General features: G+C 41.9%; 115 protein-coding genes (1 of these 115 only partly in view). 36 read left to right on the top strand and 79 right to left on the bottom strand.

All coding sequences use genetic code 11. The features are described from left to right. Nucleotides 1-207, bottom strand: the beginning of a protein-coding gene (locus tag CN378_RS18150) for an NADPH:quinone reductase (protein WP_098353900.1). Its footprint begins 780 nt before the window's first position; the window shows 207 of its 987 coding nt (coding positions 1-207); the start codon lies at nt 205-207; its stop codon lies off the left edge, out of view. Between the two features lie 311 nt (nt 208-518). On the opposite strand from CN378_RS18150, the gene CN378_RS18145 reads away from it, so the two are divergent. Beyond that, nucleotides 519-1,337, top strand: coding sequence for an STAS domain-containing protein (locus CN378_RS18145; protein WP_098353899.1), 819 nt, complete (start codon nt 519-521; stop codon nt 1,335-1,337). Nucleotides 1,338-1,480: 143 nt separating this feature from the next. On the opposite strand, the gene CN378_RS18140 is transcribed toward CN378_RS18145, so the two are convergent. From CN378_RS18140 to CN378_RS18125, 4 genes are all read right to left on the bottom strand, one after another. Continuing rightward, nucleotides 1,481-1,930 (bottom strand): GNAT family N-acetyltransferase, encoded by a 450-nt coding sequence (locus CN378_RS18140; protein WP_098353898.1) that lies wholly within the window; start codon nt 1,928-1,930, stop codon nt 1,481-1,483. 206 nt (nt 1,931-2,136) lie between these two features. Further along, a complete protein-coding gene (locus CN378_RS18135) occupies nt 2,137-2,709 on the bottom strand; it encodes a D-glycero-alpha-D-manno-heptose-1,7-bisphosphate 7-phosphatase (protein WP_098353897.1) in 573 nt (190 codons plus the stop codon). After that, nucleotides 2,706-3,521 (bottom strand): class I SAM-dependent methyltransferase, encoded by an 816-nt coding sequence (locus tag CN378_RS18130; RefSeq protein ID WP_098354276.1) that lies wholly within the window; start codon nt 3,519-3,521, stop codon nt 2,706-2,708. The genes CN378_RS18135 and CN378_RS18130 overlap by 4 nt, the downstream gene beginning before the upstream one ends. Before the next feature lie 93 nt (nt 3,522-3,614). Continuing rightward, entirely contained in the window at nt 3,615-4,685 is a 1,071-nt protein-coding gene (locus tag CN378_RS18125; RefSeq protein ID WP_098353896.1) for an NAD(P)H-dependent flavin oxidoreductase, read from the bottom strand. Between the two features lie 469 nt (nt 4,686-5,154). On the opposite strand from CN378_RS18125, the gene CN378_RS18120 reads away from it, so the two are divergent. Continuing rightward, on the top strand, nt 5,155-5,499 hold the full coding sequence (locus CN378_RS18120) for a hypothetical protein (RefSeq protein ID WP_098353895.1): 345 nt from the start codon (nt 5,155-5,157) through the stop codon (nt 5,497-5,499). Between the two features lie 200 nt (nt 5,500-5,699). Here the strand turns inward: CN378_RS18120 and CN378_RS18115 are convergent, their stop codons facing one another. The 16 genes from CN378_RS18115 to CN378_RS18045 form a co-directional block, all read right to left on the bottom strand. Next, a complete protein-coding gene (locus CN378_RS18115; protein WP_098353894.1) occupies nt 5,700-6,806 on the bottom strand; it encodes a glycosyltransferase family 2 protein in 1,107 nt (368 codons plus the stop codon). Between the two features lie 32 nt (nt 6,807-6,838). Further along, nucleotides 6,839-8,392: a phytoene desaturase family protein gene (locus CN378_RS18110; RefSeq protein WP_098353893.1), complete on the bottom strand. Its 1,554-nt coding sequence runs from the start codon at nt 8,390-8,392 to the stop codon at nt 6,839-6,841. Nucleotides 8,393-8,409: 17 nt separating this feature from the next. Then, nucleotides 8,410-8,910, bottom strand: coding sequence for a glycosyl-4,4'-diaponeurosporenoate acyltransferase CrtO family protein (locus tag CN378_RS18105; protein ID WP_098353892.1), 501 nt, complete (start codon nt 8,908-8,910; stop codon nt 8,410-8,412). A gap of 150 nt (nt 8,911-9,060) precedes the next feature. Continuing rightward, nucleotides 9,061-10,557, bottom strand: coding sequence for a phytoene desaturase family protein (locus CN378_RS18100; RefSeq protein WP_098353891.1), 1,497 nt, complete (start codon nt 10,555-10,557; stop codon nt 9,061-9,063). A 3-nt stretch (nt 10,558-10,560) separates the two neighbouring features. Further along, complete coding sequence (locus CN378_RS22730; RefSeq protein WP_179884970.1) at nt 10,561-10,731, bottom strand: hypothetical protein; 171 nt, start codon at nt 10,729-10,731, stop codon at nt 10,561-10,563. Nucleotides 10,732-10,794: 63 nt separating this feature from the next. Next, entirely contained in the window at nt 10,795-11,682 is an 888-nt protein-coding gene (locus CN378_RS18095; protein WP_098353890.1) for an alpha/beta hydrolase, read from the bottom strand. Nucleotides 11,683-12,421: 739 nt separating this feature from the next. After that, nucleotides 12,422-13,297, bottom strand: coding sequence for an alpha/beta fold hydrolase (locus tag CN378_RS18090; protein WP_098353889.1), 876 nt, complete (start codon nt 13,295-13,297; stop codon nt 12,422-12,424). A gap of 197 nt (nt 13,298-13,494) precedes the next feature. Beyond that, nucleotides 13,495-13,863 carry a phosphotransferase family protein gene (locus CN378_RS18085; protein WP_098353888.1) on the bottom strand — a complete coding sequence of 123 codons (369 nt, stop codon included), beginning with the start codon at nt 13,861-13,863 and terminating at the stop codon, nt 13,495-13,497. Continuing rightward, the gene (locus CN378_RS18080; RefSeq protein WP_098353887.1) at nt 13,863-14,375 is read right to left on the bottom strand and encodes a phosphotransferase; all 513 of its coding nucleotides are present in this window, start codon (nt 14,373-14,375) and stop codon (nt 13,863-13,865) included. Before CN378_RS18080 ends, CN378_RS18085 begins: the two co-directional genes overlap by 1 nt. Beyond that, the gene (locus tag CN378_RS18075; protein ID WP_098353886.1) at nt 14,372-15,070 is read right to left on the bottom strand and encodes a class I SAM-dependent methyltransferase; all 699 of its coding nucleotides are present in this window, start codon (nt 15,068-15,070) and stop codon (nt 14,372-14,374) included. The genes CN378_RS18080 and CN378_RS18075 overlap by 4 nt, the downstream gene beginning before the upstream one ends. A gap of 530 nt (nt 15,071-15,600) precedes the next feature. Beyond that, nucleotides 15,601-16,626, bottom strand: coding sequence for an ABC transporter permease (locus CN378_RS18070; protein WP_098353885.1), 1,026 nt, complete (start codon nt 16,624-16,626; stop codon nt 15,601-15,603). After that, nucleotides 16,623-17,489 (bottom strand): ABC transporter permease subunit, encoded by an 867-nt coding sequence (locus CN378_RS18065; protein ID WP_098353884.1) that lies wholly within the window; start codon nt 17,487-17,489, stop codon nt 16,623-16,625. The genes CN378_RS18070 and CN378_RS18065 overlap by 4 nt, the downstream gene beginning before the upstream one ends. 46 nt (nt 17,490-17,535) lie before the next feature. After that, nucleotides 17,536-19,239 (bottom strand): ABC transporter ATP-binding protein, encoded by a 1,704-nt coding sequence (locus tag CN378_RS18060; RefSeq protein WP_098353883.1) that lies wholly within the window; start codon nt 19,237-19,239, stop codon nt 17,536-17,538. 295 nt (nt 19,240-19,534) lie between these two features. Beyond that, nucleotides 19,535-21,331, bottom strand: a complete 1,797-nt coding sequence (locus CN378_RS18055; protein ID WP_098353882.1) for an asparagine synthase-related protein — start codon at nt 21,329-21,331, stop codon at nt 19,535-19,537. A gap of 17 nt (nt 21,332-21,348) precedes the next feature. Next, a complete protein-coding gene (locus tag CN378_RS18050; RefSeq protein WP_098353881.1) occupies nt 21,349-21,741 on the bottom strand; it encodes a lasso peptide biosynthesis B2 protein in 393 nt (130 codons plus the stop codon). Continuing rightward, nucleotides 21,734-22,003: a PqqD family protein gene (locus CN378_RS18045; protein ID WP_098353880.1), complete on the bottom strand. Its 270-nt coding sequence runs from the start codon at nt 22,001-22,003 to the stop codon at nt 21,734-21,736. Before CN378_RS18045 ends, CN378_RS18050 begins: the two co-directional genes overlap by 8 nt. 464 nt (nt 22,004-22,467) lie before the next feature. Between CN378_RS18045 and CN378_RS18040 the strand changes: the two genes are divergently transcribed. Then, nucleotides 22,468-23,745 (top strand): tetratricopeptide repeat protein, encoded by a 1,278-nt coding sequence (locus CN378_RS18040; RefSeq protein WP_098353879.1) that lies wholly within the window; start codon nt 22,468-22,470, stop codon nt 23,743-23,745. 243 nt (nt 23,746-23,988) lie between these two features. Here CN378_RS18040 and CN378_RS18035 read toward each other — a convergent pair whose 3' ends face one another. The 7 genes from CN378_RS18035 to CN378_RS18005 form a co-directional block, all read right to left on the bottom strand. Then, the gene (locus tag CN378_RS18035) at nt 23,989-25,023 is read right to left on the bottom strand and encodes an ABC transporter permease (protein WP_098353878.1); all 1,035 of its coding nucleotides are present in this window, start codon (nt 25,021-25,023) and stop codon (nt 23,989-23,991) included. Further along, nucleotides 25,024-25,893: an ABC transporter permease subunit gene (locus CN378_RS18030; RefSeq protein WP_098353877.1), complete on the bottom strand. Its 870-nt coding sequence runs from the start codon at nt 25,891-25,893 to the stop codon at nt 25,024-25,026. A 258-nt stretch (nt 25,894-26,151) separates the two neighbouring features. Continuing rightward, nucleotides 26,152-27,423 carry a helix-turn-helix domain-containing protein gene (locus CN378_RS18025; protein WP_098353876.1) on the bottom strand — a complete coding sequence of 424 codons (1,272 nt, stop codon included), beginning with the start codon at nt 27,421-27,423 and terminating at the stop codon, nt 26,152-26,154. A 336-nt stretch (nt 27,424-27,759) separates the two neighbouring features. Next, nucleotides 27,760-28,044 (bottom strand): hypothetical protein, encoded by a 285-nt coding sequence (locus tag CN378_RS18020; RefSeq protein WP_098353875.1) that lies wholly within the window; start codon nt 28,042-28,044, stop codon nt 27,760-27,762. A 62-nt stretch (nt 28,045-28,106) separates the two neighbouring features. Then, nucleotides 28,107-29,462, bottom strand: a complete 1,356-nt coding sequence (locus CN378_RS18015) for a replicative DNA helicase (RefSeq protein WP_257141218.1) — start codon at nt 29,460-29,462, stop codon at nt 28,107-28,109. Beyond that, nucleotides 29,413-29,694: a hypothetical protein gene (locus CN378_RS18010; protein ID WP_179884969.1), complete on the bottom strand. Its 282-nt coding sequence runs from the start codon at nt 29,692-29,694 to the stop codon at nt 29,413-29,415. The genes CN378_RS18015 and CN378_RS18010 overlap by 50 nt, the downstream gene beginning before the upstream one ends. A gap of 29 nt (nt 29,695-29,723) precedes the next feature. Continuing rightward, a complete protein-coding gene (locus CN378_RS18005) occupies nt 29,724-30,569 on the bottom strand; it encodes a hypothetical protein (RefSeq protein WP_098353872.1) in 846 nt (281 codons plus the stop codon). 231 nt (nt 30,570-30,800) lie between these two features. On the opposite strand from CN378_RS18005, the gene CN378_RS18000 reads away from it, so the two are divergent. Continuing rightward, on the top strand, nt 30,801-31,412 hold the full coding sequence (locus tag CN378_RS18000; protein ID WP_098353871.1) for a hypothetical protein: 612 nt from the start codon (nt 30,801-30,803) through the stop codon (nt 31,410-31,412). 103 nt (nt 31,413-31,515) lie between these two features. Here the strand turns inward: CN378_RS18000 and CN378_RS17995 are convergent, their stop codons facing one another. Further along, complete coding sequence (locus CN378_RS17995) at nt 31,516-31,791, bottom strand: barstar family protein (RefSeq protein ID WP_098353870.1); 276 nt, start codon at nt 31,789-31,791, stop codon at nt 31,516-31,518. 86 nt (nt 31,792-31,877) lie between these two features. Then, nucleotides 31,878-32,711 carry a bacteriochlorophyll 4-vinyl reductase gene (locus CN378_RS17990; protein ID WP_098353869.1) on the bottom strand — a complete coding sequence of 278 codons (834 nt, stop codon included), beginning with the start codon at nt 32,709-32,711 and terminating at the stop codon, nt 31,878-31,880. Nucleotides 32,712-32,918: 207 nt separating this feature from the next. Between CN378_RS17990 and CN378_RS17985 the strand changes: the two genes are divergently transcribed. Continuing rightward, nucleotides 32,919-36,074 carry a DEAD/DEAH box helicase gene (locus tag CN378_RS17985; protein ID WP_098353868.1) on the top strand — a complete coding sequence of 1,052 codons (3,156 nt, stop codon included), beginning with the start codon at nt 32,919-32,921 and terminating at the stop codon, nt 36,072-36,074. 63 nt (nt 36,075-36,137) lie between these two features. On the opposite strand, the gene CN378_RS17980 is transcribed toward CN378_RS17985, so the two are convergent. From CN378_RS17980 to CN378_RS17970, 3 genes are read right to left on the bottom strand one after another with little or no spacing between them, the layout of a single operon-like run. Further along, nucleotides 36,138-36,782 carry an HNH endonuclease gene (locus CN378_RS17980; RefSeq protein ID WP_098353867.1) on the bottom strand — a complete coding sequence of 215 codons (645 nt, stop codon included), beginning with the start codon at nt 36,780-36,782 and terminating at the stop codon, nt 36,138-36,140. Further along, nucleotides 36,779-37,033 (bottom strand): phosphorothioated DNA-binding restriction endonuclease family protein, encoded by a 255-nt coding sequence (locus tag CN378_RS17975; protein ID WP_098353866.1) that lies wholly within the window; start codon nt 37,031-37,033, stop codon nt 36,779-36,781. Before CN378_RS17975 ends, CN378_RS17980 begins: the two co-directional genes overlap by 4 nt. Nucleotides 37,034-37,061: 28 nt before the next feature. After that, complete coding sequence (locus CN378_RS17970; RefSeq protein ID WP_098353865.1) at nt 37,062-37,349, bottom strand: hypothetical protein; 288 nt, start codon at nt 37,347-37,349, stop codon at nt 37,062-37,064. Nucleotides 37,350-37,547: 198 nt separating this feature from the next. On the opposite strand from CN378_RS17970, the gene CN378_RS17965 reads away from it, so the two are divergent. From CN378_RS17965 to CN378_RS17955, 3 genes are read left to right on the top strand one after another with little or no spacing between them, the layout of a single operon-like run. After that, nucleotides 37,548-37,736 (top strand): DNA modification system-associated small protein, encoded by a 189-nt coding sequence (locus tag CN378_RS17965; protein ID WP_060674971.1) that lies wholly within the window; start codon nt 37,548-37,550, stop codon nt 37,734-37,736. A gap of 27 nt (nt 37,737-37,763) precedes the next feature. After that, on the top strand, nt 37,764-39,779 hold the full coding sequence (gene dndD, locus CN378_RS17960; protein WP_098353864.1) for a DNA sulfur modification protein DndD: 2,016 nt from the start codon (nt 37,764-37,766) through the stop codon (nt 39,777-39,779). A gap of 7 nt (nt 39,780-39,786) precedes the next feature. Further along, nucleotides 39,787-40,152 (top strand): hypothetical protein, encoded by a 366-nt coding sequence (locus CN378_RS17955; protein ID WP_098353863.1) that lies wholly within the window; start codon nt 39,787-39,789, stop codon nt 40,150-40,152. Nucleotides 40,153-40,280: 128 nt separating this feature from the next. Here the strand turns inward: CN378_RS17955 and CN378_RS17950 are convergent, their stop codons facing one another. The 5 genes from CN378_RS17950 to dptF form a co-directional block, all read right to left on the bottom strand. Beyond that, complete coding sequence (locus CN378_RS17950) at nt 40,281-41,345, bottom strand: DGQHR domain-containing protein (RefSeq protein ID WP_098353862.1); 1,065 nt, start codon at nt 41,343-41,345, stop codon at nt 40,281-40,283. Next, complete coding sequence (locus CN378_RS17945) at nt 41,338-42,933, bottom strand: nucleotidyltransferase family protein (RefSeq protein WP_179884967.1); 1,596 nt, start codon at nt 42,931-42,933, stop codon at nt 41,338-41,340. Before CN378_RS17945 ends, CN378_RS17950 begins: the two co-directional genes overlap by 8 nt. 278 nt (nt 42,934-43,211) lie before the next feature. After that, nucleotides 43,212-48,551: a DNA phosphorothioation-dependent restriction protein DptH gene (gene dptH, locus CN378_RS17940; RefSeq protein ID WP_179884966.1), complete on the bottom strand. Its 5,340-nt coding sequence runs from the start codon at nt 48,549-48,551 to the stop codon at nt 43,212-43,214. Beyond that, the gene (gene dptG / locus CN378_RS17935) at nt 48,532-49,935 is read right to left on the bottom strand and encodes a DNA phosphorothioation-dependent restriction protein DptG (protein ID WP_098353859.1); all 1,404 of its coding nucleotides are present in this window, start codon (nt 49,933-49,935) and stop codon (nt 48,532-48,534) included. The genes dptH and dptG overlap by 20 nt, the downstream gene beginning before the upstream one ends. A gap of 3 nt (nt 49,936-49,938) precedes the next feature. After that, nucleotides 49,939-52,227 carry a DNA phosphorothioation-dependent restriction protein DptF gene (gene dptF, locus CN378_RS17930; protein ID WP_098353858.1) on the bottom strand — a complete coding sequence of 763 codons (2,289 nt, stop codon included), beginning with the start codon at nt 52,225-52,227 and terminating at the stop codon, nt 49,939-49,941. Between the two features lie 193 nt (nt 52,228-52,420). Here dptF and dndB point away from each other — a divergent pair, with 193 nt between their 5' ends. The 5 genes from dndB to CN378_RS17905 are packed head-to-tail and all read left to right on the top strand — an operon-like array spanning nt 52,421 to nt 58,615. Further along, on the top strand, nt 52,421-53,518 hold the full coding sequence (gene dndB, locus CN378_RS17925; RefSeq protein WP_098353857.1) for a DNA sulfur modification protein DndB: 1,098 nt from the start codon (nt 52,421-52,423) through the stop codon (nt 53,516-53,518). 1 nt (nt 53,519) lies between these two features. After that, complete coding sequence (gene dndC / locus CN378_RS17920; RefSeq protein ID WP_098353856.1) at nt 53,520-55,109, top strand: DNA phosphorothioation system sulfurtransferase DndC; 1,590 nt, start codon at nt 53,520-53,522, stop codon at nt 55,107-55,109. Nucleotides 55,110-55,128: 19 nt separating this feature from the next. Further along, nucleotides 55,129-57,114, top strand: a complete 1,986-nt coding sequence (gene dndD / locus CN378_RS17915) for a DNA sulfur modification protein DndD (protein WP_098353855.1) — start codon at nt 55,129-55,131, stop codon at nt 57,112-57,114. Beyond that, a complete protein-coding gene (dndE, locus tag CN378_RS17910; RefSeq protein WP_098353854.1) occupies nt 57,111-57,482 on the top strand; it encodes a DNA sulfur modification protein DndE in 372 nt (123 codons plus the stop codon). Before dndD (CN378_RS17915) ends, dndE begins: the two co-directional genes overlap by 4 nt. Before the next feature lie 14 nt (nt 57,483-57,496). Continuing rightward, nucleotides 57,497-58,615, top strand: coding sequence for a cysteine desulfurase family protein (locus CN378_RS17905; protein ID WP_098353853.1), 1,119 nt, complete (start codon nt 57,497-57,499; stop codon nt 58,613-58,615). 62 nt (nt 58,616-58,677) lie between these two features. On the opposite strand, the gene CN378_RS17900 is transcribed toward CN378_RS17905, so the two are convergent. Further along, entirely contained in the window at nt 58,678-59,028 is a 351-nt protein-coding gene (locus CN378_RS17900; RefSeq protein WP_098353852.1) for a helix-turn-helix domain-containing protein, read from the bottom strand. Between the two features lie 147 nt (nt 59,029-59,175). Then, nucleotides 59,176-59,499: a nucleoside triphosphate pyrophosphohydrolase gene (locus CN378_RS17895; protein ID WP_098353851.1), complete on the bottom strand. Its 324-nt coding sequence runs from the start codon at nt 59,497-59,499 to the stop codon at nt 59,176-59,178. A 256-nt stretch (nt 59,500-59,755) separates the two neighbouring features. Between CN378_RS17895 and CN378_RS17890 the strand changes: the two genes are divergently transcribed. Continuing rightward, on the top strand, nt 59,756-60,016 hold the full coding sequence (locus CN378_RS17890; RefSeq protein ID WP_098353850.1) for a helix-turn-helix domain-containing protein: 261 nt from the start codon (nt 59,756-59,758) through the stop codon (nt 60,014-60,016). A gap of 247 nt (nt 60,017-60,263) precedes the next feature. Here CN378_RS17890 and CN378_RS17885 read toward each other — a convergent pair whose 3' ends face one another. Beyond that, a complete protein-coding gene (locus CN378_RS17885) occupies nt 60,264-61,289 on the bottom strand; it encodes an HNH endonuclease (protein ID WP_098353849.1) in 1,026 nt (341 codons plus the stop codon). Between the two features lie 94 nt (nt 61,290-61,383). Here CN378_RS17885 and CN378_RS17880 point away from each other — a divergent pair, with 94 nt between their 5' ends. From CN378_RS17880 to CN378_RS17870, 3 genes are all read left to right on the top strand, one after another. Next, a complete protein-coding gene (locus tag CN378_RS17880; protein WP_098353848.1) occupies nt 61,384-62,295 on the top strand; it encodes a nuclease-related domain-containing protein in 912 nt (303 codons plus the stop codon). A 41-nt stretch (nt 62,296-62,336) separates the two neighbouring features. Continuing rightward, the gene (locus CN378_RS17875; protein WP_098353847.1) at nt 62,337-63,023 is read left to right on the top strand and encodes an alpha/beta fold hydrolase; all 687 of its coding nucleotides are present in this window, start codon (nt 62,337-62,339) and stop codon (nt 63,021-63,023) included. Between the two features lie 181 nt (nt 63,024-63,204). Further along, nucleotides 63,205-64,434 (top strand): MFS transporter, encoded by a 1,230-nt coding sequence (locus CN378_RS17870; protein WP_098353846.1) that lies wholly within the window; start codon nt 63,205-63,207, stop codon nt 64,432-64,434. Nucleotides 64,435-64,497: 63 nt separating this feature from the next. Here CN378_RS17870 and CN378_RS17865 read toward each other — a convergent pair whose 3' ends face one another. Then, nucleotides 64,498-66,180: a hypothetical protein gene (locus tag CN378_RS17865; RefSeq protein WP_098353845.1), complete on the bottom strand. Its 1,683-nt coding sequence runs from the start codon at nt 66,178-66,180 to the stop codon at nt 64,498-64,500. 524 nt (nt 66,181-66,704) lie between these two features. Here CN378_RS17865 and CN378_RS22725 point away from each other — a divergent pair. Further along, nucleotides 66,705-66,848 carry a hypothetical protein gene (locus tag CN378_RS22725; protein WP_179884965.1) on the top strand — a complete coding sequence of 48 codons (144 nt, stop codon included), beginning with the start codon at nt 66,705-66,707 and terminating at the stop codon, nt 66,846-66,848. A gap of 6 nt (nt 66,849-66,854) precedes the next feature. Further along, nucleotides 66,855-67,232: a hypothetical protein gene (locus CN378_RS17855; RefSeq protein ID WP_142323629.1), complete on the top strand. Its 378-nt coding sequence runs from the start codon at nt 66,855-66,857 to the stop codon at nt 67,230-67,232. Between the two features lie 34 nt (nt 67,233-67,266). Here CN378_RS17855 and CN378_RS17850 read toward each other — a convergent pair whose 3' ends face one another. The 4 genes from CN378_RS17850 to CN378_RS23020 all read right to left on the bottom strand — a co-directional run bounded on the left by CN378_RS17850 (nt 67,267) and on the right by CN378_RS23020 (nt 70,203). Further along, entirely contained in the window at nt 67,267-67,758 is a 492-nt protein-coding gene (locus CN378_RS17850) for an LURP-one-related/scramblase family protein (protein WP_098353842.1), read from the bottom strand. 126 nt (nt 67,759-67,884) lie between these two features. Beyond that, the gene (locus CN378_RS17845) at nt 67,885-68,958 is read right to left on the bottom strand and encodes a thermonuclease family protein (RefSeq protein ID WP_098353841.1); all 1,074 of its coding nucleotides are present in this window, start codon (nt 68,956-68,958) and stop codon (nt 67,885-67,887) included. A gap of 215 nt (nt 68,959-69,173) precedes the next feature. Further along, a complete protein-coding gene (locus CN378_RS17840) occupies nt 69,174-69,956 on the bottom strand; it encodes a TerC family protein (protein WP_098353840.1) in 783 nt (260 codons plus the stop codon). A gap of 112 nt (nt 69,957-70,068) precedes the next feature. Then, nucleotides 70,069-70,203 (bottom strand): hypothetical protein, encoded by a 135-nt coding sequence (locus CN378_RS23020; protein ID WP_257141199.1) that lies wholly within the window; start codon nt 70,201-70,203, stop codon nt 70,069-70,071. Between the two features lie 376 nt (nt 70,204-70,579). Between CN378_RS23020 and CN378_RS17835 the strand changes: the two genes are divergently transcribed. From CN378_RS17835 to CN378_RS17825, 3 genes are all read left to right on the top strand, one after another. Further along, nucleotides 70,580-72,334 (top strand): alkaline phosphatase D family protein, encoded by a 1,755-nt coding sequence (locus CN378_RS17835; RefSeq protein ID WP_098353839.1) that lies wholly within the window; start codon nt 70,580-70,582, stop codon nt 72,332-72,334. A gap of 19 nt (nt 72,335-72,353) precedes the next feature. Continuing rightward, entirely contained in the window at nt 72,354-73,103 is a 750-nt protein-coding gene (gene tatC, locus CN378_RS17830; RefSeq protein ID WP_098353838.1) for a twin-arginine translocase subunit TatC, read from the top strand. A 94-nt stretch (nt 73,104-73,197) separates the two neighbouring features. Next, nucleotides 73,198-73,431 (top strand): twin-arginine translocase TatA/TatE family subunit, encoded by a 234-nt coding sequence (locus tag CN378_RS17825; RefSeq protein ID WP_098353837.1) that lies wholly within the window; start codon nt 73,198-73,200, stop codon nt 73,429-73,431. Nucleotides 73,432-73,499: 68 nt separating this feature from the next. Here the strand turns inward: CN378_RS17825 and CN378_RS17820 are convergent, their stop codons facing one another. The 6 genes from CN378_RS17820 to CN378_RS17795 form a co-directional block, all read right to left on the bottom strand. Next, entirely contained in the window at nt 73,500-73,736 is a 237-nt protein-coding gene (locus CN378_RS17820; protein WP_098353836.1) for a hypothetical protein, read from the bottom strand. A 76-nt stretch (nt 73,737-73,812) separates the two neighbouring features. After that, nucleotides 73,813-74,580: a nucleotidyltransferase domain-containing protein gene (locus CN378_RS17815; RefSeq protein ID WP_098353835.1), complete on the bottom strand. Its 768-nt coding sequence runs from the start codon at nt 74,578-74,580 to the stop codon at nt 73,813-73,815. Between the two features lie 186 nt (nt 74,581-74,766). Next, nucleotides 74,767-75,036, bottom strand: coding sequence for a DUF3949 domain-containing protein (locus tag CN378_RS17810; RefSeq protein ID WP_098353834.1), 270 nt, complete (start codon nt 75,034-75,036; stop codon nt 74,767-74,769). 147 nt (nt 75,037-75,183) lie between these two features. Next, nucleotides 75,184-76,209: an aldo/keto reductase gene (locus CN378_RS17805; RefSeq protein WP_098353833.1), complete on the bottom strand. Its 1,026-nt coding sequence runs from the start codon at nt 76,207-76,209 to the stop codon at nt 75,184-75,186. A gap of 177 nt (nt 76,210-76,386) precedes the next feature. Beyond that, the gene (locus tag CN378_RS17800; RefSeq protein WP_179884964.1) at nt 76,387-76,815 is read right to left on the bottom strand and encodes a GNAT family N-acetyltransferase; all 429 of its coding nucleotides are present in this window, start codon (nt 76,813-76,815) and stop codon (nt 76,387-76,389) included. Between the two features lie 226 nt (nt 76,816-77,041). Further along, on the bottom strand, nt 77,042-77,500 hold the full coding sequence (locus CN378_RS17795; RefSeq protein WP_098353831.1) for a VOC family protein: 459 nt from the start codon (nt 77,498-77,500) through the stop codon (nt 77,042-77,044). 175 nt (nt 77,501-77,675) lie between these two features. On the opposite strand from CN378_RS17795, the gene CN378_RS17790 reads away from it, so the two are divergent. After that, nucleotides 77,676-78,176, top strand: coding sequence for a fasciclin domain-containing protein (locus CN378_RS17790; protein WP_098353830.1), 501 nt, complete (start codon nt 77,676-77,678; stop codon nt 78,174-78,176). 137 nt (nt 78,177-78,313) lie between these two features. Here CN378_RS17790 and CN378_RS17785 read toward each other — a convergent pair whose 3' ends face one another. Beyond that, nucleotides 78,314-79,354 carry an NAD(P)-dependent alcohol dehydrogenase gene (locus CN378_RS17785; RefSeq protein WP_098353829.1) on the bottom strand — a complete coding sequence of 347 codons (1,041 nt, stop codon included), beginning with the start codon at nt 79,352-79,354 and terminating at the stop codon, nt 78,314-78,316. Nucleotides 79,355-79,551: 197 nt separating this feature from the next. Here CN378_RS17785 and CN378_RS17780 point away from each other — a divergent pair, with 197 nt between their 5' ends. Beyond that, nucleotides 79,552-79,965: a MerR family transcriptional regulator gene (locus CN378_RS17780; RefSeq protein ID WP_098353828.1), complete on the top strand. Its 414-nt coding sequence runs from the start codon at nt 79,552-79,554 to the stop codon at nt 79,963-79,965. A 361-nt stretch (nt 79,966-80,326) separates the two neighbouring features. On the opposite strand, the gene CN378_RS17775 is transcribed toward CN378_RS17780, so the two are convergent. Continuing rightward, nucleotides 80,327-80,737: a hypothetical protein gene (locus CN378_RS17775; protein WP_098353827.1), complete on the bottom strand. Its 411-nt coding sequence runs from the start codon at nt 80,735-80,737 to the stop codon at nt 80,327-80,329. A gap of 191 nt (nt 80,738-80,928) precedes the next feature. Here CN378_RS17775 and CN378_RS17770 point away from each other — a divergent pair, with 191 nt between their 5' ends. Beyond that, a complete protein-coding gene (locus CN378_RS17770; RefSeq protein ID WP_098353826.1) occupies nt 80,929-81,525 on the top strand; it encodes a hypothetical protein in 597 nt (198 codons plus the stop codon). 74 nt (nt 81,526-81,599) lie between these two features. Here CN378_RS17770 and CN378_RS17765 read toward each other — a convergent pair whose 3' ends face one another. After that, nucleotides 81,600-82,169, bottom strand: a complete 570-nt coding sequence (locus CN378_RS17765; protein WP_098353825.1) for a GNAT family N-acetyltransferase — start codon at nt 82,167-82,169, stop codon at nt 81,600-81,602. 132 nt (nt 82,170-82,301) lie between these two features. Then, a complete protein-coding gene (locus CN378_RS17760) occupies nt 82,302-82,826 on the bottom strand; it encodes a DinB family protein (RefSeq protein WP_098353824.1) in 525 nt (174 codons plus the stop codon). 175 nt (nt 82,827-83,001) lie between these two features. On the opposite strand from CN378_RS17760, the gene CN378_RS17755 reads away from it, so the two are divergent. Further along, complete coding sequence (locus tag CN378_RS17755; protein ID WP_098353823.1) at nt 83,002-83,499, top strand: DinB family protein; 498 nt, start codon at nt 83,002-83,004, stop codon at nt 83,497-83,499. Nucleotides 83,500-83,643: 144 nt separating this feature from the next. Here the strand turns inward: CN378_RS17755 and CN378_RS23100 are convergent, their stop codons facing one another. The 7 genes from CN378_RS23100 to CN378_RS17720 all read right to left on the bottom strand — a co-directional run bounded on the left by CN378_RS23100 (nt 83,644) and on the right by CN378_RS17720 (nt 89,226). After that, on the bottom strand, nt 83,644-84,336 hold the full coding sequence (locus CN378_RS23100; RefSeq protein WP_218924832.1) for a hypothetical protein: 693 nt from the start codon (nt 84,334-84,336) through the stop codon (nt 83,644-83,646). Nucleotides 84,337-84,551: 215 nt separating this feature from the next. Beyond that, the gene (locus CN378_RS17745; protein WP_142323628.1) at nt 84,552-85,367 is read right to left on the bottom strand and encodes a hypothetical protein; all 816 of its coding nucleotides are present in this window, start codon (nt 85,365-85,367) and stop codon (nt 84,552-84,554) included. Nucleotides 85,368-85,539: 172 nt separating this feature from the next. After that, a complete protein-coding gene (locus tag CN378_RS17740; RefSeq protein ID WP_098353821.1) occupies nt 85,540-85,950 on the bottom strand; it encodes a RidA family protein in 411 nt (136 codons plus the stop codon). 191 nt (nt 85,951-86,141) lie between these two features. Further along, on the bottom strand, nt 86,142-86,750 hold the full coding sequence (locus tag CN378_RS17735; protein ID WP_098353820.1) for an FMN-binding negative transcriptional regulator: 609 nt from the start codon (nt 86,748-86,750) through the stop codon (nt 86,142-86,144). 13 nt (nt 86,751-86,763) lie between these two features. Then, complete coding sequence (paiA, locus tag CN378_RS17730) at nt 86,764-87,282, bottom strand: spermidine/spermine N(1)-acetyltransferase (RefSeq protein WP_098353819.1); 519 nt, start codon at nt 87,280-87,282, stop codon at nt 86,764-86,766. Between the two features lie 16 nt (nt 87,283-87,298). Then, entirely contained in the window at nt 87,299-87,751 is a 453-nt protein-coding gene (locus CN378_RS17725; RefSeq protein WP_098353818.1) for a MarR family winged helix-turn-helix transcriptional regulator, read from the bottom strand. A 203-nt stretch (nt 87,752-87,954) separates the two neighbouring features. Beyond that, nucleotides 87,955-89,226 (bottom strand): methyl-accepting chemotaxis protein, encoded by a 1,272-nt coding sequence (locus CN378_RS17720; protein ID WP_483295102.1) that lies wholly within the window; start codon nt 89,224-89,226, stop codon nt 87,955-87,957. 398 nt (nt 89,227-89,624) lie between these two features. On the opposite strand from CN378_RS17720, the gene CN378_RS17715 reads away from it, so the two are divergent. Then, nucleotides 89,625-90,458, top strand: a complete 834-nt coding sequence (locus CN378_RS17715; RefSeq protein WP_098353816.1) for a YitT family protein — start codon at nt 89,625-89,627, stop codon at nt 90,456-90,458. A 127-nt stretch (nt 90,459-90,585) separates the two neighbouring features. Here the strand turns inward: CN378_RS17715 and CN378_RS17710 are convergent, their stop codons facing one another. The 6 genes from CN378_RS17710 to CN378_RS17685 form a co-directional block, all read right to left on the bottom strand. After that, nucleotides 90,586-91,608, bottom strand: a complete 1,023-nt coding sequence (locus tag CN378_RS17710) for an aminoglycoside phosphotransferase family protein (protein WP_098353815.1) — start codon at nt 91,606-91,608, stop codon at nt 90,586-90,588. After that, the gene (locus tag CN378_RS17705; RefSeq protein WP_098353814.1) at nt 91,602-91,979 is read right to left on the bottom strand and encodes a YciI family protein; all 378 of its coding nucleotides are present in this window, start codon (nt 91,977-91,979) and stop codon (nt 91,602-91,604) included. The genes CN378_RS17710 and CN378_RS17705 overlap by 7 nt, the downstream gene beginning before the upstream one ends. Nucleotides 91,980-92,077: 98 nt before the next feature. Then, the gene (locus tag CN378_RS17700) at nt 92,078-92,785 is read right to left on the bottom strand and encodes a DNA alkylation repair protein (protein WP_098354275.1); all 708 of its coding nucleotides are present in this window, start codon (nt 92,783-92,785) and stop codon (nt 92,078-92,080) included. Nucleotides 92,786-92,980: 195 nt separating this feature from the next. Then, a complete protein-coding gene (locus tag CN378_RS17695) occupies nt 92,981-94,081 on the bottom strand; it encodes a GerAB/ArcD/ProY family transporter (RefSeq protein WP_098353813.1) in 1,101 nt (366 codons plus the stop codon). A 21-nt stretch (nt 94,082-94,102) separates the two neighbouring features. Next, nucleotides 94,103-95,326, bottom strand: a complete 1,224-nt coding sequence (locus tag CN378_RS17690) for a Ger(x)C family spore germination protein (RefSeq protein ID WP_098353812.1) — start codon at nt 95,324-95,326, stop codon at nt 94,103-94,105. Then, nucleotides 95,316-96,938 (bottom strand): spore germination protein, encoded by a 1,623-nt coding sequence (locus tag CN378_RS17685; protein WP_098353811.1) that lies wholly within the window; start codon nt 96,936-96,938, stop codon nt 95,316-95,318. Before CN378_RS17685 ends, CN378_RS17690 begins: the two co-directional genes overlap by 11 nt. A gap of 132 nt (nt 96,939-97,070) precedes the next feature. On the opposite strand from CN378_RS17685, the gene CN378_RS17680 reads away from it, so the two are divergent. The 4 genes from CN378_RS17680 to CN378_RS17665 all read left to right on the top strand — a co-directional run bounded on the left by CN378_RS17680 (nt 97,071) and on the right by CN378_RS17665 (nt 101,203). Further along, nucleotides 97,071-97,295: a YczF family membrane protein gene (locus CN378_RS17680; RefSeq protein ID WP_098353810.1), complete on the top strand. Its 225-nt coding sequence runs from the start codon at nt 97,071-97,073 to the stop codon at nt 97,293-97,295. A 242-nt stretch (nt 97,296-97,537) separates the two neighbouring features. Then, entirely contained in the window at nt 97,538-99,754 is a 2,217-nt protein-coding gene (gene katG, locus CN378_RS17675) for a catalase/peroxidase HPI (RefSeq protein ID WP_098353809.1), read from the top strand. A gap of 133 nt (nt 99,755-99,887) precedes the next feature. Then, nucleotides 99,888-100,430, top strand: coding sequence for a helix-turn-helix domain-containing protein (locus tag CN378_RS17670; RefSeq protein WP_098353808.1), 543 nt, complete (start codon nt 99,888-99,890; stop codon nt 100,428-100,430). Next, the gene (locus tag CN378_RS17665; RefSeq protein WP_098353807.1) at nt 100,427-101,203 is read left to right on the top strand and encodes a phosphatidylserine decarboxylase; all 777 of its coding nucleotides are present in this window, start codon (nt 100,427-100,429) and stop codon (nt 101,201-101,203) included. Before CN378_RS17670 ends, CN378_RS17665 begins: the two co-directional genes overlap by 4 nt. A 323-nt stretch (nt 101,204-101,526) precedes the next feature. Here the strand turns inward: CN378_RS17665 and CN378_RS17660 are convergent, their stop codons facing one another. Genes CN378_RS17660 through CN378_RS17650 form a run of 3 tightly spaced genes read right to left on the bottom strand, consistent with a single transcriptional unit; the run spans nt 101,527 to nt 103,153 of the window. Further along, nucleotides 101,527-102,003: a DMT family transporter gene (locus CN378_RS17660; RefSeq protein WP_098353806.1), complete on the bottom strand. Its 477-nt coding sequence runs from the start codon at nt 102,001-102,003 to the stop codon at nt 101,527-101,529. Nucleotides 102,004-102,015: 12 nt separating this feature from the next. Beyond that, a complete protein-coding gene (locus CN378_RS17655) occupies nt 102,016-102,711 on the bottom strand; it encodes a Crp/Fnr family transcriptional regulator (RefSeq protein WP_098353805.1) in 696 nt (231 codons plus the stop codon). Between the two features lie 16 nt (nt 102,712-102,727). Then, nucleotides 102,728-103,153 carry a DMT family transporter gene (locus CN378_RS17650; RefSeq protein WP_098353804.1) on the bottom strand — a complete coding sequence of 142 codons (426 nt, stop codon included), beginning with the start codon at nt 103,151-103,153 and terminating at the stop codon, nt 102,728-102,730. 325 nt (nt 103,154-103,478) lie between these two features. Here CN378_RS17650 and CN378_RS17645 point away from each other — a divergent pair, with 325 nt between their 5' ends. Beyond that, nucleotides 103,479-104,048: a type 1 glutamine amidotransferase family protein gene (locus CN378_RS17645; protein WP_098353803.1), complete on the top strand. Its 570-nt coding sequence runs from the start codon at nt 103,479-103,481 to the stop codon at nt 104,046-104,048. A gap of 51 nt (nt 104,049-104,099) precedes the next feature. Here the strand turns inward: CN378_RS17645 and CN378_RS17640 are convergent, their stop codons facing one another. From CN378_RS17640 to CN378_RS17630, 3 genes are read right to left on the bottom strand one after another with little or no spacing between them, the layout of a single operon-like run. Further along, nucleotides 104,100-105,056 (bottom strand): ABC transporter permease, encoded by a 957-nt coding sequence (locus CN378_RS17640; protein ID WP_098353802.1) that lies wholly within the window; start codon nt 105,054-105,056, stop codon nt 104,100-104,102. Continuing rightward, complete coding sequence (locus CN378_RS17635; protein ID WP_098353801.1) at nt 105,053-105,757, bottom strand: hypothetical protein; 705 nt, start codon at nt 105,755-105,757, stop codon at nt 105,053-105,055. The genes CN378_RS17640 and CN378_RS17635 overlap by 4 nt, the downstream gene beginning before the upstream one ends. Next, nucleotides 105,757-106,605 carry an ABC transporter ATP-binding protein gene (locus tag CN378_RS17630; RefSeq protein WP_179884963.1) on the bottom strand — a complete coding sequence of 283 codons (849 nt, stop codon included), beginning with the start codon at nt 106,603-106,605 and terminating at the stop codon, nt 105,757-105,759. Before CN378_RS17630 ends, CN378_RS17635 begins: the two co-directional genes overlap by 1 nt. Nucleotides 106,606-106,724: 119 nt before the next feature. On the opposite strand from CN378_RS17630, the gene CN378_RS17625 reads away from it, so the two are divergent. Next, nucleotides 106,725-107,318 (top strand): TetR/AcrR family transcriptional regulator, encoded by a 594-nt coding sequence (locus CN378_RS17625; protein WP_098353799.1) that lies wholly within the window; start codon nt 106,725-106,727, stop codon nt 107,316-107,318. 111 nt (nt 107,319-107,429) lie between these two features. Here CN378_RS17625 and CN378_RS17620 read toward each other — a convergent pair whose 3' ends face one another. Next, a complete protein-coding gene (locus CN378_RS17620) occupies nt 107,430-108,443 on the bottom strand; it encodes a cyanophycinase (protein ID WP_098353798.1) in 1,014 nt (337 codons plus the stop codon). Nucleotides 108,444-108,668: 225 nt separating this feature from the next. Next, nucleotides 108,669-109,220 (bottom strand): DUF3231 family protein, encoded by a 552-nt coding sequence (locus CN378_RS17615; protein WP_098353797.1) that lies wholly within the window; start codon nt 109,218-109,220, stop codon nt 108,669-108,671. Between the two features lie 211 nt (nt 109,221-109,431). Here CN378_RS17615 and CN378_RS17610 point away from each other — a divergent pair, with 211 nt between their 5' ends. Genes CN378_RS17610 through CN378_RS17600 form a run of 3 tightly spaced genes read left to right on the top strand, consistent with a single transcriptional unit; the run spans nt 109,432 to nt 113,221 of the window. Next, nucleotides 109,432-110,919 (top strand): spore germination protein, encoded by a 1,488-nt coding sequence (locus CN378_RS17610; RefSeq protein WP_098353796.1) that lies wholly within the window; start codon nt 109,432-109,434, stop codon nt 110,917-110,919. Beyond that, nucleotides 110,916-112,085: a Ger(x)C family spore germination protein gene (locus CN378_RS17605; protein WP_098353795.1), complete on the top strand. Its 1,170-nt coding sequence runs from the start codon at nt 110,916-110,918 to the stop codon at nt 112,083-112,085. The genes CN378_RS17610 and CN378_RS17605 overlap by 4 nt, the downstream gene beginning before the upstream one ends. 20 nt (nt 112,086-112,105) lie before the next feature. Continuing rightward, nucleotides 112,106-113,221: a GerAB/ArcD/ProY family transporter gene (locus CN378_RS17600; protein ID WP_098353794.1), complete on the top strand. Its 1,116-nt coding sequence runs from the start codon at nt 112,106-112,108 to the stop codon at nt 113,219-113,221. A 66-nt stretch (nt 113,222-113,287) separates the two neighbouring features. Here CN378_RS17600 and CN378_RS17595 read toward each other — a convergent pair whose 3' ends face one another. Together CN378_RS17595 and CN378_RS17590 are read right to left on the bottom strand one after the other, a co-directional pair. Then, nucleotides 113,288-113,908, bottom strand: coding sequence for a TetR/AcrR family transcriptional regulator (locus tag CN378_RS17595; protein ID WP_098353793.1), 621 nt, complete (start codon nt 113,906-113,908; stop codon nt 113,288-113,290). Continuing rightward, nucleotides 113,862-115,127 carry an MFS transporter gene (locus CN378_RS17590; RefSeq protein ID WP_098353792.1) on the bottom strand — a complete coding sequence of 422 codons (1,266 nt, stop codon included), beginning with the start codon at nt 115,125-115,127 and terminating at the stop codon, nt 113,862-113,864. Before CN378_RS17590 ends, CN378_RS17595 begins: the two co-directional genes overlap by 47 nt. Between the last annotated feature and the right edge of the window lie 216 nt (nt 115,128-115,343).

The following is a 115,343-nucleotide window of genomic DNA, read 5'->3' as shown; positions in this document are numbered from 1 at the left end:
TCCTGCCCCGTCACTATTCGGGATGACGGGACCGTTATCCAGTAAATCCTGGAAAGACCCAAGACGTTTCTTCGTGTCAGATGGATTGACACCCGACGTATGCATCCGGATCAGAACTTCCCCATGAGAAGGGACAGGCGTATCAAACTCCCCTACCTCAAGAACCTCTGATGCTTGACCAAATTGACTAAACCACGCTGCTTTCATACATAGAATCCTCCTTCTATTATCCTGCTTACCATTCTTCTATCTTCACCACTACATGCGTCTATATATACGTCCTCCAAAAGAGGGACGGACCTCGTTCTACCTCTTTAGCCGACGAGGAAAAGTGGCAAAATCGCCACTTTACTTCCCCATTCCCTTCCCCTCTCCCCCACAAACACCGCAATCTCTCGCATTTCACCGTTTACCCCCGAGCCAAGGGACCTGTCCCCCTGGATTCCCTCAATCGTCCCTGCTTTCTTGTTTATGTTAAAATATAGTTGGAAATGACGGTAAAAGGAGCGACTCTGAGCATGATTGATCAAGATAAACGAACATATATGAAAGCAATCTGTGATAAAGTATTGAGTCAAAAGCAAGAGCTGATCGAGCAAAAAGACAATTTAAGATCAAATTCATATAGCAACATAGAATCGAAGCTTCATAGTTGGCGAGAGGATATCATCGACATTTATGCCAAATCGATTGAAAGTGACCTGGATACGGCCTTCCAGAAGTTACAGGAGTGGGGGTCGGAAGCCTTGGATACACTCGTCAATTACAATCTTCCATTGGAAGTTGCGCTCGACGAAGTGAGAGATTACCGGAATTTAATCGGAACCATCATTAAAGACGAAGCGGCCGCTTACAACCTGACATTTGATCAATTCTATGACTTGATCTCTAACTTTGATGCAGTGGTCGATAGGGCCGTCCATTGGCTGAGCATGTCGTATACAAGAAGATTTACGACACGGATCAATGCGGCAGAAGCCACAGCCTTGGAATTATCCATCCCGGTGATCAAAATAACCAACCAGGTCGGTGTTCTCCCTCTAATAGGTGACATTGACACCGAACGAGCCCAAGAACTGATGGATAAAGCACTCTCAAAAGGGAATGAATTATCCCTGGAACACTTGGTGATCGATCTATCCGGTGTCCCCATCATTGATACGATGGTGGCAGACCGCATCTTCAAGGTAGTGGATGCCTTATCCCTGATTGGAATCGAAACCATTTTATCTGGAATAAGACCCGAAATAGCCCAGACGATGACGCATCTTGGAATCGATTCTTCCCATATCAGCGTGACATCGAATCTTCATGTGGCGTTGAAGGAATTTATGTAAGCCAGGGTCCCCTGGCTCTTTCCCGTTTCCCTGCTGAAAAGAGGCCCGATACAGATCCGGGTCATATAAAATAACTACAAAAAACACAGCGATTCTTTACTGAATGCTGTGTTTCTTTTTTTGAAGGAATCCCCTCTTCTAATTCACTTGTCTTTAGCCAAAATCATATCAATATGAGGAATCCCATCATCCAGATAGGTCTCCGTTATCGCCCTGAATCCGAATGACCCGTAGAACTCCCTCAAGTATTCCTGGGCCTGTATCTTCACAGGTTGATCCCCCCACTCATCATGGATGAAATCAAGCCCTCTTTTCATTAACTCACTTGCGAACCCTTTCCCTCGATAGGCTTCCTTCACGAGGACTCTCCCCATGGACGGTTCGTTATAGGATACACCGGCAGGTAAGAGCCTGGCATAGGCCACCACCTCACCGTTTTCTTCTTTATAAAGATGATAAGAATGCAGATCCTTCCCATCCACTTCCAGGTAGGGACATTCCTGTTCCACTACGAAGACCTGGGTCCTTACTTGTAGTATTTCGTATAGCTCGCGGGTTGATAGTTCATTAAAGCTCTTTATTTTCCAGCTCATGATATAGGACACCTCTTTTACTATTTAAAGAGCCACAGGGACTGGTACCACGACCGTTTTTCAAAATCGGGCCAAGGTACCCTTCACTGCGGCTTACTGACATAGATGATACACTTCAATGGGATTATTATAGCAGGTTTTTTGAAGATTATGGGGGAAGCGTACCATGGTTCTTTTTATGGGGGAGATTGGGATCCGTCCCCAATCTACTTCTCCTCTCCACTTACCTCCAGCAGGTCCTTACCTATCCAATCCGCCGCATCCCTCAAATCCTGTGCAATGAAATCCGGTTCTATTCCTGCCCAGCTCTCCCTGTATGTAGTAAGTGAGCTCTCGCCCCACCCTGTTTTCACAAGCACTTTTTTGGTCCCGGCAAGGTGTGCTGCTGCCATATCCGAACTCCCTGTATCGCCTACAACATAGCATTCTTCAAGTCTAAGATTATACTTTTCTTTAGCCCTGAGTAATAATCCGATTTTAGGCTTCTGACATTCACAGCCATCAGCAGGGTGATGAGGACAATAAAAGACATCATCGATGAAAGCCGACTGCTCCTTCAATTCGTCTTTCATCGACTGGAATCCCTTTACTAATTCCTCCTCTGTAAAATAACCTCTGCCCACCCTCGTTTGATTGGTGAACAGAAAGACCTTTATCCCCAATTCGTTGAGTGACCTAATAGCACCCGGAGCAAAATCATACATCGAAAACTCGAATGGATGCATCCCGCCCCCGGTCCCTCCTATGGTTCCATCACGGTCTAGAAATACAGCTTTCATTTTGGCACCCCCAGAGTTTTTTTCGCTGAAACTGTAAACAACCCGGGAATCCGGTTCTCGATCCCTTCAGGAGAATCCTTAGGAAATGCCCACCTGATCCCCGCTTCTTCTTCCAGACTCTCCAGGTGTAACCCTGATCGAATAACGGCTGAGACAACCTCACCTAATGTCCATCTGCGAATCATATTCTTCTTCAGCTTCACACGTTCCTCCTCAGGAAGCAGGAAGCTGTACGCCACTTCCACTTCTTTCAAGCCGTCATCAAAATAGTTCCCGCTGGCAGCCATTTGCTCGCCTTTCACACTGAACAGTTTGGATACCATAGGATGATAGTCTCTTAAAATAAACCTGCCTCCAGGCTTCAATAGTGCATGCACCAATTCGAATAGGGGGTTCAGGTCTGTGAAATAATGCAATACACCCACTTCCAAAAGGACTATATCATAATCCGTCAGCTGTTCCTCAGCCGGGATCTTTAATACATCCGAAACCAAATAATGAATATGTACACCTGCTGCTTCAGCCAGTTCGGTGGCGTATTGTTTATTTCCGTCAGAGAGATCGACTACCGTGACATCCGCCCCCAACAACGCAAGTGACACAGCTTTATTCCCCTTCGAACCCAGCAGGTTGATTATCTTCTTCCCCTTTACATCCCTCATATAATGTAGATAATGAGAGACTGGCTTTTCCGGGGCAGCCTTTAAAACCTGAGCGTATTCCCCAGGGGTCCCATGCCGGTTGACCCAGGCTTGATAGGCAGCCTGATTCCAGCCTATCTGATTTATGTTGCTGATGCTTTCTTGGTTCATTGTCTTCCCGCTTTCTGCTGACAATATAACTCTCACATCCTCTATATCACTTGATTAAATGTTCATAACCTCGTCTAGGTTAACCGTCTCCGTCTACTTTACCCCATTCAACCGTTTCCCCATATCCTCTACAATTCCCCCCATAAGTTCCCTAACACGGATAACCTGATTGAGACGGGTTCCCTGACCTGCCCACAACGACATAAATTGAGCTTCCCCTCTTTTAGCGGCTTCTTTTCGGATCAATTTGGTTAACCGATTCTGAATCGGATACGGTGCGATGTGATGTTGCTTGTCTTTCATCCTGTGGGTGAACGTGTTGCGGATTCCCCTGGCATGTTTTCCAGAGAATGCGTTGGTGATGACCGTGTCCACTTCCGTCGCTTCGAGTATCGCTTTTTTGTGGGGATCCGGAGCACCGCTTTCATGAGTGGTCAGAAAGACGGTACCCAATTGAGAGGCTTCGGCCCCGAGCATATAAGCTGCGGCACAACCGCGTCCGTCCATGATCCCTCCTGATGCGATGACAGGGATGGTCACATGATCCACCACTTGTGGAACGAGAGCCATCGTTCCCACCATCCCCTCTCCCTCTGATGATAAAAAGGTGCCTCGGTGTCCGCCAGCTTCACTTCCTTGAACCACTACCGCATCCATTCCTGCTTCTTCTACAGCGATGGCTTCCCTGACAGAAGTGGCGGTCCCGATGACCACGATTCCCCTCTCTTTCAAATAAGATATGAGCGGCTTCGGAGGGATTCCAAACGTAAAGGAACAAACCGGTACCTCTTCCTCGGCGATGATGTGTATGTACTCTTCCAATGGCGAAGAATCCTCCATGGGTGGAAGATCATCAGACATGTCCAGCTTGTCACGGAAATACCGAAGCTCCTCGAAGCTCTCCTCTATAGCCTGTTCCGTTACCACGGGAGGTTCCACCACAAATAAGTTAACCCCGAAAGGAGAACGGGTACGCTCCTTGATCAGGCGGATTTGACTCTTCAACTGTTCCACACTCAGATAACCCGCACCAACCATACCAAGACCTCCACAATTAGAAACCGCCGATACCAATTCCGGCGTCGTAGGTCCTCCAGCCATCGGAGCTTGGATAATGGGATACTTGATCGTAAGCAGTGTCGTTAAACGATTTTGATTCCACATCTATTTTCCCTCCATCTTAAAAGATACCTTTATCATAAGCTTACTCATGGTCTCACCCATTTGTAAAATGTTTACTATATAATCAGGTTTCATTCTAGTAATCTCCATTTGTTACATAGATTGCTTATGGGGAATAGGAATGACATTCCAATCTACCAATATATGAAAAAACAATCCCATCTCACTATGTATCATGAAGCATAGGGAGGGTTCTCCTGCTTCTTTTTGAGCGAGATGAAGCAGGAGAATCCCCTCCTCAAGCATACTTCAAATTAATAACTACAAAAAAGCCCACTCCCAAACTTGGAGTGAAGCTCAATTCTACCTTATTAGCTAATCATTCAAATTGGGCGAAAACATAATCAAAGGTATCTGGACTCAGGCACCTGTCCCCCACCATCCCCGTTCACACTACAGAGTGGTATCAACGATCCATTCCCACTATAATAGTAGGAAGGAGGTGAGAAAAATGGAGAAACAAATCGTGAACTTGTTATCCGATATTCAACAGAACATTAAGGAATTAGACAGTAATATGAAGGCGTTCGACGGTAAACTGAAGGGGTTCGAAGGTAAACTGAAGGAATTAGACAGTAATATGAAAGAGTTCGATGGTAAACTAAAGGAATTCGGAAATGATTTGAAAGAGGTAAAAGAAACGGTCAATAGAATAGAAACATCACAAACAAAAGATGTCATTGCTTTGTTAAAAGCAGGCAGCCAACGTTCTGAAACAGACTTTCATTACCTGAACACGAGAATCACTGATATTGATAAACGGGTGTTCACTCTTGAGAATCGAGCTGAAAGGTAATCGGCATTATTCTATACAAAGTGATGACGATTATCTTATACCCACTCCTCGTTTCCTCTCACCATGATCCACACTTCATTCTTCGATTTTTCTTTTCGTAGACCATTCCATCATAAACCCAAAAAAGGTGTCTGACCTACTGAGGTCAGGCACCTTTTTTCCACGACTCTTTACCTTTAAAACTCTCAAAAAGTACCCCTTCACACCTTTATCTTCCGCCCCTTCCATTTCACAGAATGAAAAACATTCACTCGGATGAACGAATATAGGAAAATCCCTGCGAAGAATAAAAAGAAAAGCGGGTAAAAAGGGAAATACACCCATCTGAAATTCCCGACCCTGCGGGCAAACCATGCTGTTTGAATGGAATAGAGGATATACAATACCCCATTGAGGATCATGGCGGTAGTTCTTTCATCCATAATCGAGAAGATCAATTGAAACGCAGTGGTTAAACTGCCCGTAATCCAGAGGATGACCATCAACATGACCACGGGATGAGTGGACTTGGAACCAACGGCAAAGCTTTTGCACCAGCCTTCGATCAGGCTTCCGAACCCTTCCGGATACATGCGGAACGAAATGATCCCTCTGCCGCCAAGACAGCGAACGGGAAGGTTCTGATCAAGAAAGGCCTCTCCCAGTGCCAGGTCATCCATGATGGCCCCCTCGATTTTCTCATGCCCTCCGGATAAGAAGTAATCGTCTCGATTACATAGAATACATGGACCGAACGAACCGGCGGCTTTGAAGCGTGATCCCCAGAGGGTGAATAGATTCATGCCCACCACGACGATGATGTTAAAGACAATGGAGAGATGCTCATACACACGCTCGACTGTATGATAGGGCTGCAAGGCGAGGATTCCCCTTGCTCCTTTTCCCTGATAGTAATGGAGAAGATTACGTAATCCATCCACACTGGTGAATCGGGTATCGGCATCGAGGAACAGCAGCCAGGCTCCTTTGGCCTCATTGGCACCGCGCCAGCAGGCAGATGATTTTCCCGCCCCGTTATTCTGAAGGACCTTCGCACCGTAGCTTTCTGCAATGGCCGCGGTCCGATCCGATGAATCGTCATCCACCAACAGAACCTCAAACCCCTTGTATCGCTGCTCCTGCAGCGACTGCAATAACGGGGTGATCCTGGCTTCTTCATTTCTCGCAGGGATAATGATGGACAGGAACGGCAAGCCCTCCGTATTCTTGGATTTGAAACGAGGGACCGGCAAGGACCAAAACAGGAGGATGGCAATAATAATCCCCACGAAACCGAGGACGAGATTGATCACTTCTGAAGCTGTCATTTAACTGCCTCCTTCCTCTGCGGGTGACGTCACTATTGTGACAATCCCCTTCCAGCCTTGATGTTAGTTGAATAATCGTACAGATGGCCTGTATCATCCTGGATCAGTTCCTGTGCGGTGATCCTGGCTGATAACAGCACGATCGGGACACCTGCACCGGGATGTGTACTGCTTCCGGTGAAATACAGATTCTCACAATGGCTGGCCTTGCTTTGCGGACGTTTGTGGTTGCTTTGATCCAATGTTGGCTGCAAGCCGAATGTGGCCCCGCGATAGGCATTGAATTTCGACTCGAAATCCATTGGTGTCGTATACGTTTCCGTGACAATCTCCTCTTCAATGTTTTCAAAGCCTGGGATATTCTTTAATTCATTTAAAATATAGTTTCGGTAATAGGAAATGGTTTCCTCGTCCCATTTATAATCGGCTGTTGCGATATTTGAGACAGGCATCAGAATGTACAGACCGTCCTTCCCCTCAGGTGCAAGGGATGGATCCTTCTTTGAAGCGATGTACACATAAAAGGAAGCATTCGTCAGTTTCTTCCCGTCAAAAATATCCTCCAGGTTCTGATTGAGCTTTTCGTTAAAAATGAACGTATGTACATGATCGACTTCTTCATACTTCCTGTTCATCCCCAGATACATCAGAAAACACGAACAGGAGTAGTTCATGCTGTCGATCTTTTTATCCGTAAATCTCCCTTTAGAAGCCTTGTCCTTCACCAGGTGCTTCATGGCATAAGGGAAATCTGCGTTACAAACCACGTAGTCCGCAGATATTTTCTTTCCGTCCACGATAATCCCGTCCGCCTTGCGGTTTTGAATAGATATTTCCTCTACAGCCTTTCCATAGTGAACGGTTCCTCCAAGTTCCTTGAAGAGCCTCTCCATCCCTAAAGCCATCGTATACATACCGCCTTTGATGAACCATACGCCATATAAAAATTGAATCATCGGGATCATCGTATAGAAAGATGGACTTTTCAGAGGGGAAATGCCTATGTACAACGTTTGAAAGCTGATTAACTGCTTCAGCCGCTCATTCTTGATGAATCTCCCCATAAATGTGTCTGCCGTGTCATACGGTTTCATTTGCAGCACTTTCTTTAACAGGGGGAAATTATAGAAATCAGTTCGTTTGCGGAAAGGTCTTTGAAGAATGTGATGCTTCGCGATGACATACCGTTTATAAATTTCATGCAGGTATTGAAAAAATCCTTCCGTATCCTCTTCGCTGAGGGATTCGATGGTCTTGGTCATTTGGATCAGGTCTGTCGAGATATCAAACGGCTGGTCGGGAATATCTGTGAAGTAAGCCCGGTAAATCGGATCCAGTTTTTCCATCGGAATATAATCATCCGGATCACGGCCGCATAATTCGAACACTTCCCGATACAGTTCCGGCATCATGACGATGCTGGGACCCAGATCAAATGTGTAGCCATCCAGTTCAATTCGATTCATTTTGCCCCCGGGGGTGGTTTCTTTTTCAAACAACTCCACCTGGTACCCCGCGTGCTGAAGTCTTATGGCACTGGCAAGTCCTGCAACACCTGCCCCAATGACAATAACCTTCTTACTCATTACATTCCCTCATTTCCTTACAATTGTCTGCTTGATTTCCTGCCAAGTCCTGACGTGATGGCCGATATGCGCCCCCGATTGTACCGTTGAACCACGATAATCGGAAGGTTGAAGACAAGGGCATACAGGATCATCACCCATCCTGCCCAAGCTGGATTCCATATGAAGAACAGCGGAGCAGGGAGAATGGAGAGCAAGTGGGTGAACTCCGCGCGTTTCGTTTCTGCCGCAAAGACCATCAAGTCCCTCTCCTTCGTGCCATGCAACCCTTTTTTGCTGTATCCCTTTTTCAAAAAAATCGTGCCATCCAGAATGAGCCCCTTCCACGCTTTCACCCGGAATAGACGCTGCCATAATTCTCCGGATCGTTCAAAAGGGAAAGTCCGAAACCAGAAATGGTCTTTCAGAAACCAGCTCAAAGGCAGTTTCAAGCAAACGGCCGAAATGGCGAGATGAAAGAACGTCCAGGCAAGCACATCAATGATAATGATCCAATGGACAGGCAGTGATACGATCATGACATAACTCCTTATTTTAAAAGGTACAATGGTTTAAAATAGCCACTTTCTTAACGTTTTCAATGCTTTTGAACATGAACGTAGTAATACGTTCTTTAATCGAAGAAAACCAGCCTTTCCGGTCATGTCTCCAGAAAGGCTCGATCATCTTCAGGCAGGGGATGAATCCCTCTCCACAATTTGTTCGCCTACAAGCTGGCCGCTCAAGGTCACCATCGGCATTCCGCCGCCGGGGTTCACTGTTCCCCCGACAAAATAAAGGTTGTCGTACCGTTCACTCTGCTTCGGATGCTTGAACCCTTTATTCTTCTTTTTGTCTGAGACGGTCCCATAAATCGCACCGCGGTCGGAGCCATACGTGCGCCTGATATCTTCCGGCGTCCACATATCACGGGTGACAATGTTGTCACGCAAGCCATCAAGACCCATCTTCTCCAATTTGATCAGGACCCGCTCAGCGAATTGTTCATAGTCGGCTTGAGTATACGGATTTTCATCCCGGATGAAGGGGATATGAGGCAGGACTTTGATGTTTTCGTGTCCTTCAGGGGCCTGTGTCGGATCGGTCTTATTGACGTTAACGAGATAAATGACCGGATCCTCAGGCAATTCACGACGGTGGAAAATCGATTCCATTTGCTGCTTCATATTTTCGGCGAAAAAGAAATTATGATGGCGCAGCTGCGGATAGCTCTTCTTCACGCCCAGATGCATGACGAGACCGGAACTCGCCGGTTCGAATTTCTTTTTTAATTTTTTAATATAATGGCTGTCTTCCTCCAGTAAGCGCTCGTAAACCGGTATGACTTCCATATTGGAAACAAAATAATCTGCCGTAAGTCTAGTCCCGTCTGCCAAAACGGCTCCTGTGATTTCGCCATCCTTCTTTTCAAGCTTGACGATCGGCTTTCCAAGGTGGAAGGTAACCCCCACTTCTTCCGCCAGTTTCACGAGACCGTCCGCAAGCTTGTGTAAACCGCCGGGAACATACCATACGCCCTGGTCATGCTGCATGTAGATCATCATATTCATCACGGCCGGCGCATCGTAAGGGGACGAACCGACGTACTTGATAAAATAGGAGAGCATATCGCGAAACTGCTCATTGCTGATCCGCTTATCGAGGGATCTATGTACGGTCGATAACAGGTCAAAGTTCTTCAAGGCCGAGAACAGGCCCGTATGCTTCATCATCCCTCTCGTCGAATCCACACCATGCTTAAATAACGTTTTATCCGTCATATCATAGAGGGTTTTCGAATAATCGAGCAGCTTCTGATATTCACGAATGTCCTTTTCAGTGAGAGACCTGTTCTTCTCCCGCATGTCGTTCACATCTTCATATAAGTCTATGATATTTCCATCGGGGAAAAAGGAACGCCATTGATGATCCAGCTTCTCAATCGGGACATAATCCTTCATGGACTTTCCGCTGGCCGCAAACAATTTCTCAAAAATCTGCGGCATCGTCAAAATGGACGGACCAAGATCAAAGCCAAAGCCGTCTTGATCCAGCCGGTTCAACTTTCCTCCAATGTGATCGTTTTTTTCATATAAGGATACATCGTACCCCGCCTGTGCAAGTGAAATGGCAGCCGACACCCCGCCGAGTCCGCCTCCAATGATAAGTACCGTTTTATTTTTCAATGGTCACCGTTCCTCCTGTTCGGAAATCTTGTTTAGAGCATATATGTTTTCTACACAATACATGAAATTCGCCTGTCCTTGTGCCAGTTCCATATCCATCTCCTCCAGACCCATCTCTGGATCATCGACTATATTCTGTTTGTTCAGACTTTTCTCAGCATCAAGTCTGCACATTCTGCCCTTATCTTATACCCTCTCTACCTTTAAAGGAAAACGTTGGATGTGTTTTGCCATGATTCAATAGAGAGGGGCTTCAGCCACAGTCTTGATTTTCCCTGCGATCATTTGCCAGGCCTCTTCTGCTCTTTCCTGTGGTCCCAGATGGGTAAACGCATGGGAACAGCCCTTGAATAACGCCTCTTGAACGTTCACCCCGGCTGCTTTTAATTTCTCCACGTAACATTCCGCTTCCGGCCTGAATGCATCGGACTCAGCTATGAGGATCAGGGCTGAGGCTAAGCGGCTGTTAACCTCGGCACGGACAGGGGAAGCGAGAAGATGCCCCGCCTGCCCCTGCACTGGGAGATAGCAGAGATGGATGAAATGGGCTACTCCGGGAAAGAGCGAACGCCACTTGCCCGGTTCCGGCTTCTCCGCGTGAGGGGTGACGAAATCCAGCATTGGGCACGATAGCACTTGGAGCAAGGGCTGCTCGTCCCCTTTCTCTTCAAGGTAGAGACAAAGGGCTGCGGCAATATTGGCACCTGAGCTCTGTCCGCCTACCATGACCTTTTCTGCATCAATGCCCAGTTCCTCCCCTCTTCCCTTCATCCATTGAATGATCTCATAGCCCTGCTCAATGGCCTTCGGAAAAGGATACTCGGGTGCTTTGCCGTATTCGACATTCAGAACAACGCATTCGGCCTGATTCGCAAGATAGCGGCAATAGGGATCATCTAGCTCCTTATCATTCATGATGAACGCCCCGCCATGGAAATTGATATAGACAGGGAGCTTTTTCTGATTTGCTGCTAAAGGATAGTAGAAGGAAATGGAAGTGGGCCCGACAGATGTTTCAACGAACACATCTTTTTTCATTTTTACTTTCTGCTGAGGGATCATAGGTGTGTGTTTGGATTGATTAGAATAGAGGCGCAGTAATTTTGCGATAATCATAGGGAACATACACGGAACCTCCTTTTATGAATAGAGTATCTAGCATTCTACGAAAATGGAGCAAGTCCATCTTTCTCCTGTCTCTCACACTCTTTTCACTATTCCCCGTTTGTTTCACGGATAAAACTAGGAAGGTTCGATATGACAGTCCGTTTGTAAAGATACGGATTTGAATAGATAAGGATCGTTAGGCTTTCTATTATCTAGTATTCCACAAAAAGTGGCATAACCCTTTTTTGTGAACGAGTTGGGGACAGTTCTTATCTTATTTACAGATTATTTAGAGAAAACCTCTGGAGTTAGTATGAAGAAAAATGAAAAAGACCATCATAACTGTTTCTAAGAGGTTTCGTTAAGGAAGGGAAAAACCTTATCTCCCCCAATTAGCAGTAGAAATGTCGTTGTGAATAGCACTACATTTAACAGTAAAAACCCCAGAGTCAGAATTGCCTCTGGGGTTTCATGAAATAACTATCTAACACTAGGCTTTTTTCCAATTCATTAAACCTGTTTAATCATATTAACTCCTGCTACTTCAAAACCAATTCTTTCATTGTAATTCCCAAAGAATTTTCTTTATTGTAATCGTACCGTATCCCATATTTCTATATTCTATTAGCACTCTTCTTTTCAATGTCTTTTTAAGTTAGTGAATAGTGTTGATTTTTAAAACATTAAAGAAAACTTCATATTGATTTGAAGTTCCCATGTTGCATTAAATCTCCATGGTTAAAAAAAGATACAGGGGTTAGTAATAATCCTTTAAAAACTCTACAATATCATTGTTAATTTTTATCAGATGTTCTTCAGATGGGAAATGTCCCATATCGTAAGTCTTAAATGCAATTAAATTTGGAATGATTTCTCTAGCTGCTTTATTTAATCTACTTTCAGGAAAAAAGACATCTTTTTTCCCTGCTATGATGAAAGTGGGCGAGCTATAATTTGATAATTCTTCCTTCGTAGTTAATTTGGGCATTTCTTGTTCAAGTCTAATATATTTAAATACATCTCCAATAATTTTTTTATCAATTTCTCTCATACTGTTATCTGACATAATATCAGTTATTTTATTGAGATATTTTTGTGATGATGTCCCCTGAAATAAGACTAATGGAAGTAAAATATCTTTAATCATTCTAATCTTAGGACCTAATCTTATTCCTGCTGGTGATACCAATACAGAACAGTCAATTTTGTCTGGCATAAATGTGGCCAATCTCAAAATAATCCCTGCACCGTAGGACGGACCAACAAATGCACTACTATTTATATTAAAGTAATCCATTAGTTCCTTTATCCACTGGGCAAAACTATTGTCCTTTGCCGAAATTCTACTTTCACCACTGTATCCTGGATGACCAATTGTATCTGGTGCATAAACTCTGTATTTATCTACCAGTGGTAAAAACCAAGAGAAAGTCATTGGATTTATACAATTACCACCCTGAAATATAAAAATAGGTTTTCCTTCTGGTGGTCCTGCTACAAGAATATGTGTTTTACCATAACTTGTATCTACATATATCTGCTCAACATCAAAATCAAACGACTTTAGATAGTTATCGTAATGTTGAGAAATAAGTCTTTTCCCTTCACTTTTATAAATGGTTTCTTTCCCCAAAAAACATCCCTCCCCTATGCTTATAGAAACCGACTCAAATAATGGTCAAGGTATTTTGTCACCAATCCATTGAAACGATTCATCCAGCTCTTCAAGCGACTGTGATAACCATTCACATTTCAACTAACCTGCATAAGGCCAACAGTCCGTGATCAATTAGCTGATCTTTAATTAGCTGGTTTAATGAAAGAAGCAAATTATAAAGCCTTCATTATTTTTCCATGGAGATGAGCGAAGCGCTTCAATGCACGACTTCCTTGAGATTTTTCACCTAACTCTTCAAATAAAAGAGTGAGCATAAGACTGGTGTCCAGTTGATACAGCCACCTCACCAAATCTGGTACTCGGTTAATTTCTTTCTCAAAACCATCATAATGATCAATAAATTCGTCACTCAAGCAACCGTACTCATTGATTCTCATCAATTCCAATACAGGGTCACCCACCAAGGCGTTTGTCCAATCAAAGAGACCGACTATTTGCCGATTCTTGAAAAGAATATTTTCAGGTCTTATATCCATATGTAATAATTTATTTTCAGCAGGATACGATTGGAATACTTTCATCAATTCGTGCTTGCTTGGTAAAGAATGGAATGATTGAAAATAGTATGGAAATTCTTTATGTTTTTGGAGATTCGCTCTGGTAAAACATCGTGTGCATTACGTAAAAAGGTTGAAGGAACGTTGATTTGATGAATTGCTTTCACAAGCTTCCCCACCTCATCTAAAGGGGGATCAATAGCCGTGTCACTAGGTACATACTCTTGAATGATGAAATTCAATTCTTCCCCTTTATGGAAAAGGTGAATTTTAGGGACAGGTAGCCGATGTTGGTAACAAAACATCGTTAATTGATATTCCTTCTCCAGTCCTTCTCTAGAAGAGATTCTTTTTGTCTGATCCTTGCTCATGGTGTGCCAAGGTACTCTAATTACGACTTTCCCCCATTCAAGAGTCTGTCCAAGAAACACACAATTTTCCACACCAGAAGCAAACGGGAGAATACTGACTAACCTACATAAATGTTTACATTCTCTCTCAACTTCTCTGATGAAATTATCTACTATTGTACTCATTTTATAAACAAACCTGCTAAAAGATCGGATGAACCAAACGTCTTCCCATCCCAACTCTCGACCATTCTTCGCATTTCTAACGGCTCAAATTCGCTGAAAATATCTGTTAACGATTCTAGTGTGTACCCTAAACCTCCCATCAAAGTTCCTTTTTGATACACTTCTATATCAGATAATTCAGCACCTCCTAAACTTCCCCCAACAGCAAAACAAGTAATTCCAAAATGACCGTTTTCTTTTAGTCCTCTTTTCAATAACTCAATATAGGTAATTCTCCTGTGGGGGGCTAGATGGTGAAAACAGCCGGAGTCATAAATGAAATCATATTCTCCCTTTTGTACATTCAATTCAAATATATTTTCATGAAAATACGTAATAGCGAGACCTCTTTCGTCCGATCGCTCTTTGGCCCAATCTAATGAAACCTTCGATATGTCTACAGCATCTACTTCAAACCCATTTTCAGCTAAATAGATGGCGTTTCTTCCTGCTCCGCATCCGAGATCTAGTACTTTTCCTGCTTTGACTATTCCTTTTTGTATATAGGAAACTAGATTCTCATCAGGTGTATTCTTAAAAATTGGAATCTTCTTATCTCGATCGGAATAGAATTCATCCCAAAAAATTGATGAATCTCTTACTAGAGAATCTAACATTGCTAATAAATCAGCGTAAATTTTAATGGTTTCAGGCAAAATAAACACTCCTAACAATTAGTGGTAATTTAATTATACTAAAGGAAATGAAATCCATTGTTTCTACCATTTTACATTAGTGTTATTTCAATGATGGAACGATGTCTTCATTTCACCTCAGAAATCTTTTATAACCACCGTAAGAGCCCTATGATTCATCACAAATTCATTTTTAATGCTGTTATACTCTCGTTTAATAGAATGCCTATGGTAGTGAGTGTTGCACCTTTTAGAAGAAATTAAAAATGATGATTTCCTACTAAATATTACATTTGTTACATTTATGTAACAAATGGGGATTATTTCTAATTATTTTCTAATATCTTGCCTCGACTTGCCGGAATAATAACAAATTAGAACACACTTTATACATAAATCACTGGCAATTAATATAGGGGGCAATCGGGGATTTATATTATGATCAGATGCTGGGATAAGTGAAGGATTAAATTTCTTCTCAATAAAAAATGAGGAAATGCCAAAATGGCATTCCCTCACTTGCTCTTGTCTTGAATTAAAATAGAATATAATTAAGCATGAAAATGGTTCGTAACCCTAGAAAAATCAGCATCAGTTTTTTGATCCATCTTCTTGTTTAGTGCTGTGCCCCCATCTTCTTCAGTAGAGGACAAGGCCACTTCTTCACCTTCTTCCAAGAGACGCTCAAGCCCCTGGGCAATGCCTGTTAACGATAAAATCGTCAAGGCAAAAAAGGCCATAGGGACCATAAAGATCCACCACCCATTATACAATTCAATAAAGTTCATCGACATCATCCCTGACCATTCCTGCACGATTGGCAAAGGAGGATCACAAAATGGTCCGTAACAAACCTCAGTGCCTCCAAAGTACAGTTGAAAGAATCCTAAGTGAGCGATGATTAAAAGGACTTGTATCGTAATTTTAGGAAAAATGATAAAGAGTCGCAGTTTTAAATGGGGAAGAATATGTTTCCGAAAGAGAAAAAACTGACTTCCTCCCAATACTCTCGCGCTTGTCACAAACTCTTTTTGAAGAATCTCTTTTGTTTCATTCGAAATTAAGATTGCCGTGGTAGGGGCTGTCAATACGGCTAAAGTAATCACTTGTAATATGACTCTCTCTTGAAAACTTGTTTCAAATCCTTTAGGGGGCTCCCATAACAATGGATATAAAACATTATATGCGATAATGGATTGGGGGATAAAATAGAACGATGTGAACATTGTTTGAGTCCATTTCTTCGCTCTTGATTGAAGAAACCCACCGACGACACCAACATAAAATGAAAGTACAAAACTGAGAATAGAAATGACAATGGCTGCGCCAAGTGTATACTGCGCCCCTTCCAATACTTTATAGAAAAGGTGATCTCCTTTCCGGTCCGTTCCAAATGGAAAATCAGCTGATGGAGGAAACGGCGCATCTCCAATGATTTTTCCAGCATCGTCATAAAGAATAAATGTATTAGGGATCTTCCCATCCGTAACATTAAAGAAAATGCTCCATCCAACTAACACAACGATGAACATCAAACAAAAGGTAATGATAACATGATGTCGGTTAAATGTTCTCAAAGACTCATCTCCTTCCCTATTTTCTTTGAAATCATAAGCTGGAGCAATTTCAATAGAAGATATAATGGAATGAAAAGCATAATCGCGGTGATAGCAAAAATAGATGGAGTGTTATAGGAAAATAGAAAAGATGTGACCCCAAAGACATTAAATAAATATTCTAAGATTAATAAATTGGAGAGCATCATCCAAATAATCTGCTTTCCATGATAGGTTAAACTGACCAATACATTCCTCATCATATGAATGAACATAATCCGGTATTTACTGAGACCTTTCCCTTTAGCAAGTTCAACATAAGGAAGCCCCTCTTCTTCTTTCAGAAAAGACACCATAGAACCCAAGAAGAAAAAAGTCGGCAGGATACTGAGGGTAATAGCGGGGAACAGAACCACCTGGTTCTCACCCACTGAAGCCACATCAATTAATAGAATACCTGATTTCTTAAAATACCAAACAACAAAGATTTGAAGGATTCCTATGACAAAAATATCAGGTAACGCACCAAGGTAAAAAGAAACACCTTGCATGATCTTCCTAATCCTTTTGCCGACCGAATAATAAATCACTAAAAGAATAATAGAACTTGTGAGGGCCATACCCAGGGAAAGAAAGAATATTTTCGCGCTGCTCAGAAAGGCAATGAATATGATAGGAAATAATGGGCGTTCCACGTCTGCAACAGGATTAGTGTACACTAACTTATGAGGCGCCAGTAATTCCTTACATAAACTGACTAATTCCTCAGCGTATGTAATAAGGGAGAATGTTTGGTCTTTGTATATCCCGGATGCAGCGCTGACGAGAATAATCCCGATTATGATCAATAACGCTTCTCCCCATGATTGTTTGAATTTAATCATGCTACTCCCCCTTATAATAAAAATTAAATAGAAAATAAAAAAATATTTAATATTTGAATCCCACTACTTCCTCCTCTTTATTTAGTTCTTGATGAAATAAATCCATTGAATTTTTTCTTATAAGTTGGCCATTTACCAATTCATAAGTGACATCTGTTCTTCTAGCTAACTCTAGATTGTGAGTTATCATAATGATGATTTTATTTTTTGATTTTAACTCAATTAAATACTCTATAAGTTCATTTGCCGAGCGTTGATCAAGACTAGAGGTACCTTCATCTAATATCAACACATCATAATTCTTTGCTAAGGCTCTTATAAGGGCTATTCTTTGCCTCTGACCACCAGATAAATTCATTCCATTTGTACCTAAACTATATAAGTATTTAGAATTCAACGTATTAATAAAATTGTGAGCACCAATTTGCTTACTTATTTCAATCATAGAATCGTCAGTTAAACTATTATTGGCAAACAGAATATTTTCCTTAATGCTTTTATTAAAGAGATAATAGTCTTGACTAAGATAAGAAATTTTCTTGTAAAGATTTTCAACTTCCCAATCTTTTATTGGGATATTATTTATTACAATCTCCCCATCTGTGTGTGAAATCGATTTCAATAAGAGTTTTATTAAGGTCGATTTACCTACTCCGCTAGAACCGACAATTGATACCAATTCCCCTTTATTAAAACAAATATTAACATTTTCTAAAATAGGTTTGCTGTTTTCATATTTAAACGATACGTTTGCAAACTTTATTTTATCAATAGAATGATAATGATTTTCTACACCAATTTTATTATTAGATGAATTGATTATTTCAGAGAGTCTTTTTTTCGCACCGAAAGTTGATTGATAAGAATTATATATTTCAATCAGAAAATTAATCGGGCCAAATAAACTCATGAAATAAGAAAGCATTGCAATTAAAGATCCCAACGTTATTTCACCTATTGACGTTAAATATCCACCGATTAATAAGACAATGATAAAAGAAAACCAATAGATAAAAAAGTTGCTACCATTTGACTTACCCAAAACTCGTGATAAGTTCTTCGTTGGTTGTAACATTTGGTTAAATGATATATTCATTTCATTTATACTTTCTTTTGTTTTTGTATGATAAATAATTTCTTTAGCTCCCATAAGGTTATCATGGAGATTAGCATTTATTATCCCTACAGTATCTTGGTACGCCAGCGAATTATGACGAATTTCACCCTTGAATCTGTTAGATATGAATATAGAAATTGGCAAAAAAAATAAAACTAATAAAAGAACAATCTTGCTGACAAAAAATAATACCGTGATTGAAAAAATAACCTGAACGGTTATTTGAAGAAGCGTGGGAATAAAATCCCTGTAAATCCTGATTATTTGAGGAATATCAGATTGAAACAACGACATTATTTCTCCCGTCTGTTGCTTCTCAAAGAACAATAATTTTTTTTGTATCAACTTTCTATAAGTTTTGCTCGATAGATCAATCTTTATCTTTTCACTCACAATTTGTATTTTTTTATGGCGATAATAATTGGCAAATGAGGTAATAACCAACAATATAAAAAAAATGAGAGAAATGATCCAGAATAGATTAAAACGATTATCTATAAAAACCTCATCAATTAATAGTTTATTGATTAAGGGTATAAAAGATGGAAATAATGAAGTTAAGAGGATACATAATGCTATTCCAATCCACTCTTTTTTATATAGACGAATATAATGACTCGATATTGTATTCATAATCCTCACTCCTATTATTTACACAGTAGTGGGCACCTAGGATTACTATGAAATCATATTGTTATACAGCGCTTATTGTTTATTTAAAAAATTAACCTCTTGCGTAGAATTCGCAGTAGCTTTCCGGGCATTCTGCATATTGTGATACGAAACCACCTTTAGTTAGTTGAACTGCACTTCCTAATAATACAAATGTTGGAGCTGTGTAAGTTTTTTTCATCGTTAATCATCCCTTCGAAATTTTATGTAGGTGCCCACTACTTTATAAATAAATAATTATTTATTTTTATACAATTTAACCTAATCTTTCCCTTAACCATACTTCTGCAGAGAGGGTTCTTGTAATTGGAACAATATCAGAGTAATTATTAATCTTGCCCATATAGAACTCTTTAATCGTCTTTTGGAATTGTTCACTATCTACAAAATTTAAACTTTCTAACGCCTCTAAATTCAAGTGATTCTGAAATCCACCCCACTCTTTTTTAATGCCCTTGGTTATCAAATTGCTATGACCAGCTTTTTGTCTTCTATTTCGTATTTTATCTGGAAGGATTCCTTTAGATGCTTCTTTTAGAATGTATTTATCATATTTGGGATTTTGCTTTAAATGGACGGGAATATTTAATAAGAATTCCATTAAATCAATATCCATAAAAGGATACCTTGTTTCAACACCAAACTGTTTTGAAATGTACTGAGTCACCCATTCGTGACCAGATTGATAAACGATACCATCAAAATATTTTTTTCTTGATTGGTCATCCCAGCATACTTCCTCTTGATTTACATCATTAAATGAACTATTTTTTTTCAGCCACAATGGGGCTTTAACATTAATACTTTTCGGTCTCCTAGAATACTTTAATAGTAATGATCTTAAAGTATATTGTTCTCTCCAAATTCCAAGGTGCTTAATATATGAATTTAATTGGAAGGTAGAAAGTAAGTTATATAAGTAGTTTAAATTACCCATTAGCACGTGATCTCCACAATGGCCACTAACTAAAACCTTTATATTACTTTTTCTAACCGCTCTTGGAATAATTGATGAAAGGCTATATCCGTACAAAGGATAAGGCTCATCTTGTTCTCCAAAAGTATTCAACCCACCTTTAAAGCACCATTCATCACTACAATCGAAGAAGTGTTGTTTAGTGGATGGATAGTATCGCAAAACTTCCTTTATATATTCAGTTTCATCTGCATCAGCATTATTCTTGAAAGTATAAGAAAAAGTAGCTGCATTAGATGGAGATACAAACTTATGATAATTAGCATATGAGTAGATGCTTGAGGAGTCCAAGCCACCACTTAAAGAAAAACCTATCTGTTGAGGTTTACTTGGTATACTTCTTTTTACAGCAATTTTGAATAGTTCTCTAAATCTTTCTATATAGTCCACTTCATCTTTATACATTAAAGGATTATTAGGAAATGAATAATATTTATTTTTAGTGATCTTTTTGGAGTTTTTTATTAATATTATTTCTCCAGCTTCTACTCTAAAGAGGTTATTATATGCAGTATCTGCATATGCCCCTGGCTGAGAACCAAGGTATTTTTCAATATAAGACAAATTAACTTCAAGTGGCATAGAGTTCTTTAGTTGCTTTATTTCTGTAAACCAGAAAACTTTGGTGTCACTTACATAATAAAACAACTGTTTCAACCCTATAGGGTCTTTCACTAAGCAGACTTGATCATTCTTTTCATCATATAAAGAAATAGCGAATTGGCCTTTTAAATAACCTGGAAAATCATTTTTGAATTTGTAATAGAGGAGACAAATTAACAAATGGTCTGTTATATCATAAGAATTTTCCACATTAAGTAATTTACATAATTCATCTTTATTATCCACTTTACCATCCATGCAAATATACAATGTCCAATCATTTAGGTTATATCTAATTGCTTTTTTTTCATCTTGATACTCAATAAAGTCGTTAACAAATCCTAAACCGACCTTTTCAGTTGTTTCCCAAGATACTTCACCTTCTTCATAGGTCGTGCTAAACATATTCAACATAAGTTTTGTAATAGCTTCTTTATGAAGTTTTTCTGATTTTACACCTGCAATTGTCCCCAAAGTTAAAACTCCCTTTGTTATATGCCCATAATTATTTTGTATTTTTGTTTTACGTAATCATGATTATCATTTAATACTCTTCCCTTAAATTCAATCCAAGAATGAGCCTCAAACTCCCCTTTGGCTATCCCTACTAAAAGATCCACCTTTATACCTCTCTCCACAAGCATTGAGTAGGCTACAACTGATTTATGTAGACACAATGCTTTATCTTTCAAAGGATGCTTTATTCTCACACTCTCTAATTTGTTACAAAAACTAACAACCTCTTCAACCGTTATATCTACTTTATGCCGTTTGCATTTCATTTTTTTCATCTTGAGTTTTTCCATAACTGGCTTAATGCCATGTTTATCGAGTGCATTATAGTAATAATATAAAAGAATGAATATTCTAATATTTCTAATCATACTCAACCTGCAATAAAGCCTCTTTTTTTAACTGATTTACAAGTCTTTGTGCATCTGCAATCAATCTAACCTCATCTACATCATATTCAGTAACAAGTTGTTCTACTGCCTTCTCTATATTTGGTTGTTCCAATATTTTTTCAAGAATATTTCCCGCAACATCATCTAAGCTATAATACAAACTATTATTGTAGTCAAATAGAGTTGTAAATCCTTCATTCTTTTGAAGATACACTCCTTCTGCCAACGCTATAGATTTCATTAAAATAATCACCTCAACTGATCTTAATATTTTCTATTATTACCGTTCTTTAAGTACTCCTACAATAACTAAACAATAGTATTTATGTACATTAAGTACTATTTAATAAATTTGTTTAGAATTATAAACTATTAATATTAAAAACCTTTGAACAAACATGATCCAAAAAAGTTAAATAAAATAGCTAATTAGCTTTCTTGGCCAATTGGAGGGCTCGTTCTTGGCCATTCTTCATCAGCCTTGGTGTTAAACTCGTTATATTTCCATGTTCCTAAAAAAATTAGTAGAAAGGAAAGTAATGCGATAAGTAGTATTTTATTTCGTTCCATATTTACCTCCATAATTGTTATTATTATTAACATTTCTAAAATTGAATAAATATGTTATAATTTACTAACAATTTAAATATAACCATATTAGAATTTTCTGTCAATACTTTTTTGTAAAAGGTGGCTCGTTTTATCATGAATTCTGTCGGAATAAAGATTAAAGAAATACGTACCAAAAAGAAGCTTACCCAAAGTGACTTGGCGGATGGCATCGTCAATCGCAGCTATATTAGTCAAATTGAGAAAGGGCAGGTACAGCCCTCCATTAAGTTGTTAAAAAAATTTAGTGAGCGGTTAAAGTGTGATATTAATGAATTTTTAGAAGATCAGGAGACTCCCGCTTTAGTGCTGGATGTAAAAAAAGCTCTCTCTTCGTTAGAATACGCTGTGATCAACGGGGACTTCTCCACGGTAAATGAACAGGTGATTGAAGTTGAAAAATTCCAAGAAAACTTGCTTAACAATGAAAAAGCACTACTCTTCTTCTGTAAGGGAAAAATCCAGGAAATGCTGTTTAAGAATACGAAGAATGCCATCCAACTATATGAAAAGAGTTGTGACCTTTACTCAGGAGCAAATAAAGAAGAACGACTCCGAAGCACAAATCATTTAGTGAATCTTTATATTGAACATAATGAAATACACAAAGCATTTGAATACCTTGATGAGTCCTATAACGAATCCATTTATCATAAACTCAGTGGCACTGAAAAAATCGCACTACTCATTAACGTAGGAAGTGCTCATGCAAGATTAGGAGAATATTACTCTGCCATCCGCTTCCTGAAACAAGCGATAGAAAGCAGTAAGAGGACGTCAATCTTCTACCAAACCGGAAGAGCATACATGGTACTGGGGCTATGTCAAAGGCGGATACTAAACTATGAGGAGGCTCGGAAATCATATGAACATGCGGTATTTTTCTTCAAAGAATCTGAAGATCTTTTAAACCTGGCAGGTACGTATACAAACCTTGGCATTCTAAATAGATATGATACACAAATTGAACGCTCTATTGAATATCTGCAAAAAGCTCACAAACTCTATCAACACTTAAATGATGACATTGGCTATTTAAACACACTTTATGAAATGTCGGTTTGCTATTCAGGTGATGAACAATATGGAAAAGTAAAAGAGTACTTTACTCTATTTATGAAGAAAAGCAAAGAACGTAATCATTCTCCACAAATGTTTAAAATGCATGTACTGATGGCGGATGTGTATATTTCAGATGGGAACACTGAGGAAGCAATCAGCCTCCTGGAACATACACTTGAAATGACTGAAAAGGTTGAACTTAAACAAGAACTTTATGAACGAATGGGCAAGATCTATCTACAGCGAGACGAAAAAACTAAAGCCCTTGCCTGTTGGGAAAAATATTTAACAGTTGATGATGAGAGGAATTAAATAAGTGGAAAGTGCCTTTAATTGTTCCAGTAGGCAAGGGGGATAGGTAGAGTGGCTCTCTGGAGAAAAAGAGTAGTAAGAGAATTAGCCAGGAAGAAAGCACTCTTTATGTCTGAAAAAAGCGCCAACATAAGTCCACTCCCTTTAGATAAAAATAAAGGATGAACGAGAAAACCTCTCATTCATCCCTTTTCTAATTTGTTATGGATTTTTTAATAACTTTATATCCATGCTCCGCCACTTTTACAGTTGATGGTATCTCTTCACTTTATCTACTAAAATAAAATCATCCTCACGAGTATTCGGGTTTTTTTCTACTTTAGATACCTGGCTAACTATTCGGTTTCCCTCTACGACCTTTCTATACGAACTCTCATATACGCTCTCCAAACCGTTCAAGATTAAATTGATAGAGATAATCGTTAAGGCGAAAAACGTAATAGGAACAAGGACGATAAAGGGATGAATATAGAGGGTTTCAAAATAATCACCAATCAAACCGGACCACTCAAATGACAATGTTTTAGGGGGATCCTGTACCGGTGAGAAATCTATAACCGTTCCTCCGAAAAACATCTTCAACAATCCCAAATGCGCCAGAATGATTAATATTTGATTGAGCTGCTGGATGAACAGGATGATGAGTTTCTGCACGAGATGCTTCCATACATGAAAGACAATAATCCGTAAAGTACCTGCGCCTAGAGTCCTGGAAGCTAGTACAAATTCTTTATTCAGGATCTTTTGAGTTTCTTTGCTTATGTACAATATAACGCTGGGTAAAGGCAGCAATACCAATATCATTGCTTCAAAAGAAGCCCTTAAGTAAAAAGGTTCACCAAACCCATCAATGGGCATCGTCAGGACGTTTATCAAGATGAAATAGGCCATCAGGGTGATCGGTATGACTGAAAACGTACTGAGAAAATGCTCTGTGACTTTAAAGGTTTTGTTGAGATATCCACTGAAGAGTGTTCCGATTACAGCTCCCAGGATGATTTGAACTAGAGCAATGCAAATGGAAATACCCATTGTATACTTAGCTCCCTCTATAATGACATGGAGCAAATCATTCCCACTGCCGTCGGTTCCCAAAGGAAACGCTAAAGATGGTTTAAACGGTGCGGTTTCAACGAGTTGACCATTTTCGTATTTCGCCGTCATTTGTCTGATATCCCCATCATTAAGAACTGTGTTCAAGAGACTTGCCACTAGCATCACACTAATAAAAAGAAATCCAACCAGAAATCGTTTATCTTTGAATACAAATCGAATCAATCAGGCTCCCCCCTTTTTTATCACATTTGGCACAAATAGTTCATAGCACTGGAAGAGAAGAAAGATAGGATAATAGATGAAAGAGATACCAATGAAAAAGACCTCTGGATAAGGGTATTGCAGAATGAATGACATAATGCCCGGGATATTGAACAAATATTCCACTATTAATAAATTCGTCAAGAAAAACAGGATGATGGTTTTTGAATAATGAAAGAGCGAATAAACCGTATTCCGGAACACATGAACCAATATCATTCTTTGGAACGATAGACCTTTTGCCAAAGCGAGATTGGTATAACTTTTTGTGAGTTCTTCAAGGATTTGGGTAATCAATAATTTTGTGATGATCATCGTTGGGGTGATACTCAATGAAAGGATCGGGAGAAAGATCGCCTGCTCCTCTCCATAAGAGGCAAAATTCAGAAACTGTATATTGGTTTTCTGGTAAGCCCATACAATAAGAATCTGCAGTAAAATAATATTAAAAATATCAGGGACGGCTTGGATATAAGTAAAAATCTCTTGAAAAACATTAATCACTTTTCGTTTAAGGTTCACAATGGTGAACGCAATAATGAGCGCTATGAAAATGGACACAATCAATGATCCCCCAACAAGAATCAATGATTGTACTAATGGTGGGAAGATGGTTGGAAAAATGGGTCTGAATACACTTCTGCCTGTACTGAATTCCAAATCTTGCAGTGAGGACAGACTCGTCAGCAGATCCAGCATTTTTTGTCCATAGGCTGAAAAATCAGGTTTAAAGTCATCGAATAAATATGGGACACAGCTTATACAAATGATTGCGCTTAATGAGGATACAATCTTCCAGATAAAGGACAAAACAGAATGAACGATTGGCAAATCTCCACCTCTTTTGATTGTTTATGAATATACCTACTCTTTCACCCTTCATTTTACGTTTTTCTTCCCTGTAATCAATATCGATTGAAGCGGATTCAAATAATTGAACAAGAAATGTCTTCTCTTAGACGAATTTCTTTGTGCCGAGAGGTTTCACCTCATAAACTTGAAGTGTAGCAGTCCTTTCATATAGAAAACCGACGGCAACGAGTGAGCCTCCGGTTTAAATAGTCTAAGCTGCTTTTCCTTTTTTCGGACCTAAATCTTAACCCCAGTATTCTTCTGTATCGACTTCACCAGTAATTCTTTCCCTAACTGAAAGTAATAGGATGACTTCTTATATCTTGATTGCTCCACATGGTATTCCCCTAAATAATCACAAAATCCCGATAAGGTGAGATACTTATTCTGCTTCATGAGTTCAGGTATGATGGTCTTCTCCATTTCCCTATCCAATTTTTCAAATTGGTCCCCAAGCATCAAATCGAAAAATATGTATTCAGAACCTAGTGATTTCAAAGATGGATCCTGTTGAATCGCAAGATAAATTTTGCTCAGACATTGTGCCGCCTCACTCTTCCTGCCCTCCTTACAATATTCTTTCACCAGAGAGAGTACGATGCGGGCACTAGTATAAGAATGAAAATTGGATAATTCACTATAAAGCTCCTGCAATAACCCAAGAGCCTCGTCATGCTGCCCCAATATACTGTATAAGCTACTAAGGTTATGTATAATGGGGTGCAGCATTTCTTGATAATCAATTTCTTTCGCCAGGGTGTGGGCTGCCTCATAATGTTCAAAGGCCAAATCATAATGAAAATTTCTTTTATGGCAAATGCCTAATAGGATGTGGCAATCTACACATTTGGTTAACATATAGATGGTTTGATAACTGGATAATGCCATTTCTGCGTATTTGACAGCCGTTTTCGTATCATTGTTCTTACTATTCACAAAGGAAAAGGCATAGTAGAAATCCGCAAGTTCTAGTGTAGAAAGCTCCAAAAAGGAAATGAATTTTTGAGCTTCAATGATATTGGTTACGGCTTCTCCCATTTTCCCTACATGGTAATAATAATAGGCGCTATGTTTAAAGAAATAAAATCTTGTCTTTAAAGGCATATCGATTATCTTCTCTGTTAAATTCATTAGCTCTTTCCTTACTTGAGCAAGCATATTTTGTTGAAGGGAATACTGAATACGGAGGACTCTATACTCAAGGTGTATCCCTTCATTAATAAAGTCTTTTTCTTGAAAAAAATGATAAAGATTTTTAGATTCCTTCTCATCTCTTTTCATAAGAGTGATATTCCATTTGGTAAGAAGCTCCTGTATACGGGTTAAAGCATTCGTCTCTTCAATATAACCAAGCCGATTTAACAATAATTGCATGGTTTCATCACTAGGCTGCAGAATCTCATTCTCAATTTTAGATAAATAAGAAACGGAACAGATCCCTTTGGACAACTCCTCCTGCTTCATCTGTTTTTTCTTTCGCAGGTATCTCACTTTATGACCAATCGACATATGTTGAATTCGGGAGCACCCCCTTCATACGACTTTCATACTATTTTACCCTAGCAAAATATTATTTTCTAATGAGAATTACTTATAATATGTCATTTTCCTACAATTTTTACGAACTTTCTACTTCAAAAAATTGAACTAAAAGATTAACAACACCAACTTTAGACCAATATTTTATACGTTACTTTTTTATTTATTGAATAATATATGGTTGAACGAATAGAGAAGCTAGATAGTAGGCTAGGGGGAAATAGGCTGATCAAAAGATATACCTGTATAGGGAAGCATGGGAGTTCTTGTGCTTCCTTTTCATCCATACAAAACCTCAAACCCACCCTAACTCCTCACCCAACTCCCCCCACTCACCCTCTCCCTCCCAATCAATCCCCCAGCCTCCACCACACCCACCATATCCATCATCACCGCAAACCCCTCATCCACTCCATTCACCACACCAGCCGCCTTACACCCCTCCCACAACTCCCGATAACTCACCAACACATACCCATCCCCACGCCTCTCCCGCTCCTCACCCAACAATTCCACCAACACCCCATACACCTTCAAACTCTCAACCCGAAAATTCAACTCATTCCCCTTCGCATACTCCGTCACCAACATCCCAATCCCTCCCTATTTATCATCGCCTATCAGTGAGCCAACGGACCAGTCCCCCGCCCCACTCAAACCGAAGCAACAGAACCGTCCCCCTGCTTCATCCATCCCCCACGGAACCTCCCAAACTCCTTCACAAACTCCAACTTCACCGTCCCCACCGGCCCATTCCGGTTCTTCGCAATCTTCACTTCCACTTCCTGACCGTTCTTCGAATCCGGATAGTAATAGTCATCCCGGTACAGAAACAACACCACATCCGCATCCTGCTCAATATTCCCCGAGTCACGCAGATCCGACAGCCTCGGCCGCTTGTCATCCCTGGACTCCACTCCCCGCGACAACTGAGACAACAGAATGATCGGGATCCCAAACTCCTTCGCCATCCCCTTCAGCTGCTTCGTAATATGCCCAATCGCCAGATCATGCCGATCAAACCGCTCCTTCACCGTGATCAGCTGCAGGTAATCAATCACCACAAGAAACGGCTCCGTCGGATACTCTCGCTTCAGATTCATGATCCGCTGTCTAATCTCCGGCAGGGTAATCATCCCATTCTGCGAGAGTTCAAGCTTCGCCTTGTACACCGCATTCATCGCCCCGTGCATCCTCGGCATCTCATCCTTCGTCAAATACTTATAGGGATTCTGCCATTTCATCATGTTAATATCCGTGATACTTGAGAGAAGTCGCTGCATGATCTGCCTCGAACTCATCTCTAGGGAAAACACCATGCTCACCCCTTTCTCCCTCGTGCATTCCCACGCAAGCTGGATGGCAAAAGCCGTCTTCCCCATGGAGGGTCTCGCCGCCAGGATGATGAGCTCCCCTTCCTTCCACCCTCCCGTCAGCGCATTCAGGCTCTCGAATCCCGTCGAGACACCGGGAAGTCCGTCCCTCTCCATGTAAAGAGATTCATAGAGATCCATGATGATATCGTCCTTCGTTTCTTCGTCGATCGTCGCATTCGTATGCATGTCGATGAGTGCTTTGTAGAGGCCCTGAGCGGATTCCGGGGTGTAGGCGTTCAGGAAATGATTGGCTGAATTCTTGATGAGGCTCAGTTCGTAATACATCAGGACAATCAGTTCATACTGCTCGATGTTCACCGTCGTCGGGCAGTAGTTGGCAAGCGCGAGGAGAAACTGGACCCCACCCACATTCTCAATGTCATCCCCAAGCTCTTCCAACAGCATTACCAGATTAATTTCCAGCCGCTTCTTCTGCAGCCCCCTCATCGCTTTAAAAATAAGGCGGTTCCTCACCAGGCTAAAATGCTTCTCCTCCAAGGTCAGTGTATCCAACACATCCGCATCCAGGAGAACTGCTCCAATGATCATGCTCTCCGCTTCATGCAACTCCCGAAGCAGCTGTTCATCGTGCCCAGGGTGGTGCAGGTCGTGTCCACTCGTTTCGTCGTTCATTCTCAATTCGTCTCGCTCCTTCTTTTTCCCATGCATCCATGGTTTCTAGTATCGTCGTTTCCTCCACCGGCGGTTCATACAGCTCAGAAATCGTCGGCATGTGAGGACTCACCTTGATATGGGCTTCAACCCGCTTCTTCACCTCGTGATAATCACAGTTCTCCAGGTGCTGAAACCACAGCTTCGCCCGATCATGAGTGAGCAGCCGCTGAGGATAAGCTCCCTGGATCACCTTCATAAGCTCCTTAAACTCATGGAACGTCATCCCTCCGTCACAATCTCCTCAAGCCCTTCCAAGAGGTCATCGATGTGCTCCATGGATTCCCGAGGAGAAATGTACCCCTCAAGGGCCTTCTCCAAATACTTCGGACTGTTGATCGTCAGCTTTGGATTGATGCTCTGCTGTCTGTCAAACTCCTCATCCATGAACACAATCAGCTCCTCCGTCGACAACTCGCTCAAGCTAATCCGCTCCATCGCCACATAATCCATCGGCGTCAAGATCAGTCCTCTCTCCCTCCTGCCAATGAAATGCCCGATCAGCGCCTGCAGCCTCTCTTCTTCCTTAGTGCCGTTAAGGTTGGTGGTGGTCTCCTTCTCTTCTTTCTCTAAGTTCTTAAGTCTGTTTGCAGGTTCTCTCCGCACCTGTTTCACGTCCTTTTCGCCGCACGAAGACATCCCGGAACCAGCCCCATCATCAGGCTGGTCACCACCGGATTCCTCACGTCCCTCTTCCTTCTTAGACATCCCCATCCAACTCAAATACTCCCCACACGCGAAATCCTTCGTCGGTCTCAGCGTAAACACATACCCATGCTCATACTTCTCCGCCTTCAACCAGCCATCTCTCTCCAACCGCTTAATCGAACGCTGAATCCGCGAATGCGAATACTCATCAATCTTCTTCCCATTATAGAACCACAGATCCTCCCGCAGCTTCCGGAGCGAACGCACATACTGCCTCTCCCCAAGCACCACACCCCCAACCTGAACCCCGCCTTGATACGTCGCATTCAACAGAATCAACACCAACAACCGAAGATCTTCCGGGTGATGAAACGTCTCCTTATCCAACACGTCCTGCTCCAACTTTCTCCATCCACTCATCACAATCACTCCTATTTCGTTTTGGTTTCACCCTTTATATAGGGAGATGGGAGTGAAAGGGACACCCTATGGATAAATTTTTTATAAAAAAAACATTCGGGTGGGGTCCGAATGTTGGAAGGAGGACATATGAACTTAATGAATACGCCATTTAATGGCATGAAAACCCTTGAACTTTCATCTATATAAATTAGACTTAATGTAAGAACCATTTCGAGAGGAGGACCTTATGTGCAAAAGAAAACATTCACATTCAAGCTGTCTGATGACGGATATTATGAGCTCCTTAGATACATGCCCTACTTTAGAAAAGTTTACTTGTTTGGAAACATAGGAGTGTACGTGATTTCCATAGTATTCTTTTTGTATTGGAATCACGAATTTCAAGAATCAGCAAGTACATCTTCCCCAGTGATGTTCGCATTTATATCGCAAGTGATGGTCCCAGCTCTATGGGCGTTTGGTTTATCCCTTGTCGTACACCTCGTGTTGTATTTCTACTTCCGCTTCAGAATCCATGTTTTCCTAAAACAATCAGCCCGACGTTTAAAAGAGAAGTATCAGCCAGCAAATAATGAGGTATACATGATTGTGTTTGATCAGGATCAAAGTGCCTTCTTCCTTGGAAATCGACAACATAGGATTGGGATTGGCCAGAATTTAAAAGTTGTATCTACTTTTAAATATCTTCTTTTTTATGATGGGGATGGGAAGTCTCAGGATAAGTTTTATATTCCTAAGGATGGGGATCAAGGACATCAGGAAAATGTAGCTTATATTACGGATTACTTAGAGAAAACCTCCGGGGTACAGTATGAAGAAAAAGGAAAAAGACCGTCGTGAATCTTTAGCGACGGTCTTCTTCCTTTTTCTATTTCTCCTATACATGAAACTGATTAACTACAGATATCAATATCATAAAAAATAACCGTCTTCATGTAAAAACTCATTTTTCCTCAAAAATAAAATCGCCTTCCAGCTCTCCTTGTACTTCCTTAAAAAGCTGTAAAATCTTTTCTGCGTCTTCACCAATATGAGCTTTACTCATATCAAAGTTCTCCCACACCAGTAATAAAGGAAACTGGGTAAAACCAGTCAGACAATCCCATAACGCATTTAGGTTTTCACCATAGTAATCAGGTAAATCCAGTTTCCGTTTAATATACTTATGAAACTCCTGCATTGTATGAAAATCTTCACCATTTATTATTACTTTGTTCATTGTTACACCACCAAATAATAGTGAGGTTTTTATTCTTCTTGAATGCGGATCATAATCTTACAAAATTGTAATGAAAAAATGCTTTATTAAACGGAAATGTCTTTTTTATCTTTCTCTTCATCCTCAACTTCTTCAAAATCAATAACAATAATCTCTGGAAACTCTTTTCGCATTTCATAATACTCTTTTTTAACTTCTTCTTCTGTCATCACCAAGGTTTCTGATAACGTTTCTGCAAGCCTTTTACCCATAGGTCTCATGGTAGTATACGTTAGAGATCCTGAAATAACTCCCCCAACAACGGGAATGACTTTAGAAACACCTTTTGCAAACGAATCTTTAGTAAGCTTTATCCCTATAGAGGCTAAAACCTTCTTAATAATTGGATAATATAGTGTTTTAGTTAATGCTTTTTGAGGCAATTTTTTCAATACATGTTTAGATAGGTTTGAAGACAAGAACTTTATGGCTGATTGGGATCCCCCCCCCCCGAACATGACACCTAAGAAAACAAGGATATTATCACGTGCTTTCTCAGTATCTAGGTGTTCCTCCAACCATAAGTCGTGATGACCATATAAATAGGCCAATTCTTGTGCTAGCCTCATAGCAATTCCATAGAATTGAATGACATCCCCAGGGATAGTCCCTGCCATAGCAATGCCCCCTGGCAGCCCTGCTCCGAATGATAGTGAGGTACTAGTCAATGTCCTTTTGTGGATGATTGACTTGGCAATGTTATCGATTTCCTTCCTCGTCACCCCTGCCCCATATGGACCCTTCTCCATGATCTCCCTTAGCTCAGAAGCACCCTTTCGCTTGGAGAAAACTTTTGTCAAAAACTCTTCTCTGGAAACCTTCACCCCTGGCAGACTTAAAGATTTCTCAAGAATTAATTCGAGTTTGGTATTTTCAGTCATTTAGTACACTCCCATATTAAAAGTATTGTCTTTTTAAAAAAAGTTCACTCTGTTCCAGTGTAGTAGCTATCATTCTATTATTTGAAGAACAAGTCCAATAGTTCCAGAAACTCTTTAAGCTAGCTTAAAGAGTTTCTAGTTCCTTACCTGAATTAACATCTATGATATGATTATACCAAATAAATCCAGAAAGAAGTGTCCACCACCATGCTCAAACAAGGGATCTACGAACAAATCATTACCCAAAAGCTCCAACAAGAACTATCCAACACAGACCTAGACATCGAAATCGGCCGTACCCCTATAGACGTAGAAGAAGCCCGTAAAATGCTGTCTTCCTACATAAGTTCAGTAACAAGAAACGCTCTTAAACATGTGCGCGATCAAGAAAAAGATGATCACGATGCTCTCCTGAAACAAATCGAAACCTGCAACGAGGTTATCGACACGCTGAGCCGTAACCTGGATCAACAAGAGTTCAACTCTCTTAAAATATCAGAAGAAGCTGAAGTATTAACGCACATCTATTCTCGAGTAAATTCCGTAAGAAGTATCCAGCAGCAAGAAGTCGTCCGTCCCGTCACCCCCATCTCAGAAAGTTCGTTATTCACAGGATCGAGCTATGAACCCAATATGCTAGGTGAACTAAAAAAAGAAATCCTCTCTTCGGATTCCATCGAAATGCTCGTGTCATTTATTAAGTGGAGTGGCTTGAGAATTATTTTAGAAGAATTAAAGACGTTTACCGAAGGAGGAGGCAAGCTTCGCATCATTACCACCTCTTACATGGAAGCGACGGATTATAAGGCGATTCAGGAACTCAGTAAGTTATCCAATACGGAGATCCGAATTTCCTATGATGTAAAACGAACTCGTCTTCATGCCAAAGCTTACCTGTTCAAACGAGATACCGGCTTCAGCACAGCTTACATAGGATCGTCTAACCTATCCAACCCTGCTCTCACTTCCGGTTTAGAGTGGAATGTGAAAGTCACCGAAAAGGATTCCTTTGATGTACTAAAAAAATGTGAAGCAACGTTTGAAAGCTACTGGAATGACAAGGAGTTTAAAGCGTTTAATGGAGAGAACAAAGAGGATACGCACACTCTACGAATGGCTCTTGAACGAAGTAAATTTGAAGTGGCCGAAAGCTCTGTTCAGTACATCTTTGATATTCAACCCTATTATTATCAGAAAGAAATTCTCGAGAAATTACAAGCCGAACGAGACATTCATGGAAGACATAAGAACCTATTAGTCGCAGCAACGGGTGTGGGTAAAACCGTCATTTCTGCCTTCGACTATAAACGGTTCAGAAAAGCGAATGGAGGAAAAGCAAAACTCTTGTTTGTGGCACATCGAGAAGAGATCTTAAAGCAAAGCATGGATACCTTTCGTGCCATACTCAGAGACCCGAACTTCGGAGAAATGCTAGTAGGAACCCACCAGCCTTCCTTACTAGATCATCTTTTCGTCAGTATTCAAAGCTTTAATAGCAAACAGCTTCACACCCACATAGAGAGCGACTATTATGACTTCATCATTGTCGATGAATTTCATCACGCAGCAGCAGACTCGTATCAAAAGCTGCTGGATCATTTTCATCCTCGCATTTTATTAGGGTTAACAGCCACACCAGAACGAATGGATGGCAAAAGCGTTCTTACCTACTTCGAAGATCACATCGCCGCAGAAATGAGATTAACCGAAGCCATCAACCAGAAGTTATTAAGTCCATTTCAATACTTCTGCGTCACCGACACCGTCGACCTCTCTCATCTGAAATGGTCACGGGGTGGCTACGATACGAAACAATTAGAAAATGTCTATACGTCAAACGATTTAAGAAGCAGTCAAATCATTCAAAGCGTCGAGAAATATGTAACCGATTTGAGTGACGTCAAAGGACTCGGATTCTGCGTTTCCATCTCTCATGCCCAATACATGGCCGACTTCTTTAACCAGTCAGGCATTCCTTCTATTGCTCTACATGGAGGATCAGACAAGTCCACTCGGATGGAAGCACAACGATTACTTGTCACAGGTGATATCAAATTCATATTCGTCGTCGATCTATACAATGAAGGAATCGACATTCCAGAAATCAACACGGTACTATTCCTCCGACCGACGGAGAGTTTAACCGTCTTCCTGCAACAACTAGGTCGCGGACTTCGCCTAGCAGAGGACAAAGAATGCCTAACTGTACTCGACTTCGTAGGAAAAGCTCATCAGAACTACTCCTACGAAGAAAAACTCCGGGCACTCATCGGCAAATCCAAGCACTCTGTTCAACACTATGTAGAAAATGGATTCTTCAACCTACCAAAAGGCTGCTTCGTCCAACTGGAAAAACAAGCGAAGGAATACATTCTGCGAAACATCAAATCAAGTGCCAATACGAAGGCAAACATCATCTCAAAACTAAAAACCTTCGAACAAGATACCGATCTACCATTGTCATTATTCAATGTATTAACACACTATCATCTAGACCTGTACGATTTTTATGGTGGAAACAAAAACAGAAGCTATCACCGATTACTCGTTGAAGCTGGGATCCAAGAAAACTTCACATATGAAAAGGAAAAATGGACCACCAGTCGTCTACCGAACCTGTTCCATCTCAACTCAAGAAAACTTCTCTCATTCCTCCTCACTTATATAGATACGAGAGAAGTGAACGGGAAAGCAGAAGAACTCATGCTTAATCTTTTCTACTACTCCTTCTATCAAGCACCCCCTGCAAAAGAAGGACTTTTATCGATTAAAGAAGGAATCGATAACATACTCGAGCACCCCGTCTTTCAAGACGAAATCAAAAAAATTCTAGAAGTTCTATATGAATCCCTAGAAACCATTGAAATGAAACCAAACTTTGACTTCACCTGCCCGCTGCAAGTACATAGCCAGTACTCCACAGCCCAAATCATGGCAGGATTCAACTATTACAACGAAGACCAAAGTCCAGCCTTTAGAGAAGGCGTCAAATACTTTAAAGACAAAAACCTAGACATCTTCTTTATCACTCTGAACAAATCAGAAAAGGACTTCTCACCTTCTACTCTATATGAAGACTACGCGATCAACGAAACCCTCTTTCATTGGGAGACCCAAAGTAGAGTGAGCGAAGAAAGCCCCACTGGTCAGCGATATATTCATCACCGTCAGAACGGTGGGAAAATCGCTTTGTTTGTAAGGGAATATAAAAAGGAAAAGGGGAGCATTCCTTCCCCATTTGTTTTCTTGGGGACAGCGAATTATATTAAGCATTCTGGAAATAAACCGATGAGTTTTGTTTGGGAGCTTGAAGTGGAGATGCCTTCTTATTTGGTGCCGCGGGCTAATAAAAATATTTTGTAACTATGCATAAAATCCATACTCTAAGTTTAAGAGTATGGATTTTATTATTAGCTATCAACCTTATTAATGCATAAAAATATACTCATAATGCCAATCCAGATATCTCGCTTCAGGCATCTCATCTTTAAAAGGAAAAATCTCTTTCCCATTAAATGATTCAATAATTTCAATGCTTTGATGGTCTCTCCCTACAAATAGTGGAGAAACTTCTATTGTTAAGTTTTTAGGCTCAATCGTAATAGCCCCTTTATCAAATGCCCAATGATGAATTTTACAAAGTGATAGTCCATTGTGGACAATGTCTGGTCCTTTTTGAGAGAACCATTTAATATGTGCACCATCTAATCCAAAGTGGCTTTTATTAAACGTGGCATTAAAGCCGCAAATTGCACACCTGTACCGAAAGTTAGAAAGGACTTTCTCTGCAAATTCTTTATTTCGAGGTGGTCTAGTTGAGATAGGGAAATAAACCGGTAAGGATAAACTTGAAAGAATATCTTCCTGAATTGTTTCTGGCCACCACTTCTTTAGAATAAATTCCGTAGCAATCGCTCTAAATTCCCTAGATTTATTTAACATTTCAAATATATCCCCATCTAATGTAACATAGGTCTCACTATCTCTTAAAATCTTAAGAGACAGATCCCTTTTATGACTCATCTCTAATCCATCAGGTAAGTGAATGTCCCAAAAAGTAGAACTGTTCATGTATTGAAAGGGTTTGGTTGGTTTGGTTTGGGGCCACTTTTATTGGGCCGAGCTCCAAACGAAATGATCAATTCTCCAAGTTCTTTTTCTAATTCAACAAAACGTATTTTATTTTCGGCAATTGTCTTATTCTCAAATTTGGAAATCAACAGAAGTAAACATAGCGGCTTCTTAAGTGCTGGCTTCCCACCACTGATGTTTAAATTCATCATTTCTATCTGAATTAGAAATCGGTCTATTGTTTCCTTCATAAACTCCCCTACCTCTTTAGAAATGACTTTATCCTCTGGGCTGAATTATATATTCTCCGTACTCATCATGGCTCATTTTTTCATCTTGATTAGGACAGCTAAAAAAGACTATTCCTTCATCAAAGATATCCTCATTAATTAGTGGACTTAATGTTGTATTGCACTGAATGCATGTTTCAGGTTTAAAATTTCCATCTCTTTCATTAACCTTTTCAATGAAACAACTCTCACAGTAATATACGCTTTCCTTTAATTTTCCAAACTCATCTGTCTCTATTAAACTATTTTCATTCTTACACTTACTACACTTCTTCATATCACTAACTCCTTTATATAGTTGTAATATTTTCATTTTAAGTTCATACCTTCACAAAAATTCAACAAGGCAACAGGTTACAATAATAAGGAATAATTTGTTATATTACAAACATGTAACTACGAGTAATGTTATAGTAATATTATTAGAGGGACCTATTTCCCTTTTCAATCCTATTATAGTATTGGGTGGTAATTCATGAAAGATATGAAAAGACGAGAAACAGAATTAATGTCTAAGGTTTGCACACGAAACAATGTCCCTCCTAAACTAGGAAGGTTACTAGTAAAGCTTTCAGAAAGAGAAGCTTACGAAAATAACAGTCAACAGACCAGGATTAAAGAATACCAATCTTTAATAGATTTTCACTTTAAAGAAAATCAATAATGACTTAACCACTGGAGGTGAACGAAGATGCTATTGAAAAAACTAGAATTTGTTAATTATAAGACCTATTACGGTCATCAAGAAGTGGATCTTTATATCCCTGAAGATGAAAGAAAAGAGAACGGCAAAAATATTATTCTACTCGGTGGGTTAAATGGTGCGGGAAAAACAACTATTTTGAAAGCGATTCTATACATATTGTTCGGTAAACGTGGAATGACAGAAACCGAGTATAAGAGATTGTTCTCCAACGTTATTAATAACACGTTTTTTGATGAAGGAGGACGTGAGTGTCAGGTCTCATTGTCTCTGGAAACGGATAAAGGTGAAGAGTGGAATCTAAAAATAAAATGGTATTTTAATCGTGATAAAACCCTATCTCATGAACAAAGATCTCTTGATGTTAAAAGTGCCGGTTCGAAGTTTAAACGTACAGTTCAAATAGACAATATTGATGTTTTTAATAAATTCATCGATAAAATTATTCCTTACCATGCAGCTCCATTTTTCATATTTGATGGAGAAGAGATTAAAGATATTATTCTTCGCCAAAATAGTCAAGAAATGAAGGATGCTATTCACAAAATTACAGGGATGGAATCTTACAAGCAGCTATTAGAGGATTTAAATACTCTTAAGCAATCAATTGAAAGACAGCTAGCACGTTCTGTTAGTCATTCTTCAATAAAAAATGCAGAAACTGAACTAATTGCATTGGATGATTCTATCGCAAAGTATGAAGCTAAGAAAGAAAAAATCCGGATTAAATTAAGAAGTCAGCAAGCTGCAGTAGATGATGCTAAAAATGCTCGAAATGAAAAAATGAGTAAGAACTCAAAGTCTCGTGAAACGATCATAAAAAAGCAAACCAAAGTAGCAACACAGTTAGAAATGGCTAAAAAAGATTTGAACACGTATTACTCAGATAATGTACTATATATCATTTTAGGGAATAAAATCAGCAAATTAAAAAATAGAATTAAAAAAGAAAAAGAAATAAGTCAAAATAGAATTTTGCAAAACGCATCCCTTAATCCTTATCGGAACTTTATGGACAAATTATTGAATCAATCTATAAACCCTCCACTTTCTCCAGTTCAGCTTGAACAAATAAAAGAATTAGGGAAAGAAATTTGGATAAAAGAAAATGATATCAGAATTGATGTGTCTGATGATTTTGAGGAAATACATGATATATCTAATAAAGACTTCAGTTACTTAAGTTCATTACCGATGAAAGATAAAAACCAGGTTACCAATTATATTAATAATATTGAAAGATTAACCCAGGAATACAATGGGCTTGAGCTAGAAATAAGAAATGCTCCAGAAGCAGTAAACCTAGAAGTAGAAAATGATACAATTGATCGGTTAACTAAAATTGTAGGAGAATTAGATTCAAAACATAGACTAATCAACAAAAAGCTTCGAGATCTATTAGATCAAAGAACAGCACTAAAGAATAAATTCACTCGTCTAAATAACCAAGACTCTAACACTGAAGAACTTCAAGAACGACTTCAAAATGTTACGAATACCATTGCCGCTATGAAAGAATATGTAACTGAAGTAACAAAATTGAAGGCAGAACATATCAGAGATGAATTTTCAAGTATGTTAAAAGTTCTTTTTAGAAAACAAGACGAATTTGGCAAGATCGAGTTCGATATCAACACATACTCTGTCCGACTATTTAGCGATCGGATGCAAGAGATTAGTATACAAGAACGCTCCGCAGGTGAAATGCAAATGATATCCTCTGCACTCATTTGGGCGTTAACTAAAGTCTCAGATTTATCTTTACCAATGGTCATAGACACTCCACTTGGACGACTGGATAGTTATCACAGGAACCATTTAATTAATCATTACTATAAAAACTTAAGTGAACAAGTGATCATCTTATCTACTGATACAGAGATCACAAGTGAGTATGTAAACTTAATGGAGCAATCTTCGTACAAACAATACATGTTAGATTACGACGAGCGCAAAAAATATACAGTCATTAGAGATGGCTATTTCGATTTTGTTAGGGTGTGAAAAATAGATGTCTAATAAAAGAATGTCCTTATCTGAAGAAGGAAAGCAAATACTAGATGATGTGGTAAATCTTTTAGAGGTCGACCGTCCTCATGCTATAAAGATTGCTTTAGCTAAAGGTATTGCAGTGTGTACGAATCCTTCACTAGAAGCAATAACTGGTGGGAATAAATGGACGATCCCTGATAATATCATTAAAGAAAAAGAGTTCATTTTGTTTAAACACCTTATCATTAATGAAGCTGAAAGATCACTGAATGATGAAGAGTTACATCAATATATGATTGCATATATTGAGTATGGACTTAGAACAATCAAAGACCTAAAAAATCAAAAAGCATCAATGGAAGACGTAAGATTAATGGTACTCTAAGATAAATCCATATTTTTTGTTATTTATTATTAAAGGAATACCCTACTTTTTTGTAAAAGTGAGGTATTCCTAATTAATATATACTTTATGAAAAATTATAACTAAGCTCTAAATATTTACAGTTACCATTATTCTTTCAGTTCCCCAGTTTCTATATATTTTGCTATTTTACTAAAACCCGATGCTGAGTTGTATCCACTTAATTTTCCGCCAGATATCCAATCTTGATATGTTGCGGGACTTTCATCTATAATCCCTATGAAATTCTCTAAAGTCTTATTCAGACTGTAATTAGCATTAATATAACAATTATTTAAGACTAAATGCAAAGAATGAACACCTATACCTTTTTGCAAATTATATTCTTTCTTGAAACCCTGAGTATCCGTGAAACAGTTTGACCATTTCTTATAAATGACATTCCATGATTCTACTAGTAAATTAAAAATCATTGTCGAAAGTTCCTTTATATCATCTATTGATTTAATTTCTTTATCTTTTAATATGGACTTAATTAAAGGAAAAAGAGATGTATTAAAAGCGTTAATACTAATAATATTGTTGTATTCATTAGGGCTAGTTTTTATTGAATGCAACCATTGAGGAGACTTTAATGAGTTGTTTAATTCTAATGTAACATTAGTTGCAATTGACTCTATTACTTGTGAATGCTCATTTAAAAATTCCGCATTTTCATTTCGGTTTTTATCTCGCAGTCTTATTGCTAGGTCTGTACTTACTTTTTTCCCCTTACTATTAATGTCAATGAACGTATTGATTTCATGAAGACGCTGATTTTCATTTATTTTCAAAATTATTACTGGAAATTGAAAGTTTCTCATTTCCATAAATCTATTCTCATCTATTTTATTTAAATACTTAAACCCTTCAATTCTATGTTGACCATCTACTATTCTTATCTTACCATTTATTTCTAATAAATTTTCACTTAATTCTTTAATTTGATCCTCACTAACCGCTGCTAAAATCGCAGAAGGAAGTATTGGGTTTTCTTTCTTTAAATATTTTCCGATATTTCTAAAATGAGGTGGTATGGGTGGACGCTGATAACCGTCATCTGTCTTGGGATCATACAAATCTATCTTGTAGTGCTCTATTAAATCTTCTATTGTTAGACTAACCATGTACATTTCAAGGCCAAACTGCTCTAGTTTAATATAATTTCTATTCAATTACTTCTTCCTCCTTGTCCTCACCTGTGTAGTGAAGGAGTTTATACAGTTCTTCTTGATTATTAATTTTTTTCTTTCTTTCAAGTATTTCTCCCAATTCTTCATAATTCACCCACGCATTCCATGAATTGTCATCATCGAGCGCTCCCTTTAATTCTTCAATTTCGCTAATTAATATTTCTTTTTGTGGGAATAAATAGAACCTTACCTGTATTTTTATCAACAAACTTATTATCTGTTTAGTAACACTTTTATGTTGTGGCTGTTCTTCTATTTCAGAAATCACATCTTGTAAAGCAAATTGATGATACTTAATAGATTCAATAATAATTTGACTGATGTTTTTTTGATGGACCTCTTCAATAAAATAGTCTAGCTTTGAATATTCAATAAATACATCAATTAACGCTTCTAAAATTGTGTCTTGCATTAGTTCTCTTATTGGAATTTCCAATTCTGAACTTAACTCGTTTGAATAGTGAGAAATAAGTATTACTCCAATTTCTTCAATCGATTCAACGTACTCTTTTTCAATTAATGTTTTATATATGCCAACGAAACAGTGCCAGAACAAGTCTTCCTGCTTAGATAGCTCATCAATTTGCTTAATTAATTTTTGGTATATTTCTTTGGACTGAAGGTCAACGGTATTAAGCTGAGCTCCAGAGAATTCAAAACTATCACTATTAAGTTCAATAGATGATATTTTATGAAAAGCCTCATTAGTCTTCTTTAATGTTTCTTCAAAGGTCTTACATTTAAAGAATAGTAACTGGGATATGATTGTGTATACCTCTCTCAGATCAATTTCAGTTTCTAATATTTCTGTAACTTTCGGATGAATTTTTTCATACATTAATTTTGCAAGTATTTCTCTCATTTCTTTAACTTGGCTAATTTGGTCTTTCGGAGAAAGCTGCTCCTTCATTCCTGTAAGTTGGGTATCAATATTACTTAGTAAATCATTTATAGATGCCATCATTGTTGAATAAAAATTCGAGTTAATGGTGTAAGCATAATTTTTATAGAATAATAAATGTTCAAGTTCTCCCCAAAACATGTGTGTTAATGATTTTATCTGCAATTCAACATTTATAGATTCGTTTGAGTCGCATACATATTTTAGTGGTATTCTATAGATGTCATTTCCATTTTTTTGCTCTTCAGGTTGTTTGTTTTTAATAAATGATATATAGGGATATTCTTCTAGTTTTTGCTCATTAGTAACTAGATACTCTTTATCTTCTACCTGTTTACTAAATTTTAGAACAAGATTATTATAGATTTCTTTTTCTTCCTTATTTAAGAAGCAGGTAACCCTAATTCCAATAATATCAGGAAGTTCCTCTATAAAAAGGCGTGAGTCATTAGGGTATCTATTATAGTAATTTTTCCTAACAATTTTCTCCCTTAAGCTTTCATTCCCTTTTACACGTCCACTAATGGTAAAGTTATACAAAGAAGGTGTAGAATTTAATATTGATTCTAAACTTGAACAAATTTCATCAGTTAAAAGGTTTAGACTCTCTCTTTTAGAACTTAGTATGCCTATACTTTCCTCTGTAAAACCCTTAATCTTTTCATGCAAAATAATTATCTCCTCTACTTCTTAAGATTAGAATTAACATAATAGTAGCCAATCTTACTAGTAAACTCCATTTAATCTTACATTTATATCCAAATTATTGCAAAGTGTTTTTCTCATCTCAAATTATTCCTTATTCGTAACTTCTGGTTTTAGATAATAACTAAACCCCAATCTACTAATTCTTGATAAATACACAAAAACTTGCAGACATTTCCTTTAATAATAATATCTGCAAGTTAATCCTTTATTTTAAAATTTATAATTACAAAATTCAACAATTAAATTCGTTCGTTTAAAGACATGATGTTTACTACATTAATGGTAGGATTTGAGAGTTCACCGTTCTCTTTCTCCACTGGACCATGGACAATGCACTGCCCCTTTTTCAAGGATGAAAGAGCATTCTCCCACTGTTTTTTCTCATGCGGATCTTTAGACAAGCTACTAGCAATGTTAGATAGCTCTTGCTCAGGTGGTGAGAAATATACCTTCTGCGTTGCATTTTGAAGTCTTGCTAACTCACCTGCATCAAGCTGGGACTTCAGGAATTGGGTAGCGTACCATGCAGACCATCCGAACTTCCTTCCCTCCGTAAGTATCCGTGCTGAAGGTGATTTTTCAGTATGATCTAAGTTTTGGGCTTCATCCATAATGACAGGCATAGGTTGATTTTTATTACCATAGCGAACAGAGTAATTCCACAGATCCCAAAGTATAAACTCTGTAATCATTAATTGCACATCTCTTGGGAATCCAGTCAACTGGATAATATGAACTTCTCCATCACTCTTGATAATGTCATTCCATTTTAATGAATTATCATTATTAAATGGATTACGATCAATCAATGGCCTAATCTGAGATAGTGCTGTTTTGGCATAACTACTACCGTCTTCTTCGAGTAATTCTTTAAGTTTGATGAGGCTCATTCCTTCATCATATCGTTCTAACCCATTTAAAATAGCTTCATAGATGGCATTTTGTTGCTGAATACCTAACGTTTTATATACAGAAGAATAAACACTTTTTATACGTTCTGCTACATCTGTATTCGACTCAGGCAACTGAATTCCACCAATGTCTCGAACATTTTTCTCGAACGGATTGATAGGAAGCTTCTCACTATACACAATTTTGTGTTTAAGTTTATCTCCTAAGAAATCCACAAATTCTGGCTCAAGTTGGTTAGGCAAGAAGCCTTCAGTGTAGTCTATAACGATACTTGGAATTCCAAGCTTTGATTTTTCAAGTAACAAACACTGCATGAAGTACGTTTTACCCTGACCAGACTTACCGGAAATCAGTAAGTGTCTATTGGCTAAGCCTTTATTTCCATATTCCCAGTAGATTTTTCGGTTAGAATTCTCTGGTTTACCTATTAGTATTCTCGCATCTTCTAAATCTACGGACGAACGAGGCTTATCTTCATCAAGAGATTCCTTTGTGGATTCTCCATTTGAAGCGTTCTCTTGATCTTCAGACTCAACTTCGTATCCAGGAACAGTTGATTCACCTTGATCTAACTCAGCTGTTGAATCTTCTGGACTTTTTTCTACTAAATCGTTTGAAGAGTCTTCCTGTACTTCCTCAGACTGTTCTTTGCGTTCAACGCTAGCTCCATCGATTTCTTTGGTGACAGCCTCCGGTACTACTTCATACTCACCTTTACCATCAACCAATGCTACGGGTTCACTCGTACTTTCAGGTGGAGATGAAGTTGAAATAGAAGATGTATATCTAGTGGATAGCATGTCTTCCTTAACAAAATCATTTTCCTTTTCTTGAATCCAATCTCGTAAATCTTTAATCGGACGAACCAGACCTTCATATCCATCTTTTTCAGTTAGATTTAAAAGTAGAACATTAGAATCTACTACAGCACTGCGGTGATAAACATTCTTCTGGAACGAGAGGATAGCGCCTTCACCTATAAATTCATCAAGCTTTGTAGATACAGTATATTGATCTTTTAATAATTTTTCTTTTATTTCACTGGATAAGAAATAGCCTTTATCATTCCAAAATTCACTTTGTTCTAATTTCTTAGAGTTAGAGATGAGTAATTGCGCAAAGAAGTTTCGGTAAAACTTCCCTGTAAATGTATCACCTACTTCACCAGTAAGTGTCTCTAATAAAAGTTTCTTTGTTTTCTCAACTTGGATTTTTGCTTTTTCTAAAACAGTCCCACTATTAATTCCAATCTTGACTTCTACAGGATAGAAATGAAGGGCCAAATCATTATTGTTATTTTCTAAACCAATTAAGAGAAGGTCATCACTGTGGCTACCTTTTACTCCTAGATTCTTAGCAGTAAACACTCCTTCAGACTTATTAAGACTCACTGCTCCCGCAACCCTTAATACTTCTTCTAGAGAAATAGGCACCCAAAGTATATTAGGATGGTCTAGGTAAGAAACGGAGAATTTAATAGCTGATATAATACTTAACTTCTCCCGATCATAATGGCCCTTACTACCAATAATTCGAAGTAACCATTCACCGTTAAAGGTATTAAATGCTTTAATCGTACTTAACACATTTTGATCTGTTCCTTCCACTTCTTTTTGTTTAAGGAACTCCTTGATGACTGCATAGTACTGGTTAGACTTATCTGTTACTGTAATGGCATCATATCTACTCGATGATGAGTACTGGTCACTGTAGTGAATAACTACTAGGTTTCCATCATATTGATTAAAATACTCCAGATCAATGGTAGGATCTACAAACGTTACCCAATAAGAAGATTTGAAGATTTTTTCTAAATCTTCCTCATCCGTTGTCGTAGTCCTCGAGAAGATCGCTTCGCCTTTTCGATAGCTGTCGTTTCCACTATTCCTTAAATTTGCAGCAAGCTCATTCACAAAATAGGAAGTTAAGGTTAGATAGTTATCTTCCTCAATCGTATAAGACTTCACGCCAAATCCACTCTTATAGTTTTCTTCATCTTTCATGGAAGGTACACTTGAGTATAAGCCTTCAATTGCCACACCTGAATCCATGTCACGCATAGGTTGAACAGCGAATTTCTCCTGAGCCTTCATCTTGTAAAAGGAAATGTGAGCGTATTTATATTCAGTGGTGTCACTTTTCTTATAAAAGAACAGCTTTTCTCTGATTTTTCTTAGTACATCCTCTTGATCATAGTCATTATGCTTTAACTTAATGTCAAATAATTCTACAAGTGCAGCTACTGAATCTGTCCGGGCAAAAAGATCAAATGCTGAATCTGCTTCATCTTTTCTATACAGAGTAACTTCAATAGGTTTTAGATAATCGATTCCTTCTTTTTCGATTACATTTACCATCCATTGAAGAATACCCTTCAATACTTCATGATCATTCACGATGTTAATAATATTCAGCTGTAACGGAGCAAGTGATTGTTCAATAAATAAATATGAGAAATGCTCTTTAAATTGAGACATCTTGTCACTAACTACTTTAGCTAAAAATTGATTCGCATCTGAAACAGAAACATTTTGAACTAATTTAAAGGTTAACCATTCTAAAGCAGCCTGTTGATGTTCTGATTTATATAAATTTTCATTTTCATCATATATATATGGGAGCAGCGCATCAGGATGAAGACGGTTAAGTATACTGTTATCTACTTCTTCCGAATCCAATAAGTCATAGAACTTTAGTTTAAAAGCAACCATTAGTGGGTGAAATGGTGTTAAGTAAACCATTTCATTTGATTGAACCATACCTAGTTTAAATAGATCCATTCCCCTTTTTCCAGCTGGAGTGCCATTTCTGAAACCTTTAATCTCATTCACATAGGCTGAAAGATACTCTTTCGCCCTTGTCTCATAATCAGGAGTAACATAAGACAAGCTAGGGATTGAATTCCAGGTTTTAAAATACGTAATAAACCTACTATAGGCTTCTCTAAGGTCGTCACTTAGTTTAAGATCTTCTTGTAAAAGCTGATCCGAATCAAATTTAGCAAATTTCATACCTTCTTCAACCCAAGTATCTTCCCAATGAAAATACTGTTTATATTCTGAGTGCATATAAAATTCACTGTTCTCAAGAACTAGTCGATTATTTTCTTTTATCCACTGTATATCCTGACCTTTTTCCCTAATAAGCCTCCAAAGTCTCTGACCATTTATAGGCATAGATTCCTGTAATTCGTTTTTAAGTAAGACTGGTACATGGACCTCGCCAAATGATAAGTTTATTTTCAGCTCATCTTCATCATTAAATGCTTCTGGAAGTGGCTTAATTGTCACTTGATTGTCTTCTGAAATGTCCACCTTTTGATCGTCTTTTTCTACTTCTATAGTCTGTTTATCAAATCCTTGTCCTAGGACGACTTGATCTCCCTCATACTGGAGACCAATTACTTTTTGAATAGGGTCTATCGTATAATTAGATTTAAACTTATCTAAGCATATAGGCTCTACAGGTACTACAGCTACTAAGAAATCAGCACCTAAAGACGCCTTTTTATCATGCTTGTAAGTGAACCTGGTAAAGGTCACATTATTTTTTTCAGTGTTTATACTCACTTCGATATTGGTCTTTTTCACTTCAGTAGAACAAGAAGATTTGAATTGATTCTGAACGGTAAGATACTCGCTCGATAGACTCTTTATATCACCCATAAACTGAAAATTTGCCTGTAATTTAATTTCAGGTAATTGGTCGGGATTAAATATGATTAAGTGTCTTTTTCGCTTTCCTGCCGATGATTCTTTATGAGGTTTATTCCATAATGTCAACTTGTCGCTTATTTTAATTGTTTGTAAATCGACTTTTTTCTTTTTATTGAGTTTTTTATGCTCTTCATGGAATTTATGAACCTGTGAATAAGGTTGAGTCATCCATTCCGACCCTTTTAATTCTTTCACTCCATTAGGTGAAAACATCTTATCTAACTCTTCATCCCCTAAACCAAAGTCGTGAACCCTTCTGACAAAATCAAAAAGTTCCCGGTTCTCATTTAACCTGTTCCTCTGATCTTTTCCCTTAAAGGTTGCTAAATCGTCATCTTTGAATATGCCAAACTTATGATATTCTTGGTCTTCGATTGAGCCTCTCTCCAATGTTTTAAAGATGTCTTCAAAATCAAACAAAGTGATTTGCTGATATGATTGTTCTTTAATGAGGTTATCTAAATTATCCTGTAAGATAATTTGGTCAACCTTTTCAAGTCCGCTATTCTCTATTTTAATTTTTAGATTAGAGAAGATAGAATTAATATGAAGAGGCATCCCCTCTTTTTGAAGATCACTACTTCCTCCCTGGATAGAGTCCAGTTGCTCAGTTACTACACTAAGAAGCGCGGTTTGGTTCCACCCTTCCTTTTGCTCACCAACTAGATTTCTTAATGTAACTAAGAAATCCGGGGTAACGTTTTCAGAGGTATGGGCAATAACCAATTTCACACCATTAAATGGAATAGAGAAAGTTTCATATTTTTCGCCTTGAGCATGCTGGTACGTGAAAGTTTGTATATTAGTAATTTCTCTCAAAGAACTGATTAATTGACTTAGTTCCTTTTGATTATCTAATTGTAGGTAATATCTATTTCCGGGTTTAACAACAGTTGTTTTAAAGTAATCAATTAACGTAGAAACGATGTAATTATAAAATTGGTTTGACATACTGAGCATCACCACTATCACTTTTTTTATCGATAATATTCAAGTTATCGAATAGGTTCATCACTTCTTTTTTCGAATAACGATCCAGTGCTATTCCTCTCTTTTCAAATTCATGGAATAGTTCATTTAAAGGAATACGTTTGTCTTTTACAGAAACAGCTGTAATCAATAGCAAGAATTCATGTTTGATATTTAAAACATTTCCTATACTTCCTCTACTCTTAACGAATTGGTCGGAAGCAAGGTCTTCTATATTCTTACCGAATTTATCAGCTACACTACTACTCGTTCCCTTTTGGAGACAAGCAAATAACACCTTAAATGCTTCTGGCAGGGTTTCTGAGTTATCTTCAATGGTTATGTTTGTAAACGGTAGATTTTTATATAAATTGATCCATTCTTTTAGTTCGAGTAGAAATTCCTGTTCAAAACTTTCACCTTTATTTTTTATTCTATCGTATAAAGTACTATAAGGAATAAAATTCAAACGATCTTCCTTGTCTTCCTGAAAAACATTGTGACTCAAATGAGAAATCGTATGTATATGCGGGAACAATTTCTTGGCATTTTCTTTAATAAACTTATATCCTAACATTTCGTCTGCTGCACTTCTCCGTTTACTAATTGCTTCCCACTCTAATGCAAAGTATAAAGGAGTTACTTCATCAAAATTTGCATTAGTGAATTGCTCAAACTTAAACACTAGCTGCATTGCATACATTAATGTATAGAAATGAGTCAACAAAGGAAACGTTGCTAAGAAATAATCCTTATGCTTACTGAGAAAGATTAAATCTTCTTGGTAACACTCCACTAGAGGGGCAAGTAGCTGTTGATATTGTCTTCTCTTCCCTTTTGCTTCTTTAAGACCATCTAATTGACTTAGTACTAATTCAGTCAAAATGTCTTCGGATTTTTTATTCATAAAGATTTCTTTAATCTCATTATTTTCTAATGCGAGCGTCTCACTTAAGAATTGTGCATATTTCTTAAATTCCCCTTCAAACCGTTCATTAGGGATATAATTAAATAAATATGGATGAATAGGCTTGATCTCATCTTCATTAGACAGATATTGATTTAAAAAGCGGACGAAATCATATGAGGCATCGCTATCATCTAGAAACTCCACTTTACTTGCGATATGCTCACTATATTTGTTTTGTTCCTCGGTCGTAAACGTTTCAATCTCAGAATACGCATGGGAGTCTAGTTCCAATGAAGAGTTAAAGCGAACAAACTCACCAAGGACCTGATTGAAATTCCCCTTAATGGCACCCGTTCTCTTAGTTAAGAAGGGCAAGACATCAAGGACTTCTCCTACATCATGCTTGTTTTTTTTGATTAAATGTTCATTTAAATGTTCAATGTAAAGATGACTCATCTCTTATTTCTCCCTTTCAAAGACGAAACGCTCAAAATCATCTTTCTTAATTTTGTAGAATTTCTTGTCATTTGGGTAATGAATTAGTAGTTCACTTCTCTTCTCTCCAAAGGCCATTAGCTTCTCTATAAACTCTACAAACTTGATTGCGTCTTCTATATCTTTTTTATTTGGGCGATACCCATCTTCCACTTTCATCAATAATTCGTATAAGGGAAAGTCTATATCTAAAAATTCTTTTGTCTCATGATCACCCTTATGGTAACCCATTAAAATAGAAGATTTAAAAGAGTATAGAACATCCTCTGTATTTTGCTTTATATGCGAAACATAAGGTCTTAGTACAAGCTTTTGAGCAAGTCTGAACTTCTCATCTGGTTTATTAAGGTAGATATACTCTCTCTTGGGCGAGCCTTTCCAATTGAAAATAGCCGATTTAATTTCTCCATAAAAATTGATAATATGCGCTTTTTCTCCTACATTAAAATAATAAAGATATTTAATAAAAGAAGTGTACAGTGGATCCGTCAATTTAGACGCAAATTGCTTATTTGTTAGTGATGCGATTCGAATAAATGTCTTGAAAAACAAATCAAAGGAATAGTTAGTTAGGTTTGTTTCCTGAGCCAGTGGTTTTAACCATTTTGCTGCTGTTTCAGAAACTATATTGTCTTCAATTAAATTCCCCCAATCGCTTAGGGTGTTAAGATCAATGACAATTTGATCTATATAAATAGACCTTTTATGAATCGGGTCTCCATAACTTAATGCATTCAGAATGACAGATCTCTCTTTCCTATTAAAAACTAGAGTTGGAACAGCATTTTTAAGCACCTCAAATTCAGACATAATGGCTGTGGTGCGAACATCATCTGGAATAATGATATCTGCAATGAAATTTAAAAATGCCCGTGCTGAGATAACTAATTTGTATTTTATAATGGCTTCAATTAAGAGATTTACAATTTGTTTTTGTACAAACTCATTCTGCAACATTCTGTAATTCTCATGGGCCATAGTATTAAATTCTCTCTTCTCATCTTCCACAAGAGCTCTGTAAAAGGGGTTTTCTTCATGATTAGAGAAGATTTTCTCCATTAAAGTAGTATAAAAGCTAGAAGTTGGACCATCTTTCTTTAATTCATATGGATGGTAGTCACCAAAGCTAAGTAAATCGAAATTACCACTGGAGTAATGTGTAGTAATATTTGGTGAGAACAATTCACTTTCCTCTACCAAGTCACTTAGCTTTTGATAAGAGTATTCCTTATGCTTAGCATGGATGAAGTTATGAAGGACCCCCATGTTAATAGCCAATATTACTTTCTCACTAGTTTCCTCTATATGTTGATCAGAGAAGCTTTTCAACACATCTTCCAGAGTTTCCATCGCATTCTTCCCTGGAGAAAAGCTTTCAGTTGCATCATTATAAATGGTATATTCATCAATCAGATGAGGTTTATTTTCTTTAAGATATGCTAGTAAGTGAGACTTACCATCTCCCACACTTCCACATAACAAAATTAAATTCCCATTTGACTTGCCATTTCTTCCTTCTAAAATATGTTCAAAATCTAACTGAATCTTCCGATCCACATGCATATAATTCTTAAAATGACTGAATTGATTTGCATTCTCGATCGCTTCCTGGGAAGAGTCCTGTAGACGTTTTAGCTCTCTTAATAGATAGCTCTCTCCTTCTCCGATCTTCTCATCAAACAAACTATTCTCCTTTACACTAAAAGGGGTAGTAGGCTGCTTTTCTTCTTGTTCTTCTTCTGGCACTAATTTTGAAAATCCATTAGAACCTAATAATTGCATGATTTTTTTCTGAACAAGGTCTTCAATATTTGCTTCCTTTTTTGGAGGCTTAGGAGTTTCATATAATGGTATTTTGATTTGTTTTACTGAATATACCTCAACAAACCAAACCGCAATATTGTACATTTCTTTATGTAATTTGAAAGCTACTGTTATATCGTTAAATCCACCATCATGAGCGGCTTTATTACCTGATAACCGAATCGTATCAAACGATTGTTGTACTTCCCTCTCGATGTATCCTCCACGAGTTAAATATGAAATTTTATCATAAAGCGAATTTACATAAGGAGCTTCAATCTCTTCAATCTTAAAAACCTCGTTTAATATCGCTTCTGCAAATAATCTACCTTTTACAATGGAGCTACTGGCATCTTCAAAAAGAAGTTCTTCCATTTTCTTTGCATTTTGAGCTGCAACAGGATTGATCTCATCTATAAAACTCAGGAAAAATTGTTCATCTGTACTCATTTCTCATCATCTCCGAAGTGTCTCTTTTGTAACAATTTTAACATACAACTGACAAAAAATTGATATCTCACCTTACTTTCCAGAAAATGTTTTATTAAATATACGAATAAAGGTTCGTATTTAATTGAAGATCACTTAATAAAGGTATATAATAATATCATAAAATTACGTACGTAAAATGGAGGTTGTACACATGGATGCGGCATTTAGTTATACTTTCCCTGCAATTAAGGGGGTTCAGGCAGATAAGGAATATTATGTAGCAATGTGTCCATTAAGAATTATCCCTAAGATTTTCTTATTTGATGAGGACGAGATCCCACCAGAACATAGGGCTCAACGAATTCTTAACAAAACAAGAATCCCTGAGATTACAAATTATATTGTAGAAAATAATCGTGATTATGTATTTTCTTCTTTAACAGCCTCTATTGATGGAGAGTTGGAATTTGTTCCTTTTGGACAGGACCCTTCTTCAAAAGATCTTGGCCAATTACGAGTTGCTTTAGATGCGCGCTTTTTAATCAATGATGGACAGCATCGGCGTGCCGCTATAGAAGAAGCATTAAAAATATCACCAGAAATAGGGTCTGAGACTATTTCTGTTGTATTCTTTCATGACGAAGGGTTAACAAAATCACAACAGATATTCTCCGACCTAAATCGTCATGCTGTAAATACGACTTCTTCTATTGGTATTTTATATGATCATCGTGATAAACTGGCACTCGTGACAAAAGAAATTGTAAAAGAAATTCCATTGTTGAAACGATATACAGACCGGGAAAGAGTATCTCTTTCTAAGAATTCACCTAAGATTTTAGCTCTGAATCATGTTTTTAATACAAATCTTAAGCTTCTAGGAAAAACGAAAGGCGATTCTATTTCTGATGATGATAAACAATTCTTGTTCGAATTCTGGCAAACTCTCACAGAAAGTATTGTTGAATGGAACGATGTTTTAAACAAAAAGCTTTCTCCTAGAGATCTAAGAGCAAACTTTATCGTTGGTCACGGAGTTTTCATTGAAGCTATTGGAGTGTTAGGTAAATATCTAAGGGAGTTCCATACCGAAGATTGGAAAAAACATTTACAAAAGTTGTCTACAATAGACTGGAATCGTGCAAACACAGAGTTTTGGTTAGGAAGAGCGTTTAACCAGAATGGCAGAATCCAAAAGAACAACCATACCATCCAACTAACTACAAATAAAATTAAGACCTTACTAGGATTGCCACTTCTTGAACACGAGATGAACATAGAGAATAAATTTAAGCAAGGGGATCATTAAAATGAGCGAGGGAATTATTTCAAGTCTCTTAACTGAAGAAAAAACAGTCATAGATAAAGCAAAAGAACAAATTATTGACGTATACCTATCCGATGACAGACCATGGGTAGTTGGATATAGCGGAGGAAAAGACTCAACAGTAGTCGTACAACTTGTATTTGAAGCATTAAAAGAATTACCACCAGAGAAGCTTCACAAAAAAATATATGTGATCTCGTCAGATACTCTTGTAGAGACACCTCTGATTATTCAATCGATTAATCAGACATTACGGAAAGTGCAGGAAAAAGCATTAGACTTAGGTTTACCAATTGAAACACACAAAGTAAAACCAGTTGTGGAGCAATCTTTCTGGTATAACATTATTGGAAAAGGTTATCCATCTCCTAACCAGCAATTTCGTTGGTGTACGGATCGATTAAAAATTGATCCGGCCAATCAATTTATTACTGATAAAGTAAACTCTTTTGGTGAAGTCATCATGGTGCTAGGCGTACGAGAAGACGAAAGTGCTACAAGAGCCAATGTCATTCGTTCCCATACTGTTGAGGGAAAAGTTTTGATGCGTCACTCAACTTTATCGAATGCATATGTATACGCACCAATTAAAGCATTTGATTTAGATGATGTGTGGGATTACCTATTGAATAACCCTTCTCCATGGGGAGACGACAACTATGAGCTACATAGACTTTATCAAGACTCCAGCAGTGGAGAATGTCCTTTAGTCGTAGATAAGACGGTTAAAGATACAGCAGGTTCTTGTGGTAATAGTCGCTTTGGTTGCTGGGTATGTACAGTGGTAAATGAAGATAAAGCACTTTCTGGATTTATTCAAACAGGCCATGATTGGATGAAACCGTTGTTGAATTTCAGAAACTGGCTATCTTCTATTAGAGATGATCGTACGATGAGAATGAAATATCGAAAACATGGTCAAATCTATTTTCGTGATATTCATGTGGAAGTGATTGATGGGAAAGAATATCATCACATTCCTAAAAAAGGTAGTAGACCGAAAGAATTCGTTGAGATCAATGATGAAAATTATATCATTGTGGAAAGAGATAACTTAAAAACGTATCTATTAGAACATGATATCGACCTAAGTACAGAGCAGGGACATAATATTCTGGTCACCTATATGGATGAGGACTCTAATGAAGAAAAGTATGCGCAACTTGGCCTCGGACCTTTTACAATGAAAGCTAGACGAGAAATACTAGAAAGACTTCTAAAAACACAAAAGCAATTACAACATCCAGATGATTCTAACTATGAACTGATTAAAGAAGAAGAATTAAAAGCCATTCGTAAGATCTGGTATAAAAATGGTGATTGGGAAGATCATGTTCCTCAAATCTTTAAATCTGCCATTGGTCATGACCTAGAGTGGGAAATTGATGATCGTCCTTTATTTAACAGTGATCAAATATCTGACCTTGAATTACTTTGCGATGAATATAAAGTGGACATTAAAGTCATTAAAAAGCTGTTATTTGTTGAAAAAGATTTTTCTGGATTAAAAGTTAGACGAGGCTTAATGGAAGAAATGTCAAAAGTACTCAAACAAGATTATTTACACTTATAAGATTTCAAGGAGATAAACTATGTATCTTAAAAAAATTCATCTTACAAACATTGGTCCTTACCGAGGGATGCACACCATTGACTTATCAACTTCTTCCAGCAAAAACACGGTACTGATTGGTGGGGAAAATGGAGCTGGAAAGACGACATTATTGAATTCCATTAAGATGGGACTATTCGGTTCATTTGCATTTGGTTATAAAACAGAAAACAAAGAGTACTTAAAAAAAGTAGATTCACTACTTAACTATTCAGCAAAAATGAATAACGAAAATAATTTCCGCTTAAGAATAGATTTTGAAGTCATTGACGATTTTACAAAAAAAGAATATTCCCTTTACAGATCCTGGCGCTACCAAAACGAAAATGTTAAAGAATCGCTTGATGTACTGCAAGATGGGAAATTTTTAAATGACTACGAAAGAGAAGTCTTTCAATCAAAATTAAAAGAAATTATGCCCCCTCATTTATTGGATCTATGCCTATTTGACGGAGAAGAAATCTCTAGAATTATTAATAACAACCTACTATCAAGTTATATTGAGAAACTGACCAATGTTCTCTTTAACCTAGACTTATTTGAAGTAATGGAAAAAGATTTAGATCTGTACAGTCAACAAAGTGCACGTACAGCTTCATTAAATGATCAAGAAAAAGAACTAATTAACCTAAAAGAAACAAAGAGTAGTCATCAAAATAAAATAATGGAATATCAAAAAAAGATACACGACCTCTCTCTACAGCGACAAACGGTCGAAGAGGAATATGAAAGAATTAAAAGTGATTTTGAAATCCATGGCGGATTAGTTAGAGATCAAAGAGAAAGCATTAATCAAAGCATAGTAGGATTAGAAAATGACAGGAAGCAAAACCAGGAGCTTCTAAAGAATTTTGTAGCTAGTACTCTACCATTCTACTTGGCTAAAGATCTTGTAAAAGAAACAAGGGAACAATTAACTAATGAAGAAAAATTCCAACTGTTCTCTTCTTTAGACGAGAAATTAACAAGTGACAAAATTAAGAGTATTCTTAAGCAGCTGGAACTTACACCAAATGAGAATTCAGAAAATGTTCTAAGACAAGAAATACTCTCAACCGTGAAACCTTCTGATTCCACTGGTCTAATTCACGGGGCATCATTCTCTGAAGGAAACCAGGTTGAAAACATTTATCAAGAAGTTCAAACCAATAAATTGGATTCTTACATTAGCGTGATTGATGAAAATAAAGCTAAACTTAAAGAAATTCAAGAATTAAGAGGAAAACTTAAAATTAATGATTCTTCATCTGAGTTTAGTGGAATGGTTTCTGACATGGAAAAATACAATAGACAACTCCACTCAATTACTCAGGAGATTGAAGCAGCGCAAAGTGCATTAGTAGAATTACAGACTCAACTAGATAAAGTGAATTCTTCTATAGAAACAATTGAATTTAAGTTTAGAGATCAAGAAAAGAGTAGAAACTCATTCGTGGAATCTCAAAAGATTATCTCGTTAAGTCAAAAATTCAGGAAGATTCAACTCCAAAAGAAATTGCAAGAAGTTCAAATGGAAGCATTACGTATGCTGAATAAATTAATGAGAAAACGGAATTATATTGCTTCTATTAAAATTGATTCATCCACTTTTGAAGTAAGTCTCTATGATCAAAATAATGAAGCAATGGAGAAATCCACCCTCTCTGCGGGTGAAAAAGAAATACTGTTATTATCGATCATTTGGGCAATATTTAAATGTTCCGGCAGAAATGTACCTTTCATATTTGATACATTACTAGGTAGACTGGACCGCTCACATAAACAAAGTATACTAACTCACTATATTCCGAATTGTGGCCGACAAGCGATTGTACTCTCAACTGATTCAGAGATCGATGAATCAACCTATAATCTACTGCACAACTACACGGCTAAGGAATACACACTCGACTTCGATGTAAACAACAAAGAGACAACTATACTAAATGATTACTTTTCTTTTAAAGGAATGGAGGTTAACCAATGAATTTTAGAATAAAAACGTCCAAGAACACTGGAGAGATCTTAAAAACCCTTCAATCCTCTACAGGGCTAACTTGGAATATATTATCTAGAATTGCGGTAGGTTTATCTCTACGTATTCCTGAAGTTCCTGAAATGGTCCAAGATAAAAATGGTGTAGATATTCATCGTAATGCTATGACTGGAGAACATGATTATGTCTTCAAAGCAATCATTCGTCAGCATACACAGCGCAACCTGACAGATGAAGAATATTTTCCTGACTATTTCAATGCACATTTAGAGCGCGGAATTAAACTACTTGAAAACGAATATCGCCATGCAGGTAACTACGATAAATTACTAAATAATTTATTTAAAATAGATGCATAAAGGGGTTAATCTATATGTTATATCTAGATAACAGTGCAACTACTCCCCTCTTACCAGAAGTTAAAGAGGCTATGCTTCCGTACTTACTTGAGGAATTTGGGAATCCCTCAAGTAAGTACTATTCTTTTGCCGTGAATGCAAAAGAGGCTGTTGAAAATGCCAGAAATAATGTTGCGCTACTATTAGGAAGTAAGCCTGAAGAATTAACTTTTACTAGTGGATCGACTGAGACTAACAACATGGTGTTAAAAGGCGTTGCAGATTATTATCAGTCAAAGGGCAAACATATTATTACTTCAAAAACCGAACACCCTTCTGTTCTAGATACATGTGAGTATTTAGAACGGAAAGGATATGAAATAACTTATCTTGATGTTGATGGTTATGGACGGGTCTCTTGTGAAGATTTAGAAGAAGCTCTGAGAGAGGATACTATACTTGTATCTATTATGTGGGGGAATAATGAACTTGGGTCATTAAACCCGATTAAAACAATCTCAGAATTTTGCGTTGATAAAGGGGTATTATTTCATACAGATGCTACTCAAGTTATAGGTAAAGTTGATCTTAATCTTGAGAACTACCCTGGTATATCTTTCTTGTCTTGCTCAGCTCATAAGTTTCACGGACCTAAAGGAACTGGAGTTGCCTACATCAGACGAGATGAGTATGGTATTTCTACTCCTTTAACCCCTCTTATTCATGGCGGTGGACAGGAACAAGGCATCAGAAGTGGTACACTTGCTGTCCATAATATTGTTGGGATGGGAAAAGCAGCAAAATTAGCTTATCAATCTCTACAAGAGAATATCAATAAATTGAATCGATTAGAAGAAACACTAAGAGATATACTTTTAGAAAAATTTAAGACTGTTATTTCTTTTAATAACGATCAAAAAGATAAAATCCCTGGAATCTTGAGTGTGCAATTTAAGGGATTGAACAATGAGATCCTTGTTAAGAAACTTTCACCGGTTATGGCTGTATCTACAGGATCTGCTTGTAGTTCGAGTAAACCTAGTCATGTACTTGCTGCGATTGGTTTGACGATTGATGAGGTTAGGAATACTATTCGGTTTTCTTTATCACACCTAATTATTGAAGATGACTTATTAGTCTTTAAATCTCTTTAGGAAGTCCAAAATATTAAGAGCCTTTCAAATATTAATTGAATTGGCTCTTAATATTTTGCCTATTACTTCATTAGTTCTTTCTTCACTATCCTCTTCGCTTTTATATATGCAATCACTTCAAGAAGTTCATCTTGACTCACTTCTATTTCGTCCACAGTCATAAAGAATTGGTCCTTTATTAATTCTTCATTCAGATTTATGTCAATTTTCTTATCGACTCCATAAATTAGAAATTCCAAAGAAATGTTAAAAAATTCTGCTATTCTCTTTAAGTGATTAATGCTAGGTTCTTTTTTTCCAAACTCATAACTCCAGATAATTCCTTTAGTCAGATTTATCTTATTTGCAAACTCATCTAGAGTTAGGTCACTTTTTTCTCTTATTTCTTTCAATCTAGCTCCAATAGTCTCCATTTCTCTCCCCCTCAAACTTGCTGACAACCCTTTACTCTCAGTGAACTTCTTTTACTTCATGTTCTATTCACGAATGAATTCTTTTCTCTATCTCTCTGAAAATAGGTCTATTAATGGGTCACTACACAATTTGAACTCAAAAATGAATTAATCCTTTACCTCAATCAGGAACACCTTCTCCTGAAACCCCCCACGCTTCTCATACTTATTTTTCCGCACTGCTTCTACTTCTTCAATAGTAGATCCATGCTGCTTAGCCAAAGCCCTAATAATCTCCAGCAAATCAGCAAGCTCTTCCACAGCTTCTCCATCCGTTTCAGTCGCACAGTATTCATCAAGTTCCTCATAAGCTTTTTCTTTTAAGTACTTTATGTAGTCTTTATCGTTAAGGATCTTTGTTGAAAACTCCTTACCTTTACTTTCAATGATCTGTGGGATTTTATCCCGTACTAACTTGTTGTAGGTCGGCATATTGGTGACCTCCTATAGATTATATTATCTATATTTTAACATTTATATGGAGTCCATAGAGCAAAGATGGGCACATCAGTTACTTTCTTACCAATTCTCAATCCCTATAAGGCACCTGAATATAGAAATCCCTTTTAAATAACCAGTGACAAAAATAAATTCGATAAATTTTACATAATTTGTAATAATCCTACTTACTGTTCGTGGTACATGATTTTCCCCAATTTGATAATGGTTCTAAAAAGGGGAGAATCCTTTGGTAAAAGAAGAAAATAAGCCTTTTGCGGAATTACTGGGAAAGATACTGAAAAGAAGAAGAATTGAAATGGATATGACCCAGGCTGAGTTTGCCTGGATCACTAAAATGTCTGAAGAAGGCTACGGAAGGATCGAGAGAGGAGAAAGTATTCCAACCTCACTAACACTAAGCAGAATACATAATAATACAGGAATTAGCATTGACCGGATTTTTCAGGAAATTGATAGAATAAAAAAAACAAATAAGCCAAAAGAATGACTTGGTAGTTAATTGGGGGGATTACCATTAAGAAACAAGAATTGATTCTATTAAAAGGGAAGCACACATATAATTTTATGATTGTTGGGTTTTCCCGTGAGCATGATTATGGGGAGATATATTTTACAGATCATAATAGGAGGACTTCTGTTTATAGGGGTTCGGATGTGAAGGAAGTTATTAGGTTGGCTAAGAGAGAAAGCCGCATCTTACGTCGGGAGTAAGCTGCGGCTTTGTTATTTTCTATTTATAAGGTGCTTACTTTCATTCCAAGACGCTCTTTCAATTCCTCTACCGTTAAATACACTCCATCCTCTTTCCTATGAAGCATCGCATGACAATTCGGACACACAGGAATCAAATCCTCTCTCGGATTCACCTGATAGCCCTTCTGAATTTCATGTAGGGGTTTAATATGGTGTACGTGAATGAACTCTTTCCCCACTTCCCCATATGTATCTTCAAAGTTCATCTTACATACCTGGCATTCGGCACCATAATGATTGATGCATTGCTTACGAGCAAGTGGATTGCGTTCATATGAATTAACCGTAATCGTTCTCTGCTCCCCTTCCCACATTTCCGGCACTTCATCAGGGTAGATTTCAGCAGACAAATCCTCATGAAAGAACGACATGATGTAGTCACGGAGCTCACCGGTAAGTTTCATTGAGCCCTGGATATTCCCTTTCAACCCATGCTCCCTTAATCGATATAGTGATAATCCATCCGTATCAACCACATCCACCAAGCGGACACGCGTCTTATCCCCACCAATGGATTGAACATACTTTTCTTGGTCTACCCAAAGCGACCGATCATAGACCGTATCATCCATTTGAACCAATCCCTCTATTACTTCCACCTTATACCTGACCTTTCTAACACTTCCGGAAACATACAAAAATAAGATATCACCATTTTCATAGTTGAAGGAACGTTTCCAGTCAAGGTATTCAAATTGGACGAATGCCCTTTCCAAGTCGTATTCGTTTGGATTCGCAGGTACCAGCCAGATGCGGCGTGCATTCTTATGGTCACTATCTTCTAATTCCTGGCGACGATTAGCAGCGATCTCTGGTGGTGCTATAAAACGATATTCGTCCCCTTCGAAATGGTAGGGAATACTGTAGACATATCCTCTCTCGATAGGATCATAGCATTTTGACTTCTTTATATTGAGATAATCAGCAAGGCAGCCTGCAGCTTCTTGAATATTGGTAGCTTCGTATAATAGTTGATTATTTTTGCTGATGGTGATGGGAGTGGGCATTAGTTGCCTCCTTAATTATTCGGAACTTAATAGCGGTTAAAATTTCCATATATATGTACGATACTAAGTATATCAAACCACCAAGGAGAAATTCATGCTATTATTCCTAAACTTTTTAAAGAAGAAGAATGAGTCCAAACCCAAACAAGCTACTAGTACTGCACCATCAAAACCAAAAAGAACCAATGAACAGATTGCCATCAGAAAAGGAGAACTAGGAGAATACAAAATTGATATCCAACTAGATCAACTGCCCAAGCCTTACCGCCACCTAAGTGATCTCCTTATACCCAACCCGAAAGCAAAGTCCGGCTATTCACAAATCGACCATGTGGTCATCACCCCATACACCATCTTTACTATTGAAACGAAAAACTATCAGGGGACCATCTATGGTGGGAAAGATCGGAACACGTGGCTGGTCAATGGGAAGTACAAAATGATGAACCCTTTTGTACAAAACTATGGTCACATTAAAGCACTTTCTTCATTAATTGATGAGAAGTACCATGATAGTTTTGTATCGATGGTTTCTTTTACAAAGCGATCTACTTTTAAAGTGGATTCGGATTATCGTAAGATCGCTTCTAATGAATTGATTGTGTATGACATTGAGTTTTCCGAGTTTATTCACCGGAAGTTGTCGGTGTTAAAAATCCAGCATAAAGAACCTCTTTTAAATGAAAGTGAGATCTCAACCATCTACCATGCATTTTTTGAGGCAAATATTCCTGACCTCCACATTAGAGAAAAACATAAGCATGCATTAGATGGAAAGGCTAGCTCAGGTGGTACTTGTACGATTTGCAACAAGCCTGTGTCTGAGAAAGTTAGGGGGTATTGTTTATCGAATCGTGCTTTTAAAGGGAAAATTTATTGTTATGAGCATCAGAAGAATGTTGGAAAGGAGACAAAGCCAAAGGACATCCCCCACTCCTCCATAAGTCTTAAGACCTACACCAAAGTCCACCTCAGGCTCATTATCAACCATGGTTTTACTCTATAAACTTAGTACATAGGCATATAAAAGTGAGGAGAGTGGAGAAAATGGCAATGAATGTTTATATGATTCATGGTTTAATGGGGACAGGAGAAATGCATTTCAAGGAGCAATTAGGTACTTTACGAGAGGAATACACTGTTATTCCAATTGATTTGCCGGGACACGGCCAGAATAGCAGGGATGCTGATGATCCTTTTTTCGAGCAAACACTTGAATGGTTTATAAGTGAACTCAGGAAAAGAGAGCCTGGTATCTTGATTGGACTTTCCATGGGAGCTAGTTTTGCCCTGCATGCAGCAATCAGATATCCTGAATTGACAAAAGGCATTGTCTTGACAGGCTACGTTCCAAGCATCCCGGAAGAAATGCACGAGATCATGGAAAAACAATATCATTTTTTACATAACCTCAAAGCAGAAGCACCTGAAGTAGCGAAAGACTATCTTCTTCTCCATGGTCCACGTTGGGAAACCACGTTACACAGGGGGGTGAAGTGCTTCACTTATCATTATCCGGCTGTAACCGATGACCAAATAAAGAAGTTAACAGTCCCTACACTACTCATAAATGGCGGAAACGAAAAACATGAAGTGGATTCGGTCCACCATCTATCATCGTTGAATAGCCTCATTACACCAGGAATCATTCCAGACTGCGGGCACTTAGCAAACACGGAAAACCCTTCTATGTTTAATCGAATAACTCTGGAGTTTATTAGTAGTATTGCGTAGGCGAACAGAGAGACAGGTCACTTGACCCGATATGTCAAACTGGAACAAGGAACCTGTCCCCATAGACCTCCCTAGTCGAAGAAAAAATTACCTTTTTATGGTTTATCCAATACTTAATGAGGAATTAGTTAAGTAGTTCTGGATTAAGGATCAAATGTGTGTCAGATAAGGGAGAGTAATCATGTGGAATAATATTTGGAAGAGGGAAAATAAGAATGTTAACTTACTATTATCCTCTCAAGCCGTATCAACAATTGGGGATACGTTCTTTAATATAGCGATTATGTGGGCCGTTTTTTCTCAGAGCTCTTCTACCTTCCAAACTGCCATGATAGGAGCTATGTGGCAAATCTCTGATATGATCATTTCCCCTATAGCTGGAGCCCTTGCTGACCGCTGGGAAAGAAAGAAATTATTATTAGTTACCAATATCTTAGCTGGGTCCATTGTCTTTTTATTGGTCATTTATATGTTCATCTACAATCATATTCCTTTTCTATTAGCTCTAATCTTAGTTTTCATATTAAATGGATTTACTGCATTTATAAATCCCGTAAGGTCTTCTATCATTCCAGATCTTGTACATAGGGACAAATTAGCTTCTGTTAATGGCTCATTCTCTGTCGTAAACAATGCTGCCTCATTAGTTGGAAATGCTTCTGCAGGTTTGATCATCGGGATCATTGGTATAGCATGGGCATTCTTCATAAATTCTTTATCGTTTTTTATCGTATCCATATTTATTTTATTTTTAACACTCCCTCGATCTGAAAGTATAAATGGGCAAGAACTCCTTCAAAACAAAGTTCATTTATTCAAAGACATTAAAGAAAGCTGGGAAAAAATAAAAGGAAATAAAAAGATTACATCCATTTTATATATTAGCATCTTTATTAATTTTGCCTCTTTCTTAGGTCCTTTTTATCCAGCTTTGGTTACTGAAAAACTAAATGGAGATGCTTCCTTATATGGTTATATTCAAGCAGCAGGAGTCATAGGATCAATTTTAGCTGGATTATCTATTGGTTTTTTAGATAGAAAAGTTGGAGCCGGTAAACTCATTTCCATAGGATGGGGATTATCTTCCATTTGTATTATCGGAGTAGGAATTTCGGAATCCGTTTTTTTAACCATTTTTTTATCCACTATCCAATTGTTCGGGATCACTCTTGGAGCTGTAAGTATCTCAACCATTGTTATGTCAGGTGCACCACCTAATCTTAGAGGGCGATTTATCGGGCTCATGACCAGTCTGTCTGTTATGATCATTCCGATAGCCAATATATCCGCGGGAATAGTAGGTGAGTTTATCAATGTATCCTATATGTTTGTTATAGCTGGATCAATTGTTTTTATATCTGCGGGAATTGCCTTTTTCAATAAAAGGATTAGATATATTAAGGTAGATTGAGCCAGAGGGACAGGTCCCTCCTTAAGTGTTAGTAATATTAAAAGAGCCAAGGATCCCCTTGACTCACTCCTCAATATAAGGCTGCTCCCTCAAATGCCCCGTCTGCTCCACCATCGCATAATAAAACTCACCATACTCCACCCAGCGCAATGGAACCTTCATCGCAAGCACATTCTCTTTATTGTAAACACTGATCTGCTTCTTATCATACGTCACCTTCTTAATCTCCTGAAGAGGAATGCTCTCCTTCTTCTCACCCGTGACCTTCCTCAATTCCCTGCCCACAATGACGACGGCACTTCGCTTTTTCTTCCATAGTTCATAGAGGGTAAGGATCCCTCCAAGGAGAGTGAAGCCGATGGAGATGTAAACCTCCTCATCGATTCCGTTCATGAAGACCCTGATCCAGTGGGAAATTAGGATGGCATAGAAGAACCAGAGGCCTTTGGATAGGCTTGGTGAGCTCTCGTAGTAGAGGGTCTGCTCATTTTCGCGGGCGTATTCATCCCGTTTTTTCAGGAAAAGCTGTTTGTGCTCTTCAACGGTTCTCTTCTGTATCGGCTCGAGGTCGGTGTGGGTGCCTTCCCACATGTCCGCACTGTCATCCTCTTCCTCAAGGCTATATCCTCCCACCCAGGCAGCGAGCACGTCGTCCCCATGGGAAAAGCTCATCAGATAATAGCGCAGGGGCTGACCGTATGAGTTCACGGTATCCACGGAATCGACGACCTGAATGTTTTCCGGGAAGATATTGAGATCCTCTCCTTCTTCATCCTGCAAGTGGACCAGATGGTTGAAGAGATGCGCCTTGGCAAGCACCGGCTGCTTCGGACTGACCGGGAAGAGATGCTCTTTATTGTGTTCTGCGAGCCCCCAGTACATCATCTCAGCACTTTCGACATGTGCAGAAAGCGATTGGAGGATCTTCGGTTGAACCGGGATGTTCTTGTTCATCGCAACCACTACCGCATTCGTGCTGATGCGTGGATCCTTGAACGACACCGCCTCCTTCAGGAAACCTTCTGCCTCTTCAGAGTAATAGAAGTTCATCAGCCCGATCAGCACATTGAGGCGGTACCTCAGCTGAAAGTAGGACTCCTTCCACGATTGATACGCATAGTCGGACCGGTATTCCCCGTCGTACTTGAGGTACTCATCCCGAAGCTTCTCATAATCAGCCAGCAGCACCGGAAGGATCCTCGCTCTCTTATACCCTGCCTCCACTCCCGACTCATTGATCGCCGTGATGAAGTCATAGTACAAATATTTATAAAAAGGAGAATCCAACTGATCGATCGTCTTATCCACAATCCCCCTCAACAGCACCGGAAACTCACACAGCTCCTCCACCGGCAGCACGACTTCCTCATGGGTAATCAACTGCACCGTCTTATCATGAATCTCCTGAAAGATCCCCTCATCCTTCGTCAACAGCAGACACTCAAGCGCCCGCACCTTCGCATCCGGATCCAACCCGTCAAAACGCAGCAGCATCTCATCAATGATCTCAGGCATCGGATAATCACACACAAACTCCACCAGCCCAAGGGAAGGATTATCCCACACATCCACCCGCTCAGGAAACGATGTCGCCGCCTCCTTCACCATATCCTTCAACATCTCCACCCGGATCTTCAGATCATCCTGCCCCTTCAACTCATACAGCGTCCCAAGCGCTTCATACCGGTCCCCCGGATCCGCACTATGCAGCTGCTTCACCAAACTTCTCATCTTTATCTCGTTCATAGGTTCCCCTTCTCAGTAAGAAAAATGATTATTTCTTTGTTATTTTATTATGGGGGTGAGGGGAATACATGTGTCTTTGGGACTAGGTAAATAAAAATATTTTACAGCTGATAGATTGAGTCGTTACAGGATGAAGGACAGTCAAATGGATTATTGTGGTACTAACCTAGCGACTTGGTTTACACTGGAAACAACGGCATACGGCGCACTTGTTGCTTGCTGCTATAAACAATCTGGAAAGGTGTGTCTGCAATGAAAAACATAGTCGGCATGTATGTAGTCATGTCAATAATGGTAGGTGTGAATTTGATCAGTGGGTATCTATTAAACGGAGAGTATTGGGCAATCGTGAGCTGGTTGATGACCGCTCTGTTTTTATTTGGCACTTTATTTTTCATTAATGCTAGATACATATTTTCTAAGAAGAAGGGCGAAAGGTAAAAGAAACACGAGAAGCGTCCCCGTGCTTCTCTTTTATAGGTCTCTATCCCACCCCATATGAATACATATGAAGGGGAGGAGGAATGACCAGTATGCTTCTTAAGATGATTGACTTAAGTTTAATGGCTGAACACCTGCCTGTTCATAAAGCTGAATTGGATAAGTTAGCCTCGTATATATGCACCATTCAAAACCCGGAGATCAAAAAGGCAGCGACAGAACAGTAGATGATCATGCAAAACCATGTGAAAGTTATGATTGCGCTTATGGATCCTGTTCAAAATGAATCAATAAGCATTGAAGACCTCCACAAATGGGACCCTGTTCAATTCAACTGTCAACAAAAATATACAAGCATGAGCCAGGAGAATATCCTAAAGGAACTCGCCACTACTGCCGAATCCATGGCGAACAAAAATTTCAACTCCGGGTTAAGGATGAAAGCTGAAAATGTCCGAAACATTCATATTCATATGGCCCTGCAGCAAAGCACGATGCTCAACCGCTACAATGCCCTAATGGATAAATTCATCAAAGATACAGCTCCTGTAAGTTCGAGAAAAGAGCAGGAAGAAACGATGGAGACATTTAAAAAGATGTTTAACCTTTAAAGGAAGCACGGGAACGGCTCCCGTGCTTCCTTCTTTAAAACGTCGCAGTATTATTCGCCTGATCGGCCTTCACACAATCTATCGCAATCACAAGCGCCAGAATCATCGTTTCCATTTCATCCTCCAGAACCTGCACCCTGTAGCTGTCGCCCCAACTGAACCATTCCTTGCCCACTTCACCTACCACTCTTCCCTGATGTAACACCTGAAAGTCCATGTCCATCCAGTTTCCCTCTACTTCAATGCCCGCTGCATCTATGGAATACTTGGCTTTCAGGAAAGAGAATTCCTTCTTGATCGTCACGACCTCTTGCCCATTCACCTCAACGAAAAACGTTGGTAGAAAGCTCAACACCTTTTTCGTGATCAGGGCCACTTCATCCCGATCCTGATTCATGATGGAGAATGTCTTCGGGACCTTCATGAAGCTTCCTTCGACATAATAGACGTCCTTCTCCTCTTGATCCTTTACGGTGAATTTTTCGCTAAGACTGAATACTTTTTGTTTGATGTATAGTTGTTTCATAATAGTGCCCCCCATTTTATTCTCTCCTTTATATACGATTGAGACGGGGGTAAGTTCCAGTCATTCTCCAATATTTTTGCAAAAAAAAGCCATTCCCTCTCAAAAGGAATGGCCCATACTCTCTCTTTATCTCTCACACGCCCAGTCATCCTTATCCCGGTCATGTTTCCGTGCATAAGCAGGATGATCAGAGGGGACTCCATCCGGATAGACTTTTCTCAGTTCGGTACAGTTTTGATAATACTCTTGCTCTTGAGCAGCTGCCGGTTCTTCCGTTGAGGCAGTGCCCGTGCTAGAACTGGATTTCGGTGTAGCGGCTGTACTTGTTTTCTTTTCTTCCTTTGGATCCAGATCCCCTTTGGTCGTGCCATTTTCACCGTATGCCCACAGGCCCGTTTCTTTCTCCCTTGCTTCCCGGGCGAATTTCACGAAGTAGTCGCTGTATTTCACATCCGGGTTGTAGGTGGACGGCTCTGCATATCCGTTTAACACCAGATCGGCATTGAACATTTTGCTCCGGATTTCACCTTCGTCCATGTCATCCTTAGGGATTTCAAGCCAAATAAGACGCAGAGAACGATTATAACGGTCCGTTTCAGACACATCTTTTTGGAGCCAGACCGTTTTCCCCTCTAGTTTTTTCGTCGTGTAGTTACTTGCCTCTTTTCCGTATTCTTCTGTTCTCGTGGTGGACTCGGGGGTGTTGACGCCGATCAATCGTACTTTTCTTCCATCCTTCAATTCGACTGTATCACCGTCTACCACGCGGGAAATCAGCACTTTTTCCAGTCCGAATGTATTGGCAAGCTCTTGCTGCTTTTCCACTTTCTCAGCTTCCGCTTTTTCCTTTGCGGCCTTTTCTTCAGCCAGTCTCTCTTGATCTTCCTTGGCTTTCTTCTCTTCTGCCGCTTGCTTTTCTTTCTCTGCCTTCGCTTGTTGATCGGCTTCTTTCTCAGCTTTCGCAGTGGCTGCTTGATCCATTTGATCTGATGGCGCTGCACAGCCCCCGATCATGAACCCCAGAATTCCGATGGTTATCAGCCCGCTTGAGAACGCCTTTCTTCCTTTTCTCTTTTGAGAAGTGTGGTATAAACCAAACACCACTATCATCATCCCAACCCATGCTACAGACGTCATCATCGCCATGAGCAAGGTGAGAATGATGGCAATCGCAGCCAAGATCATAGGTAATCCTTTCATTTAAGCACCTCATCACATTTTTTCGTTAAAACCGTTCTCGATTCCCTCCGACTGACCGCACCATTTTTATCAGATTTGTATATTTATTGTATTATAAAATGGCTTATTTATCAGATAATATCGCAATTTAGTAAAAAGGAAATAAAGCATGGGGACGGTCTCCTGCTTCCCCCTCATAAAAAAGAAGCACGAGAACCGCCCCGTGCTTTCACCACCTATTCAGCCACGGAAGCCTGGCTTGAATCCCCCTTCGGCTTCGACTTGACCCAACCCACGATTCCGATTCCAATCAGTACAGACCAGAAGATCCCTTTCCAAACGGATCCCATTGCGAATTCGTAGGAGATAACCCCCAGTGAAGGATGGGCTAATGCGTACACGGCAAGCTTGACGCCGACCCAGCCGACGACAACGAAGGCAGCCGATTCGAGTCCGGGACGCTTCTCAAGTAAAGAGACAAACGCAGATGCAGCAAATCGCATGATGACAAGGCCGATGATTCCCCCTAGTAAGATGACGAGGAAATGCCCTCCGTCAAGACCCCCGATTGCGGGAAGATTGGTCGTGGGAAGCGTCACCGCGAGAGCGACGGCAGCCAAGATGGCATCCACCGCGAAAGCGATATCCGCCAGCTCCACCTTCACGACGGTCCACCAGAAACCGGACCCCTTTGTCTCTTCCTTATCTTTCACTTTTTCCATCTGTTTCTTGATCACATGTTTCTTGAGTAAATGGTAGACAGCAATTCCAAGCAGATACACGGCACCGATGGCTTGAACCTGCCAGATGTCGACAAGATACGAGATCAGGAACAAGGAACCGAACCGGAACACAAAGGCTCCCGCCAATCCGTAAAACAATGCTTTCTTCCGCTTATCCTCCGGCAGGTGCCGGACCATCGTCGCAATGACCAGCGCATTATCTGCAGCCAGAATCCCCTCCAAAGCGATCAAAATCATCAAGACCCATCCATACTCCAGCAATAGAGACCATTCCAAGGATCATCCCTCTTTCTCCATTTTTATTAAAAAAACCTTCACATGGACGACCGACTTTTGCAGTCCGCTTTCAAATCCCTCCGACCACCCCTCTCCCATAGAAAAAAGACCTCTACCGCTTGGTAAAGGTCTTTTCATCTGCATCTATACAGAGGGGATCCTTTACCTTGAAGGCAAAGGTCTCGCAAGCAACACCGCGGTTGCCAAGCAGGCCGGAGACGGGAATCCCATCACGAAATGACGACATACTTGAAAGCTACTCCCCTTTGGAGTCTTTATTCGTTTATCCCACCAATGAAGTGGGTGTACGCTAACTATAGCAAGTGGACAAATCCATCGTCAAGTAGGCGATTGGTTTATTTTTCCCTCTACACGATTCATTTTATTATGCTGTTTTCTTTTCATCCATGTTAAGAAAAACAGGTCTGTCCTCCTACTAAAATGAATGAAATCCACCGAATCTTTCTCACTTATTAAAAAATTCAAATAAAAATGGTCTTTTGTCCCAGGAATGAGTCCCCTCCTCTTCCTCCCTCTATTTACATTCATTTACAACACGTTAAAAGTGGGCTCCTATAATATGAACTGTTCAATTCAATAGATTCATGAAGGGAGTCATCCACATGACGAATGAGAGATCAATGGAAAATTGGATTCAAAAGCTGAATGAAGAGACCTTATATAAAGGGGTCGACCGCCGCAACTTCCTTCAAGGGGCGGGGAAAGTCGCAGGCATTTCCCTAGGGATGGCGATTGCTCAATCGATGGGCGGTTTGTCTGTCTCGGCAGAAGAAGCCGGATTTCAGGATTTCCCTTTTTCACTTGGGGTAGCTTCCGGTGACCCGCTTCCGGATAGTGTCGTATTATGGACACGGTTAGCCACTGACCCTCTTAATGGAGGGGGCATGCCTGACCGCAAGATTCCAGTGAAGTGGGAAATCGCGAAAGATGAACATTTCCGACAGATTGTTCAGCGTGGTACGGAAGTGGCAAGTCCGTCCCTCGCTCACTCCGTTCATGCCGAGGTAGGGAACCTGGAAGCAGGCACGGTGTACTATTACCGGTTCAAAGTCGGAAAGGATTTCAGCCCGATCGGAAGGACGAAAACCCTTCCTGCCCTGAATGCAGATGTCTCAAGCCTGTCCTTTGCCTTTGCTTCCTGCCAGCAATATGAGCACGGTTATTATACGGCTTATAAGCATATGGCCAAAGAAGATCTTGATCTCGTTTTCCATCTTGGAGACTATATTTATGAATACGGCCCGAATGAGTATGTAGCTAAATCAGGAAATGTACGAGACCATAAAGGTCCTGAAATCCGCACGTTGGAGGACTACCGCAACCGCCATGCCCAATACCGGACGGATGCCGACCTCCAGGCTGCCCATGCGGCTTTTCCATGGGTGGTGACATGGGATGACCATGAAGTGGAAAACAACTATGCCGACATGATTCCTGAGAAAGGCCAGTCTGTGGAAGAGTTCGTGAGGAGGCGTGTCGCAGCCTACCAGGCCTACTATGAGCATATGCCGCTAAGAAGATCTTCCATGCCTCACGGAGTGGACATGCAGCTCTACCGTCAGTTCTCATACGGAAACTTGGCCAACTTCATGGTGCTCGATTCCCGACAGTATCGTTCCGATCAGGCAAATGGAGATAAAAGCTCTCCCCAGACGGAAGAATCCCTGGATCCTTCACGCACCTTGTTAGGAAGCGAACAGGAACAATGGGTGCTTGATCATCTCGGCAACTCCAACAGCTCCTGGAATGTACTGGCCCAGCAAATCTTTTTTGCCAAGAGAAATTATGGACCAAGCCCCGACCGGCCTTTATACAGTATGGATGGCTGGGATGGCTACACTCCTGCAAGGGAACGCATCACGGCATTTGCCCGTCAGAAAAACATGGATAACCTGATTGTCCTGACAGGTGATGTACACGCGAACTGGGCCTCCAATATCCTGGCAGACTTTGATGACCCGTCTTCCCGTATGCTTGGAGCCGAGTTTGTCGGCACATCCATCACATCAGGCGGAGACGGGGCAGACAAGCGCGCTGACACGGACCGCATTCTTGCCCAGAATGAACATATTAAGTTCTTCAACGATTATCGCGGATATGTCCGCTGCCATGTCACGCCGACCCAGTGGAAAGCCGATTATCGTGTCGTTCCATTCGTCTCAAGTTCAGGTGCGGATATTTCTACCAGAGCCTCCTTCGTGTACGAAAAAGATGCAGAAGGTCTGAAGGAAGTGTCTACATCAACCGTTCCGGAAGGGAAACCACTGTCTTCCGAGGTGGAAGAGGATCGTCATGAAGCGCATGCACGCGCCCATAAAAAACAAGCCCAAAAAGGCAAACACATGCAAATGAACTAGCACCAAGGAGGCTGATGCTATGAAAGATCGCAACCAACAGGTGATCGGACATTTGGAAGAGCTGAGGAGCCGCGCCATTAAAACCGTACTCGCCTTTATCGCTTTCCTGATCGTGGGGCTCTCTTTTATGAAACCGATCTACGGGTGGCTGATCAGGGATATAGACATGAAGCTCGCGATCCTCGGACCGAGTGACATTTTATGGGTGTACTTGATGATCGCATCTGTCTTCTCAGTCGCAGCCACCATTCCAGTCGCTGCCTATCAGATTTGGCGGTTTGTCTCTCCGGCTCTGAGTGCAACAGAAAGAAAAGTCACGTTACGCTTCATACCCGCCTTGTTCTTTCTGTTCATTATCGGCATCGGGTTCGGCTACTTTCTTCTTTTTCCGATCGTCCTGAACTTCTTGACCACTTTGTCAGCCGATCAATTTGAAACGTTGTTCACAGCAGAGAAATACTTCCGATTTATGTTACACCTGACCCTGCCTTTTGGATTGCTATTCGAAATGCCTTTAGTCATCGTCTTTCTGACGGTACTTGGCATTTTGGATCCTTCCAAATTGAAAAAATCAAGAAGGATCGCTTATTTCTTGCTGATTATCATTTCCGTGGTGATCACACCGCCGGATTTCCTTTCCGACGTATTGGTCATCCTGCCGCTCCTCCTTTTATATGAAATCAGCATCACCTGCTCAACCATGGCTTATAAGAAAAAGGCTTCCCCTTCTGCGGAGTCAAATGCAGGTCAAGAGAATGTTGCTCTATGAAGTAAGAGTATTGAAATGAACACGGCATGAACAGAAGAGGGGCCGGCACATCCGTGTTCCCACGCACACATCAAACTGACAGGAGGAGAAACCTATGCTTACAAATATCGGAATCCCGGGATTGATTCTCGTACTGGTCATCGCCCTGATCATCTTTGGCCCGTCAAAACTTCCGGAAATCGGACGGGCATTCGGAACGACTTTAAAGGAATTCAAAAGTGCTACGAGCGATTTAGTCAATGGAAATGAGCAAGAAAAGAGTACCTCAAAAGACGAAGGTCAACGACTCACAGCTGTGGAAAAAGACAAACAACATACAGGCAGCTGATTTGCCAGATTAAAAACCGCCCAGAGCTTCTTAGCCCGGGCGGTTTTCGATGTCAGGTATCCATTTCTCTAACTGTGACCGTTCTCCTCTTTCTCTTTCAAATAGTTTTCATATACTTCCCTTGCCTTATCCGTTCTTGGCATTTCTTTCCTTATTCTTTTATGTATGTCACTCACCAGGTAAAGCCCCCTGAACAAACAACCTGCAATGATACCGAAAGCAAGACTGCCGCCTATCCAGGGCCCGGCTATAAACAAGGTCAAACCTAGTATACCGGCTAAAAAAATCGATAATAGTAAGTACAAACGAATAGATCCCCCTTCTCTCTAATGATTTGTTTGTCTGGGATCATGCTCCAGAGGGACAGGTCCCTTGGCACGTTTACCTTTCCAACACTCTCCCAATCATCAACCCCATAAACGAAGAAACCTCACCCTCACCGGTCTCCCCACGAATCCAATCAAACTCACTCTCCAGAAGATCCGCAATCTTGCGCGCAGCCTCTCCATGTCTCGACGGCGTCATCGCCTCATAAATCTCGACCACTATATCCTGCAACTCCTGCGGCAAGTCCCTGTGGATCGTCTTCAGCCCAAGAACCGCCCGCTCCCTCGCATACCGGAAAAGCAGAATGGTCGTCACATTCCTCATGCAATGTCTGAGCATCTCCACTGCCCACGTATCATTCCCTCTCGCCGCTGCCTTCCCATGCTGAAACAAGAACCAGGCAGCATCGAGGACTTGACCCCTGAACTGTTCCTTTGAGAGCGTGAGGTTTTGAGTAGATTGATATTGTTCCATAAGACCGTCTGGATCATATAACACCTTAAAGAAATCCTTCTCCTGGAACGTCTCCTCCGTCACCGTAAACAGATCGATATGCAGCCAGTCTTCATAAATGGCGATGATCTGCGGTGCGATGATGAAGATGTCATCGTGAAAGATGAGGTCTTTATATGCCTTCAGGTGATCGAGGCGCCTGGTCAGGAATTCCTTTTCCTCCCCTTCCTTCACCAAACAGTACAGATCAATATCAGAATGTTCATCGTGTTCCTTCCGTCCCATCGATCCTTTCAGGAATACACTCCGGACACTTGAATCTTTTTTTAGACTTTCAAGTACTTTTTCAACAGCTGCTTCTTGACGCATGTCTACATCCCCCTAAGTTAAAAATGGATATTACGCCATTATACCAATTTTTTCATGTGGGATATAGGGGGAATTTCGGGACAGGGGGACAGGTCCCGTGACCCAAAAGCAAAAATGGTACCGCCCCCCCTTTTTCGGAATCAAAAAAACAGTCACCCCGTTAAAGAATAACTGTCTCTTGATCTCCTACTGTCTATCCCCACGATGCTTCACTCTATAAAGAATCGAAGCAAACAGATTGGCCAATAAGAATAAAGGGTTTCCCTGCATATTCCCATGAAGGCTCAGTTCACCGGCATTCATGGCATCATACATCTCGCCCTGCTTCTTCCCCTTCAATCGGTTCTTTTCCTCTTCCGCTTTTAACGTAATCAAAAAACGATACTGCATAGGTAAGATCAATAGGGAAATCAACACATATAACCCGAGGATCGCTAAAAATATATACAATTCCATTATGAAAGCCTCCTTCTATCTCTTATTACTATATGTATACGATTAACAGGATTGGAAAGTTTCGTTAACAAGGAGCACAGGGACGGGTCTCATGCTTTCAACTCATAAAAAAGAAGCAAGAGAACCGTCCCCTTGCTTCCTAAACGTTTACACCCCCTGCAAGATTTCAATGTTCTCCTTAATGTGTTCGATCTTTTTCATTCCCACCATTGTAGAGAACACACCTTTGCTTGAAGTGACTTCCGTTAACATAGATCTGGCGTCACTTTTCTCATCGAACGCCTTGCCTAGATGAAATGGAGCACTGGTTGTTGAATAGATTCCCAGCTCATGTGCTGCTTCGATGACAGACAGCCACTTGCCACTTGCCTTTTGATTCTGTTTTTGAATTCCATCATTCATATGCTTATTCAGCGGAAACTGGATGAATTTGAAGTGATGCCCTTCCCCTGCCACTCTTTGGGCTATATTCAGGACCTCTTCAATTGAAAGATAGCCTTTTTCCGTTGGATCCTTGAGGAATCCGAACCAGGTAGCAAAACCATAATATTTAATATTTCCGAGTCGCACTTGATTTTCAAAGAAGGAAAAGAGCTTTTCCAGTTGCGTATAAAAAAGGGCTGGTCCAAGGGTCATCATAGAGATTTCCGGGTTATGGATATAATAAATATCAATCGTTTCTAAGTGAAGATGTTTCTGACTGGTTTCAATGGCAAATCGATAATAATCGGGAGCTAACACGTGCCGATGGGTATCAACGATATTCACGTCCGATACCTGAATGATCCCACCTTCCAACAAGACTTTTTGCAAAAAATCCGTCGGGACCAAGTTTGCCTCGATGTCCCCTGGAATGATGCCTCCTTTGGTGGATACAATCACTTCTTCCCGCTTAATTGATCCCCTCTTGATTAACGACTTTAAAACATAGCCGACATCCCTTTCAGATCGCATCCCGCGGTAATTGATGGCTGTATCGATGAAATTCAAGCCATTCAGCAGCCCGTACTCCACCCCTTCACGATAAAGCACCGAGTCTTCCTCATTCATCTCCCCCAAATGAGTCCCCAGCGCAATGGGAGAAGCGGTAAACATTGGCGATTCTCGACAAGCCCATGTGAACTTACTCAAATAGTCACTCGTTCCATTAAAAGAAGCATAACCGGAAATCATTCATATTCCCCCTTTTATGTTCTTCCACATCATAATAGAAAAATAACCCAAATTACAGACTGAAAATTCCTACGATTGTTTGTTATAATAAAGATACAGGGAAGCACAGGGACGGTTCTCCCGCTTCCACCTCATGAAAAAAAGAAGCACGGGAACCGTCCCCGTGCTTCCTCTCATTTAATTACGATACACCCATTCCCACACGTCTCCGTCGTCCTCATCCACCACAACGCCTTGAAGTTCAAACCCATTCTTCTTCAAAATGGATGTGGAGGCATTGTATTCAGGTAGTGTCCGGGCTGTAATGACAACTTCCGGATCAAATTCCTGGACGATGTCGACTAAAGATCTGCACATGAATTGGCCATATCCCTTTCCTTCATTTTCCGGAAAGGTAAAATAACCGATCTCCACTCTTCCCTGCTTCGGGCTTCCTTTGAATGAACAAACACCCACGAAGTCAGACTCCGAAACAGCGAGATAGCTAATCCATGGCGGCTGAAAACCTACTTTCTCATAATACTCATCCTGGCTCTCCAGCACCATCTCACAAAATTCATTCTGTGTATCTATTTTTTCTCCAATGTTGATTGGTTTCAATTTCAACGTCCATTCCTCCATTAATTAAAATGAAAGCATCCTCCGTTGAAACTGGATTGGGAGGATACTCTTGTTACTTGATATAGTCCTCTCCATACACCATATTTCATCTCTCCTTAGTAAATATAAAGACATTTTAACAGATCTGACTGGAAAAATCACCGGGAGCAGAGGGACAGTTCTTCTGCTTCCATCTCATCAAAAGGGGAAGCACGAGAACCGTCCCCGTGCATCACTTCCTCCGGTCCATCCACTCCTCAAGCGTCATCATCTCAAACGCTTCCTCATGATCCAATCTCAATGGAGCAATGAATTCAAGGGAGTTTCCGTCAGGGTCATCAAAATACAGACAAGCATGGGCCTGTGGATTGTTGGGAAGGACGATGGGCTGCCGTTCCGGTGAAAACCCGAACGCTTCCCTCACCTCGACTCCCCTTTCTTTTAACCATGCCTTCGCCTTTATGATATCCTCCACTTCGACATGAAAGGCGATATGCCGGATGGAAGCATGATACGGGAGATTTACCTCATCCGCCTCCCACAACCCAAGCCAGCTCTTCCCTTTCTCAATCCAGACAAAGGAAACCTTCTCGCTCTCATACGCCAGCTCCAAACCGAGCTTTTGATAGAAATCGATCGACTGCTTCATATCACTTACAGGTAAATGTGCTTCGTATAATCCTTTAATCATGGTGGTTCCTCCTTTTTTCTTCATTTTAGTATCCTTCCAGAAAGAATGGCTCCGGTATTGGTTCGACCTTTTTCTAAGACTTTTGATTGAAAAAAGTTGGATAATCCTGTTAAACAAGCAGATACTACTTTTTGAGTAAACAGATGTTTACATAAAAAAAGTAGGAGGTAAAATCATGAAAAACAAAACATTTGCATTAGTGATGGCTGTATTCATGGCGTTCCTGACCCTTTCAAACGGCGTATCGGCCGCTGAAGGCGGGACACCGGCAACAAAGGATATCGTTGACACAGCTGTTGAAGCCGGTCAGTTCAAAACCCTTGCAGCTGCACTGGAAAAGGCCGGCCTTGTGGACACCTTGAAAGGTGAAGGACCGTACACGGTATTCGCGCCAACGGATGCTGCGTTTGAAAAACTTCTTAAGAAACTAGGTATCACAGCTGAAGAACTACTGGCAAGAGAAGATCTAAAGCAGATCCTTCTTTACCATGTGCTTTCAGGTAAAGTGATGTCTACAGACCTGAAAGACGGTCAAAAGGCGGAGACACTTGCCAACAAGACAGTGGATATTAAACTGAATCCTGTCCGCGTCAACAATGCCAATGTGGTGCAAGCTGACATTCAGGCATCGAACGGCGTTATCCATGTGATTGACGAAGTGTTACTTCCGGAGTAAATTCCATTCACGACGAAGCCCGGCCCAAAGTTTATTTGCGACTTTAGGGCCGGGCTTTTTTTATTGAAAGCATGGGAGCTGTTTCTTTCCACATCGAAAAAAGGAAGCAAGGGAACCGTCCCCCTGCTTCCATCCATTTAAATCGTATTCGTATCAATCACAAAACGATACTTTACATCAGAACCCAACACCCGTTCATATGCTTCATCAATATAATCTGCCGAAATCACTTCAATGGAAGGCACGATTCCATGCTCCCCGCAGAAATCGAGCATTTCCTGAGTCTCACGGATTCCTCCGATCAGGGAACCGGCAAATGAACGGCGGTGGCCGATTAATGAGAACACATTCACTTCCAATGGCTCTGCAGGCGCACCCACATTCACCATTGCCCCATCAAGAGTCAGCAAGGAAAGGTATGCACTGATGTCAATCTTGGCACTTACTGTGTTAATGATCAGATCGAACGTACCAGCAAGCTTTTCGAACGTCTCAGGATCGCTCGTCGCATGATAAGCTTCTGCCCCAAATTCCAAGCCATCCTCTTTCTTATTTAACGTACGGGATAGGACCGTCACTTCGGCTCCCATGGCATGTGCAATCTTCACCGCCATATGACCAAGTCCACCCATACCGACTACGGCTACTTTCTTTCCTGGGCCTGCATTCCAATGATTCAAAGGAGAATACGTCGTAATCCCGGCACATAACAGAGGTGCCGCAGCGTCAAGCTCAATGTTATCAGGAATGCGAAGGACGAAATCTTCCTCTACAACGATATGGGTCGAATAACCGCCTTGAGTCGGCTCGCCATATTTGTCCACGCCTGCGTATGTCGGGATGTTTCCTTCGAGGCAATACTGCTCTTCCCCTTCTCGGCAGTTCTTACATTCACCGCAGGAACCAACCATACATCCGACTCCTACCCGGTCGCCGACTTTGTATTTCGTCACCTCAGAACCTACCTCAGTGACGATTCCCGCAATCTCATGTCCGGGAACGAGGGGATACTTCACTTCTCCCCACTCTCCGTGTGCCGTATGGATATCGGAATGGCAGATCCCTGCAAACTTGATTTCAATCAAAACATCATGCTTATCAAGATCGCGCCTCTCGATTTCAGCCTCTCTGAAAGATTTGTCAGGACCGTCAATAGCTCGTGCTTTAGCAATTACCATGAATAATAACCTCCTGTAATAGTAGCTTTCAAGAGAAAATGAACTCTTGTACCCTTCATGGTAAACCCTATAGTTAACTCTAGGTCAAGAGATAACCCTCCTTGAATCTGTTTTGACAGCCAGTGCTTACCGTGCTACGATTTTCCACAAACATAGAGTTAACTCGACGTCTAGATCACAGAAAAAGGAGCACGAACATGAAGACTTATTCCATTGGAGAAGTGGCAAAAGAATTGAATCTCTCAATCTATACCCTGAGATACTATGACAAAGAAGGCCTCATGCCTTTCGTCGAACGAACAGAAAACGGCACCCGACAATTCAAAGAATCGGATATCTCGGCCTTACACATCATCGAATGCCTGAAATCCACCGGAATGCCCATCAAGGAGATCAAGCATTTCATCGATTGGTGCGCAGAAGGCGATGCCACCCTGCAACAACGATACAATATGTTCCTTGAAAGAAAAGCTACCGTGGAAGCCAAGATCAAGGAGCTCGAACAAACGATGGAGGTCATCAACCATAAATGCAGCTATTATAAGACCGCCTTGGAAGCTGGTACGGAGGATGTTCATAAGGAGAAAAAGATTGAGATTGTTAATCCATAAGGATGGAGCTTCCACTTCATTTTCAAAGAAGCAGGAAATCGTCCCCTTGCTCCTCTCATCTAGGTTCATGACATATCGGTTGGGAGGCACCAGAGCTGATAATCAGAATAGACGGAAAAATTCCGCTTAATTCATAATTATTATTAAAAAAGACTGAAATAGACGGAATGATTCCGCCTATTTCATCTAAAAACACAAAAATAGTTGGTTTTTCTATCCGTAAGCGGAAATTTTCCGCTTATGTAATCCCAAAACAAGTTCCATACTGAATGTAACCGGAAAAACTCCGCTTATTTAGGGACAGGGAAGCACAGGGACGAAGCAGGGGATCGGGTTCTGCTCATGCAAAAGAGAAGCTTCATTATTTTTTATCCAAAGGAACTTCTTCTTTTAATTGATCCCCCTCTTCATTCTCCCACTCAATCATTAACGTAATATCCTTCAAAAAGCTTTCGATACTAGTGTTCATATACCCCCTGGTCCCCCCGCCTTGTGGGATCTTAATTTCCTTTCCCCTTGCCGTTCCACTTCCCTCACCATTGGGATACGTTAAGTAGTATTTGACGGTTGAAGGGGTATAGTCTTTCTTGAATGATAGATTCCCTCCAATATAATATTTCTCATGTTTGCCTGAGTGAGTAAACGTGACCTGAATCGTGGATTTCCAAGAAGAGGATTCACCACTTAAATAATTCTGTTCATCTCTTTCACTTTGACATCCAGAAGCAATCAATACCAGAATCACAATCATGAGGGATGCTATGTATTTCATAAAATGACTCCTTCCATTCTTGGAAATATGCGTGTACTTGCTTATCGTCTAGCCCCTTTAACCAATTTTTACATATTTTCCTCATTTTTAAAACAGAACCTTCCCCTTGCCAAAAATTCATCAAGGTCACCCTTTACAATGAAATCACTAGGAAATGTTTTACATTTCTAACTTATGAGGAGGAATGATTAATGAAAAAGATGAGCTTTCTATTAATTGGTGCACTGGTCTTGATGCTTGCAGGTTGTGGCGGGGATGCGGCTGTGGAAGAGTTGGATCAGAATGACACTCAAAAGGCTGAGGCGAAGACGACGGGTGCGTCCGAAGAGAAGGCAGAAAAAAAGGCAGAGGAAAAAGATATTTGGACATACTACAATGACGCACCATGGTCAGACGATTACAACGGCTTACAGATGGAAATCCAGAAGGTGGTCGTGAGCGATAAAGCGCCTACCATGGAAGATGAAAATGCCAAGGCGTCTGCCGTCGGCGTGAAGTTCAAAATGGAGAATACCACCGAAGGCAAGTTCACCTTCTATCCGGACCAGGCCGTCCTTGTCACAAGCACCGGGGAACAAATCGACATGCCCGATATGTGGGTGTCTGACAACATCGGGGGCGAGATTGATAAAGGTGTCATCAAAGAAGGGAATATCATCTGGTACCTTAAACGAGGCCACGCGGAAGATATCGAGTGGATCAAGATGGAGTTTTCAGGGCATCAGGGAGCGGAGGATGATTTTGAGAGTGAGATGAAGGAGTATGAGATTGAACTGAAGTTGAAGTAAGGTGCACGGGTACCTATTCCTTATTTTCATTTCCCATGAAAAAAGGAGCAAGGGAACCGTCCCCTTACTTCTTTTCACTTTACCTCTTTAAGATAATCCTCCTGAAGAAGCCCATAGACCGCACAGTCCTTATACTGATTCTTGGCATTGCGGATCATATGTTTAATCGTCCCTTCTTGTTCCATCCCCACTTTACGCATAATCTTCCCCGAGGCTGGATTATCCGTATTATGGGCAGCTGATATTTTGTGAATGTTCATCGTTCTAAAGCCAAATTCTATTACGGCACTCAATGCCTCGGTTCCAAACCCCTTGTTCCACCAATCATAACCGATTGTATAACCCACTTCACAATTCTCCGTCATTGGATCAAAGTGAAAAAAATCAATCGCTCCTATCAGATCACCACTTGATTTCAGTTCGATTCCCCAATAACAGAACTCTTTCGTATCATACTGACTAACGATTTCCGATACCCTCTTAATGGTTTCCTCTACAGACTTGTGTGCTCCCTTAATGAGATTATCCATTACGCGATCATCGGAAAGCCAATGGTCAAAGACACTTGGAGCATCTGAAAGTTCCAGCTTCCTCAGTACTAATCGATCCGTTTCTAACGTTGGTGTACCAGAATAATGTATCATTTCCTCACCTGCTTAACCCTTTCTTATCCATCACTTACCCTATTCTTCACCCCAGTTGGAAATTCCTTCTTTTAACTGGGGGGGTTCACAGTACCACACAAAAAAAGAAGCAAGAGAACCGTCCCCCTGCTTCTACTTCAATACCCCCAAATACTCCTTCCATGGCCCAACATCTTCTCCATATCGTTTCGAGAACACCCGCACAATTTGGGACAAATGGGTCATATCATGAACAACCCAAGTAGAAATGAGCTCCCTGGCCGTCACTTTTCCGAAAGCAGGGTGCATTCCCGTTCGACCAAGGGCGTTTTCATGATGCACCAACAACTCTTTTAATTCATCAATATTCCCAGATCGAAGCGCAGCAAATTCCTTTAGCTTTTCTTCCAAACCTCCTGAATCGTTTCCTTCCAGGTGTGAATGCCGATCAAATACAGGAAATACCCTACTTTCCCCCTCTTGAAGAATCATCTTTAATCGTGGGATCCAATTATGCTTTTCCCCTTCGATGAGATGATCGACGACTTGGATCGCATTCCAGGTCCCATTGCCTTCAGTGCATTCCAGCCAACCTTTGGACAAGCCGGTTAGAAAATGTGTAAGCGTGACCGGGGTTCGTTCCAGCAACTCAATTCCTTCATCTAGTTCAAAGTTCATGCTCTCTCCCCCTATTCTCTTACCAATCATGACTACCATTCCATCATACTTTATCCAGCGCATGATTTGATAGGTTTCCAGTCCCTAATCTCACAGCATTTCAAACTACTAAATGAGTCCAACATGATACAATAACAAGGAACGTTCATTTTTTAAAATTCAAGGAGGAATGACCATGTTCACATCCAAAAACGATTTCTTACAAGAATGGAAACAGGAAGCGGCCGTCACTCAAAAGGTAATGGACGCACTGACGGACGCGTCACTGAAACAAGAAGTCGCACCAGACCTTTACAGCATCGGTAGCGTTGCCTGGCACATCACGGGAGCTACATACTACTTCCCCGCTCAGGTTGGCATCACATTCGAAGTGCCGGACCTCCGCAAAGAAGCACCTACTTCCGCTGCAGAAATCAGTGAAACGTATAAGCTTGTCAGCGACCGCCTCGTAGAAGCCGTTTCCGAGCAGGTGTCCGATGAGAAAATGAATGAAATGGTGAATCTCTTTGGAATGGAAATGCCGGTTCAAGCCGTATTCCGCCTATTGATTCAGCATCAGGCCCATCACCGTGGACAGCTGACGGTCCTGATGAGACAAGCTGATTTGAAGGTTCCTGGCGTTTATGGACCAAGCAAGGAAGAAATGGAAGCGATGAATGCACAAAAGAGTTAATATGTAGGGGGATCAGCATTGTTTTTAATCCCGTTTCACCTATAGAAGATGAGGGTTGTGTCTGTCTTCATTCAATTAGGCAGCCACTCTCTCACCAAAAAAAGAACCACGGGTCCTAGTTCCGTGGTTCTTCTATGATGTCTCTTACATGGAAAAACCGTCGATGTAACAGGAGGATATGAACGTTGGCGGTGTCCCTTCTCCTGGCCGTTCAAACAGAATCAATCCTTCAAACACATCCTCTACCGTGGCATTGGTAAAGCTCTGTAATTGATTACCCACGGTTCTGACAGTGAAATCCGTGTCCGTTCCCTCAAAATCCAAAAAGAACGACGTGACCGGGTCTTCACAGCAGGCACAGCTGCCTGTACTCTCCTCCGGTTCCGGCAGACTGCTCAGATCCGGCAGTTCGGTTCTGACTTGAATCGCCACGATTTGGCAGATTGGTACATAGTTCGTTTCGTCATACCGGACAATGTAATCCTTTACGATCATATCGAGATTCACATTGGAAATATTGTCATCCTGCGTCAGGATATCCACTGCATTCTCTTCGTCCATGATGAGTAAGGCAATCAGTTCTTTCATGGTCTCGGTACAACAATCACAGTCCGTATCCGCCGATGGCCCCGGAGGACCCTGCGGACCTTGTGGACCCTGTGGACCCTGTGGACCCTGCGGGCCTTCTGGACCCCGTGGACCCGGTGGACCTTTTCTCCCCCTCGGACCGCGCTTACAACATTCTGATTTCTTCTCTTTACACTCCTTGTCCTCACGATCCTTCTTTCTAATCTTCCTGCACTTTCCCATCTCATTCTCAAAAGACATTCGACTCACCGACTTTCCTTATTCATAATGCATCCTTTGTAGAGATGATGCTTATTTTTACCTATAACAGTATATGTAAATAGCCGTCACGTGTGAGGACAACAACCCAGGAGGGCGTTAGCCGGGGAAAATAATGTAGATATTCATCTCCTGCAATTGATGGGGACAGGCACCTTGCCACGGAAATCTCAAAAAGAGCCGTGGGGCCTGTCCCCATGGCTCCATTATGTAACGATTACAGCATCATCTAACGTCTCATCCTCCCCCAAAACCTTTTCCCGAAGATCCTGGATGAACGGTTCCGCATCCTCCATGTAAATCAACGCTTTCTCCACCACTTTCTTCTGCCCGAAATACCCCCTCGCCTCAATCGGTTCCTTGAAGATGATTTCATACCGCAACTCATCGATCATCCCGAAGACGCGGGTGAACACCCTCGGAAGCATGGCCACATGAAATACCTGTTTCTCATGGATGATACCGCCGCTTTTGGCATACTGCGTCCTTGCCGGCTGGATGGCTGCCACATCCTCAGTGCGGAAAAGTAGTGACCTTCTCACGCCGACTTTCATCAGGACTTGGTCTCCTTTAAATTGAATGGGTGAGTTGCGGACAAGATTATAGTCCCCGAGCATATAAAGGATGCTGTAAACATGCAGGACGACAAGGATGTCCGCCCGGAGCGGGTCCACGTCCTTTAAATAGTAATGAAAGGCGAACGCTTCGATGACCTGTTCATGAAGAAGCGCGATGAAGAGCCAGAAGTAGTTGGAGCCTTTATGATAGGCATAGGTTCCTTCCTTGGGATTCACCTTCCATCTGAACAAGGCATAATAAAAGATGGTCGCTTCTTTCTGAAGGAGGATGAGAAACGGATTCTTGTCCATATGCCCCCTTCTATATTTTATAAACAGGATAATGGCGCCGATATCGGCCAGAACAATCAGGATGACGAGTGAGATGATCAATTGAGTGTCCAGGGTAACCCTCCTTAATGTGCATGGCTTAATATCCGATGGTCTTCCTTTGAAATATACCAATTTTATCCTTTTAAGTTGATTACTTAAAATGTAAGGGATTCTTCGGGTAATGTATAGGATTATTTCCTTTATTTTGAAATGAATTTAGGTATTGTGACAGAATTGTTAAAAAAAAGAAAGAAGCCAGGTGGACTCATTCGGTCCACCTGACTTCTTTCAATCCATTTCCTATTTACATCCTTTTTTCCACTGCCGCGACCGCTTCAATCTCAACCAATTGATTTGTATATCCAAGGACCGTCACTCCAGACAATGTACTCGGCACATCATGATCGCCGAACTCTTCTCTGATCGCTTCCCACGCGGTCACCAGGTCCGCCTGATGATGCGACGCCACAAGCACCCGTGTGTATGCGACGTCCTCCAGGGAAGCGCCGCTTTCGTTCAGCACGGCCTTCATGTTCTCTACACACAGCTTTGCCTGTCGTGCATAGTCATTGACGTAGGGCACTTTTCCCTCTTCATTAAGTGGACAAGCCCCCGCCAAGAACAGGAGATCCCAATCTGAAGGGATTCGTGAAGCGTAGGCGTAATCGACTTCGGCTAATTGGTTGGAGCGGATGAATGTGATGTTTTGATTCATAAGGTTTCCTCCCATTTCTGAAGCATTTTATTCTCCTTTAGAAATTCTATCTCTGCGGGAATCATTCCTTCTATTAAAATCCAAAACTCTCTTTAGCTTCGTCACTCGCATCCGGCAGTTCCATCCCTTTTTTCCAGATCAACGTTCTATTCTTCGCGGTTCCGAGCCAGAGGGACAGGTCCCTTGGCCCACTACTTCACATTCCGTTTCATCCAAGAGGCGATCTGCTGCTCATCGGTGGTTGGTCGTTGTTCAAGGGACCGGATCACCCGCTCTTGTCTCTCAATTGAATGGTTTTGACTTAGCTTCGCTTTTCCTTCGATCTGATTGATCTTGATTTTGAATCCTTGTACTCCCTTGCTCATACCGGCAAGCAGCCCAGGTTCAAGATCCCCGAGACTGTAGGAACTGTCAGGAGCTTCGAATGTTGATACCAATTCGTGCAGAGAATCAATGAGCTCATCATCGTCCCTTATCAGCTCGACTTCCCCGTACACATGGACGGATACGTAGTTCCAGGTCGGGACGGTTTGGTTCGTCTCATACCAGGACGGGGAGATATAACAATGAGGACCGTGGAAAACAGCCAGGACGGTTTGCTGTTCGATCTCTTTCCACTGAGGATTGGGACGTGCAAAGTGTCCGTATAAATACGTATTTTCTTTGTTTAACAGTAGCGGTAAGTGCGTGGCAACCGGCTTTCCAGCGTGTTGAGAAAATAGAGTCGCAAAGCTGTGATCTTTGATGACCCCGTACGCAACCGATTCATCGGTGATAGTAAAGTCTTTGGGAATATACATTGTGATCCACCTTTCAAAGAATTGGTTTGGTCATGATCAAGTCCGTCTGTTTCTCATCCCCCATATAAAACGAGTGCGCTCCCGTCTCGACAAATCCCATCTTCTTATAAAAGGCAATGGCGTTTTCATTCTTTTCCCATACCCCCAGCCAGACGTTCTTCAGGTGTTGTTCCCTGGCCATTTCCACCGCTTTATTCAGCAGATATTTGCCGAGACCATGTTTCTGAAACATGCTCTTGATATAGATCCTCTCGATTTCCAGCGATTCATGCCCCATCTCTTCCGACTGGGCATCACCGGTATTGACCTTTAAATATCCGGCGACAGCATCATGAACGTACACTAAGTAAAAGTGTGAAGAACGATGGGTTAATTCCGTTTCTACTTGTTCCAGATTAAATGCCTTATCCAAATAAGCCTTCATATTTTCAGGTGAATTTTGCTCCTTAAAGGTTTCATTGAATGTGTCATAACTGATTTCTTGAAGTGCAGGCGCATCTTCAAGAGTACATTTTTTCAAAATGGTTGTCATATGTGGCTCCCCTCCATCAATACTGTCTCTTGTTCCCCTTTTTCACATATTCCCAGTCTTTTTCAATATTCTTTCTCGCTCTTTGAAGAAGATCGACCAGGATGTCGGCTTCGCTTTCGGAAAATCCCTCCAGTGCCACGCGATTTGAATGATCATGTTCCCTTTTGATCAAAGGATAGACCGTCTTCCCTTTCTCTGTTGGAAACAGTTTTTTTATTTTCTTATTGTCCTTGTCTTCTCTCTTTTCAATGAAGCCATTGATTTCAAGTTTTTTTATCGCACGTGCCGCTGTTGTCCGGTCGACTTTTATCATCTCGGCTACCTTTTCCTGAATGATACCCGGATTTTCACATATGCGCACAAGATACAAATACTGCCCCTTTGTCAGGTCATATTCCTTAAATTCAATATTACTGATTGAATCCAATGCCCGCGCAATCATCCCAATTTCACGAAGAATCCCTTTCATTCCTAACCTCCAATACGTCCTATAACGTAGATGCAATCATATAAGTATAGATTCAATATACTTCATTTTTGTTGCATTTACAACAAAAAAACGAAACTGGGGAACAGGTCTCTTGACCCGTTTTTAAAAAATACGCCAAAGGAATTGATCCCTTGGCGTACACTCATTTATTGAAACATTCTTTGGCCTATTGCCACATTCCCTTACTCAAAAAGAGGCTTGGAATTTCCGACTTTTTCTTTTACCTTAAATCGACTCAGATCCGTGCGAAGATCCTGGGACATATCATTGAGCATGGTGACGTTGGATGCAATTTCCTGCATGGAAGCGGATTGTTCTTCTGCAGAAGCACTGACTGTCTGGATGCTTCCCGACGTTTGATCAGCGATGACAGCGATATGCTCAATCATCTTCAGCATGCTGGTTGTACTTGCGTTCACCTGTTCGATGATGGCTGAAACTTCATGGGTCTGCCGTGAGACATTCTCGATGTCGCCGGTGATTTCTTTGAAACTTTCACCTGAGCGGTCTACCATCTGGATGCCATTTTCAATAATGGTTCTGCCATTATTCATCGATTCAACGGCTTTATTCGTTTCTGATTGAATTTCATGGATGATACTGCGGATCGTGACACCGGCATTTCCGGATTGCTCGGCAAGCTTGCGGACTTCTTCTGCCACTACTGCAAACCCTCTCCCATGTTCCCCCGCCCTCGCCGCTTCAATCGTGGCATTCAATGCAAGAAGATTGGTCTGATCGGCTATGCTTGTAATCAATTTGACGATTTCACCGATTTGATCCGATTTACTGTCAAGGGCCTGGAGTAATTCAGAGGTTTCTCCAACTGACTTTCGGATATCCTGCATTTGTTTGATGGTCTTCTCTGCCGTTTCATTCCCCTCTGCTGCTTTATCACTTGCCGATATGGAGGTTTTGGCGACCGATTGGATGGCTGCAGCCGATTGCTCCATACCCTCGGCTATTTCTTTGGAGGCAGTCACAAGTTGGGCAGAGCTTTTTGCCTGGCCTTCAGAGCCCGCCGCTACATCCTGGATGGAAGTAGAAATCGCATCAATCGCTCTTGTATTTTCTTCGGCAATGGAGTTTAAATGGGTTGAATAATCACTTACCTTCATCACCGTTTGATTGGATTTATCAAGTAGGTCGCTGAGATTAGCCACCATCACATCGAAGGAATGCGAAAGCCTGCCGATTTCATCTTTGGATCCACTATTTACGGATACCGACAGATCACCAAGGGAAGCCTGTTTGATCGCCCCTTCCACTTTGTTCAAGGGATTGATGATGAGAAAACGTACAAATAATGAAATAATCGTTGTGGTAACAAGTAATGAAATGAACGTGTTGACATAAACACCGTAACTGCCATCGATGTAGTCCTTGATGAGGCCGTTTATGTATGCGGATATGGGGGTGCTGATCAGTAAGCTGATGACGATTGAGGCAATCATCTTGACATCGATCCGCTGCAATCGCCCTAAAGAAACTACAGATAAATCAGTCAATTCGGGAGATTTCTTTACTTTAATTGTATTCATTAACACTCCATCCTTTCGACAGTCCAGCCGCCATATTGTATTGGTTTTACATTAAATTCAAAACCACACAGACCTCCCTTCCCCTCAATATTCCAATTATTTTTGGTATTATAATCTAACCTTAGCACTTCTGACACGTTTCGACAATTACTTTATTACGTTAAAACGAAAAATTAGTGAATCTAAAGAACTAATTTTAGAATTTCCCAACAATCCATCATCCACCATTTCAAAAAAGAACCAAGGGACCTGTCCCCCCGGCCCGCCGTGTGCTATAGTATCCTAGTATTCAATTGGAACGGAGTGATGATATGAATTCAACAACAAAAGAAATTACACTGATTATTATCGGCTCCCTCTTCTTCGCCCTCGGGGTCAATTTGTTCGCGATCCCGAATGAGCTTGGGGAAGGCGGAGTAACGGGGATTTCCATGATTCTTTACTATGTCTTCGACTGGTCGCCGGGGATCACGAACTTTGCCATGAATGGGGTTCTCTTGGCAATCGGTTATAAAGTATTAAATAAACGGGTGACATGGTACACCATGCTTGCCATCTTCTTTACCTCCCTCTTCATTCAATTGACGGAAGGGATGGGGAATTCCGTCGACATCATGCTCGGCACCGTATTCGCCGGTGTGTTCATCGGGATCGGGCTCGGCCTTGTCCTGCGTTCGGGCGGTACGACGGGTGGGTCCACGATTGTGGCACGCATGCTCAATCAGCGTTTCGGCTGGGCGGTCAGTACGTCCATGTTTGTGTTCGATATCCTGGTCGTGCTCAGTTCCGTATTCGTCATCGGAATCGAAAATACGATGTATACCGGGATTTCCATCTACATTAGTACAAAGATCCTTGATTACCTGATCGACGGGTTCGATACACGAAAAGCCGTTACCATCATTTCCGAGGATACCGATGCCATCGCCGTGAAAGTCAGCGCCGAAATGGACCGTGGTGTCACGATCATCAACGCCAGGGGACACTATTCAAAAGCATCGAAGGATATTTTGTATGTCGTCATCAATAAGCAGGAGCTCTTCTTATTGAAAAAAATGATCCAGCAGATCGATGAGAAAGCATTCGTGGTCGTGCATGATGTGCGGGATGTGTTCGGGGAAGGGTTTACGTTTCCAAAGACGTAAGCATGGGGACGGTTCTCGTGCTTCCTTTTATACCAGCGGGACAGATCCCTTGGCTCATTTAGGCCGGGGGACCTGTCCCTTTGTTTTTTACCCAAATCTCATAGAGTGTGCCTATGACTCTGCGTTCTCACTTATCCATCTCCTCAAACGTCCTGCCCGCAACCTCCACTTCATACCCGGATTCAAATTGTCCCATCAGCAACCGCAATCCATTCTTCCGGTCTTCAAAATTTCCTTCTTCGTCTAATAACTGCATGCCGTATGAAGCAATATCCGCTACAACCCGCTCATTCCGGTAATAAGCGAGAAGGATCGGATCCACTTTAACTTCCCCATATCCCTTGTAGAAGAGGTCGATATGTTCGGGGCGTTCATCCTTGAAACACAAGCCCAATCCCACACCTGGGAACATTAAATCCCTTTCTATAGGCGCCATGACCGGATCGTCCCAATCGACAATGTAGAGCCTTGCTATCTCATCGATCATCACATTTCCCGGATGAATATCCCCGTGGCACAGCACAAATTTGCTTGAATCCGTCCCCTGCAGTCTCTGTCCAAGTTCCTCCGTCCGCTCCACTAGTGTCCGGATATCCGTGCGTTTTCTTTTCCAGAAATCGATGAGCTCCTTGGCCACTCTGTCACGGGGGACATCATGATCTATTTCCTGATCCAGTTCCCTGACTTTCCCGCACCACGGACCTGAGAAGTCTTCTTGACGAAGTTGTTCTTTGAGGTCAGGAGGGATTGTGGCAGAGTGAATGGATTTCAGAATGTGACCAAAACGGAGGGACCGGTCAGCGGACAAACCAGTCTCGAACCCTGTTTTCCCTTCTACAAATGGTGAAAGGATCCAGTGAAACCCTTCATGCTGAGCCACCAGTTTCCGGGTTGTTGTGGGGATGGGCGGGATAACCTCATCTATTCCTTCAGAGGCAAGATGATGAGTAATTCTGACCCCTGTTTCATTGAATGGTCCTCCAATCAATTTAAGGAAAAAGACGTCTCCACTATCATCTTCCACCCGATAGACGGCTGCTTGGGGATCGTGTCCAATGGGGAGGAAGTTCACCATTTTTATCTCTAAAGCATAATGTTTCTTTAGTCCATGGATGATTTTCTCATCCTCGAGCTCTGGTCGTTTTAACATTCGTCCATTTTCCCCTTATAAGAATGAATGGGATGAACCTCAAGCCTCCACCCGAACTCCTCCCCCTCTTCCACTTGAACCGATGGGTGCAGGGACGCGATCCGTATCGCATCTTCCAAGTCCTCTGCCCCGATGATGAACACACTGCCGATCTGCTCTGCCCTTTCATGAGTGTCATCCACAACCACCTGCCCTCCGCTTCTCCGCATTTGTTTCACACCTTGTTCGACGCCCACGTCCAGCATCACTTGACCAGTACTGTAAAAATCACTGAGATGTGGTCCGCATTTAGACATGACCGCATCGATTTCTTCCTTAGATTTCCTATCCATTTTCACTGCATTGTAGTAGCCGACACATAAGAATTTCATGGAATGTCCTCCTTTTCTTTATATCATTCGACATTCAGTGCCCATGCCCCTTCATCAAAAAACGGACCTGCTTTACCAAATAAGCAGGTCCGTCCCTCCTAACACCTCACATACTTCCGCTTAAACCCGATCCGTCCCTTCTCCACCTGCTTCTCGATATCATCCGCAGCCTTCAGGACGCTGTTCTTCTTCCCCTCCCGCACCATTTCAACCGGCCCGATCTTCTTCGCCGTCTCGAGGGCTTGTTCATGAAGTGGTACATAAGAAACCCCTACCGTCGTGACGAAATTATTCATCGACGATTTCGTCCGTTCAGGCGCCTCATGAATGGTGTCTTTCACCTTCTGGAGCATCCCGGCAAGCTTCTCTTCGGAAAACTCCTCATCCTTCCGGTTCCCGAGCAGCCAGCAGTAGCAGCTCCATCCCGCCGACATTTTCAGCTCGTCTCCGCTCTCGATCCACTTATCGGCCACGTCCTGCGCAATATCAGCTTCTGCCAATGTAACCGCCACTACGTAATCCGACAGCATGTAAAAGTAAGCCCCCTCGATCCACCGGTCAAAGTCCGCCTCGGTCATCGCTTTCGGGTCGGCAATGATGCCGGCAAAATACATGGCATCGTAATTCCCGGTGGCATATAATTCTTCTGCCAGCGCCTGATCCTTCTTGATTTCCTTCGCCATTGGCTTCATGGCACCCGTCGCGACGCCAAACACGGGCTCATGGGCACCATTTGTTATGTACATTTTCTTTGTCCGTTCCTTGCCTAGTGCTTCGAGCTCCTGCATGACGGTATGTAAATCCATCCTATCCACTTCCTTTATGTTATCCATCCTCTATGTATTCGCCCTCCATCGTGCTTTCCCTTTTATTTTCCCACGAAAGAACCGCTATTTGCCTGTGGGATTGGCCCCTTGACCTGTTTTTACATCGGGCCACGGGACCTGTCCCCATGACCCGTTCCATCCTGCTGTCCCTTTTATTTTCACACAAAAGAACCGCTACCCTTTGGTTTTCTTTCTATTTTTCAAAAACGCCACAAAAAGGAGAAGGAGCGGAATGACCACGAGGAGAGGGATGTGCAAAACATACATGACCAACTTCATACCTTCATGGATATGTTCCTGGAAATTCCTCGCGATCGACATGGACATGAATAAAACGATCAGACCTAAAGGATAGGATAGTGTTGAAGGCGATTGAATCTTAAATAAGCTCGCCGTTCCGATGACCGCTGCATAAAATAAGATGCTGATCTTTAAAAAGATCCCGATCACCAGGCCAAGCATAAAAAAGACATCCAGGCGTTCAAGGAAGTCGGCCACCTGGATCGACTGAACCGTGCTGAGGAGGGGAAATTGTGAACGGGCAGTCAGATCCACACCAAGTACACTGATATTAATGAGCATCGTCAGAATCAAATTGATCCCGCTCAACCCCGTTGCACAAATCATCGTTAGTTTTGCCTTCTTGGGATTATTCAAATACGGCAAAATCATCGTGATGACAATGGCTTCTGTAAAAGGAAAGTACAGGGTTTGGGTAAACACCACTTTCAGGACAGGGGCAAGCCCTTCCTCCAGAACCGGTTGCAGGTTGGTGAAATCGATGAGACCCGACACGACGATCAAGATAAACCCAACGACCGACAGGAGAAACATGAGCATAAAAAGCAGTTCTCCGGATCGGGCAATGACCTCGACTCCTTTTCGTACCGTATAGATAATGACCAGCATCAACAGGGCATTGGCAATGAATAAAGGTGTTTCGGGATATGCAAAGGTCAGGAGCATTTCACCAAAATCGCGCAGAACCCTTGAAGCATCATACATAAAGTAAAAAAGGTAAATGAAAGCAAGCAGAGTTCCGGCTGCTTTCCCGAGAATCTTCTGCATGTATTCTGTTGGCAGCAGATCGGGATAGTACCAATACAGTTTGTGATACACGAGCAAAAGAACGAAGCTGACCAGCATCCCGATGAGAATCGCCAGCCACGCATCCTGTTTGGCATCTATCGCAAGAGGGACCAGTAAAGCACTCCCCAGTTCAAACAAAACCATTAAGACAAAGAGCTGAATGGCACTAATTTTGGCCTTTTCCACGTTACGGGTCCCTCCTTTTCCTCACTCGTCTTCTACACTGGAAAGAAACGATTTATTCCGGAGGCCGGCCCGGCGGATGTAGGCTTCCACTGTAATATCGACCTTTAATTCCGGAAAATACACATCGTTCCACATCGCTTGCAGCTTTTTCCAATCACCCGGGCTTGATCGGCGGATCGTTTCGTCAAAGTCAAAGACATCGGCGTGATTGGTTTGAGCTTGTTCGATCGCTTGTTTGATTTCTTCCTTAACCTCTTTCTCCACTCTTTTTTCCATCCGGGTCATGATTTCCCCATCTGTGATGTCGACCGGCACTTCCATTTCACCTATCGTCCCTTCCACCCGTGTCCGGATGGAGATATGAGGCTTTCCATCCTTCATTTTTCCGGACACCTTTGTTTTTTGGCGGTCTGTTTGATAGGCGATGGCGTCTTTTTTCCCTTTCCAATCAATACTGATGACTGTGCCTGAAATCTCATCCATGATCCACACGGTTCCTCTTGCCTTTTGATCATACGACCAGTCCACTAATTTCCCCTTTTTCAATATGGCGATTCCACTGGATTCAAGGGTCGATTCAGGCTCACTTTCCTGAATGTTCTCCAACTGACTGGCGTGCTTCGGGTCACCGATCAGGCGAAACCCGGACACAACGGTTGATCCATCAGATGTTTGCAGTCCCTTCATCACGTCCTGGATCGACGTCTTAATGCTCTTCCCCCATTTCTTCTGGGAAAATTCCAACGTTTTCAGCACCTTATTCGCTGGAATTTTATCAACGGGGGTAAGGGCCCTCAAGAGATCCTCTGCCGTTGATTGATTGGCGATCACCATGGTGGTCGTGATCCGGAACTCATGATCCCGGTCGATGGCATCAATGATAGTCTCTACCCCTTCTTCCCTGGCAAGGTCCTCGCCCACCACCACCAGGTTGGCATGAGCATAATACAATCTCCGTGAAATCTTGGATGAGGCGCGCCTGCTTGCCTCTACTAAATTATCCCCTGTAGAGGAATAGATCGTAACAGGCGGGCTTTGCGTCCCTCCACCGCCTCCACGCATCCCCCCGGCCACGTTCCCGGGATTGATGATCTGCAGGGTCATGAGATATTTTCCGTCTTCGGTTTTATCGACTCCGAGTGCCGCCACGATGGCAAGATCCGTTAATTCCTTCTTGCTCCAGCAACCCGATAGGAGAAGGGTCATCGTGATCATGATGAGGAAAAACGTCGCGTTACGATTCATTGCTGCCACCTTCTTTCCCAACCCCATTCACCATCGAACGGGAGGCAGGAGTCTTTGGACCCTGGTTCGACCCTTCCCTCACCGTATTGGCGCTGATCAAGCGCGGCCGTTGTCTGAGCGTCCACCATGGTAATCGCACAAATGTATCCTTATTATTAACCGGTATAAAAGGAGCAAACGGCGCCATATAAGGTACACCGAAAGATCGCAGGCTGCATAAATGGACCACCATCATCAGAAAAATCAGGATGATGCCGTAAAAGCCGAATGTGGCTGCCCCGATCATGAACAAAAACCGGATTAACCGTGCAGAAATGGCCATGTCAAAAGAAGGGGTGGCAAAACTCGCAATCGCGGTGATCGAGACGATAATGACCATCGCCGGGGACACAATGCTCGCTTGAACCGCTGCTTGACCGATGACAAGGGCACCGACAATCGAGACGGCGGAACCGATGGCTTTCGGCAAGCGAATCCCCGCTTCACGCAGGATTTCAAACGTAATTTCCATCAGCAGGGCTTCCACAAACGCCGGAAATGGAACCGATTCCCTCTGAGCGGCAATGGCCACGATGAGCGTGGTGGGCACCATTTCCTGATGGAAGGTGGTCACCGCCACAAAGGTGGCCGGCGCAATCAGCGAAATCGTGAACATCAAAACGCGCAGCAGGCGGATGGATGTCGCAATGTCGAAACGGGCGTAGTAGTCTTCAGCCGATTGGAAAAATTGGATGAACAACGCAGGCGCAATCAGGACAAAAGGGGTTCCATCAACGAAAATGGCCACCCGTCCCTCAAACAGATTCCCTGCCACGACATCGGGTCGTTCGGTATTAAAAATCGTTGGAAACGGCGTCAAGGTTTGATCTTCAATCAATTGCTCGATATAGCCTGATTCCAAAATGCTGTCGATGTCGATTTTGTTTATCCGCTGGCGGATCTCTTTCACCACTTCATCATTGGCAACGCCGTGTATGTACATAAGGGTGACATCGGTCTTGGTCACACGACCTACCTTCAAGGACTCCATCCATAAATCAGGCGTCTTGATGATGCGGCGGATCATCGATGTATTGGTTTCAAGCGACTCTGTAAACGCCCCTTTTGGGCCACGGACCACCATTTGCGTCGTCGATTCAGAGATGGCACGCTTTTCCCCGCCTTTCGTGCAAGCACTCAATGCCTTCCCGATCCCATCCACAAGGACAATGGTATCCCCTTCCATCAAGGATGAAAACAAGTCCTCCCATCTATCGAAAGAGGACACCTTCCCAACCGTCATCATGTCATCGGAGATCAGATCCAGTGCATCACTCTCGTTCACTTGTTTTTTATGATCATCCTTCATCATCGACTGCAGCAAGAACTCCTGAATCGATTGATTGTCCACCAAACCTTCGACATAGACAAGCGCCGTTTGAAGGTCGGAATTCTCCCCCATCTTCAATTGACGAACGATTACGTCTGAACTATTTCCTGTTTTTTTGCGGATGATATCGAGGTTGGCAGACAATGAAGCTTGTATATATTCATCTGACACATCATCAGATTGATTTTCAGGTTCCGGTTGTTGGTTCTTCTTTGGTTTTCGACCTTTAAAGAACGAAGGCATAGATTCAGGCACCCTTCTTTTATTTTTTATTACTTTAACCATAAGAGGTGTTTTTATGTAATTTTTAACAAGAGCAAGGGCCGCATGAACCGGCATGTTAGAGAAGAACCTAAGAGGAGGAGTGTGATCTGCATGAAAATCATGGGTATAACACTATTAATGATGGGATGTTTAATGGCCTTTTCTCTCGGCCTCGATATTCTCCAGGGCTTTGACCTGTCAGACGCCTGGCATAATGCCGTCAGTCCCTTTCGAGTCATGGAAGTAGCCGAATTATTCGTCCTCTTTTTCCTCCTATTCCTCTTTTTCATGGAAACGGCCTATGGTGTGATCAAAAAGAGAAAGGCAAACAAGTAAGAACCCACATAGCCTATCAGCTCATCCCTCTGCTTATCACCCACCCCATTTTTTGAAAATGGGGATTCCATCCCTCATCCCGTTTTATTAACACTATGTTAAAATTCACCATTCCGAGAAGCTTCACGCTTTCAATAACCATTCCAATCTTTTATAATGATAATTAAGAATTATTATAATTATCACACTATTAAAGTGGTAGTTGCTTCACCCTATTTTTTAAAACAGGAAGGTGAATCGTAATGGAAAAAGAGAATCGCCCTGATCAAAAGGATCACTCCGCCGCATCGGGGGAATGTCCGTTCACTCATCACAAGGATAGTGCCATCACGACTACGACAGCCCCTGGAGGAACGACGAACAAAGAGTGGTGGCCGAACATGCTCAACCTCAGCATCCTTCGCCAGCACGACCGGAAATCGAACCCCATGGGAGAAGACTTCAACTATAAAGAAGAGTTCTCAAAACTTGATTACGATGCTTTGAAGCAGGATCTTCATAACCTGATGACAGACAGCCAGGATTGGTGGCCTGCCGACTACGGTCACTACGGTCCCTTCTTCATCCGTATGTCCTGGCACGCGGCAGGTACATACCGTGAAACCGACGGACGCGGAGGCGGTTCGTCAGGTGCACAGCGCTTTGCTCCGCTGAACAGCTGGCCGGATAACGTCAACCTTGATAAAGCCCGCCGCCTTCTTTGGCCGATCAAACAAAAGTACGGCAACAAGATTTCATGGGCTGACCTTCTCGTACTGACAGGTAACGTCGCCCTTGAATCCATGGGCTTGAAAACATTCGGATTCGGTGCAGGACGCGAAGACATCTGGCATCCGGAAGAAGATGTGTATTGGGGCAACGAGAAGGAATGGCTCGCAGACAACCGCTACTCAGGCGACCGTGAGCTTGAGAATCCACTTGCTGCCGTGCAGATGGGACTCATCTACGTCAACCCGGAAGGCCCGAACGGCGAACCGGATCCACTCGGAAGTGCCCGTGATATCCGCGACACATTCGGACGCATGGGGATGAACGATTATGAAACCGTCGCCCTCATTGCCGGTGGTCACACATTCGGTAAAGCCCACGGAGCCGGTGACGCTGAGCTTGTCGGCGATGATCCCGAAGCGGCAGACATCGAAAACCAAGGACTCGGCTGGATCAGCTCATATGGCAGCGGAAAAGGCCGCGATACGATTTCAAGTGGTGTCGACGGTGCCTGGACGACGAACCCGACGAAATGGGATAACGGCTACTTCGATCTTCTATTTGGATATGAGTGGGAGAAAACGAAGAGCGCAGCCGGAGCTTTCCAATGGACACCGGTCGGCATGACTGAGGAACATATGGCACCAGATGCCGAAGATCCAAGCATCAAAGTGAAAACGATGATGACGACGGCCGACATGGCGCTCCGCATGGATCCGGATTACGAGAAGATTTCCCGTCATTTTTATGAAAATCCCGAAGAATTCGCTGACGCCTTCTCCCGTGCCTGGTTCAAGCTTCTTCACCGCGACATGGGACCGAAAGCAAGATACTGGGGTCCAGAGGTACCGGACGAAGAATTGATCTGGCAGGATCCGGTTCCGGCAGTGAATTATGACTTGTCAGATAGTGAAGTGGCTTCGCTGAAACAACAAATCCTGGACACAGGCTTAACGGTGAGCGAACTTGTCAAAACCGCCTGGGCATCCGCCAGCACCTACCGCGGTTCCGATATGCGCGGCGGGGCGAACGGTGCACGCATCCGCTTAGCTCCTCAGAAGGACTGGGAAGTGAACGAACCGGCTCAGCTTGAGAAGGTTCTCGGCGTCTACGAAGACCTTCAAAGCAAGCTGGATAAAAAAGTGAGCCTGGCTGATCTGATCGTGTTAGGCGGAAACGCAGGCGTCGAAAAAGCAGCACGTGACGCCGGCTTCGACGTAACCGTTCCATTCTCACCTGGCCGAGGCGATGCAACGGCCGAGCAAACCGATGCTGAAAACTTCGGCGTACTGGAGCCCGTGTCAGACGGATTCCGCAACTACCAGAAGCAGGAATACGCCGTCAGCCCGGAAGAGATGCTTGTGGATAAATCACAGCTTCTTGGTTTGACTGCACCTGAAATGACCGTCCTGATTGGTGGCTTGCGTTCACTAGGTGCCAACCACGGCGATTCGAAACACGGCGTCTTTACGGACCGGGTCGGTGCATTGACGAACGACTTCTTCGTCAACCTGCTGGATATGAACATCGAATGGAAACCGGCCGCCTTCAATCAGTATGAAGGCCGCGACCGTAAAACGGGTGAAGTCGTGAAAACGGCTACGCGCTTTGACCTCTTGTTCGGTTCGAACTCCGTGCTTCGCGCACTGGCTGAAGTATACGCACAGGATGATAATCAAGAAAAATTCGTCCGTGACTTTGTTGCCGCTTGGGTGAAGGTGATGGATGCAGACCGGTTTGATTTAAGATAATGTATAACAGGCCTCTTCCTTGATGGAAGGGGCTTTTTTTCATCCTGCATCCACGTCCCCAACATTCCATTGACAAATCCCCCTCCCTCCATTATTATCAATATCGATAACAATAACAAAAGGATGTAATCGAATGACCCAAATAGATACCGACCTATTCCTTCACCCGGTCCGGATGCGCATCATACAGCATCTCTCCAAGGGGGCAGCGACGGTTCATGAGCTGAAGGAATGGATGACGGATGTCCCACAGGCCACCCTTTACCGTCACTTGAATCGCTTAACGAAAAACAAGATCATTCACATTATAGACGAACGGAAAATCAGGGGAGCCGTCGAAAAGACCTATGCCTTGCAGGAAGACAGCCCCTATATGACGGTTGAAGATTTGCAGCAGCTGTCAGGCGAAGAACACCTAAAACTGTTCATGACCTTCCTATCCTCGGTGACCGGACAGGCCAGGAGCTATCTTTTGAACGATCCGGATATTGCCCGGGATTACTTCGGATATAGCCAGCTGGACCTTTACCTGACACCCGAGGAGCTCAAGGAGTTGACTGAAGGCATGAATGAGCTCCTGAGTAAATTCAAATCGAACAGACCCACGGATGAAAACGAAAAGATTTCCCTCATCCAAATGCTTATCCCAGAACCCAAAGGACGTGACCACACATGATCAGGACAAAATTTTACCGAAAAATATTCGAACTGAACGGCCACCCCATCCTCGCAAAAGGATTACGGAAGTTCGCCCAATCGAAGGTGAGCAAACCGTTCATCGCCTCTTTTGCCAAAGTCTATAAGCTGAACATGGAGGAAGCGACCCGGGAACTCAGGGAGTACGGAACCCTTCATGACATTTTCACGCGGGAACTGAAGCAGGATGCCCGTCCCATCGCCGACTCACCTGATGCATTCGTCAGCCCGTGCGACGGTTTTCTATCCGTTGTCGACGACTTGACCCCGGAAAGTACATTCATGGTCAAAGGGCAGAACTATACGGTGGAAGAACTGTTGGGATCGTCAGAGAAAGCAGCACCCTACGCCGGTGGAAAAGTGCTTATTTTCTACTTAAGCCCAACTGATTATCACCGGGTACACGTGCCAATCGATGGGACCGTTGAGGAAGTCTTCACCCTCGGTAAACACGCCGATCCCGTGAACGAACTCGGACTCACCCACGGGTTGCGTCCACTCACACGGAATTACCGGCTTGTTTCCCGGTTTGATGTGGCAGGGTCCCCTCTAGCACACGTCATGGTCGGGGCGTTGAATGTGAATTCGATTGTAAGGACGAATATGAGTGACGTTGTTCACCGGGGAGATCCTTACGGGTACTTCTCATTCGGGTCGACGGTCGTTCTTTGTGTGCCGAAAGGGAAGTTCAGCTTCACCCGGGAAAAAGGACCGGTGAAAATGGGGGAAGAAATCGGGAAGTGGCATTCTTAAAAAGGGTGCCTCACTTATGCGTGGGGAGTATTGGTTAAAGCACCAGACCTGATAGATAACCGGAATATCTCCGCTTAATTAGTAATGTATCGTTAAAAAGGCTCAAATAGACGGAAAGATTCCGCCTATTTACTCAAAAAATACAAATATAGGTGTTTTTTCGAGGTGTAAGCGGAATAACTCCGCTTATTCACCACCAAAACAACTTCCATCCTACATTTAACCGGAAAATCTCCGCTTATTTCACCTTAGTTCTCCTAACCGTCATCAAAAAAACGCCTGCTCCCCACAAGGGACAGGCGTTTTTCCTATGTGACCGGGCATCACGCCCCGATACTCTCCCGTACTTCTTCCTCTTTCACTCCCGTCCGCTTCTCCAACTTATACACAAGCACTCCACCTATCAGAAGCGCAATCCCAAGAAGCTTCTCCCAGGATAACACAGACGGTTCAAACCCAAACCATCCTCCTGTATTGACGATGAACGCAATCGTGATCTGCGAAATAAGTGCGATCGATATCGCATAAGCCGGGCCGATCAACGTGACGCCCCTCATCAGGAAGAACACAATTCCCACACCGAAAACCCCGCTGAAAAGAAAGACGGGATTGACGCCGCTAAAATCAAACAGACTCTTATCTTCCATACTATAAAAAACCGGCAGTGAACAGACAAGACCAAGTCCAAGGACGAGGCTCGTTGTCGCCCATGGTCCCGTTTTCTCACTGACCCGTGCGTTGAATACGTTTTGCAGACTGATCAAGATTCCTGCCATGATGGCGAGTCCAATTCCGATCATATGAAACCCTCCCTATTCATATATATTTCCTTTCGCAAGGATGCTGAGTTTTTCCAGATCTTTGATGGTGATGGAGCCATTGACCCGTTCGATGAGGTCATCCGTTGACATCTTCTTCAGGACGCGGTTCAGGTGACGGTAGCTCGTGCCGATCCATTCGGCGAGTTCCATGAGGCTTGACGTGTGCATTTCCTGATGGAACATGGTCCCCTCTCCCGCTTCGGATATGGACAGCAAGTAGCTTGCGAGCCTCACTTCGACGGGATACAGCATGTGCATGCTGGTGATGTGGGATTCCGTGTAAAATTTATGGGCCATCGTATCGAACAAGAATCGGATGATGGCCGGATGCTCCTTTTCAAGTCTTGCCAAATCGTTGAATGGAACCGACAGGAACACCCCAGCCGTCACGGCCTCCACCGAGTTGATGACCGCTGTCCCCTTCGCATATTCCACATCCCCGATCACGGCAAGGGGCCGCTTGAACCGGTTGATCAAGAGCTTCCCTTCAGGTGTATGGGTAAAGATCTTGATTTTCCCTTCCATGAGGAAGTACAGTTCGTCGAGCTCTTCCCCTGTGGAAAATAAGACGTCTCCCTTATCAAATGAGTACATCTTGATAGACGTTCTAAATTCGGCCGGAAATAAATCGTCCAGCTCGAATTGATTGATATAGTGGTCTGGCTTGGCACCTTGGATTTCTTTCATCGTCTTACTCCTTTTTTTACAATTGGAACAGGATGACTCCTGCAAGCATCATGGTAAGCCCGACTGCCTGCCGCAGCGTCACCGGGATCTTCTTTTCCCCGAACCAGCCCCGTGATTCTATGAGGAAGGCCGTGCCGATCTGTGCGACAAGCAGGATCGCGATCGCCGCTGCCGGTCCGATCATATGAATCGCCGTCAGTTCCGAGAACACGACGATCACACCGAAGGAACCCCCGATCAAGTATAGGAACGGCACCTGCCTGAAGCTCTTCTCTTTTCCATCTCGTACGTTCATATATATGGTCATCGAGATCGCGAAGGCTACGATATGAACCATCGAAGTCGTATGCCACCCGCCGATCGCGTCACTCATCCGTGCATTGAAGATCCCCTGCATCGTGATGCAAAGTCCTCCAAACAGAGCAAATATAGCACCTTTCATCGTTCATCCTCCTATTCTTTGTTCTATTAAATAGGAGGTTGGTTTTTTGTGAAAGGACATATGTCCTAAGGGTGTCCGGATGGGGTTGCGGGTATGCGTTTTCATGTGAAAAAACCAGGGGGACAGGTACCGTGGCCCAGATTGATCCGGGGTAACAGTCCCAAGGGCCTTTTTATGTGAAATACCTGGCTGAAGAATCGTTTCTCAGACAAATCAGGATATTTTCAGCGAAAAAACGAATGTTATCAGCGAACTCCATTTTCACCAAACTCTCTCCCTCCTACTCCCAACCCATATGGTAAAATGTAACAAGGAGGAGATACATATGAAAAAAGTGTTGGTCTTTTTAACAGACGGCTTCGCCGATTGGGAAGCAAGCTACGTCACGGCAGAGTTGAACATACCGTCCAGAGGTTTTCAGGTCCAGACCGTGGCCCTCGACAAAGAGCCCAAGGTTTCCATGGGCGGGTTGAGAGTCCTTCCCGATTACAGCATGGATGACGTGCCGGACACGTTCAGTATGTTAATCATGCCCGGCGGAACTACATGGCGTGAAGAAAAGAATCAGCAGATAAAGAGCCTTGTACAAAACTGTTTCGACCAGAACATCCCGGTTGCAGCCATTTGTGATGCCACGACATTCCTTGGCATCCACGGATTCCTTGACCACCATAAGCATACGGGAAATTCGCTTCCTTATCTAAAAGAAGGAGCACCGGATTATCGCGGTGAGGAATATTACATAGCCCAACCAGCCGTTCGTGAAAAGGGTCTCATAACCGCGAATGGGACGGCTGCGCTTGAGTTTACACGAGAGATTTTACTGGAATTGAAAGTGCGTGAAGAGAAAGAAATTCAGGGTTGGTATGAGTTTTTTAAACAAGGGTCTGTTTGAATTCACACGAAAGAGCCAGGGGGAGCCTGGCTCTTTCTCACATAGAGCTTGTCATGACGATGTCTTATGATACTTCTTGACCCCATAAGGCGTGCGATGCCAGTTCAAGGCAATCAGGGAAAGTGCCACTAGGGAAAGAATGAGACTCAAATACACATACGTTGTATTCATTTCATTTGTATAAAGACCGTGAATCAATCTGAGAAGCCAATAGAACGGATCGGCCATGGCCACATTATGCATGATACCTCCAAGGAAAAATCCTAATCCAGGTATGCTCATTAAAAAGACTAGCGTAACAGGCTTTAATATAGCGAGAGCCTGGGTTTCAGTGGAAGCATAAAACGCCATGGCCATCCCAAGCACGGTTCCCAGAAGGATTCCGATGGTGATGATCAGCAATACAGGACCCAATCGGAACGGGACATGCAATAGGTAACTGCAAATGGCAAAATCCATTACCGTGATCAAGGAGGCGATCACCACTTTGGAAAGAATCGGAATGACCGGATGGACCGGCTGGACATGTTGAAGGTCCGTTGTTTTGTTTTTCCGTTCTTCAACTAAACTGAAAAGAATAATGATTCCAAAGAAAAGGAAAGCTCCATATAAGTTGAACGCATATACTTTTTCGAACAAATCCTCGCTTAGGTTTCCGATTTGAACCGGTTCTCCTTTCAGCATCTGTTCGGCTTTTTCTATCGCTTCTTTCGGCTCCCGACCATCCGTTACCAGTCCCCCATCTGTCAAACCGATCTTCGCATCGAGATCAAACACCCAATCCTTCATTTGCTCTTTGGAATCGGCGACCAGGACTTTCACTTCTTCAGGAAGGTCGTGCTGCTCTCCTTTCAGTACCACCATCTTTGGGGTATCCGAATACGTATCGGTGATTCCTGACGCTCCAAAGGCTGTGATGATGGGAAAGAGAATGATTAACCAGATCAGGATATTGCGTCTGGCCAGGATGAAATCTTTTTTTACAAACGTGGGTAGCCCCATCTTCATAGTCTAAACCCCCTGTCAAAAGTGACCTTTTTAAATATAAAGAGACTTACCGCATAAAATGCAACCGCCAGAACCGTTAATCCCGCATAAGATTCTATCCCGGGGCCATCCGGCAGATACAGGTTATAGTACGCCTGTATGAACGGTTCAAACGGGTTGAAAGGGACAGGCTGGATATTCCACAACGGAAAGACGAGTCTGACCATCACGGCAAAGATAAATCCGGTGACAACACTTCCCGCAAGCATGACGACACTTTGTTTCTTTACGATCATCGCAAGTAATACTCCGCTTGCGATCATAAAGAGGGAAAGGATGAACGTCACATATAAAAACTGCAGGACAAATCCGATCTGGGTAGCCGCAGGAATCACAGAAAGAAAGGCAGAGATCAGAATGATGAGCATCAACAGAATATGCTTACTCAAGAAGTACTGGATGATATTCCGGCTTGTTCTCATGACCTGTATCATATTTGTCTCCATGTCCTCTGAAATCTGCATGGCTGCCATCCAGAATAAGAGGTCGATGAGAATCACAATATAGAAAATCGTTAAAATCGGCAGCCAGCGGTCTACCCAGTCAACATCCTGAAATCCATAAGACAGAACATTGATCCCGATCGACATGATCAGGATATATCCGAAGATCAGGGCTACCACATTGTTCCGGATCAGCTTCAGGTATTCCATTTTCAACATTACGCTTCCCCCTTCAGTCCCCGACCCACGACCTTGATGAAGATCTCTTCCAGGCTCGCTTCCTGGGTATGGATACTCTCGAATTCTTTCTTTCCGATCATTTCAAGTAGGTTAGAGAGATCACCGTCCTGGGTAAAGGTATGCTTCTTCCCTTTCTGTTCGATTGTGACCGTTTTTTCACCAAATCGTTTCTTATAGCTTTCAGGAGTATCTAACTCTACAATCTTCCCGTTATTGAAAAATGCGATGCGGTCACATAGCTTTTCCGCTTCATTCATATCATGTGTGGTCAGGAACATGGTCGTACCCTTTTGGTTCATCTTGCGGATGACTTCCCTGACATAGGCCGCGATTTCCGGGTCCATTCCCGACGTCGGCTCATCCATGAACAGGACCTCCGGATTGGTGACAAGGGCCCTGGCCAGAACGAGCCTGGTTTTCATCCCTTTGGAATACTCCCCCGCTTTCTTATCCTTGGACTTGTACAGGTCCATTTTCTTCAGGATGTCATTCACTTCGGTTTCTCCTGTGCCATACAATTTAGCGTGGAAAATGAGATTTTCATATCCCGTCAAGGTTGGGTATAAGACATCATTTTCAAAAGCGATCCCAATTTTTTTATAAAACGAGTGATTCGCTTTGGACATATCCTGCCCAAGAATAAAGACCTTTCCCGGTGGCGGGGCAATCAGCTTGGTCAACAGCCTGATCGTCGTTGACTTCCCTGCTCCACTCGGACCTAAAAAGCCGAACACTTCTCCTTTTTTCACCTGAAAGGTTAATTGATCCACCGCGTTTGACTTCCCATCATACGAATAGGTCAGTCCTTTTGCTTCTATCGCAATCATGATATCCACTCCTAATTTTGAAACATTTTTATATTTTTGTTTCATTTGGTACAAAATGATTATAATAATATTTTGAAACAAAATCAACATTTTGTTATAATTTTTTCAGAGGTGAAGCAATGGACGGGTTTAAAGTACGCACAGATAAAAAAAGAGAACTGATTATCCAATCAGCTCTCGTCTTATTTAAATCATTCTCCCCAAGCAAGGTTTCTATTCGGGAAATTGCCGGACAGGCACAGGTTTCGGTGGTGACCATTTACAACTACTTCGGCAGTAAAGAAGGTCTGATTGTGGAAGTGGTCCGAACTGTTTTGTCCGAACAACTACATGCAGCCGATCAAATCACTCAATCGGATGATTCCACAGAAGAGAAACTGGCAGCACTTATTTTTACGAAGAATGAATTATTGAGTCAATTTCATCCCGATTTCATTTCATTTATCATGAATGATCCACAAATGAAAGAACTGATTGAAACGGAATTCATCAATAAGACCTATGAAATGATTACTACCTTTATCAATGATGCCAAAACAGAAGGAACCATCTCACCCGATGTACCGAATGACCTCATCATGAAAATCATCGAGCTGTATCGAAAAGATATTTCCTCCGGACAAAGCATTCTCTTTAGTGATCAGGAAAGCAGGAAAAATCATGAAATCATCCTGAGGACACTGATGTATGGCATTTCTGGATATAAAAAGTAGGTGTACAGACAGTGCCATGGGGCAACCCTGGCTCTGTCTGCACGTTTTTCGCATTTTCCCCTAAACGAAAAAGATGAGGGACGGACCACCGAAGGTCCGTCCCTCATCTATCTAGTTCCCATAAATCGATCCGCTGGATGAACGCAACACCCCATTGACTGCATCTAATTGATAGGAGAAACCAGTATGATTGGCCCAATCCGTCATATCAATCGTGTCACCATTCTCCAGCTTGATGACATTCACGTTGCTGATGGATAGAGGCGAGACATTGCTCGGCTGTGAGGTAGCCTTCGCCAGGTACACCGATTGATTGGTTCCCCCCGGTTGAACGGCGACCCGTGCCGATCCATCCGCTTCGATTAAGAGAGCCGTCTGCTCATTCACGGCAATCCCCTTCGCCTCTGTGGTCCATCCGTCGAGAAGATTACGTGATAAGAAGCCTACGAGACGCCCCATCCTGTCCCGCTGCTCGAAGTGACTGTCCGTGATCGTGTTAGCCAGGTATCGGTTTTCGAGGAAGTTCCTTGAGAACGTCATATAGCGGTTGTAAGGATCTGCCAACGCTTCGTCCGAATAGACGGTTCCATTCTGAGCGTCATATACAAAGTCCCCTTGAATGGCCAGTCCCGCTGAAGTCCCGCCGATCGGGATCCCTTTTTGAATCCGTGAGTTCAAGACATCCTCAAGCGGCGTTCCTTCAATATAGTCCACATAAAGAAACTGATCTCCACCAGCGAAGAAAACCGCTTCGGCGTTCTTCACTTTATCCAGCACAACATTTTCATAGGCGGCATTCCGACTTTTTAATAGAATGGTCTCGACGGAATTCAAAGGTGACTGATTGTCAGCGGCCAGATCATACAAATACTGATTATACCCGTCACTGCCTGATGTTCTAAGTATAACGAAGTCTCCCCCGTTCGCCTTCTCCGCCATCCATCTCATCGCTTCATCCACATCCGTCGATCCACCCATCAAATTCACTCCATAGGTCGTTGCAGCCGTGACGTCCCCTTCATCTCCATAAGGATAATACGTGTAGCTGCTCCGGGCAGCACCTGCGGCAGTCAACGTAACTCCCCATAACACAGCAACCACCAAACCAACCATCCATTTCTTCACACAATCGTCCTCCTTTTGTTGGGATTCAATGAATACATTGCAAGTTCTATGCCAAGTTATAAAACCGCTACTTCACTGAATTGTATGAATAGTTTGATATTTTATGGTTTTTATTGGGTTGAACTGGATGGCTTTTAAATAACCTTTAGATAAATCTTTTCATAAAAAAGAAGCTTATCCACTTCCGGACAAACTTCCAGCTTCCTAGAAATATTGAGTTTTGATCTACTCCCTGTCAGGCGCACCGGGAGGGTTATATTTCGGCGGGATCCTGAGCCAACCCCTTGAGATCATTAAATTTTTTAACGGTGCAGCGAATTTCATCAGGTTGATTTGAATGGAAAAGAACATCAGCCCGACATCGGTCCGGACCGTCTTGGACATTGCCTGGGCACAAAAGGTGATGGATGCCGCCACTTTGGCTGATATCAGATTGGCAATCTCGTCATCCTTCAGCTTGACCCCTTCCGGTACGGCGTCTGGTTCTGACAGCGGCTTTTTGGGATTGACCAGAGGCAGAGGGACGCCTTCCTTTAACAGGAGTTTCTCTATTTTCTTCGTATCGGATATACTCCCATCCAATGCGTTCTGCAGCACATGCTGCATATCCTTGTCCGTCGTCGTGTTCAGTCCAATCTGATAGAGGGCGTGGGCTTCATGAAAAGCCGTGAATGCGGTCCAAAGGTCCATTACTTCACCGACATGAAGAGGGGGTTTGGGCGCTTCATCCACAAACGTTTTCATCATAGCTGAAATCGCTTCAAATGCATTGGTCATCATCTTACCTCCTGGTTACTTGTCGCTACTATTATTCCTTATTCATTGGAAGGCATGCAGAAAAAAAGTGGACCAGGGGGACAGGTACCATGACCCGATTGGTCCAAGGTACCTGTCCCCCTGGCCCTGGCCCTGTCCCCTTCCCCTTTTGAATGATACCCCCTCAATCAGCGCATACTATCTTATTGACATAACCAAAAGGGTGAGCGCAATGAATACGAACGAATCCGGCACGTTGAAAGAAAGAGTCTCAGAGCTTCTTGCCTCCTTTGGGGAAAGCTCGGATGTCAAGACCCGGTACTTGACGTTACCCGGTGACCATCTTTCTGCCTGCCTCCTTTACATAGAGAACATTGTGGATGCGACGTCCATTCAGGAGCATATCATCGAACCTTTATTACAGAAACAGCCTCCCGGGGAAAAGGAGCGCTTTTTCCCTTTCATGATGCATGAGGTGATGCAGGTTACGGACATAGAAATCGTCAAGGACATGGACGAAATCATCGGCAAACTGGTGGATGGAGCCACCCTTATCCTGTTTGAAGGGGAGAGGTACGCACTGGCCGCCGATACGTCCAAATGGGAGGAACGCTCCCTTTCAAGTCCCAAGGGACAGCGGACCGTACAGGGACCGGATGTGGGATTTACGGAGAGCCGGAGTGGAAATGTGGGTCTAATCCGAAAGTATATCAAGAATCCTTCGCTGAAGGTCGAAACCGAAACATATGGTACTCTCACCAATACGTCTGTTTCCCTTGTCTACTTGGATCATATGGTCGACCCAGATATATTATCGGATATCAAACAAAAGCTGCAAAACATCACAATGGATTCGGTGATTGGCTCCAACTACATTTCCGAGTATTTGACGAAGGAGTCAAAAACCCTCTTTCCCCTGGTCTTGGATACGGACAGACCCGATGTGGCGGTGGCCGAGGTACTGGAGGGACGTGTGTGCATCGTGGTGGACGGAAGTCCGTTCGCACTTATTGCCCCCGCTGTCTTCATCCAGTTCTTTCAGTCGGCAGATGATTATTATATTCAAAGCGAAGCCACGAAATATGTACGGTCCCTTCGCTTTATCTTCTTTTGGGTAGCGCTTTACATTCCCGCTTTATATGTGGCGTTCACGACCTTTCACAAAGGGCTGTTACCCGTAAAGTTATTGGTCGGATTTACGGCCCAACAGGAATCCGTCCCGTTTCCGACCGTCATTGAAGTGCTCATCGTCGTCACTTTGACGGATGCCATATTCGAAGGGACCACCCGGCTTCCACAAGCCGTGATCATCACCCTTTCGCTGTTCGGTGCCATCGTTTTCGGCCAGGCCTCGGTAGAAGCCCAGCTTGTACAGCCCATTACTTTAGTAATTGTCAGCGTATCGTTCATCTATTCCAGTCTCATTCCGATCGCCATTATGAACTATTCCGTCAGAATTCTGAAGCTCAGCCTGATTTTGATCGGCGCCATGCTTGGATTATACGGGCTCGCCCTCTTTACATTGTTGCTTTTGGTGCACCTTTGCTATTTGAGATCCTTCACCGTACCCTATCTTGCTCCGATCTCTCCGTTTACACGGCGGGACGTGGAGAAGGATGTATTCATTCGGAAGCCCATCCCTGAGATCAACAAGACCATTCCTGAGTTTCATAAAGAGGAACCGATGGAAGAAGATCCTAAAAAGGAGAATGACTCGTGAATCTATCCAAATTACGTCTCATCACCATTTTGTTTCTTTTCATGGGAACCATCATTGTGGGATATATGAACACAAATGATTTAAATGAGGTCGAACTGGTGTCAGGTCTCGGGGTTGATCAATTGGATGGGGAATATGTGGTGACCCTTCAAGTCTTCAATCCCTCTGCTAATCAAAAAAACTCTGTGGACCCGACTGGAGGGTTCACCTATACCCAAATGGGAAGATCAATACCGGAAGCCCTCGAAAAGATCCGAAAAGAAACGTTGAAAGAGCCGATTCTTGATACGTTACAAGTGGTTGTCCTGAGCGAGAAGCTTGCGAAGGAGGAAGGGTTGAGTGAAACGTTGGACTTTCTTCTTCGCAATCCGAGGATACCTGCGAATATCAACACCATTCTCATTAAAGATGAAAGTGCCGAAATATTTTTAAAATTGTTCACCCCTCAGCAAAAACTGGCCGCCTTATACACGAATACGATGCTGAAAAATTCGAAAGCCGTATGGGGAAATCTGGTGAATACCTCATCGGAACGGATCAAGAGTATTTTAACAGACAACACTTCTGACATCATCATCCCTTATGTTGAGATCCACGGAGACGTCGAAAATGGGATGACAAAGGGAAATATAGAGGATTTCACGCCTGCTGCCCATATTTCCCTTGAAGGATTTGCTGCTTTTAAAAAGGAAAAACTGGATTTTTATTTCACCAGTGAGGAGAGCAATACATTGGCCCTGATCAAAGGAATCGATCAGGTATTAAACATTTCTGCACCGTGTGGGGACTCAGATAAAGAGTTCACCATCAGCACCACCCATACCGCTTCCTCCTTGAAGGTAAACACAGAACCCGTTTCTTTTCAGGTGAAAGTGGAGGTCGAGGGAGACCTTGAACAAAACGCGTGCGGGAAGGATATGACCAAGCTTTCCTCACGAAAAACGCTCCAAAACCAATTGGAAAAAGAGATTAAGTTCAATATAGAGGCGCTTATCAAAAAATCTCAGGAAAACGGGACAGATGCGCTCGGCCTGAAAGATGCCCTTTATCGTAAAGAACCTGGGATCTGGAAAAAGAGACGGAATGAAAAAACATTTTTCGAGTCGGTGGACGTGAATACGGATGTCAAGGTTCAATTCGTACGATTCGGCCAAATCAAACATTAAGATAAGAGGAGGACGGAACCATGAATAAGATATCCATTTCCACACTTGAATTATGTTCGATGATGCTTCTCTTCCTTACCGGAAGCACCATCGTCGTCGGGTTGAACTTTACAGCAATGGAAGACAGCATCTTGGGGACAGCGATGGAAATGGGGTTTGGCATCCTTTTGTTCTACTTTTATCTTTTTGTGTTGAAGAAGAGTGGGTGGAAGGAGTTCATCCCCCTTTTGGAAATGGGGTTCGGTTCCTTTTTGTCCAAGATCATTGCTGTCGTATTCAGTTTCTACTTCCTATACATTGCAGCAAGAGTTATGAATGATTTTGCCTTCTTCACCACCCAGATCCTCTATCCCGACTCACCCACTTGGGTTGCCGCGGTTCCATTCATACTTGTCGCCGCCTATTGTATCATGCTCGGGGTAGAAGCGATTGCCCGAAGCGCTTTGATCATGAGTTTCTTTTTCCTTATCATTCTGGTTTTATTATGGTTGCTCGGTTTCTTCTCGGAAGAATTCCAGGCAAGGTATCTCCTGCCTCTTTTTTCTCAAGGGTGGAAGCCACTCAGCAAGATGATCTTCCCCACAGGATTGACTTTTCCTTACGGGGAACTCGTTGTATTTCTTGTTCTGCTCCCTTCTATTGCTCAAAAAGAGAAGCTGCAGAAAGTCGTTTGGATTCCCATCGTCCTGGCCGGAATAGTCGTAATGACCACCATGGAACTGATCATCGGCATCCTCCATGCCCCTTTCGCCAATACCTATTACTTTCCTTTCGTGAAAGCCATGGAATTGATCACGTATTTAGGCGTCATCGAGCATTTGGAAATCTTCACCTACCTGCTGTTGATCGGAGGAGGCTTCATAAAGGTATCCGTATTCATTTATGCAGCAAGGGCCATCCTCACCCAACTGTTCAAGGTGAAACAAAAAAATTGGCACGTCTTCCTGCTAGTCGCGGCCGTCTATCTCCTCTCCCTCCATCGAAGCGGTGATATCGCCGAGCATCTATATGTAGGTTTGAAACTTGTTCCCTACTACCTTCATATCCCCATTCAATTTGTTTTGCCGATTATATTGGCGATTGGCGTGTTCTGGAAATCAAGAAAAGGAAAAAAACCAGGGGGACAGGTCCCGTGACCCAAATTGGTCCACGAGAACCTGTCTCCCTGGCATTTTCGTGAAGCGTATATCAGCGAACTCTCTCTACTCATCTACACCCAATCCCCACTTCACATACGCGATCAACAACTCCGTCTGCTCTTTCAGCTGAATCGTGTCGGAATCGAGGATGGCGTGATCCACCGCAAGTCCGTCGATATGCGAAATGATGGCTTTGGCGATCACCTCTGGTTCAAAGCGTGGAGAGAACTCCCCGGCTTTCACGCCCTCTTCAATAATATTGGCGGTCATTCGATACGCCTCAGCAAATCGTTTCCTGGCATGATCCTTCCTGCTTTCGTCATTGCGTCCCGTAATGAAGTATTCCAACTTCGAAGGCGCGAGGGCATCCATTTCATTCGTCGCCTGTTTACTCTCCCCGAGAAAGCTCATAAGGAGGACATCCCAATAGCTCCCCTGCTGCTTCAACATAGCCTGGATACTTTCCTCGATGACCTCCTCCTGCTCTCCCTCGATCAATGCCTCGAAGAGATCTTCTTTGTTTTCAAAATACTGGTACAACCCGCCCCGGCTCACACCGGCCCGCTCCATGACGTGCTTCATGGTCGTATGTTCATAGCCGTGCTCGCTGAAGACTTCCCGGGCGGCTTTTAGTAAGTTAGAGCGGCGTTGCTCCTTGTGCTCCTGACTGACTTTCGGTGACATCTGGCTCCTCCTCTACTTTATTTTTTACGGCAATGGATATGAAGAATAATACGATCAATAATGACCCGGTGATGATGAAGGACGGGATGATCCCAATCACGGTGGCAAGGGCTCCCCCTGCAAGCGGCCCGATGATCGTGGCTGTCGTGGTGGTGCTGTTGACGACACCGAAGACCCTGCCCGTCATGTGAACCGGCGTCTTCTCCTGTGTCGCTGCCTGGAATGGGATGAAGACGAGGCCGGCAGATGCTCCTGCCATCATTCCGAGAACCGGGACCCACAGCTTTGACAGGCTCAGGTCATAATGTGTCAGGATCCCCATCAAAGCAAATCCCATACCTATTCCGAATACCCCGATACACATATAGACGAATGCGTTATAATCTGTCTTTTTCGACAGATAAATCCCTGTGATCAGCATTCCGACACCAGCACTTGCCACCAGATACCCAAGGAGATTCGGTGAGACATCCGTCAACTGGCGCAGCAGGACAATGAATTGAGAGTCCGATAATTGCAGGATCAACAAACTGATCCCGAGTAAAAACAATCCATATAATAAGAAACGGCTTTTTTTAATGAATGAGAACCCGACTTTGATCTCCTCTTTGAAAGAAGGTCCGTCCCTCTTCTCCTCTTCCACTTTCACTTCTTTCACGGCTTTTGGCAAAAGGAAGATAAGGATCGCCGACAGGAAGAAGGTGGCCGAGTCCAGATAGAAGACGTTGTACGTTCCGATCAGGGACACCAGGATCCCGCTCACGAGCGGTCCGATGACCTTCGTGCCTGAATCGATGGTGGACGAAAGCGACATGGCCCCCTTGATGTTCTCATCTGCCACAAGCTCCTTCAACTTTCCATTCTTTGCCGGAATGAACACTGAGGAGAAAATCCCCGTCAGGAACAAACAGCCGTACACCATCCACACATTCGTGGCCAGCGTCAGGAGCAGAATCAGCACTCCCCTTACCACATCGGAAAACACCATCAGCGTTTTCCTCTCCATCCGGTCCGCAATCGTTCCCGTGATCGGTCCGAATAAGGCCATCGGCAGCGCCAGACTCAAGATGATCAACGACATCTGCATCGGTGTTGCTTCCCATTTTAACCCAACCAGCGTAATGATCGCCACAATACTCAACCAATCCCCAAGTCCCGAAATCGCCTGCGCCGTCATCAGTGTGATGAACGGTTTATTTTTGCGTAAAGAAGATTCCATTCCCCATCGCCCCTTTGTTAAAAATGACATTAGTGTCGTTTTCTTACTTTTAGTATATCGACACGAGTGTCATTTTGCAACCGACTTTTTAAATTTTTTTGAAAATAGGTATACTTACCTTATAAGAAAAGGGGGTCTGCATATGCCTAAAACGGTTAATCTTGATAGGTTGATTGGAGAAATGGAATGATAGTTTGAGGTTCAGGAAGGAGCTGT

Source organism: Bacillus sp. AFS015802 (genome assembly GCF_002561455.1).
In the GTDB taxonomy this organism is placed as follows: domain Bacteria; phylum Bacillota; class Bacilli; order Bacillales; family Bacillaceae_B; genus Rossellomorea.
Note: the sequence above shows the minus strand (reverse complement) of the source record. Positions and strands in the feature narration are given on the sequence as shown.

What these genes read in the sequence shown, in the direction of transcription:
- CN378_RS18105 (WP_098353892.1), bottom strand. Translation starts at nt 8,910, where the DNA reads ATGATCGTATCACTGCCTGTCCATTGGATCATTATCATTGATGTGCTT.
- CN378_RS17880 (WP_098353848.1), top strand. Translation starts at nt 61,384, where the DNA reads ATGCTATTATTCCTAAACTTTTTAAAGAAGAAGAATGAGTCCAAACCC.
- CN378_RS17875 (WP_098353847.1), top strand. Translation starts at nt 62,337, where the DNA reads ATGGCAATGAATGTTTATATGATTCATGGTTTAATGGGGACAGGAGAA.
- CN378_RS17760 (WP_098353824.1), bottom strand. Translation starts at nt 82,826, where the DNA reads ATGAACTTTGAACTAGATGAAGGAATTGAGTTGCTGGAACGAACCCCG.
- CN378_RS17785 (WP_098353829.1), bottom strand. Translation starts at nt 79,354, where the DNA reads ATGGTAATTGCTAAAGCACGAGCTATTGACGGTCCTGACAAATCTTTC.
- CN378_RS17595 (WP_098353793.1), bottom strand. Translation starts at nt 113,908, where the DNA reads ATGTCACCGAAAGTCAGTCAGGAGCACAAGGAGCAACGCCGCTCTAAC.
- CN378_RS18015 (WP_257141218.1), bottom strand. Translation starts at nt 29,462, where the DNA reads ATGAACGACGAAACGAGTGGACACGACCTGCACCACCCTGGGCACGAT.
- CN378_RS18145 (WP_098353899.1), top strand. Translation starts at nt 519, where the DNA reads ATGATTGATCAAGATAAACGAACATATATGAAAGCAATCTGTGATAAA.
- CN378_RS17855 (WP_142323629.1), top strand. Translation starts at nt 66,855, where the DNA reads ATGCAAAACCATGTGAAAGTTATGATTGCGCTTATGGATCCTGTTCAA.
- CN378_RS17850 (WP_098353842.1), bottom strand. Translation starts at nt 67,758, where the DNA reads ATGAAACAACTATACATCAAACAAAAAGTATTCAGTCTTAGCGAAAAA.
- CN378_RS18045 (WP_098353880.1), bottom strand. Translation starts at nt 22,003, where the DNA reads ATGAAATCTATAGCGTTGGCAGAAGGAGTGTATCTTCAAAAGAATGAA.
- dndE (WP_098353854.1), top strand. Translation starts at nt 57,111, where the DNA reads ATGAATTTTAGAATAAAAACGTCCAAGAACACTGGAGAGATCTTAAAA.
- CN378_RS17610 (WP_098353796.1), top strand. Translation starts at nt 109,432, where the DNA reads ATGAATACGAACGAATCCGGCACGTTGAAAGAAAGAGTCTCAGAGCTT.
- CN378_RS17755 (WP_098353823.1), top strand. Translation starts at nt 83,002, where the DNA reads ATGTTCACATCCAAAAACGATTTCTTACAAGAATGGAAACAGGAAGCG.
- CN378_RS17655 (WP_098353805.1), bottom strand. Translation starts at nt 102,711, where the DNA reads ATGAAAGAAATCCAAGGTGCCAAGCCAGACCACTATATCAATCAATTC.
- CN378_RS17805 (WP_098353833.1), bottom strand. Translation starts at nt 76,209, where the DNA reads ATGATTTCCGGTTATGCTTCTTTTAATGGAACGAGTGACTATTTGAGT.
- CN378_RS18025 (WP_098353876.1), bottom strand. Translation starts at nt 27,423, where the DNA reads ATGTCGATTGGTCATAAAGTGAGATACCTGCGAAAGAAAAAACAGATG.
- CN378_RS18080 (WP_098353887.1), bottom strand. Translation starts at nt 14,375, where the DNA reads ATGAGTACAATAGTAGATAATTTCATCAGAGAAGTTGAGAGAGAATGT.
- CN378_RS17600 (WP_098353794.1), top strand. Translation starts at nt 112,106, where the DNA reads ATGAATAAGATATCCATTTCCACACTTGAATTATGTTCGATGATGCTT.
- CN378_RS18040 (WP_098353879.1), top strand. Translation starts at nt 22,468, where the DNA reads ATGAATTCTGTCGGAATAAAGATTAAAGAAATACGTACCAAAAAGAAG.
- CN378_RS17905 (WP_098353853.1), top strand. Translation starts at nt 57,497, where the DNA reads ATGTTATATCTAGATAACAGTGCAACTACTCCCCTCTTACCAGAAGTT.
- CN378_RS18060 (WP_098353883.1), bottom strand. Translation starts at nt 19,239, where the DNA reads ATGAATACAATATCGAGTCATTATATTCGTCTATATAAAAAAGAGTGG.
- CN378_RS17810 (WP_098353834.1), bottom strand. Translation starts at nt 75,036, where the DNA reads ATGGAATTGTATATATTTTTAGCGATCCTCGGGTTATATGTGTTGATT.
- dptF (WP_098353858.1), bottom strand. Translation starts at nt 52,227, where the DNA reads ATGAGTACAGATGAACAATTTTTCCTGAGTTTTATAGATGAGATCAAT.
- CN378_RS17640 (WP_098353802.1), bottom strand. Translation starts at nt 105,056, where the DNA reads ATGAAGATGGGGCTACCCACGTTTGTAAAAAAAGATTTCATCCTGGCC.
- CN378_RS17680 (WP_098353810.1), top strand. Translation starts at nt 97,071, where the DNA reads ATGAAAATCATGGGTATAACACTATTAATGATGGGATGTTTAATGGCC.
- CN378_RS17645 (WP_098353803.1), top strand. Translation starts at nt 103,479, where the DNA reads ATGAAAAAAGTGTTGGTCTTTTTAACAGACGGCTTCGCCGATTGGGAA.
- CN378_RS17975 (WP_098353866.1), bottom strand. Translation starts at nt 37,033, where the DNA reads ATGAAGGAAACAATAGACCGATTTCTAATTCAGATAGAAATGATGAAT.
- CN378_RS18120 (WP_098353895.1), top strand. Translation starts at nt 5,155, where the DNA reads ATGGAGAAACAAATCGTGAACTTGTTATCCGATATTCAACAGAACATT.
- katG (WP_098353809.1), top strand. Translation starts at nt 97,538, where the DNA reads ATGGAAAAAGAGAATCGCCCTGATCAAAAGGATCACTCCGCCGCATCG.
- CN378_RS17650 (WP_098353804.1), bottom strand. Translation starts at nt 103,153, where the DNA reads ATGAAAGGTGCTATATTTGCTCTGTTTGGAGGACTTTGCATCACGATG.
- CN378_RS18050 (WP_098353881.1), bottom strand. Translation starts at nt 21,741, where the DNA reads ATGATTAGAAATATTAGAATATTCATTCTTTTATATTATTACTATAAT.
- CN378_RS17625 (WP_098353799.1), top strand. Translation starts at nt 106,725, where the DNA reads ATGGACGGGTTTAAAGTACGCACAGATAAAAAAAGAGAACTGATTATC.
- CN378_RS17900 (WP_098353852.1), bottom strand. Translation starts at nt 59,028, where the DNA reads ATGGAGACTATTGGAGCTAGATTGAAAGAAATAAGAGAAAAAAGTGAC.
- dndD (WP_098353864.1), top strand. Translation starts at nt 37,764, where the DNA reads ATGCTATTGAAAAAACTAGAATTTGTTAATTATAAGACCTATTACGGT.
- CN378_RS17845 (WP_098353841.1), bottom strand. Translation starts at nt 68,958, where the DNA reads ATGAAAGGATTACCTATGATCTTGGCTGCGATTGCCATCATTCTCACC.
- CN378_RS17795 (WP_098353831.1), bottom strand. Translation starts at nt 77,500, where the DNA reads ATGATTAAAGGATTATACGAAGCACATTTACCTGTAAGTGATATGAAG.
- CN378_RS17790 (WP_098353830.1), top strand. Translation starts at nt 77,676, where the DNA reads ATGAAAAACAAAACATTTGCATTAGTGATGGCTGTATTCATGGCGTTC.
- CN378_RS18085 (WP_098353888.1), bottom strand. Translation starts at nt 13,863, where the DNA reads ATGAAAGTATTCCAATCGTATCCTGCTGAAAATAAATTATTACATATG.
- CN378_RS17685 (WP_098353811.1), bottom strand. Translation starts at nt 96,938, where the DNA reads ATGCCTTCGTTCTTTAAAGGTCGAAAACCAAAGAAGAACCAACAACCG.
- CN378_RS17995 (WP_098353870.1), bottom strand. Translation starts at nt 31,791, where the DNA reads ATGAACAAAGTAATAATAAATGGTGAAGATTTTCATACAATGCAGGAG.
- CN378_RS23020 (WP_257141199.1), bottom strand. Translation starts at nt 70,203, where the DNA reads ATGTCGTCATTTCGTGATGGGATTCCCGTCTCCGGCCTGCTTGGCAAC.
- CN378_RS17630 (WP_179884963.1), bottom strand. Translation starts at nt 106,605, where the DNA reads ATGATTGCGATAGAAGCAAAAGGACTGACCTATTCGTATGATGGGAAG.
- tatC (WP_098353838.1), top strand. Translation starts at nt 72,354, where the DNA reads ATGAAAGATCGCAACCAACAGGTGATCGGACATTTGGAAGAGCTGAGG.
- CN378_RS18130 (WP_098354276.1), bottom strand. Translation starts at nt 3,521, where the DNA reads ATGAACCAAGAAAGCATCAGCAACATAAATCAGATAGGCTGGAATCAG.
- dndD (WP_098353855.1), top strand. Translation starts at nt 55,129, where the DNA reads ATGTATCTTAAAAAAATTCATCTTACAAACATTGGTCCTTACCGAGGG.
- CN378_RS17870 (WP_098353846.1), top strand. Translation starts at nt 63,205, where the DNA reads ATGTGGAATAATATTTGGAAGAGGGAAAATAAGAATGTTAACTTACTA.
- CN378_RS17765 (WP_098353825.1), bottom strand. Translation starts at nt 82,169, where the DNA reads ATGATACATTATTCTGGTACACCAACGTTAGAAACGGATCGATTAGTA.
- CN378_RS17735 (WP_098353820.1), bottom strand. Translation starts at nt 86,750, where the DNA reads ATGTATATTCCCAAAGACTTTACTATCACCGATGAATCGGTTGCGTAC.
- CN378_RS22730 (WP_179884970.1), bottom strand. Translation starts at nt 10,731, where the DNA reads ATGTGCAGACTTGATGCTGAGAAAAGTCTGAACAAACAGAATATAGTC.
- paiA (WP_098353819.1), bottom strand. Translation starts at nt 87,282, where the DNA reads ATGACAACCATTTTGAAAAAATGTACTCTTGAAGATGCGCCTGCACTT.
- dndB (WP_098353857.1), top strand. Translation starts at nt 52,421, where the DNA reads ATGGATGCGGCATTTAGTTATACTTTCCCTGCAATTAAGGGGGTTCAG.
- CN378_RS18125 (WP_098353896.1), bottom strand. Translation starts at nt 4,685, where the DNA reads ATGTGGAATCAAAATCGTTTAACGACACTGCTTACGATCAAGTATCCC.
- CN378_RS17770 (WP_098353826.1), top strand. Translation starts at nt 80,929, where the DNA reads ATGAAAAAGATGAGCTTTCTATTAATTGGTGCACTGGTCTTGATGCTT.
- CN378_RS18005 (WP_098353872.1), bottom strand. Translation starts at nt 30,569, where the DNA reads ATGAGTGGATGGAGAAAGTTGGAGCAGGACGTGTTGGATAAGGAGACG.
- CN378_RS17615 (WP_098353797.1), bottom strand. Translation starts at nt 109,220, where the DNA reads ATGACCAATGCATTTGAAGCGATTTCAGCTATGATGAAAACGTTTGTG.
- CN378_RS17700 (WP_098354275.1), bottom strand. Translation starts at nt 92,785, where the DNA reads ATGGATTTACATACCGTCATGCAGGAGCTCGAAGCACTAGGCAAGGAA.
- CN378_RS17775 (WP_098353827.1), bottom strand. Translation starts at nt 80,737, where the DNA reads ATGAAATACATAGCATCCCTCATGATTGTGATTCTGGTATTGATTGCT.
- CN378_RS17725 (WP_098353818.1), bottom strand. Translation starts at nt 87,751, where the DNA reads ATGAAAGGGATTCTTCGTGAAATTGGGATGATTGCGCGGGCATTGGAT.
- CN378_RS17990 (WP_098353869.1), bottom strand. Translation starts at nt 32,711, where the DNA reads ATGACTGAAAATACCAAACTCGAATTAATTCTTGAGAAATCTTTAAGT.
- CN378_RS18020 (WP_098353875.1), bottom strand. Translation starts at nt 28,044, where the DNA reads ATGTTGGTGACGGAGTATGCGAAGGGGAATGAGTTGAATTTTCGGGTT.
- CN378_RS18110 (WP_098353893.1), bottom strand. Translation starts at nt 8,392, where the DNA reads ATGAGTAAGAAGGTTATTGTCATTGGGGCAGGTGTTGCAGGACTTGCC.
- CN378_RS17885 (WP_098353849.1), bottom strand. Translation starts at nt 61,289, where the DNA reads ATGCCCACTCCCATCACCATCAGCAAAAATAATCAACTATTATACGAA.
- CN378_RS18135 (WP_098353897.1), bottom strand. Translation starts at nt 2,709, where the DNA reads ATGAAAGCTGTATTTCTAGACCGTGATGGAACCATAGGAGGGACCGGG.
- CN378_RS17895 (WP_098353851.1), bottom strand. Translation starts at nt 59,499, where the DNA reads ATGCCGACCTACAACAAGTTAGTACGGGATAAAATCCCACAGATCATT.
- CN378_RS17865 (WP_098353845.1), bottom strand. Translation starts at nt 66,180, where the DNA reads ATGAACGAGATAAAGATGAGAAGTTTGGTGAAGCAGCTGCATAGTGCG.
- CN378_RS17985 (WP_098353868.1), top strand. Translation starts at nt 32,919, where the DNA reads ATGCTCAAACAAGGGATCTACGAACAAATCATTACCCAAAAGCTCCAA.
- dptG (WP_098353859.1), bottom strand. Translation starts at nt 49,935, where the DNA reads ATGAGTCATCTTTACATTGAACATTTAAATGAACATTTAATCAAAAAA.
- CN378_RS17780 (WP_098353828.1), top strand. Translation starts at nt 79,552, where the DNA reads ATGAAGACTTATTCCATTGGAGAAGTGGCAAAAGAATTGAATCTCTCA.
- CN378_RS17815 (WP_098353835.1), bottom strand. Translation starts at nt 74,580, where the DNA reads ATGCGTCAAGAAGCAGCTGTTGAAAAAGTACTTGAAAGTCTAAAAAAA.
- CN378_RS17835 (WP_098353839.1), top strand. Translation starts at nt 70,580, where the DNA reads ATGACGAATGAGAGATCAATGGAAAATTGGATTCAAAAGCTGAATGAA.
- CN378_RS18140 (WP_098353898.1), bottom strand. Translation starts at nt 1,930, where the DNA reads ATGAGCTGGAAAATAAAGAGCTTTAATGAACTATCAACCCGCGAGCTA.
- CN378_RS18095 (WP_098353890.1), bottom strand. Translation starts at nt 11,682, where the DNA reads ATGTTCCCTATGATTATCGCAAAATTACTGCGCCTCTATTCTAATCAA.
- CN378_RS17740 (WP_098353821.1), bottom strand. Translation starts at nt 85,950, where the DNA reads ATGAATCAAAACATCACATTCATCCGCTCCAACCAATTAGCCGAAGTC.
- CN378_RS17965 (WP_060674971.1), top strand. Translation starts at nt 37,548, where the DNA reads ATGAAAGATATGAAAAGACGAGAAACAGAATTAATGTCTAAGGTTTGC.
- CN378_RS17825 (WP_098353837.1), top strand. Translation starts at nt 73,198, where the DNA reads ATGCTTACAAATATCGGAATCCCGGGATTGATTCTCGTACTGGTCATC.
- CN378_RS17665 (WP_098353807.1), top strand. Translation starts at nt 100,427, where the DNA reads ATGATCAGGACAAAATTTTACCGAAAAATATTCGAACTGAACGGCCAC.
- dndC (WP_098353856.1), top strand. Translation starts at nt 53,520, where the DNA reads ATGAGCGAGGGAATTATTTCAAGTCTCTTAACTGAAGAAAAAACAGTC.
- CN378_RS17705 (WP_098353814.1), bottom strand. Translation starts at nt 91,979, where the DNA reads ATGAAATTCTTATGTGTCGGCTACTACAATGCAGTGAAAATGGATAGG.
- CN378_RS17980 (WP_098353867.1), bottom strand. Translation starts at nt 36,782, where the DNA reads ATGAACAGTTCTACTTTTTGGGACATTCACTTACCTGATGGATTAGAG.
- CN378_RS17660 (WP_098353806.1), bottom strand. Translation starts at nt 102,003, where the DNA reads ATGATCGGAATTGGACTCGCCATCATGGCAGGAATCTTGATCAGTCTG.
- CN378_RS22725 (WP_179884965.1), top strand. Translation starts at nt 66,705, where the DNA reads ATGACCAGTATGCTTCTTAAGATGATTGACTTAAGTTTAATGGCTGAA.
- CN378_RS17955 (WP_098353863.1), top strand. Translation starts at nt 39,787, where the DNA reads ATGTCTAATAAAAGAATGTCCTTATCTGAAGAAGGAAAGCAAATACTA.
- CN378_RS17590 (WP_098353792.1), bottom strand. Translation starts at nt 115,127, where the DNA reads ATGGAATCTTCTTTACGCAAAAATAAACCGTTCATCACACTGATGACG.
- dptH (WP_179884966.1), bottom strand. Translation starts at nt 48,551, where the DNA reads ATGTCAAACCAATTTTATAATTACATCGTTTCTACGTTAATTGATTAC.
- CN378_RS18115 (WP_098353894.1), bottom strand. Translation starts at nt 6,806, where the DNA reads ATGACAGCTTCAGAAGTGATCAATCTCGTCCTCGGTTTCGTGGGGATT.
- CN378_RS18065 (WP_098353884.1), bottom strand. Translation starts at nt 17,489, where the DNA reads ATGATTAAATTCAAACAATCATGGGGAGAAGCGTTATTGATCATAATC.
- CN378_RS17710 (WP_098353815.1), bottom strand. Translation starts at nt 91,608, where the DNA reads ATGTTAAAACGACCAGAGCTCGAGGATGAGAAAATCATCCATGGACTA.
- CN378_RS17635 (WP_098353801.1), bottom strand. Translation starts at nt 105,757, where the DNA reads ATGTTGAAAATGGAATACCTGAAGCTGATCCGGAACAATGTGGTAGCC.
- CN378_RS17670 (WP_098353808.1), top strand. Translation starts at nt 99,888, where the DNA reads ATGACCCAAATAGATACCGACCTATTCCTTCACCCGGTCCGGATGCGC.
- CN378_RS17970 (WP_098353865.1), bottom strand. Translation starts at nt 37,349, where the DNA reads ATGAAGAAGTGTAGTAAGTGTAAGAATGAAAATAGTTTAATAGAGACA.
- CN378_RS17715 (WP_098353816.1), top strand. Translation starts at nt 89,625, where the DNA reads ATGAATTCAACAACAAAAGAAATTACACTGATTATTATCGGCTCCCTC.
- CN378_RS17720 (WP_483295102.1), bottom strand. Translation starts at nt 89,226, where the DNA reads ATGATTGCCTCAATCGTCATCAGCTTACTGATCAGCACCCCCATATCC.
- CN378_RS17690 (WP_098353812.1), bottom strand. Translation starts at nt 95,326, where the DNA reads ATGAATCGTAACGCGACGTTTTTCCTCATCATGATCACGATGACCCTT.